This is a genomic window from Mesorhizobium sp. Root554, assembly GCF_001427025.1.
Taxonomy (GTDB): domain Bacteria; phylum Pseudomonadota; class Alphaproteobacteria; order Rhizobiales; family Rhizobiaceae; genus Mesorhizobium.
In genome coordinates, this window is sequence record NZ_LMGA01000001.1 from 3,168,038 (window position 1) to 3,281,217 (window position 113,180).

Below are 113,180 nucleotides of genomic sequence, written 5' to 3' on the forward strand. Positions count from 1 at the left end.
GAGCACCCGCAGGAGTCGAGAGCTTGATGGCCGGGCGCAATGAAAGCGGCCGAAGCTGCTTCCATTTCGCCACACTTCCGGTGGACGGCGCGATATTCACCTCGACGGCCTCCCGGATTAAAGCGGTGATTAAAGAATAAACCGCGACAAGTCCGTGTTCCGGGACAAATCGCCGACATGCTTCTCGACATAGGCGGCGTCGATCGTCACGGCAGTGCCGTTGCGGTCCGGCGCATCGTAGGAAATGTCGTCCAGCACCCGCTCCATCACCGTTTGCAGCCGCCGCGCGCCGATATTCTCCACGCTGGAATTGAGGTCGACGGCGATGCCCGCGAGCGAATCGATGGCGTCCGGCGTGAAGTCGAGCGTCACGCCTTCCGTGCCCATCAGCGCGATATACTGCTTGATCAGGCTGGCTTCGGTCTCGGTCAGGATGCGGACGAAATCCTCCTTCTCCAGCGCACGCAACTCGACCCGGATCGGCAGACGGCCTTGAAGTTCAGGCAGAAGGTCCGATGGCTTCGACACATGGAAGGCGCCTGACGCGATGAACAGGATATGGTCCGTCTTGATCGGCCCGTACTTCGTCGCCACCGTCGTGCCTTCGACCAGCGGCAGCAGGTCGCGCTGCACGCCTTCGCGCGACGGACCACCGGAAATGTCGGAGCGGGCGGCAATCTTGTCGATTTCGTCGAGAAAGACGATGCCGTCATTTTCTGCAGATTCCAGCGCCCTGCGGATCACCTCGTCCTGGTCGAGCAACTTGTCGGATTCATCCGAAATCAGCAGCTCGTAGGATTCCTTGACCGTGGTCTTGCGCGTCTTGGTGCGCTTGCCGCCCATGGCTTTCTGCATCATGTCGGACAGGTTGATCATGCCGACGCTGCCGCCCGGCATGCCGGGAATGTCGAAGCCGGGCATGCCGCCATTGCCGGTATCGGCGACCTCGATCTCGATCTCCTTGTCGTCCATTTCGCCGTCGCGCAACTTCTTCTTGAAGCTGTCGCGGGTGGCGGGCGACGCCGTCTTGCCGACCAGCGCTTCCAGGACGCGTTCCTCGGCATTGATGTGGGCGCGCGCCTTGACGTCCTCGCGCATCTTTTCGCGCACCAGGCCGATGGCGGTTTCGACGAGGTCGCGGATGATCTGCTCGACATCGCGGCCGACATAGCCGACCTCGGTGAACTTGGTCGCCTCGACCTTGATGAACGGCGCGCCCGCCAGCTTGGCGAGCCGGCGTGAAATCTCGGTCTTGCCGACGCCGGTCGGACCGATCATCAGGATGTTCTTCGGCATCACCTCTTCGCGCATCTGGCCTTCCAACTGCTGGCGCCGCCAGCGGTTGCGCAGGGCGATGGCCACGGCGCGCTTGGCGTCCTTCTGGCCGATGATGAAACGGTCGAGCTCGGAAACGATCTCGCGCGGGGAGAAATTGCTCATGGAGAATACACTACGCTTTTCTGATGGGGGGTAGTCTGTCGAGCACGGATGTGGGGAGCGTGGGGCGGATGATCAAGCGCCGGATATGCTGCCAGCCGGCGCCGAAACAAATGATCAATGCGCCGACCACCAAAAGAATCAGGGCAAAGGGCGGTATGCCGGTGGTGTTGGCTGCTGAATTGACCAGATAGTAGATGCCGAGCGAACCGAAATAGGCGAGCGTCGGCACCAGCAGCGAACGCCTATCGATCGCAAGCGCGACATAGACGAAGCCGATTATCAGGATGGCCAGCATGACCGTGGCGCTGGCATCGGGTTCGATACGGCCCATTACCACATCCTGTCCCGTGGCCATGATAAACAGCGGATGCACCAGCATTGGTGCAGACACGACATGCAGCCAGAATGCGCAGTCGGACCAGATCTTGCGGCGCTCCCGGTCATGCACATCGAGCGCGACGGCGGTGCCAAATACGATCAGTCCGCAGACCAGCGGCATATAGAGCGCGGCGCGCAGCAATTGCGGCATGTCTTCCAGGCTTGGCGGGGCAACTGTGCCGGCGGCCACGCCGTCATAAAGCAGGAGTGCCGTTTGCAGAAAAGCCAGAAGCGTCGCAGCGATCGCGAAGACGCCAGCGAGAATGGGGACCTTGAAGCGCCAGAAATATAGAGCGACGGCGGCCATGACGCCGCCGAGGAAGAGATAGCCGGCGGTCGAGAGCTGCTGGCGCAAGGCCAGCAGCTGCCATATCGAAGCCGGCTTCTGGATCGGATAGCGCGCGAGGATTTCAAGCGCGAGCGCGAGAGCGAAAGCCGCGACGAAGAACAGGCTGAGCACCGTAAACGACAGTTTCATGCGGTGCTGACGCGTGACGACTTCGGCGACGCCCCAGGAAAAGATTGCGATCAGCCCGGCAATTGCCATCCGCTGGCCAGGCAGCAGCGTGTTGAGGATAAAGTAGAAGCCGACCGTCAGCAGGATTGTGCCGACGGTGACGAAAAGATCGTTGCCGCCCCCGATCAGGCGAAGATTTTCTTCGTCGCCTTCTGAGACGTCCGCCAGCAGTCCGGCATGTTCGAGGTCCTGAAGCTGCTCGCGCTGCCGACGCGTGATCACGCCGTTGGCGACAGCACTATCCAGTGTCCGCGGGCTGACCACGACAGGCTCCAGCTTCATTGGATCACGCTTTGCCAGGTTTTTACGGCCTCCAGCGGATAGACCAGCATCAGGACGTTCAGCGTGAGATTGTCGCGGATCATGTAGCCGGTGCCAAGCTCGAAAAGGATGGCGATGGTCACCGTCAGCCAGATCGGGAAGATGCGGGCCAGGATGAAGCCCAGCACCATCGCCAGCGTGTCCGACACCGAATTGATGATCGAATCGCCATAGTAGTCGAGCGAGATGGTGGCGGCGCGGTAGCGTTCGATGATGATCGGGCTGTTCTCGAGGAGTTCCCAGCCGCCTTCCATGACCAGCGCCAGGGCAAGCCTCAGCCACACGGATGCGCGGGGAAACAGAAGGTGGGTCAGGCCGTAGAACAGGAAGCCGTGGATGATGTGCGAAGGCGTGTACCAGTCGGAAATGTGTTGGGAGTTTTCCGAACTGACGACAACGCCGTGCCACAGCTTCACATAACCGCATTCGCAGATCGGGATGCGTCCCACGGCGTAGAGGATGATCGCCTGAGCCGCGACGAGGCCAATGGCGATGACGAGGCCCACCTGCCAGGAAATGTCCCAACGAGCTCGGTCCCGCCCGGCTGTCGTCATGTCCGCTCTCCTGCAGCCATATGGAAATCACGCATCTGGATTGTCCATAGCCATCATCAGCGCCGGCCCATAGATGGACGTCCGTGTGTCGAAGGCTCGAAAGCCGGCCTTCTCATAGGCGCGGATAGCCCTGCCGTTGGCAGGATCCGGATCGATGATAACGCGGGGCGTACCCTCTGTGAAAAGCTGCCCGACGAACTGCCGCAGGATTGCCGACCCATGGCCGATGCCGACCAGCTCCGGCACGCCGATGGTCAGATCGACGCCAAGCGTGCCGAAGGGCTGGTCCGCATAGGGATGGTCGTCCTCCATATGCGGATCGTAGCTCTGCAGATAGGCGATGGGTTTCCCGTTCAGCTCGACGATCAACGGCTCAACCGAAACGCTGTCGATGTGTTCTCGAATGGCGGCGATCTCGGTCTCGGGATCGCCCCACCATTCGGCCACATGCGGCTCCGCCAGCCAGCCGGCGATCGTCGGCAGGTCTTTTTCCGTCACCGCCCGGAATTGATAAGCCGGTTCAGGCGGCATCGAGCGTTTCGATGACGAAGCTGTTGTTGGTGTAGACGCAGATGTCGGAAGCGATCTGCATCGCCTTGCGGGCGATTTCCTCGGCGTCCTTGTCGGTGTCCATCAATGCACGCGCCGCGGCCAGCGCATAATTGCCGCCCGAGCCGATGGCCATGACGCCATGCTCCGGTTCCAGCACGTCGCCGGTGCCGGTCAGCGCCAGCGAAACATCCTTGTCGGCCACCAGCATCATCGCTTCCAACCGGCGCAGATAGCGGTCGGTTCGCCAGTCCTTGGCGAGTTCGACGCAGGCGCGTGTCAACTGGTCGGGATATTGCTCGAGCTTGGCTTCCAGCCGCTCCAGCAGCGTGAAGGCGTCGGCTGTTGCCCCGGCGAAGCCGGCGATGACGCTGCCGCCCTTGCCGATGCGGCGCACTTTCCTGGCGTTGCCCTTCATGATGGTCTGGCCGAGGCTCACCTGGCCATCGCCGGCAATGACCACCTTGCCGCCCTTGCGCACCGTGACGATGGTCGTCGCGTGCATGGTCAATTCATTAGACATGTCTTGCTCCGATTGCGCGCAGTCCCGATCAGGCGACGAGCGCGGTACGAGTTGATGCGGCCTTATGTATGCAGCCGGCGGGCGTTTGCCAACGGCTTGTCCGGCAAGCCTCCTGCGCGTTTTGGCAACTGGCAATTGGCCGATCATGCTGCTAGAAGGCTTTCGTTTTCAAGCACCTGACAGGCGATCCTGGAAGGCAAATGGCACAAGGATGAGGCAATGAGCCCGCGTTCCGCCGAAGTGAGCCGCAAGACCAAGGAAACCGACATCGCCGTGTCGCTGCACGTCGACGGCGCCGGCAAGTCGGAGATGGCGACAGGCGTCGGCTTCTTCGACCATATGCTGGACCAGCTTGCGCGCCATTCGCTGATGGACATCGCCGTCAAGGCGAAGGGCGACCTGCACATCGACGATCACCACACGGTCGAGGATACCGGCATTGCCATCGGCCAGGCGCTCTCCAGAGCGCTGGGCGAGCGTCGCGGCATCATGCGCTACGCCTCGATCGATCTCGCCATGGACGAGACGCTGACGCGCGCCGCGGTGGATGTTTCCGGCCGCCCGTTTCTTGTCTGGAACGTCGCCTTCTCGTCGCCGAAGATCGGAACTTTCGACACCGAATTGGTGCGCGAATTCTTCCAGGCGTTGTCGCAACATGCCGGAATCACCCTGCATGTCACCAACCACTATGGCGCCAACAACCACCACATCGCCGAGACCTGCTTCAAGGCGGTGGCACGGGTGCTGCGCGCCGCGTTGGAAAGCGATCCGCGCCAGCCGGACGCGGTGCCCTCCACCAAAGGATCGCTGAAAGGGTAGGCCATGGCTGTCTATGTCGTCATGGAGCCGCCGGGCGAAGCCGGACAGGCGGAGCGTGCCAGACTGATCCGCGACGGGTTTGCCTGGGTGGCATTCCTTGTGCCGCCGCTCTGGCTGCTGTGGCATCGGCTGTGGATCGAGGCCCTGCTCGCCTTCGTCGCGCTTGCCTTGTCGTCGGTGCTGGGCGAACTGGCGGGTTTCGGCCTCGCCGGCTGGTCGCTGATGCTGCTGGTCTCCGTCTATGCCGGTTTGGAGGGACAGGCGTTGCGCGTCCATGCCTTGCGCCGCCGCGGCTGGAGGGAGTGGGGCGTGGTTTCAGCGGACCGGTTCGACGACGCCGAGGCGCGCTATGCCTATGGCGGCGAGGAAGAGATCTTGGACCAGTCTGCCCCTTCGCCGGTCATTGTTCCCGACGCATCGCGGGCGCGGCCGGCGCAGACCGGCGTTGCCCTCGGTCTCGCTCACACGCCGGGACGGCCATGATGCGTGTCGCCATCATCGACTACGGCTCGGGCAATCTGCGCTCGGCAACCAAGGCCTTCGAGCGCGCCGCGCGGGAAGCCGGCATCGCCGCCGAGATCGAACTGACCGCCGACGCCGAGCGCGTCCGTGGCGCCGATCGTATCGTGCTGCCCGGAGTCGGCGCCTATGCCGACTGCGCCGCCGGTCTGCGCGCCGTCGAGGGCATGTGGGAAGCGGTGGAGGAGGCCGCAGTGCAACGCGCCCGGCCATTTCTCGGCATCTGTGTCGGTATGCAGCTCATGTCGCAGCGCGGCCTTGAAAAGACGGTCACCGAAGGCTTCGGCTGGATCGCCGGCGACGTCAAGGAGATCAGGCCCGCCGATCCGGCGCTGAAGATACCGCAGATCGGCTGGGANCGCGACCACCCGCTGTTCGCCGGCATTCCGACCGGTCCATCGGGTCTGCACGCCTATTTCGTCCATTCCTACCATCTCGACGCGCAAAAGCCGGACGAGGTTCTTGCCGTCACCGACTATGGCGGGCCGGTGACGGCCGCCGTCGCGCGTGACAATCTTGCCGGGACGCAGTTCCATCCGGAAAAGAGCCAGGCGCTGGGCCTCGCCCTGATCGGCAATTTTTTGAGGTGGAGGCCTTAGAAGGATGATCCTTTTTCCCGCCATCGACTTGAAGGACGGCCAGTGCGTGCGCCTCAGGCACGGCGACATGGATACTGCGACCATCTACAACGACGATCCGGCATCACAGGCGAAAGCCTTCGAGGATCAGGGCTTCGAGTGGCTGCATGTCGTCGATCTCAATGGCGCGTTCCAGGGCCACAGCATCAACAGCGCCGCTGTGGGTGCCATCCTCAACGCGACCAAGAACCCTGTCCAGCTGGGCGGCGGCATCCGCACTCTGCCACAGATCGAGGATTGGCTGGATCGTGGGCTGGCGCGGGTCATTCTCGGCACGGTCGCGGTGCGCGATCCGGATCTGGTGAAGGAAGCCTGCCGTCTTTTCCCCGGCAAGGTCGCCGTCGGCATCGACGCCAAGGGCGGCAAGGTCGCCGTCGAGGGTTGGGCCGAAGCTTCGTCGTTGGGTGTCATTGAACTGGCGCAGAAATTCGAGGGCGCCGGTGTCGCGGCCATCATCTACACAGACATCGACCGTGACGGCGTGCTGATGGGAATCAACTGGGACTCCACCATCGCGCTCGCCAACGCCGTGTCGATCCCGGTCATCGCCTCCGGCGGCCTGGCGTCCATCGACGACATCGTGCGCATGACCCGGCCTGACGCAGCCAAGCTTGAGGGCGCGATTTCCGGCAGGGCGCTTTATGACGGCCGCATTGATCCGGCCGAGGCGCTGTCGGTCCTGCGTGGTGACGCAATCCGGGGCCGTGGCTGATGAAAGTCACATTCATCGTTGCGCCTTACGACAGCGGCCAGGTCTATGCGGGCTTCGGACAAGGCCCCGAAGCGCTGATCGCCGGTGGGCTGGTCGAGGAACTCACGCTCAACGGACATGACATCGAGGTCAGGGACATCGGCGAGGTCGGCGATGCGCCGCGCGAGATTTCGACCGGTTTCGCCGTCTGCGCGGTGGTGGCGAAGACTGTGGGCGAGGCGCTTGGCCGTGGCCGGTTTCCGATAGTGCTGGCGGGGAACTGCCTTACATCCGTTGGAGCCGTCGCCCGTGAGGCCGCCGATTCCATCGTCTGGTTCGACCAGCATGCCGACATCAACACGCCGGACACGTCCACCACCGGGTTTCTCGATGGCATGGCGCTGGCCGCCGTTCTGGGTCTCTGCTGGCGCGGCATGACGGGCGCGATCCCAGGATTCACGCCGATAGACCCTGCGCGCTGCCTGCTTGCCGGCGCACGCGATCTGGATGCAGCGGAAACAAGGCTGCTTGAAGAACTGCCGGTGATCCGCGCCGCCTGCGGCAGCGCGCCGGAAAAGATGGCCGCCCTGAAAGCAGCCGGCGCTACCTGCGCGCATCTGCATCTGGACCTCGACGTGCTGGATCCGGAAAAATTGCAGGTCAACCGCTACGCCGGTCCCGGTGGACCCGATCCCGAGCAGCTGCGCAACGCAGTGTGCGGCCTTGTCGGTCATGTTCCCATCGCCGGCATGACCATATCCGCCTATGACCCGGCCTTCGATCCGAGGGCAGAGGTGCCACCTGTGGTCGGCAAAATGCTGGCGGATTTCCTCGCGGCCATGGAGCGCAGCCGGTGACATTGAAAGCCCGCGTCATCCCCTGTCTCGACGTCAAGGATGGCCGCGTCGTCAAGGGCGTCAATTTTGTCAGCCTCGTCGATGCCGGCGATCCGGTCGAGGCCGCCAAGGCCTATGATGCCGCCGGCGCCGACGAGCTTTGCTTCCTCGATATCACCGCCTCGTCCGATAACCGCGAGACCATCTTTGATGTCGTCGCCCGCACCGCCGAGCAGTGCTTCATGCCGCTCACCGTCGGCGGCGGCGTGCGGCAGGTGGCCGATATCCGCAAACTGCTCCTTGCCGGCGCCGACAAGGTGTCGATCAACACGGCGGCGGTGAAGAACCCGGAATTCGTTGCCGCCGCGGCCGACAAGTTTGGCAACCAGTGCATCGTCGTCGCCATCGACGCCAAGAAAGTGTCCGCAGCAGGCGAGGAAGACCGCTGGGAAATCTTCACCCATGGCGGCCGTGAGAAGACCGGCATCGATGCGGTGGAGTTCGCGCGCAAGGTGGTCGATTTGGGCGCCGGTGAAATCCTGCTCACCTCCATGGATCGCGATGGCACCAAGATCGGCTATGACATCGCGCTGACGCGCGCCGTCGCCGATGCCGTCCGCGCGCCGGTCATCGCCTCTGGCGGCGTCGGCACGCTGGAACACATGGTCGATGGCGTCCGCGACGGCCACGCGGCGGCCGTGCTGGCCGCCTCGATCTTTCACTTCGGCACCTATACCATTGCGCAGGCCAAGCAGTTCATGGCCGCCGCCGGCCTGCCGATGCGACTCGACTCCGTTCCGCAACGACCTTAAACGGGCGTCATGGCTACTTTTTCGCTCTCCGACCTCGAAACCATCGTCCGTGAGCGGTCGCAGTCGGGCGACGCCGGTTCATGGACCGCGAAGCTGTTTTCGCAGGGCATTGACAAGGCCGGCCAGAAGCTGGGCGAAGAGGCGGTCGAAACGCTGATAGCCGCTATCCGCGGCGACAAGAAAGCTCTCGTTTCGGAAAGCGCCGATCTCCTTTATCATTGGCTGGTGGTGCTCGCCATTTCGGGGGTTTCCCTGGTCGATGTCATGGCGGAACTGGAGCGCCGGACCGGGCGTTCGGGCATTGCGGAAAAGGCCTCGCGCCAAAAACCGGACTGAGGATTTCAGGAAACGCGATGGACCAACTGGCTCCAACTGAAAAATACTCTCCGTACCTGTTCTTTTCCGCCTCGGAATGGGCCGAGTTCCGGGCCGACACGCCGCTGACGCTGGGCGCCGACGAAATCAGCCGCCTTCGTTCGCTGAACGATCCGGTCGATCTCGAAGAGGTCAAGCGAATCTATCTGTCGATGTCGCGGCTGCTCTCCGCCCATGTTGAATCCAGCCAGTTGCTGTTTCGGCAGCGGCAGGCCTTCTTCAACAGGGCGAGCGCCGTCAAGACGCCTTACATCATCGGCATTGCCGGGTCGGTGGCCGTCGGCAAGTCGACCACGGCGCGCGTGCTCAAGGAACTTCTCGCCCGCTGGCCTTCCAGCCCGAAGGTGGATCTGGTCACTACCGACGGCTTCCTGCTCCCCAACGAGGTATTGCGCCGCGAGAACCTGATGGAGCGCAAGGGCTTTCCCGACAGCTATGACGTCGGCGCGTTGCTGCGCTTCCTGTCGGGAATCAAGGCCGGGCTGCGCGATGTGCACGCGCCGCTCTATTCGCACCTGACCTATGACGTCCTGCCGGGCGTCTATGCGACCATCGACCGGCCGGACATTCTCATTTTCGAAGGCATCAACGTGCTTCAGCCGGGCAAGCTGCCGCGTGACGGCACCTTCGTGCCGTTCCTGTCCGATTTCTTCGATTTCTCGATCTATATCGATGCCCATGAGGACCTGATCCACGACTGGTACATCGCCCGTTTCATGCGGCTGCGCGAAACCGCTTTCCGCAATCCCGAATCCTTCTTCCACCGCTATTCGCGGCTATCGGAGAACGCCGCCCACGCGATCGCCGAAGGTCTTTGGACCAACATCAATTTGAAGAACCTGCGCGAGAATATCATGCCGACAAGGCCCCGCGCCGATCTCATCCTGCGCAAGGGCGCCGACCATCTGGTCGAGGAAGTGGCGCTGCGCAAGATTTGACCGGCTTGCAGTCCCTGCGGCTCAGGCGGCCGGGATCGTCACGCGCCGCAGCGTCAAATTGATGCGGCCGCCATTGCTCATCAGCGTCGATGTTTTCGGATAGATTCGATCGACGCCGTGGAAGCTAAGCCTGCCCTCGCCGCCCAGCACGACGACATCGCCGCTTTTCAGCCTGAACGAAACCGTCGCGTCGCCGCGCTGCGTGCCGCCGACCCTGAACAGGCAGTCATCACCCAGGGAAACGGAAACCACCGGTGCGTCGAAGTCGCTTTCGTCGCGATCCTGATGCAGGCCCATCTTGGCCTCGGCGGCATAGAAATTGACCAGGCAGGCCTCCGGCGGATGAGGATAGCCGGCGACCTCCTGCCACAGATCGAGCAGCGCGTGCGGAATGGGCGGCCACGGCTGGCCCGTGACAGGGTGCGTCGGCTGGTAGCGGTATCCGCGTTCCTTGTCTGTAACCCAGCCGAGCGACCCGCAATTGGTCATGCGCACGCTCATTTCCTTGCCCGTGCGCGGCATGGCTGGCACATATAGGGGGGCTGCCTGCACGGCGGCACGGATACCGGACAGAAGGTCCAGTTGCGCCTCCGGCGAAAGATAGCCGGGCAGGTGGCGCACGCCTTTCGGCAGATCGGTCATGGGGCATCCTTTCCTGGGCTTGAACGAATATGGCGCGCCCAAAGAAAAACGGCGACCCGAAAGCCGCCGTCTCCCGTAATCTGTTGCGACCGATCAGGCGGTCTCGATATCGGGAATGCGCAGGACCTGACCCGGATAAATCTTGTCGGGATGCGTCAGCATCGGCTTGTTGGCCTCGAAGATGACGGTGTATTTCGAGGCCTTGCCCTTGCCATACTGCGCTTCGGCGATCTTGGAGAGGTTGTCGCCCTTCTTGACCGTGTAGAACACTGGCTGCTTCGCCGGAGCGGAGGCTTTGACCAACTCGGTCATGTCGACATTGCCGTCGAGCTTCACGCTCGATTCCGGCGCCACCACCTTCAGCTCATCGGCCTGGACCTTCGATACGCCCAGCGTATTGCCAACCGCGATGATGGCTTTTTCGAAGATCGACTGGTCCTTGACCACGCCCTTGAGGACTGCGGTGTCGCCCCTGACTTCGACCTGAACCTGATCGGTGCCGAGCTTGTGCGAATCCAGTTCCTTTTTCAGGCTGCCGGCATCGGGGGTCGGGTCGTCGCCACCGATACCCAGTTTCTTGCCGACGCTCTTGACGAAATCGAACATACCCATCTTGGCACTCCTCGCTGTTGGCCTTGCTCCGCAAAGTGACGCAAGACGTTGCAATCTTCAATCGCTATCGACCCTGCCGCGCAGCTTCTTGACCGTTGACCTGCCCGCCTTCGTCTTCAGCCGTCTTTCGACCGAGCCCTTGGAGGGCCGGGTTTTCTTGCGCGGTGGCGGCGGTGGCTCGGCAGCCTTGGCGACCAATGCGGTCAGCCTGGCGCGGGCGTCCGCTCGGTTCTGCTCCTGGGTCCGGAAACGCCCGGCCTCGATGACGATGACACCGTCCTTGGTGGCGCGCTGTCCGGCGAACTTGATCGTCCGCTCGCGCACGCGCTCCGACAGGCCGGGCGCTCGCGCCGCGTCGAAGCGAAGTTGCACCGCGGTCGCCACCTTGTTGACGTTCTGGCCGCCGGGACCCGAGGAGCGGATGAAGCTTTCCTCGATGTCGTCGGGGTGAATGACCGCATCGGCGGCAACGATGATCCTGTCCTCGGCGCTCATAAGGCAGTCATGGCAAGGCTTTGACCAAAAGAAAAGGCCCGGTCGCCGGGACCGGGCCTGGAAAAGGGACCGTCTGCCGGGAGGTCTACTCGGCAGCTTCCCGGGAACGGGGCGCGGCGCCGCGCACATTGGCGTCGACATGCGTTTCGAATTTCTCGAAATTGGTGATGAACATGCCGACCAGCTTGGCCGCTTGCCGGTCGAATGCGGCCTTGTCCGACCACGTGGACCGCGGATCGAGGATAGCGCCATCGACGCCGGGCACGGAAACCGGCACTTCAAAGCCGAAATTGGCGTCGGTGCGGAACTCCACGCCCTTGAGCGAACTATCCAACGCGGCCGAAAGCAGGGCCCGGGTCGCCTTGATCGGCATACGCCTGCCTGTGCCATAGGCTCCGCCTGTCCAGCCTGTGTTGACAAGCCAGCAGGTAACGTCGTGGCGGGCAATCAGTTCACGCAGCAATTCGCCATATTCGGAGGGATGGCGCGGCATGAAGGGTGCGCCGAAGCAGGTGGAGAATGTCGCCTCAGGCTCCGTGACACCTTTTTCCGTACCCGCCACCTTCGCGGTATAGCCGGACAGGAAATGGTACATGGCCTGCGCCGGGGTAAGCCTGGCGATCGGTGGCATCACGCCGAAGGCATCGGCCGTCAGCATGATGATGTTCTTCGGATGGCTCGCGCGTCCGGTCTTGCTGGCATTGGGAATGAAATCCAGCGGATAGGCGCAGCGCGTGTTTTCCGTCAGGCTGCCATTGTTGAAATCCGGCACGCGATTGCCGTCGAGCACGACGTTTTCCAGCACGGTGCCGAAACGCTGGGTGGTCGCGAAGATTTCCGGCTCCGCTTCGGCTGAGAGCTTGATCGTCTTGGCGTAGCAGCCGCCCTCGAAATTGAAGATGCCATGCGGACCCCAGCCATGCTCATCGTCGCCGATAAGCGTGCGTGACGGATCGGCCGAAAGCGTCGTCTTGCCGGTGCCGGAGAGGCCAAAGAACACGGCGGCGTCGCCGTCCGGTCCTTCATTGGCCGAGCAGTGCATGGGCATGACGCCCTTCGCCGGCAGCAGGTAATTCAGTGCGGTGAAGACCGACTTCTTCATTTCGCCGGCATAGGAGGTGCCGCAGATCAGCACGATCATGCGCGTCAGGTCGAGCGCGATCATCGTCTCGCCGCGGCTGCCATGCCGTGCCGGGTCGGCGCGGAACGAAGGCAGGTCGATAATCGTCATTTTCGGCAGGAAATCCGCCAGCGCAGCCGTCTCCGGGCGGATCAGCAGGTTGCGGATGAACAGCGAGTGCCAGGCGAATTCGGTGACGACGCGCGTCGGCAGGTGAAGTTCGGCATCGGCGCCGCCAACCAGATCCTGAACGAAAAGATCCTTCGACGCCGCGTGGGCGACGAAATCGCCCAGCAGCGTGTCGAACTGTGCCTGGGTGATGGCCTTGTTGTTGTCCCACCAGATATGCGGCTCGGTGTTCGCGTCGCGGACGACGAATTTGTCCTTCGGCGAACGTCCGGTGTGCTGGCCGGTTTCGGCGACAAGCGCGCCGCCGGCGGTGAGGCGGGCCTCGCCGCGCCGGATGGCCTCCTCGCAAAGGTCGGCTGCCCCGAGATTGTAGCGGACCGTGCCGGTCGTTTTCAGGCCGATCGAATCGATCCCGCTAGCGGGGTTGCGTATGCCGAGTTCCGACATGAAGGTTCCTTCTTCTCTGGTTGCCGCATTTGCCCCGGGGAAATTCGGGAGCCCTCTTGTCGGAGCCTGGAAGGGTCAGAACCAGAAAAAGCAAGCGATATCAAATCATTAATCGATTTAAAAATTTTGAAAGTTGTTTAAATCGTTTATATGTGCAAAACTTTTGCCGGTTGCCCAAAGGATTGCCGGCGCACGAGCGTCCAATCCGCATGAGGGTGCGGTTGTGGACATGCTCGGAACCTGCCTGTAGGAGTTCAGGCGCAGTGCCACATTTTGTACCTAATTTGTCCTGCAGAAGCCCCTTCTCGATGCAGTAAGGGACTTACGCTCATGAGGGAGCCGCTTGAAATGGCGACGATCGCGCTTGTCGACGACGACCGCAACATTCTGACCTCGGTTTCGATCGCACTGGAATCGGAAGGTTACCGCGTCGAGACGTACACGGATGGCGCCTCCGCGCTGGAAGGTCTGACCGCGCGCCCGCCCAATCTGGCCATCCTCGACATCAAGATGCCGCGCATGGACGGCATGGAACTGCTGCGCCGCATGCGTCAGAAGTCCGATCTTCCGGTGATCTTCCTGACCTCCAAGGACGACGAGATCGACGAGCTTTTCGGCCTGAAGATGGGCGCCGACGACTTTATCCGCAAGCCGTTCTCGCAACGCCTTCTGGTCGAGCGCGTCCGCGCCGTCCTGCGGCGCGCCAACGCCCGCGAGGCAGCGGCCAAGACGCCGAACCAGCAGGCTCGTTCGCTCGAGCGCGGCCAGCTCGTCATGGATCAGGAGCGCCACACCTGCACCTGGAAGGGCGAGCCGGTCACGCTCACCGTGACGGAATTCCTCATTCTCCATTCGCTGGCCCAGCGCCCCGGCGTGGTGAAGAGCCGCGATGCGCTGATGGACTCGGCCTATGACGAGCAGGTCTACGTCGATGACCGCACCATCGACAGCCACATCAAGCGGCTGCGCAAGAAGTTCAAGCAGGTCGATGACGATTTCGAGATGATCGAAACGCTCTACGGGGTCGGGTACCGGTTTCGCGAGGCCTAGGATCGGCTATGGCGGTGGATGTGGAGCGGAGAAGGCCAGCCGCCATGGCCAGGCGGTCTTCCCCGATTCTGCCACCCTTTCTGTCGAAGCTGGCGTTGCGTCTGAGGCGGTTTCTCGGCCACTACATCTTTTCCAGCCTGACCCGCCGCATCCTGTTCCTCAATCTGGCCGGCCTCGCCGTCCTCGTCATCGGCATTCTTTATCTGAACACCTTTCGCGATGGCCTGATCGATGCGCGGGTCGAGAGCCTGATGACGCAGGGCGAGATCATCGCCGGCGCCATCGCAGCCTCGGCGACGGTCGAGACCAACTCGATCTCCATCGATCCAGAAAAGCTGCTGGAGCTCCAGGCGGGCGAAAGCATCGGTCCCGCCACCGATCAGCTCGACAACCTCGATTTCCCGATCAATCCCGAACGGGTGGCCCCGGTGCTGCGGCGGCTCATTTCGCCAACCCGCACGCGCGCCCGCATCTACGATCGCGATACCAACCTGCTACTGGATTCGCGTCATCTCTATTCGCGCGGCCAGATCCTGCGCTACGATCTGCCGCCGGTCGCGGAGGAAGAACCCGACCTGCTCGATCGCGTGCAGAAGTTCATCTTCGACGTTTTCCGCAAGGGCGATCTGCCGGTCTACAAGGAACAACCGGGCGGCAACGGCGCGGCTTTTCCCGAAGTGGTCAAGGCGCTGACCGGCAGCCCCTCCACCATCGTCCGCATCTCCGAACAGGGCGAGCAGATCGTCTCGGTCGCCGTGCCGATCCAGCGCTTCCGCGCCGTGCTCGGCGTCCTGATGCTGTCGACCGAAGGGGGCGACATCGACAAGATCGTCTCCGCCGAACGCAAGGCGATCCTGCGCGTCTTCGGCATCGCCGCCATGGTCACCGCGCTGCTTTCGTTGCTGCTCGCCTCCACCATCGCAAACCCGCTGCGGCGGCTTTCGGCGGCGGCGGTGCGGGTGCGGCGCGGCGTCAAGAATCGCGAGGAAATTCCCGACTTCTCCGACCGCCAGGATGAGATCGGCAATCTGTCGATTGCAGTGCGCGACATGACCAATGCGCTCTACGCCCGCATTGAGGCGATCGAAAGCTTCGCCGCCGATGTGTCGCACGAACTCAAGAACCCGCTGACATCGCTGCGAAGCGCCGTCGAAACCCTGCCGCTGGCCAAGAACGAGGAATCGCGCGGCCGGCTGATGGACGTCATCCAGCATGACGTCAAAAGGCTCGACCGGCTGATAACCGACATTTCCGATGCCTCCCGCCTCGACGCCGAACTGGCGCGCGAGGATGCGGATCGCATCGACCTGAAGAAGTTCATCACCGACCTGGTCGATGCCTCGGCGGAGGGATCGCACCACAAGAAGAAGGTCGAGGTCGAACTCAAGGTTGCGAAGCTGCCGCAGGGCGTCAAAACCTATCATGTCGTCGGGCATGATTTGCGCATCGGCCAGGTCGTCACCAATCTGATCGAAAACGCCCGCTCTTTCGTCCCGGACGAGCGGGGCCATATCGCGCTGACGCTGAACCATACGGGCAAGTTCGTCATCCTCACCATTGACGACAACGGGCCTGGCATCCGCCCGGACGCCATCGACCGCATCTTCGAACGGTTCTACACGGACCGCCCTTCCGGAGAAGCCTTTGGACAGAATTCCGGACTTGGCCTTTCCATCAGCCGGCAGATCGTCGAAGCGCATGGCGGCACTCTAACGGCCGAAAACATCCCTGGCACCAAGCCTGGCGAGGTCAAGGGCGCCCGTTTTGTCGTGACGCTGCCGGCCGAAGGCGGCTGATGTCAGCCATAAATCTCCATGGCACAGCTATAGTGGTGGGCGACCGGGGCGTTCTGGTGACGGGCCGGTCCGGCGCCGGCAAGACGACCCTGGCCTTGGCCTTGGCGGACCATTTCTCCCGCAGGGGCCTGTTTTCCCGGCTTGTCGCCGACGACCAGCTTTTTGTCGCCGCACACGCCGGACGCGTCGTCTGCACCGCGCCAGCCAGTATTGCGGGCCTTGTCGAGGTGCCGGGCATCGGACCGCACCCGCTGTCTTCGGTGACGGCCGCGGTGATCGACCTTTGCATTTGCCTTGTCATGCCGGACGCCATGCGGCGGTTTCAGGAAGATGCTGTGGAAACGATTGCCGGCTGCGCCGTACCTGCATTGTGTCTTGCCGAGCGCAACGTCACAGCCGCGGTGCCTGCGGTCGCTGCGAAGCTTGGCCTTGCTCCATTTGGGCCGAAGTGATGCCGGTTTCATGCTGCAATGCGTCAAAATGGCTCGGTGCGGCGCAATTTTGCACTTGTCAACGCGCCAAGCCTCGACAAGATAGCGCTCCCGCCGCCGGAACGGCCGGCGAGCATAAATGGGCCTGTGAAGAGGCCATGACGGGAGCCGCCAAAGAATGATCGGACTCGTGCTCGTGACGCACGGTCAGTTGGCCAACGAATTCCGCCACGCTGTCGAGCACGTGGTGGGACCCCAGGAAAATTTCGAAACCGTGGCCATCGGCGCCGACGACGACATGGAGCAGCGCCGCCGCGACATCGTCGGCGCGGTTGAGCGGGTCAACACGGGAGCCGGTGTGATCGTGCTCACCGACATGTTCGGCGGTACCCCCTCGAATCTGGCGATTTCGGTAATGGAGTCCGGTCAGACGGAGGTGATTGCGGGCATGAACCTGCCCATGCTGATCAAGCTCTCCAGCATCCGCAAGGGCGACGACATGGCCACGGCGCTGACGCAGGCGCAGGCGGCTGGCCGCAAGTACATCAACGTCGCCAGCCAGTTGCTGACCAGCAAATGAACGACACGGCTTCCGACAAGACAGAGATCGTCCGTGAGTTTCGCATCATCAATCAGCGTGGGCTTCATGCGCGCGCTTCCGCAAAGTTCGTGCAGGTTGCCGGCAGCTTCCAGGCCTCGGTGGATGTCGAGAAGGATGGCGTCAAGGTCGGAGGTACCTCCATCATGGGCTTGATGATGCTGGCAGCCAGCCCCGGCTGCTCGATCCGCGTCATCGCCAGCGGCCCGGAGGCGCGTCAGGCGCTCGAAGCGCTGGAGGACCTTGTCGCCGCCCGCTTTGGCGAGGAAATTTAATTTTCCAGGACATGCAGGGATAAAGATTTCTTTATATCCCATTGTCGAGCGTGCGCCCTTCTGCTAGTCAGACGCCACATCGCGATCCCTTGTGGCGCATGCCGCGCGGGCGCGTCTATCGGAAAACCGACTGGAGTTCGCCATGAGCAAAGATTATGTGGTCGCCGACATTTCCCTCGCCGCCTGGGGTCGCAAGGAAATCGAGATAGCAGAAACGGAAATGCCGGGCCTCATGGCCTGTCGCGACGAGTTCGGCGGCAAGAAGCCGCTGAAGGGCGCGCGTATTTCGGGCTCGCTGCACATGACGATCCAGACGGCGGTGCTGATCGAAACGCTCAAGGTGCTGGGCGCGGATGTTCGCTGGGCGTCCTGCAACATTTTCTCCACCCAGGATCACGCGGCCGCCGCCATCGCCGAAGCCGGCATCCCGGTCTTCGCGATCAAGGGCGAGACCCTTGAGGAATACTGGACCTACACCGACCAGATCTTCCAGTGGGCCGATGGTGGGCCCACCAACATGATCCTCGACGATGGGGGCGACGCCACCATGTACATCCTGATCGGCGCCCGCGCCGAGGCTGGCGAGGATGTTCTTTCGAACCCGGGCAGCGAGGAGGAGGAAATCCTCTTTGCCCAGATCAAGAAGCGCATGAAGGCCTCCCCCGGTTTCTTCAGCAAGCAGCGTGAGGCGATCCGCGGCGTCACCGAGGAAACCACCACCGGCGTCAACAGGCTCTACCAGTTGCAGAAGAAGGGCCTGCTGCCCTTCCCGGCGATCAACGTCAACGACTCGGTCACCAAGTCGAAATTCGACAACAAGTACGGCTGCAAGGAATCGCTGGTCGACGGCATCCGCCGCGGCACCGACGTCATGATGGCCGGCAAGGTCGCGGTCGTGTGCGGCTATGGCGACGTCGGCAAGGGCTCGGCCGCCTCGCTCAAGGGCGCCGGCGCCCGCGTCAAGGTCACCGAGGTCGATCCGATCTGCGCGCTTCAGGCCGCGATGGACGGCTTCGAGGTCGTGACGCTGGAAGATGCGGCCCCGACCGCCGACATCGTCATCACCACCACCGGCAACAAGGACGTCATCACGCTCGACCACATGCGCGCGATGAAGGACATGGTCATCGTCGGCAACATCGGCCACTTCGACAACGAGATCCAGGTCGTCGCGCTGCGCAATCTGAAATGGACGAACGTCAAGCCGCAGGTCGACATGATCTCGTTCCCGGACGGCAAGCGCATGATCCTGCTTTCGGAAGGCCGCCTGCTCAACCTCGGCAACGCGACCGGGCATCCGAGCTTCGTCATGTCGGCTTCCTTCACCAATCAGGTGCTGGCGCAGATCGAGCTCTATTCCAAGCAGGGCCAGTACCAGAACCAGGTCTATGTCCTGCCCAAACACCTCGACGAGAAGGTCGCCCGTCTGCATCTCGACAAGCTGGGCGCCAAGCTGACGGAGCTTTCAGGCGAACAGGCCGCTTATATCGGCGTGACCACCACCGGGCCGTTCAAGCCGGAACACTATCGCTATTAATTCTGCTGCTGCGGAATACCAAATGTTGAAGCCGGGTGAATTGACAATTCATCCGGCTTCATTTTTGCGCGCCGGTGCTTCACGCCGATTCGGCGAGGCGTTATTGTGAACTGATTCGCGAAGCTTCCGGCTGGCGCGTGGCCCCGGCAGGGGAATCGGTCTGGAACCGGTCACGTGTCTGCTTTCCTGGTATCGGGGCGTTCTTTGCGTGTCCAATTCGGGCGCGGAACTTTCGATTCGAGGATAGAAACCGGCCGACGGGCGGTCTTGCATTCAGGCGGCGGAGAGGACAGGACATGCCGGGGGAAAACCCGCTGAAAGCGGGACAGGCCGCTTCCGGCGGCCACAAGGATTCGACCGTCAATCCGCTATCGGCTGGTGGAGCGGGTTCCTTGTGTCGTGGGCTCAGGGCTCTGCTGGCCGGTTCCACGGCCTTCATCGCCGCTTTCTCTTTCGCCGGCGATGCCAACGCGCAGCAAGTCGCGAAAGCACTTCCTGTCAGCACTGTGGAAGTCATACAGCTGGCGGTCTTCGTGGGCGTCATGGGCGCCGCCCTGATCTCGGCCATTCTGCTCATTCGCGAGCGGGCAAGGACGGCATCGGAGAATGTCCAGCTTCGAGCCCGTATCGCCGATGTGAATGCTGCCTTGCAGCGCTCGGAAGCGCTTTTGAACCTGCGCGACCAGCGGGTGATTGCGTGGAGCACCGAAAACCGGAAAACCGAGCTCATCGGAACGCTGCCGGTCGAGACCGGAGCGCCGGAAGACCGTTCGGCCTTCCTGGCTTTCGGCCGCTGGCTGATGCCACGCTCGGCGGCCGCGCTGGAGCATGCGCTGACGGCCTTGCGCGAGAAAGGCGCCGCTTTCGACTTGGCGGTTGAAACGCAGGCCGGCGCGCCGCTTGAAATTCAGGGGCGCAAAAATGCGTCCTATGTCTTCGCCCGCTTCCTCTCTCTTTCCGAGACGCAGCGCAGCCACGCCAGGCTGAAGGTCGAAAACCAGCGGCTCACATCGGACCAGGAAACGATTCTCGGTCTGCTCGACGCGCTGAAGATGCCGTTCTGGGTGCGCGCTGCCGATGGAAGGCTGAAATGGGTCAATCGCGCCTATGCAGCAGCGGTCGAGGCCGACAATTCGGATGCCGTCATCCGCGAAGGCAAGGAGTTTTTGGGCAGCAGCGCACGCGAGGCGATTGCCGAACAGCACAGGTCCCGTCCGGTATTCGAGCATACGCTCCCAACCGTCATCGGCGGCGACCGCCAGATGTTCACCGTCACCGATGTTGCTACCGCTGAAGGATCGGCCGGGCTGGCCTGTGACGTCAGCGCCATCGAGACGGTGCGCGAGGAATATGAGCGCACCGTCCAGAGCCACGCCGACACGCTGGATCAGCTCAATACGGCAGTCGCCATATTCGATGCCGATGCGAAACTGCGCTTCTTCAACCAGGCTTTCCAGAAACTCTGGGCGCTCGACATCGCCTTCCTGCACTCCTCGCCCGACAATGCGCTTCTGCTCGACAGGTTGCGCACCGAAGGCAAGATCGCAGAACAGCCGGAATGGCGGCGCTGGAAGGAAAACCTGCTCAGCGCCTACCGCGCCGTCGAATCGCAGGAGCATTGGTGGCATCTGCCGGATGGCAAGACCGTGCGTGTCATCGCCAACCCGCAACCCAAGGGCGGGGTTACCTGGGTGTTCGAGAACCTGACCGAGAAGATCGACCTGGAAAGCCGCTATCAGACAGCCGTGCGCGTGCAGGGGGAGACGCTGGACAACCTGGCGGAAGGGGTGGCGGTGTTCGGTCCGGATGGGCGGCTGCGCCTGTCGAACCCGGCCTTTGCCGCTCTGTGGCGGCTTGATCCCGACCAGGTGAAGCCCGGCGAGCATGTGTCGGTCATCCGGGATCTCTGCGACGCGCGCGCCAAGGATGGACCCTGGGCCGGTTTCGTCGCCGCCATAACCGGCTTCGACGAGGAGCGTCGCGACCGTCACGGTCAGACCGAGCTGACCGACGGCTCCATTTCGCGCTATGCCGTCATCCACCTCCCCAACGGGCAGGTAATGATCACCTTTGTCGATGTGACCGACAGCGTCAATGTCGAGCGGGCGCTGAAGGACAAGAACGAAGCGCTGCTAAAGTCCGACCAGTTGAAGAACGAGTTCGTGCAGCACGTGTCATACGAACTGCGGTCGCCGCTCACCAACATCATCGGCTTCACCGAACTGCTTTCGCTGCCGGGCACCGGTCCGCTGAGCACCAGGCAGCGCGAATATGTCGAGCATATCGGCTCGTCGTCGTCGGTTCTGCTCACCATCGTCAACGACATTCTGGACCTTGCCACCGTCGATGCCGGTATCATGCAGCTCGATATCTCCGAGGTGCAGATAGACCGCACCATCGCCGCGGCGGCTGACCTTGTCGCCGACCGGCTGGAAGAGCACAAAATATCGCTGAAGATCGAAGCGGCAGCTGCCCCGAAAAGTTTCCATGGCGATGAAATCCGCATCCGCCAAATCCTCTACAATCTTCTCAGCAATGCGGTGAACTACGCACCGGAGGCCAGCGTCGTGGTGCTGGCCTGCCGCCAGTCCGGCGCCGGCGTCGAGTTCTCCGTCCATGACGACGGGCCGGGAATGCCGCCCGACGTTCTGGAAACGGTCTTCCGGCGCTTCGAGCCAAGGGTCAACGGCGGACGCCGCCGCGGCGCTGGTTTGGGCCTGTCCATCGTCAAGAGCTTCGTCGAGCTTCACGGCGGCTCCGTCCGCATCGAGACCGGCGAGAATCGCGGCACCACCGTAGTCTGCACTTTCCCTGATGCGCCGTCGGGCATCCGCGAAGCCGCCGAGTAGCGCTGCCCATGGCTGACGGGGGCATGGAACGCTTTCTCGCCGATGAAGCGGCGACGGCCAGGCTGGGCGAGGACCTCGCCATGGCCCTGCGTCCGGGCGATGTGTTTGCGCTTCAGGGTGATCTCGGCGCTGGCAAGTCGACGCTTGCCCGTGCCCTGATCCGCGCGCTTGCCGACGATTCCGCCCTCGATGTCCCGAGCCCGACCTTCACGCTTGTCCAGAGCTACGAGACGCGCGTTCCCATTCATCACTTCGATCTCTACCGGCTAGGCTCGGCGGCTGAACTGGACGAGCTCGGCCTCGACGACGCGCTGGCCGAGGGCGCGGCGCTTGTCGAATGGCCGCAGCGCGCCGCATCCAGGCTGCAGCCGACTCTGACCGTCGAGCTTGTCCATAAGGGTGACGGTCGCTTGGCGGTCATGTCCGGCGGGATTGCTCTCGATCGGGTGAAGCGCTCGCTGGCCATGCGCGATTTTCTCGGGTCTGCCGGTTGGGGAGAAGCCCTCCGCCGCCATTTGACCGGCGATGCCTCCGCGCGTTCCTATGAGACGGTCTCGTTGGAACGCGAAGCGCCGCGCGTGCTGATGAACTCGCCGCCGCTGGTGCTCGGTCCTCCCGTGCGCGGTGGCAGGCCCTATGCCGAGATCGCCCATACGGCGCAGACGGTGGCCGCCTTCGTCGCCCTCGATCGCGCCTTGCTGGAGGGTGGCGTCAGTGTTCCGGAAATTTATGCGCGGGACCTCGACGCGGGCTTTCTGCTGCTTGAAAACCTAGGATCGGGCAACTTTCTGGACGAGGCGGGAAGCCCCGTCGCCGAACGCTATGCCGCCGCCGCCGAACTTCTCGCGGCGATGCATGGCCGTCGCTGGACTGACGCAATGGAAGCAGCCCCGGGCGTCGTCCATCACGTGCCGCCGTTCGACCGTGACGCCATGATGATCGAGGCGAGTCTGCTGCTGGACTGGTATGTGCCCGCCGTCACTGGCGATGCCGCATCCGAGCGACTGCGGGGTGATTTCGAGCGCGAATGGCAGGGACTGTTCGACCGCCTCGCGGACGCCGAATACGCGCTGATGCTGCGGGATTTCCATTCGCCGAACATCATCTGGCGCGGCGAACGGCGGGGACATGACCGCCTTGGCATCGTTGACTTCCAGGACGCGCTCATCGGCCCTGCCGCCTACGATGTCGCCTCGCTGGCCATGGATGCGCGCGTCACGGTGCCTATGGAGATCGAGCAATCGACGCTCGACGCTTATGAAGCGGCGCGCCGCGCCGCGGGCGCTTTTGACGAAGGCGCGTTTCGCGAATCCTATGCGATCATGGCGGCGCAGCGGAATTCGAAGATTCTCGGCATCTTCGTGCGGCTGGATCGTCGGGACGGCAAGCCGGCTTATCTGAGGCATCTGCCGCGCATCCGCGACTATCTGCGGCGCGCGCTGGGACATCCATCTCTGGCGGGGCTGAACCGCCTCTATGCCGAGAACGGCATCCTTGAGGAAAGAGCGTTGTGAGCGGTCGAAGCATCCCCGGAACAGCCATGGTTCTCGCCGCCGGTCTGGGAAAACGCATGCGGCCGATCACCGACACGATGCCGAAGCCGCTGGTCAAGATTGCCGGCAAGGCGCTGCTCGATTGGAGCCTCGATAGCCTCGCCGCTGCCGGCGTGACGAAGGCTGTCGTCAACGTCCATTATTTTCCGCAGCAGATCATCGACCATGTAGCGGACCGCAAGACACCGCGCATCGTCATATCCGACGAAAGCACGGGCCTCCTCGATTCCGCCGGTGGCATCGTCAAGGCTTTGCCGGAACTGGGAGCGGAGCCGTTCTTCGTCGTCAACGCCGATACGTTCTGGATGGACCGAGGTGAATCCAATTTGCAACGCCTTGCCCTTGAATGGGACGAGGCGAGCATGGATATTCTGCTGATGCTTTCGCATCTCCACACCGCCACCGGCCATAGCGGCGGCACCGATTTCCTGGTTGCGCCGGACGGTGCGCTTCGCCGCGCCAAGGGCGATCCGTCGGGTCTGATCTATGCGGGTGCGGCCATCGTCCACCCCCGCATTTTCGCTGGCGCAACGGCAGGGCCGTCGTCCCTCAACGGCCATTTCGACGAAGCCATTGCGGCGGGCCGCCTGTTCGGAATGCCGATGCAGGGTCACTGGATCACGGTCGGCACGCCAGAGGCGATGGCGCCGGCGGAAGCGGCGGTGGAACGGGCGCGCGGCAAGGCGCGATGAGCGGCATGGACCCAGGGTCATCGCCTCGCGTTTTCTCGATCCCGCCCGGTGTCTCTTTCCTGCCGACGCTAGCCGAGGCGCTGCTGTCGGGCCGGCTGGTGCCGGATTTCCGCTATGACGGCGATCCGCTGGCCTTGGCCGACGCCACGATCTACGTGCCGACGCGGCGCGCCGCCCGCACCCTGCGCGCCATCTTCACCGAAGTCCTCGGCGGCAGCTCCGCCATCCTGCCGGTCATACGGCCGCTCGGCGAGTTCGACGAGGATGAGGCCGCTTTCGAAACCGTGGAGTCGGAAGAGGCAGCGGCCATCGACCTTGCGCCGCCCATGGCATCGGTCGAAAGATTGCTGCTGCTGGCGCCGCTGGTGCGGCTCTGGAAAAGCCGGCTGCCGGCGGAAGTCGCCGCGCGGTTCGACGAGGAAGTGACGGTCCCGGCCTCCGCTGCCGACGCCATCTGGCTGGCGCGCGATCTCGCCCAGCTTATGGACGAGGTTGAGATGGAGGGGTCGGACTGGGCCAGGCTCGCCGGCCTGGTCGACGGCAATCTCGCCGGCTGGTGGCAGGTGACGCTCGACTTTCTCAAGATCGTCACCGAGTTCTGGCCGCAAATACTCGACGAACGTGACCGCTCCAATCCCGCTGCGCATCGCAGCGCCCTCATCCGCATGGAAGCCGCGCGACTGAAACGGAATCCGCCGACGGGCCCTGTCATCGCCGCCGGCTCGACCGGCTCGATACCAGCGACGGCCGAATTGCTGGCTGCGATCTCTGGTTTGCCCCATGGCGCCGTGGTCCTGCCGGGGTTGGATCGGGCGAAGGACGATATCTCTTTTGCTGCGATCACCGCGCCCGGCGCCAAGCCGGCTTTGCTTGGCCATCCGCAATACGGGTTGGCGAAACTCATCGGCAAGATGGGCATCCTGCGCCAGGATGTGGAGGAAGTGGGAGTCCCGTCTTCTGCGCTGTCGCAGCGCGCCGCGCTGCTTTCGGAGGCGCTCCGGCCTGCCGAGACAACCGATCTGTGGGCGCAGACGCGCAGCCGTTTCAGCGACGCCGATATCGATGCGGCGCTGTCCGGCGTGACGCTTGTCGAAGCCGCCAATGAGCGCGACGAGGCTGCGGCCGTCGCCATTGCGCTCCGGCGCGCTGTCGGGCAGCCTGGAAGGCGCGCGGCGCTGGTCACGGGCGACAGGGCGCTGGCGCGCCGGGTCTGCGCCGAGTTGCTGCGCTTCGGCATCGTTGCAGACGATTCCGGCGGTACGCCGCTTGCCGACGCGCCGGCAGCCGGTCTGCTCCGGCTCATCCTGGAAGCGGCGCTGCGGCCCGGCGATCCGGTCGTGCTGCTCGCGCTCATCAAACATCCGCTGCTTGCGCTGTCCCTGGACCGATCCCTGATCCGCCACGCGTCCGAGATCGTCGAACTGGTGGCGCTGCGTGGCGGCACCGGCCGTCCGGACATAGTGTCCCTGCCCGAGCTGTTCGAGGCCCGGCTGCTGCGCCTGCGCGACGAGGCAAGCCGCCCGCCCTTCTGGATGCCGCGCCTGTCGATACGGCGGATCGAGGAAGCGCGCGATCTGCTCCGACGCCTGATCGCTGCGGTTCTTCCGCTCACCGCGCTGCGCGGCAAGGCGGAAACCGGCATCGCTGAACTGGTCCGTTGCAGCGTCGTCACGCTGGAAAATCTGGGACGGGACGCGGACGGCAGTCTCGCCAGCCTCTATGCCGGCGATGCCGGTGACAAGCTCGCTGAAGTGCTGCGCCAGCTCGTCGCTGCCGACGCTCCGTTTGCCGTAAAGCCGGACGAATGGCCGGATGTCATGGCCGCCTTGATCGCGCCGGAAGTCGTCAAGCCTGCCCGCGGGGCCGATCGGTCCATCGCCATCTGGGGCGCTCTGGAGGCGCGGCTGCAAAGCGTCGATACGCTGGTGATCGGCGGCCTGAACGAGGGCGTGTGGCCGCGCAAGCCCGAGAGCGACCGCTTCATGTCCCGGCTGATGAAGACCGGCATCGACCTCGAACCGCCAGAACGCCGCATCGGCTTGGCCGCCCATGATTTCCAGATGGCGATGGGTATTCCCGAGGTGGTGCTGGCGCGCTCGGCACGCGCCGGCGACGCACCCGCCGTTCCCTCCCGCTGGCTGCAGCGCCTGCTGACCTTCGTCGGCAGGCAACAGGCGGACGAGTTGCGCGGCAGGGGCGAGGAATTGCTCGCCTGGGCGCGCGGGCTTGATGCCGGCGAACGCACGGACTTTGCGCCCCGACCGCAGCCGAAGCCGCCGGTTTCCGCCCGGCCCGACCACTTCTCCATTACCGAGATCGAAACCCTGCGCCGCGATCCCTACGCCATCTATGCCCGCAAGATTCTGGCCCTTTCGCCGCTCGACCCGCTGATCCGCGATCCGGGCGCGGCCGAGCGCGGCACGCTGTTCCATGCCATCCTGCATCGCTTCTCAACGGCCGTGCCTGATCCCGCGGCGCCCGACGCGCTGGAGCAATTGCTCGCTGCCGGCCGCGCCTGTTTTGCCGAAGCCGAGCTGCCGCCGGACGTCGAGGCGGTGTGGTGGCCGCGCTTTGCCATGCTTGCCGGCAACATCATCAACTGGGAGCAGGAACGGCCGCAGGGCGTCACGCGCCGCTCCGCCGAGGAACGCGCACAGAAAACAGTGGTCGGCGAGTCCGGCGTCACGCTTTCCGGCTATGCCGACCGCATCGATCTTCTGGCAGGCGGCATGGCCGATATCCTCGACTACAAGACAGGATCGTCACCCTCCAAGGCGCAGGCGCACACGCTGCTGGCGCCGCAACTGGCGCTCGAAGGCGCCTTGCTGAAGCGCGGCGCGTTCACGGCGCTGGGCGCGCGCGAGCCGTCGCAGCTGGCCTTCGTACGGCTGAAGCCGAACGGCGAGGTATTCGAAGAATCGATCCTGGAATACAGGAACAAGCCCCGCAGCGCGGCCGAACTCGCGGAAGAAGCCTGGGTCCGGCTGGAAAAGCTTCTTCTCCATTATCGCAATCCCGAGGTCGGCTATCTGTCGCGGGCCTTGCCCTTTCGCGAGGGCGAAGCCGATGGCGACTACGACCATCTCGCGCGTGTGTTGGAATGGTCGGCCGGCGGCGACGACGCCGACGGAGGCGACGAATGAAGCGCGCCTACCCCATACCATCCGAGACGGCGTCGAACCAGGCGAGCGCTTCCGACCCGCTCAATTCGGCCTGGGTTTCGGCCAACGCCGGCTCGGGCAAAACCCACGTCCTGGCGAACCGCGTTATCCGGCTACTTCTGCGCGGCACCGACCCATCGAAAATCCTCTGCCTGACCTATACGCGCGCCGCGGCTGCCAATATGTCGAACCGCGTCTTCACCACGCTGTCGGACTGGACCGTGCTCGGCGATGAGAAACTGGCCGACAAGGTCGCGGCGCTCGATGGCCGGCGTCCGGATGGCGATGGTATGCGCCGGGCGCGTCGGCTGTTTGCCGAGGCGTTGGAAACGCCCGGGGGGCTGAAGATCCAGACCATCCATGCCTTCTGCGAATCGGTGCTGCACCAGTTTCCGTTGGAGGCGAACATCACCGCGCACTTCCAGCTGCTGGACACGCAGATGGAGGCGATGCTGTTTGCCGCTGCCCGGCGCGACATGATCTCGGGCGCCGGTGGCGAGGACAATAGAGACCTCGCCGATGCCTTCGCCACCGTCCTGGAGCGCGGGGGCGAGGCCGGTCTCGATGCGCTTCTCTTTGAAATCCTGCGCAAGCGCGACGGACTGCGCGAATTCATCGCCGCAATTGGCGGCGACGGTTCGCGTTTCGCAGCCCTTTTCGAAGCGTTTGGTTTCCGCAATGACGAGACGGCGGTGGACATAGCCTCCGCCGTCTGGCCGCTGCCGAGCTTCCCCCTCGCCTATCTCGAAACGCTGGCGGTGGCCGCCCGTCGTCTGAGCGCCAACAGAGCGCAGGACTATCTGGTCGGCGACGCCCAGCAGGCCTTTTGGGAGACCGCGCCCGTCAGGCGTCTTGCACTCCTCAAGAAGGCGTTCCTGAGCGAGAAGGGCGAAGCCTACAAACTGGACTGGCTGTTCAGCAAGGCGCTGTGCGGTCAGATGCCCGATCTGCCGGCGCGCTATCTGGATGCGACCGCAGCCATTGCGGACGTATCGGACCGGCTGGCTCTTTTCCGGATGCTGGAAGGCACGCGCGCCGCGCTGACCATCGCCGACTGGCTGATCGCCCGCTACGAGCAGCTCAAGCACGGCCGGGGCTTCCTTGATTTCAACGATTTGATCGTGCGCACGGTCAATCTCCTGTCGCGTGCCGATGCGGGCCCCTGGGTGCAGTACAAGCTCGATCAGGGAATCGACCACATCCTCCTCGACGAGGCGCAGGACACCAGCCCCGAGCAATGGGACGTGGTGCGCAAGCTGGCCGAGGAATTCTTTGCCGGCTCCGGCGCGCGCGACAACGTGCTGCGCACTATCTTCGCCGTCGGCGACGAAAAACAGTCGATCTATTCGTTCCAGGGCGCCGCGCCCGATTCCTTCGAGGAAAGCCGCAATCTGTTCGCCGCCCGGATCAGGAACGGCAACGCCGCCTTCGCCAACCTCAAGCTGAAATGGTCTTTCCGCTCGACCGGCGATGTCCTCGCCGCCGTAGACCGTGTCTTCGCCGATCCTGAGACGCGCCGCGGCATCAGCCACGATCCCGATCCGCTCGATCACAAGCCGATACGCCACGACGCACCGGGTTATGTCGAGGTCTGGCCATCGCTCGGCGCCGCGGCGGTCGAGGAGCCTGACGACTGGACCTTGCCGGTCAACCATCTCGGCGCGCCGGCCGTCCGCGTCGCCGAGCATATCGCCGCCACCATCAAGGGATGGCTGGACAGCGGCGAAATCATCGAAGGGCAGGGGCGCAGGCTGAAGGCGGGCGACGTCGTCGTTCTGGTGCGCAAGCGCGGCCGTTTCGTCCACGCGCTGTCGAAGAGCCTGAAAGACAAGGGCATACCGGTGGCCGGCGCCGACAGGCTCAGCCTGCCCGGCCATATCGCGGTTCAGGATATGATCGCGCTCGGCCGCTTCCTCATTCAGCCAGAGGATGATCTGTCGCTCGCCGCCGTGTTGCGGTCGCCAATCTTCGACCTCACCGAGAACCGGCTGTATGCCCTTGCCGCCGGGCGCGGACCCGGCGTTTCTCTCATCATGTCCCTGCGCGAGAAGGCGCGCACCGACAAGGTCTTGGCGGAGATCGCCGAGAAGCTGGACGAATGGAGCAACGAGGCTGCTTTCAAGCCGGTGTTCGAGTTCTATGCCGGGCTGCTGGCGCGCGACGGTGTCCGCAAACGGATGATGGCCCGGCTGGGACCCGAGGCCGGCGACATACTGGACGAGTTCCTGAACTTCGCTCTGGCCGAGGAACGCACCGGCATGCCCGGCCTCGAGACATTCCTGTCGACGCTGGAAAGCGCCGGACCGGAGATAAAGCGCGAAATGGACCAGACGCGCGACGAGGTGCGCGTCATGACCGTCCACGCCGCCAAGGGGCTGGAAGCGCCGGTCGTGTTCCTCGTCGACGGCGGCTCCGCGCCATTCAGCGACCAGCACCTTCCCCGGCTCATACCGTTTTCGCACCCGGACGGCTCATGGCGCGGCAAGGGTTATCTGTGGCGGGCTGCGGGCGATGTTGCCAACGACTTCTCGCGGCAAGTCTCGACGCAAGCGCGCGACCTCGCCGACGACGAGTATCGCCGCCTGCTCTATGTCGGCATGACCCGTGCCGAAGATCGGCTCATCGTCTGTGGTTATCACGGCAAGCGTACCCCTTCTCTCGGCACCTGGCATTCTATTGTGAGCCGCGCCCTGTCTTCCGCGCCGCATAGCCGCGAACAGCCGCATCCTGTGACCGGAGACCCGGTCTTGCGCTTCCGTGTAACGGACCTGCCGCCCCTGAAGGGCGACGAGCAAAGCGAACGCCCGCCGGCGGATTTCGGGCGACTTCCGCCAAGCCTGTTCGATGCGCTGCCACCCGAGGACGACTTGCCGCGGCCTTTGTCGCCGTCGGGTGCTTCGGCGCTGATCGACGCGGCCAGGGAGCCGGCAACGGACAACAGTTCCCCCGTGTTGGACTTCAAGGCGGAACCCGCTTTCGCCATCCAGCGCGGTCTGGCGATGCACAAGCTGCTGCAGATGCTGCCCGGTATCGCAGCGGCGGAGCGGCACGCCGCTACTGCCCGCTATCTCGCCAGAGCCGGAGCGGGCTGGAGTGAGACAGATCGGCTCAAGGCGCAGGCCGCGGTCGCTTCGATCCTCGAAGAGCCGCGTTTCGCGCCGCTGTTTTCTGAAAGCTCCCGCGCCGAGGTGACGATAGCCGGCACCATCGATGTGAGGGGCAAGCCGCGCGCCGTTTCCGGCAAGATCGACCGCCTGGCGGTGACTGGGCAAACGGTGTGGATCGTTGATTTCAAAACCGACCGCTCGCCACCGGCCGGCCTCGACACTGTGCCCCCGGCCTATGTCCTGCAGCTTTCCCTCTATCGCGCATTGCTGCGGCCGATCTATCCCGGCAAGGAAATCGCCGCCGCGCTGCTTTTCACCGAAGCGCCCCGCCTGATCGAATTGCCGGCTGCGGCCATGGATGCCGCGCTTGCCCGACTCACCGCATCGTGACACAAGAAATGCTTGAACAAAGACACGATAGCCACCACATTTGGTGCGACGCGTTAACTCGAAAGGATTCCACCGATGGCCACCGTGAAGGTCGACAAGAGCAATTTCCAGGCTGACGTGCTCGACGCCAAGCAGCCGGTCGTCGTCGATTTCTGGGCCGAATGGTGCACGCCGTGCAAGATGATCGCACCGGCGCTTGAGGACATCGCTGCCGAACTCGGCGAGAAGATCAAGGTCGCCAAGCTCAACATTGACGAGAACCCGGAACTGGCGGCGCAGTTCGGTGTGCGCTCGATCCCAACCCTGATGATCTTCAAGGGCGGAGAAGTCGCCGACATGAAGGTCGGCGCTGCGCCGAAGACCGCGCTGTCGCACTGGATCAATGGCGCCGTCGCCTGATCGATATCCGATTTTTGCAAAAAAGCCCGGCCTTGAGCCGGGCTTTTTGTGCCGGCATATCAAGTCGGCGGGGTGCCGTTTTCGGCCAGAACCGCGCCGGCAAGATAGAGCGATCCGCTGATCAGGATGCGGGGTGGCTTTTCCGGCTCGTGCCAGGTTTCGGCGAGCAGCATCAAGGCCTCGCCGACGGAGCTGACTGGTTCTGCCGACAGGCCTGCCTCTACCGCACGAATGGCAAGTTCGTCGTTCGGCACGCCGGCGTCGCTGGTCGAAACCGGCACCGTGTAGACATGCCGGGCCAGCCCCTTGAACGCGCTGAAATAGCCGGTCTGGTCCTTGGTGTTGATCATGCCGCAGATCATGAACAGCGGCCGCGGGCTTTTTTCTTCCTGCTCGGCCAGCGCTTCGGCCACGACGATTCCGGCGCCCGGATTGTGACCGCCGTCGAGCCAGATCTCGGAACCCGCCGGCGCCATGTCCACCAGCCGTCCCTGCGTCAGCTTCTGCATCCGTCCCGGCCATGAAACAGTCGTCATCGCCTTTTCAACGGCGCGCTCGGTCAAGTCGAAACCTGCTGCCTTGATGGCGGCGATGGCGGCTGCGGCGTTGGTAAACTGATGGCGACCGGGAAGGCGGGGCGGCGTGAGGTCCATCAAGCCGTCCTCATCCTGGTAAACCATGCGGCCGTTCTCGCCATAGGCGAGGAAATCCTGGCTGTAGACCGTCAGCGGACAGCCGAGGCGCTCGGCGGTCTCGATCAGAACCTCCAGCGCGGTTTCGCTTTCCTGCGCGCCGATCACCACCGGCGATCCCGGCTTCATGATCCCCGCCTTTTCGGCGGCGATCAGTTCAACGCGGTCGCCGAGATAGGCTTCGTGGTCGAGCGAGACCGGCATGATGACCGAGACGGCGGGCTGGCGGACGACATTGGTGGCGTCGAAACGCCCGCCGAGACCGACCTCGATGATCGCCGCATCGGCGGGATGCTCGGAAAACAGGATGAAGGTGACGGCGGTCAGCACCTCGAAGACAGTGATGGTCTCGCCATTGTTGGCCTTGGCGACCCGCGCGATTGCTTCGGCGAAGACCCTGTCTTCCACCAGCTTGCCACCGCCCAGCGCCGCCAGCCGGTAGCGCTCATGCCAGTGCACCAGATGCGGCGACGTATGGACGTGAACGGTAAGGCCCGCCGCCTCCAGCAGCGCGCGCGCGAACGCGGCGCAGGAGCCTTTGCCATTGGTGCCGGCGATGTGGATGACAGGCGGCAGCCGGTCTTGCGGATTTCCCAGCCTTTCGAGCAGCCGCGAGATGCGGTCGAGCGAAAGATCGAACCCCTTCGGGTGCAACGCCATCAGGCGTTCGATTTCACGGTCGGCGGAGAGCGTGGTCATGGAATGCCGTTCAATCGTGGATGTCGGTCCTCACCCGGAAACCGGGTGAGGAATGCCCCAATCTCAGGCCTGCGGCCGTGCTTCCGGAACCGCCACGGCCGGCGGCAGGATTTCGGGTTGGAGCGGTTTTTCTTCGACCGGCACTTTCATCAGAAGCTTCAGCAGATTGGCGACGGTCTTCTTCATCTCGAGCCGGGACACGACCATATCGATCATGCCGTGCTCCATCAGATATTCTGACCGCTGGAAACCCTCCGGCAGTTTTTCGCGGATCGTCTGCTCGATCACGCGCGGGCCGGCGAAGCCGATCAGCGCACCCGGCTCGGCGATATGGACATCGCCCAGCATGGCGTAGGAGGCGGTGACGCCGCCGGTGGTCGGATTGGTCAGCACCACGATATAAGGCAGCCCGGCTTCCTTCAGCCGGTCGACGCCCACCGTCGTGCGCGGCAACTGCATCAGCGACAGAATGCCCTCCTGCATGCGGGCGCCACCCGAAGCGGCAAACAGCACCAGCGGACGCTTGCGCTTCAACGCCGTATCGAACCCATGCACGATCGCCTCGCCGGCGGCCATGCCGAGCGACCCGCCCATGAAGGCGAAATCCTGCACGGTGGCAATGATGGGCAGGCCATCGATCGTACCCGCCCCATTGACGATGGCGTCTTCGAGATTGGTCTTGGCCTTGGCGTCCTTGAGCCTGTCCGTATAGCGCTTTTCGTCGCGGAACTTGAGCGGGTCGAGCACCACCTTGGGGTTTTCGAGCTGCTCGTATTTGCCATCGTCGAAAAAGAAGCGCAGCCGTTCCTTGGCCGAAATCTTCATGTGATGGCCGGATGCCGGGATGACGAACTGGTTGCTCTCCAAATCCTTGTGGAAGACCATCTCGCCGCTCTCCGGATCCTTGATCCAGAGGTTTTCCGGCATATCCCGCCGGCCGAGCATCGAGTTGATCTTCGGGCGGACGTAATTGGTGATCCAGTTCATGACTTTGGCTCCTGTCCTGGCAAAGAGGTAGGAAAACTATTCGGCGGCAGCAAGGCGGGCGGTGCGAACGCCTTGTGACAGGCCGTTGACCAGCGTTGCCACGGCTTCCGCTGGGTCGGCGGTCTTCTCGCCCTTCGGGCCGAGCACATTGGCGACCGCATTGACGATCGCCGTGCCAACGACGACACCGTCCGCCGAGGCGCCGATAACGCGCGCCTGCTCCGCCGTCTTGACGCCGAAGCCGACGCATACCGGCAAATCCGTATGGCCCTTGATGCGCTTGACGGCAGCGGCAACCTTGGTCGTATCCGCCAGCGCCGAACCGGTAATGCCGGTCATCGACACGTAGTAGACGAAACCGGAGGTGTTCTGAAGCACCTTGGGCAGCCGCTTGTCGTCGGTCGTCGGTGTTGCGAGGCGGATGAAGTTGACGCCGGCTTTCAAGGCCGGCACGCACAGCTCGTCGTCCATTTCCGGCGGCAGGTCGACGATGATCAGCCCGTCTATGCCGGAAACCTTGGCGTCGGCGAGGAAGCGATCTACCCCATAGATATAGATCGGGTTGTAGTACCCCATCATGACGATTGGCGTCTCGTCGTCGCCCTTGCGGAATTCCGCCGCCATGGCCAGCGTCTTCTTGAGCGTCTGCCCGCCCTTCAGCGCGCGCAGGCCGGCGGCCTGGATCGCCGGGCCATCGGCCATCGGGTCCGAGAAGGGCATGCCCATCTCGATAACGTCCGCGCCGGCTTTCGGCAGCGCCCTCATGATCGACAGCGAGGTGTCGTAATCGGGGTCGCCGCTCATGAAGTAGGTGACGAGCGCCGGGCGGCCTTCGGCCTTGAGCTTCGCCATGCGGCGGTCGATGCGGGTATCGGTCACCGTCAGATCTCCATGCCCATCATCTGCGCCACCGTATGCACGTCCTTGTCGCCGCGGCCGGACAAATTGACGATGATGATCTTGTCCTGGTCCATGGTCGGCGCAAGCTTGACCGCCTGTGCGATGGCGTGAGCCGATTCCAGCGCCGGGATGATGCCCTCCACCTTGGTGGTAAGCTGGAAGGCGTCGAGCGCCTCGTCATCCAGGATCGGCACATATTCGACGCGGCCGCTGTCGCGCAGCCATGAATGTTCCGGGCCGACGCCGGGATAGTCGAGGCCGGCCGAGATGGAATGGCCGTCGAGGATCTGGCCATCCTCGTTCTGCAGGAGATAGGTGCGGTTGCCGTGCAGAACGCCCGGCTTGCCGGCGTTCATCGAGGCGCAATGCTCGTCGCCCTCCAGCCCGCGACCGCCGGCCTCGATGCCGACAATGCGCACGTCCGTGTCGTCGAGGAAGGGGTGGAACAGGCCGATGGCGTTCGAGCCGCCGCCGACGGCGGCGATGATGGCGTCGGGCAGGCGGCCTTCCTGCTCGAGAATTTGCGCCCGCGCCTCGGTGCCGATCACCGACTGGAAATCGCGCACCAGTTCCGGATAGGGGTGCGGCCCGGCGGCGGTGCCGATCAGATAATAGGTGTCCTCGACATTGGTGACCCAATCGCGAAGCGCTTCGTTCATCGCGTCCTTCAGCGTGCCGTGGCCTGCGCTGACCGGCTTCACCTCGGCGCCGAGCAGCTTCATGCGGAAGACATTCGGCTTCTGCCGTTCGACATCGGTCGCGCCCATATAGACCACACAGGGGTAGCCGAAGCGGGCGGCGACCGTGGCCGAGGCGACGCCGTGCTGGCCGGCGCCGGTCTCGGCTATGATGCGCTTCTTGCCCATGCGCTTGGCCAGCAGGATCTGGCCGAGGCAATTGTTGATCTTGTGCGAACCGGTGTGGTTCAGGTCTTCGCGCTTGAAATAGATTTTCGCGCCGCCGTGCCCACCTTTGGCGGCGGCGGTCTCGCGCAGATGCCGCGTCAGCCCTTCAGCGAAATAAAGCTTTGAGGGTCGCCCGGCATAGTGGGTGGAGAGGTTCTGCAGCTCCGCCTTGAATTCCGGATCGTCCTTGGCCTCGTTCCAGTGGCGCTCCAGCTCAAGGATAAGCGGCATCAGCGTCTCGGCGACGAAGCGGCCGCCGAAAATGCCGAACATGCCCTGTTCGTCGGGCCCGGTGCGGAAGGAATTTGGCATCGCCGGCTTGTTCATCGCCGATCTCCTAACTTGTCTTTGTCGGACTTGCCGTTGCGTGCGAGACGCTCTCCGTCGCCGATGGAATGCTTCTGCGGTGCATGTCAGGCGGCGCGGGCCTTGCGCGCAGCCGCGACAGCCCGGACGAATTCGGCGATGCGTGCCGGATCCTTGACGCCTGGGCTGCTCTCCACACCCGACGATACGTCAACGCCGGGTGGGTTTGCGAAGCGGATGGCGTCGCCGACATTGGCGGGATTGAGCCCGCCGGAAAGCACATAGTCGATGTCGCGGTCCAGGCCGGCCAGGATATGCCAGTCGAACGGCAGGCCGTTGCCGCCCGGAAGATGCAGATCGGTCAGTGGTTTGGCGTCGAACATGAAGCGGTCGGCAACACCCCGGTAGGAGCTGACGATGTCGAGATCGGCAGCTTCATGCACCGAGAACGCCTTCATGACCGGAATGCCATAGCGCGTCTTCACATAAGTCACGCGCTCCGGCGTTTCCTCGCCATGCAGTTGCAGCATGTCGGGCGCCATGCCAGCGACGATTGCGTCGAGTTCGGCGTCGCTGAGGTCCACGGTTACGGCAACCGCCTTCGCCTTGCCTTTGGCGGCCTGGCGCAAGCGCCCGGCTGCCGCCGGATCGACAGCGCGCGGGCTGCGCGGATAAAAGATGAAGCCGACATGGGTCGCCCCGCAGGCAAGCGCCGAGGCGATGCCTTCTTCGGTCTTCAATCCGCATATCTTGATGTCGATCGTCATGGCGGCGGAATTGGCATGAAAAGGCCCAAGAGTCGAGGGAAAGCGTCAGTGCGCCATGCCCAAGTCCGGCATTCCGATTGCAGAACCTGCGGCCGGCGCTACCTACCTATATAGTTATCGGCGGGAGGAAGTCATATGACGGACGAATCGACGACGGACCAATCGGCCGCCCGGTTGAAGAAGAAGCTGGCGCAGGCGTGCGAGGTGATCGCTCATCTGATGGACAAGGCCGCCTACAACGGCGCCGAGGCGCATCGCGCGCTCGCCTATTTCGGCAACGAGGCCTTCGACAAGGATTTCCTGCCGTGGCCAAGGCATGAGGACGAGGGAATGCGCCCCGAGAACCTCAATGCGGCGAATGACGATTGAGGGCAGGTTGCCAGTCAGCCGAGCCGGCAGCTAATCGAACCGGATCGCCTGCAGCGCGCCGCCATTGCGCTTGAGCCAATCCTTGCAGCGTTTGGTGTCCGGGCAAAGTTCGGTGCACAGCTTCCAGAATTTCGGGCCGTGGTTCATTTCCTGAAGATGCGCCACCTCATGCGCGACGAGGTAGTTAATTACAGGCGGCGGCGCCATCATGATGCGCCAGGAGAAGGAAAGGCTGCCGTCGGAGGTGCATGACCCCCAGCGGCTCGTCGTGTCCTTGAAGCGCACTGTTTTCGCCCGCATGCCGACGCTTTCAGTATGCCGGGCTACCAGCGTCTCGATTTCGCGCTTGGCTTCGCGCTTGAGGAAATCGGCGACGCGCCGCGGCAGATGCACCCGGTCGCCATGGACGATCAGGATTGGCCCCGCTTCGTCCGTCGAAACGATCACGGTGCCGCGCTTGCCTGGCTCGTGCACGACAAGATGCGGCACCCCGCGCACCGGGATCTTGATGCCAGGCCGCACCTGCGGCCGTTCCGGCACCTTGGCCAGCCGCTGTTCCAGCCAGCCTCGATGACGGTCGAGGAATTTTTCGACCTCACCCCGGCGCAATCCGGGCGGAACGGTAATGCGCAATCCCTGGCCGCCCGCGTCGATCCTTAGCGTCAATCGCCTGGCGCGTTCGTTCTCGACGATCCTGAGCGGCAGGGTGCGGCCCGCAACAAAATGTTCCCGCTCTTCGACAGGGGCGGGTTTTGGTTTGTTCAGGGCGCGGAAGAAGCCGAAGGACATAAGTAGAACATACTTGATTCGAGAGGATTAGGCAGGCGGAAACGCAATACGCCTTTGTCGGCGCTTCAGCGGTTGGAAATGCGAGAAGCATCAGCAAACAAAAACGGCGCCGCTTTCACGACGCCGTTCGATACACCGGATAATTGAGGCTCAGTCGTCGAGCAGGTTCGTGCCCTTGTCCTTTGACGGCCCCTTGCCGGGCTTGTTCGTCGGGGCTGGCGCGGTGCCGCGGTTGCGATGGGCCATGAAACGGTCGAACTCGTCCTGGTCCTTGGCGCGGCGCAATTCACGCGCATACTCGTCGAATTCGGCCATCGCCTCATCCAGCTTGCGGCGCTCCTCGGACAGACGCTCGAGTTCCTTCTCGCGCCAGTCGTCGAAAGCCACATTGCCGGTGCGGGCGCCATGGCCCCACCGGCTGGCCTTGTCGGCGCCGCGGCGGCAGCCGGCGAAGATGCCGTCCGTGGTGCGATTCACGTCCCGCTTGAAACCCTCAAGCCGGTCGCCCCAGATGATGTAGGCCAGCATGGCGAAGCCGAGCGGCCAGAACACCATGAAGCCGATCACCATCAGCGCAATGGTCGCCGGCGTCCAAGCCGGGCGGATCAATGCAGAAGTGTTCATTTTCTCCCGTTCCTTCCGTTACGAACAGCCAACCGGGCTGCCTCGAATCGAGATGGTAACGGCAAAACCCCGATTCAAGACGGCCGCCGCCGAAACCGGAGAAGAGGCTGGAATGATTATCTCTTTTTGATGCGGTCGAGAACGATGACGGCCAGCCCGGCAAGCAATCCCCAGAAGGCTGATCCGACGCCGGCCAGCGTTAGGCCGGAGGCGGTGACGGCAAAAGCCGTTGTCGCAGCCATGCGGTCGCGCTCTTCGGTGAGGGCAATCGACAGCGCATTGGCCAGCGGCGCCATCAGAGCCAGACCCGCGACCAGCACGATCAGGCTTTGCGGCAGCACCGCGAAGACCGCCACCAGCGAAGCCCCGAACATCGCGAAAATAATATAGGCAAGCGCGTAGAACGGTCCGGTTTTCCACCGCTCTGCCGGATCTGGATGCACGTCCGGGCCTGTGCAGATCGCAGCTGAAATGGCGGCGAGGTTGGTGGTGGATGCGCCGAGCGGGGCGGTCATCAGCGAGAAAAAGCCGGTGACGCCGATAAGTGGGCCGGGCTCGGGATTGTAGCCGGCGGCCCGAAGCACGGCGAGGCCCGACAGGTTCTGCGACGCCATCGTCACAAGATAGAGTGGCAGCGCCAGGCCGACGATCGAAGCGACGGTGAACTGCGGCGCGACCAATACCAGTGTTGAAAGCTCGGGCGCCGGCAGGCTGCCGACCCGTCCGGTCAGCAAGGCCGCTGCGCCGCCGCCGATCAGCACCGCCAGAACCGACAGCGCCGGGTTCCAAAGCCGGATCAGGAAGAAAGCGGCGATCAATGGCAGGATCAGCCATGGGTCGACAGGCACGGCTTTCACCGCGTTGATGGCGAAGGTAACGACGATGCCGGCGAGCATGCCCGACGCAACCGAGGCGGGAATCTTGGCGATCAGCCGGGTCAACGGCCGGAACAGGCCGGTGGCGATCAAAAGGATCGCGGTGACGATGAAGGCGCCGACCGCCTCAGCCATGGTAAAGCCGCTGGAGGCAGCGATCAGCGCCGCGCCCGGCGTCGACCAGGCGGTTATCACCGGCATCCTCGTGCGCCAGGATAACCACAGGCTTTCGGCCGCCATGGCGAGGCAGATGGCGGTCACCCAACTCGCCGTCTGCGGTTGCGTCGCGCCGACCGCCGTCGCCGCGGCGATGATGATGGCAAGCGTGCCGCCGAAGCCGACGACCGCCGCGACGAAGGCGGAAATGGGAATGGAGAGGCGCATCGATCTAGCTCGCCCTTTCCACCATCGCCTCGACCGCGCTGACCAGCAGGTCCAGATCCTGCGGGCGCGACAGCCGGTGGTCGCCGTCCGGCACGAGCGACAGCGTCACGTCGTCCGCCGGTATCAGGCTGGCGAGTTTGAGCGCATGGCTCGACGGCACGTCGGCATCGGCGAGCCCCTGCAGGATATGAACCGGGCAATGCGTGTCGATCGGGCCGGTCATGACCAGATTGGCGCGGCCATCCTCGATCAGCGCGCGCGTGTAGATATAAGGCTCTGGCGAATAGTCGGACGGTTCCTCGAAATACCCTTTCTCGAGCAGGTCCTTGCGCTGGGCGTCGTTCAGTACCGGTTCGACCAGCTCGGCGGTGAAATCCGGGGCCGGCGCAAGCAGCACCAGCCCAGCCACGCGGTCGTCGCCGGCCCTGCGCAACTCCTGCATCATTCGCAGCGCGATCCAGGCGCCCATCGACGACGCCACCAGCACCTGCCTGCCTTCGCTGTAGTTCCGGAACACGGCAAGGCTCTGCCCGAGCCACTTCGAGATTGTGCCGTCCTTAAATGCGCCGGCCGATTCGCCATGGCCTGAATAATCGTGGCGCAGAAAGGCGCCGCCTCGATTGGCTGCCCAGCCAGCCAGCGCTTCGGCCTTGGTTCCCCGCATGTCGGATTTGTAGCCGCCGAGCCAGACGACGCCCGGTTGCGCGCCGCGCTGCGGCCGAACCGCGATGGCCGTCCCCTCGACATCGAAAAAGATCGGCTCGGCTGTTTCCATGAGGCCCTGTCCTTCGCACGCTGTCTTTTGGCACAGCCGGCGCAGGGACGGAAAGTGCCGGGCCAATTTCTTCTTTGGCGCAGAAGCTTTGCTGCAACAGGTGATTTATTGTCATCGCTGTGCTATTGACTCGCTGCCCATGCCAACCACATTGGCGCGTTCTGAACCCTTTACCCAAACGGCTCGAGGAGACCACGGCCATTCGCAGACCTTTTAAAGCAGCGGCGCCCACCAAGGATGGCCCGCGCGCAAACCGGGACATTCGTGTCCCCCGCGTCCAGCTCATTGACGCTGAAGGCAAAAATCACGGTGACATGTCCACCAGCGACGCATTGACGCTCGCCGAGGAAGCAGGACTCGACCTGGTCGAGATCTCTCCGAACGCGGTGCCGCCTGTCGTCAAGATTCTGGACCTGGGCAAGCTGAAATACGCCAACCAGAAGAAGGCGGCGGAAGCACGCAAGAACCAGAAGGTCATCGAGATCAAGGAGATCAAGATGCGCCCGAACATCGACAGCCACGACTACGAAGTGAAGATGCGTTCGGTGCGCCGGTTCTTCGAGGAAGGTGACAAGGTCAAGCTCACCTTGCGTTTCCGCGGCCGCGAAATGGCCCATATGGAGCTTGGCATGGAGCTTCTGAACAAGGTGCGCGAGGAAGTCGCGACCATCGCCAAGGTCGAGGCCGAGCCGAAGCTCGAAGGCCGCCAGATGATGATGGTGCTGGCGCCGCGCTGATTGACCCGGCGGATTTGGCCAGCGGATTTGGGAGAAGGCGCTTTCCATCTGGGGAAAGCGCCTTTTTCTCTCCTTAAAGGCAGCGTCTTTCAGCCTTCACCAACCGGAATGCTCGCATGAAACAGGAAGCCGTCGTACAGCCATCCGGAAAGGCGCTGAGCCGTTTCCAGTCGCTGCGCCGGCTAACGCTGGCCGTCCTCGTGGTGCTGTTGTTCGCGGCGCTGCTTTTCGGTCAATCCCTGTTTCCGCCGGAGACCATGATGCACGAAACCGTGGAGATGATCGGCGTGCTGCTGATCTTCCTCGGCATCATCGGACGTCTGTGGTCGACGCTTTACATCGGCGGCCGCAAGGCCGAAACGATCGTTACGGGCGGACCGTATTCGATGACGCGCAATCCGCTTTATCTGTTCTCGTCGATGGCCGCCGCCGGCGTCGGTGCCCAGATGGGTTCCATTGTCGCACTGATCGGCTTTGCGCTCTTGTGCGCCGTAGCCTTTCATTTTGTCATCCTGCGCGAGGAAAAGTTCCTGAAGCAGGCGCTTGGCGCACCCTATGAGGCCTACCTGCGCGCGGTGCCGCGCTTCTGGCCGGATTTCGCACTCTACCGCGAAGGCGAGACTGGCAGCTTCCGTCCAAAGCTTCTTCTCACGACGCTGCTCGACGGCCTCGTCTTCCTCGTCGCCATGCCGGTGTTCGAGATGATCGATGCCTGGCAGATTTCGGGGACGCTACCGGTGTTGTTCCGCATCCCTTAGACACCAGCAGGTGTTGCGCGCCGCGCTGCTTTGCAGTATAGGGCCGCGTTCCCAAAAAACCGCCCGGCAGGGCATGCCGTGGCGGTTTCATTTGCTTTTCGGACTTTGGTCGGTCTGAAAACAACAAAACGGAGGCGTCAAAGCCTCGATAGGAGAAGCAAAAATGCCCAAGATGAAGACCAAATCCGCTGCCAAGAAGCGGTTCAAGATCACGGCGACCGGTAAGGTCAAGTCGGCTGCCGCCGGCAAGCGTCATGGCATGATCAAGCGCAGCAACAAGTTCATTCGCGATGCCCGCGGAACGATGGTTCTGGCCGAACCGGATGGCAAGAAGATCATCAAGAACTTCCTGCCGAACGGCCTGTAAGCGCGCGATATAAGGAGATCATGACATGGCACGTGTAAAGAGAGGCGTCACCTCCCACGCCAAGCACAAGAAGGTCCTGAAAGCCGCCAAGGGTTTCTACGGCCGCCGCAAGAACACCATCCGCATCGCCAAGCAGGCGGTGGAAAAGTCGCTGCAGTACGCTTATCGCGACCGCAAGATCCGCAAGCGCAACTTCCGCGCCCTCTGGGTCCAGCGCATCAACGCCGCCGCTCGCGAGCACGGCCTGACTTATGCCCGTCTCATCGACGGCCTCAACAAGGCCGGGATCGAGATCGACCGCAAGGTGCTGTCCGACATGGCCATCCACGAGCCGCAGGCTTTCGCCGCTCTGGTTGGCAAGGCCAAGATTGCGCTCGAATATCTGAAGAACACCACGCCGAACGCTTTTGAAAGCGCTGTTGCCTGAGCATTTTCCAGCGGGTTGCGAAGCAATTCCCGCGTCGGATAAATGCACATAGGAAAGCCCGCCGCGCTTCCCAAGCATTCGCTTTTCTGATTTGGGAAACCCGCGCCGGCTAGGCTGGCGCGGGTTTTTCTTTGATCGCATGTAACCGAAATGGCGAAGCCCCAGCCAGATTGGCGGTTTTGCCCGATCCGAAAGAGTTTCGCCGTGAACGCCACCGCTGGAAACCTCGACGTTCTTGAGAGTTCGCTGCTTGCCGACATAGCCGCGGCCGCCGATGAAGCCGCCATCGAAACCGTGCGCGTTGCGGCGCTGGGCAAGAAGGGCGCCGTCACCGAACTCCTGAAGACACTCGGTCCTATGACCCCCGAGGAACGCCAGACCAAGGGCCCTGCCATCAATGGCTTGAAGACCCGCGTCACCGATGCGCTCGCGGCACGTAAGAGTGAACTGAAGGACGCCGCGATTACCCAACGGCTTGCGTTGGAAAAGGTCGACGTCACCCTGCCTGTGCGCCAGTCGCCGGCGGAGCGCGGCCGTATCCATCCGATCAGCCAGGTCATCGACGAGATCACCGCGATCTTCGGCGACATGGGCTTCGCCATAGCCGAGGGGCCGGATATCGAGACCGACCACTATAATTTCACCGCGCTGAACTTCCCGGAGGGGCATCCGGCGCGGGAAATGCACGATACGTTCTTCTTCAATCCGGCCGATAACGGCGAACGCAAGCTGTTGCGTACCCATACTTCGCCCGTGCAGATACGCACGATGGAGGCGCAGAAGCCGCCGATCCGCATCGTCATCCCCGGCAAGACCTACCGGCAGGATTCAGACGCCACCCATTCGCCGATGTTCCATCAGGTTGAGGGCCTGGTCATCGACAAGACTGCCAATGTCGCCAACATGAAGTGGGTGCTGGAGGAGTTCTGCAAGGCCTTCTTCGAGGTGCCATCGGTCAAGATGCGCTTTCGCCCGTCCTTCTTCCCCTTCACCGAGCCGAGCCTGGAGGTCGACATCCAGTGCGACCGCTCGCGCCCCGGCGAGGTGCGCTTCGGCGAAGGCAGCGACTGGATGGAAATCCTCGGCTGCGGCATGGTGCATCCGAACGTCATCCGCCATGGCGGCCTCGACCCGGACGAGTATCAGGGTTTCGCCTGGGGCATGGGCATCGACCGGATCGCCATGCTGAAATACGGCATGCCGGATCTGCGCGCGTTCTTCGACGCCGATGTGCGCTGGTTGCAGCATTACGGCTTCCGCCCACTCGACATGCCGACCCTGTTTGGAGGTCTGAGTTCGTGAACGCAACGCACACCGGCGGCTGCCGCTGCGGCGCGGTCCGGTTCGAGGCATCCGCCGAACCGACGCATGTCAGCTATTGCCATTGTTCTGACTGCCGCCGGGCGTCCGGCGCGCCGGTCTCTGCCTTTGTCGGCTTCAAGGCCGATCAGGTGGCCATTGATGGCAGCGTGCTCAAAACGTTCGAGAACGGTGCTGTGACGCGTTCGTTCTGCGGCAATTGCGGTTCGCCCATCGCCTATGTCGATGCGCGGCTCGAGAACCAGATCTATTTCATGCTCGGCGTCTTCGACATGCCGGCCTATTTCAGGCCGACGCACCATTCCTATGTACGCGAGCAGCTTCCTTTTCTTCACATGCCGGACAGCCTGCCAAGGCACCTCAAGAGCAGCGTCCAACGACCCGATGGGGCATACCAATGAAGTTCACCCTTTCCTGGCTGAAGGATCATCTCGATACCGACGCGTCGCTCGAAGAGATCGTCGAACGGCTGACCTCGATCGGCCTCGAAGTCGAGCATGTCGACGACAAGGCGGCGCTGAAGCCATTCGTTATCGCCAGGGTCGTCAGCGCCGTCCAGCATCCGGACGCCGACCGCCTGCGCGTGCTGACGGTCGACACCGGCTCAGGCAATCCCATCCAGGTGGTCTGCGGCGCGCCGAACGCAAGGGCCGGTATGATCGGCGCATTCGCCGCGCCCGGCACCTATGTTCCCGGCATCGATGTGACGCTTGCCGTCGGCAAGATCCGTGGCGTCGAGAGCCACGGCATGATGTGCTCCGAGCGCGAGCTGGAACTCTCCGACGACCACAACGGCATCATCGACTTGCCGGACGATGCGCCGGTCGGCACCAGCTTCGCTACCTATGCGCATCTGGACGACCCGGTCATCGAGATCAATCTGACGCCGAATCGCCCGGATGCCACCGGCGTCTACGGCATCGCCCGCGACCTCGCCGCCAGCGGCCTCGGCACGCTGAAGACGCCGCCGGTGGAACCAGTACCCGGCAAGGGCGCATGTCCGGTCAAGGTGGAGATCGCCGCGTCCGAGCTTTGCCCCGGCTTCGCACTTCGGCTGGTGCGCGCCGTCAAGAACGGCGCGTCGCCGAAATGGCTGCAGCAGCGGCTCATCGCCATCGGACTGCGCCCGATAAACGCGCTGGTCGATATCACCAACTACGTCACCTTCGACCGCGGTCGGCCGCTGCATGTCTTCGACGCCGCCAAGGTCGCGGGCAACCTTGTCGTGCGCCGGGCGCGAGATGGCGAAAAAGTTTTGGCGCTGGATGGCCGCGAATACACGCTGACGCCGGATATGTGCGTCATCGCCGATAATAACGGCGTCGAATCCATCGCCGGAATCATGGGCGGCGAGCATTCGGGCTGTGATGAGAACACCACCGACGTGCTGATCGAATCGGCGCTGTGGGAACCGCTCAACATCGCCCGCACCGGCCGCACCCTCGGCATCATCACCGATGCGCGCTACCGGTTCGAACGGGGTGTCGACCCTGAGTTCATGGTTCCCGGCCTGGAATTGGCGACGAAGCTCGTGCTCGATCTCTGCGGCGGCGAACCGACCGAGAGTGAAGTCGTCGGCTACGCCGGCCACAAGTCGAAAATCGTGTCCTTCCCGCTGTCGGAGGTCAAACGCCTGACCGGGCTCGATGTGCCCAAGGCCGAAAGCCTCGACATCCTCACGCGGCTCGGCTTCGGCCCCAAGGGCGGCGGCGACCGCGTCGACGTTACAGTCCCTTCCTGGCGCCCGGATGTCGACGGCAAGGCCGATCTGGTCGAAGAGATCATGCGCATCCACGGCGTCGACGAGATCGCGTCGCAGCCTCTCGCCAGCCACGATGCGGTCAACGCCAAGATACTCACCGTGCTGCAGATCCGCACCCGCGCCGCCAAGCGCGCGCTGGCTGTGCGCGGCATGATGGAGGCTGTCACCTGGTCGTTCATTCCGGCGAGGCACGCCGAACTTTTCGGCGGCGGCCAGCCGGCGCTCAAGCTCGCCAATCCAATCGCCGCCGACATGTCGGATATGCGGCCTTCGTTGCTGCCGGGGCTAGTATCCGCCGCGCAGCGCAATGCCGACCGCGGCTTCGGTGACGTGGCCCTGTTCGAGGTTTCCGGAACGTATGAAGGCGACGTGCCCGATGCGCAGCGCCGTGTGGCCGCAGGCGTGCGCCGTGGCACTGCCGGCCTTCAGGGATCGGGGCGGGACTGGTCCGGCAATGCCGCGCCGGTCGGCGTGTTTGACGCCAAGGCCGATGCGCTCGCCGTGCTCGAAGCCTGCGGTGCGCCGGTCGATCGGCTGCAGATCGAGGCCGGCGGTCCTGCCTGGTATCATCCCGGCCGCTCCGGCACCATCAAGCTCGGGCCAAAGGTGGTACTCGGCACCTTCGGCGAGTTCCATCCGAAGACCCTCGAAACGCTGGACGTCTCAGGCCCGCTCTGCGGCTTCGAAGTGTTCGTCGATGCTATCCCTGAGCCGAAGATGAAGGCAACGCGCACCAAGCCGAAACTGGAGTTGTCCGCCTTCCAGGCAGTCAAGCGCGATTTCGCCTTCGTCGTGGACCGGGCCGTCGAGACGGGTACGCTAACCCGCGCCGCACTCTCCGCCGACAAGAAGCTGATCACCGGAGTCTCCGTCTTCGACATCTTCGAAGGGGCATCGCTTGGCGAGGGCAAGAAATCCGTCGCCATCGAAGTGTCGATCCAGCCGGCTGAAAAGACCCTGAACGACGAGGATTTCGAAGCGCTGGCCAAGCGGATCGTCGACAGCGTTGGCAAACAAACCGGCGGCGTGCTGCGGGGCTGATGCTGAACGGCTAAACAGCCTTACGCATCGGAAGGCCCGCCTCGCGGCAGCTGCATTGGCTTTTTCCTCCAATTCAGGCAAGTCTTCGCCTGAGCATATTGTAGGAGAAATTGCATGTTTCGTTGGGGTGTCCTTTCGACGGCCAAGATTGGTCGCGAGCAGCTTTTGCCGGCCATTGCCAGCGCGGAAAACGGGGTGCTTTCCGGCATAGCCAGCCGCGACAAGGCGAGGGCGCGCGCCCTCGCCGACCGTTTCGGCGCCCAGCTCGCTTTCGGCTCCTATGAGGAATTGCTGGCGTCGCCGGATATTGACGGCGTGTATATCCCTTTGCCGACCTCGCAGCATGTCGAATGGACCGCCAAGGCCATCGAGGCTGGCAAGCATGTGCTGGTCGAGAAGCCTCTGGCGCTGAAGGCCGAGGAGATTGAGCCGCTGATCGCGCTGCGCGACAGGCGGGCTGCTTCGGGACAGAAGGTGCAGGTCTGCGAAGCCTTCATGGTCATCTACCATCCGCAATGGATCAAGGTGCGCGAACTGGTGGCGTCCGGCGCCATCGGGCGTCTGCGCCATGTGCAGGGCGCGTTCACCTATTACAATGTCGATCCGCAGAACATGCGCAACAAGCCCGAACTCGGTGGTGGCGCGCTGCCCGACATCGGCGTCTACCCGACGGTTTCCACGCGCTTTGTCACCGGCAAGGAGCCGAACCGCGTGCAGGCGACCGTGGAGCGCGGCGCTTTCGGCACCGATTCCTATTCATCCATCCGCGCCGACTTCGGCGATTTCGAATTGTCGTTCTATCTGTCGACCGAAATGGCCGCGCGCCAGACCATGGTCTTCCACGGCGACAAGGGGTTCATCGAGGTCGCGTCGCCCTTCAATGCCGGGCTCTACGACCATCACCGCATCGAACTGCACAGCCAGAACCATGCCGAGACGCAGGTCTTCCGCTTCCCCGGCACCGAGCAGTACAGGCTCGAGGTCGAGACCTTCGCGCGGGCGGCGCAGGGCGGTGGCGACAGGGTGTTCACGCTGGAGGAATCGGTGCTCAACCAGAAGGTCATCGACGCGATATTCCGTGCCGGCGGCAAGGATGGCTGGGAGACGGTCTAGCCTTCAATCACGTCAAAGTTTCCGGCTCTTGGGGGAGATAGCTGATGGCCAACGATGCCGATGTCATCATAGTCGGGGCCGGCCTCGCCGGACTGGTCGCAGCGGCGGAATTGGCCGAAGCCGGTCGGAAGGTCATCATCGTTGATCAGGAGCCGGAGCAGTCTCTGGGCGGGCAAGCGTTCTGGTCGCTGGGCGGCCTGTTCCTGGTCGATTCGCCTGAACAGCGGCGCATGCGCATCCGCGACTCGCATGAACTGGCGCTGTCGGACTGGCTCGGCACCGCCGCTTTCGACCGCGAGGAGGACCACTGGCCGCGTAAATGGGCCGAGGCCTATGTCGCCTTCGCTGCGGGCGAAAAGCGCTCATGGCTGATGCAGCGCGGCATGAAGTTCTTCCCCGTCGTCGGCTGGGCCGAGCGGGGCGGCGGCAACGCCACGGGACATGGCAATTCGGTGCCGCGCTTTCATATCACCTGGGGTACCGGACCGGGCGTGCTGGAGCCGTTCGTGCTGCGCGTTCGCGAGGCGGTGAAACAGGGGCTGGTCAGCTTCCGCTTTCGTCATCGCGTCGATGAACTGATCCGCACCGGATCGGCGGTCGAGGGCGTCAGCGGAACGGTGCTGGAGCCGAGCGGCGTCGGACGCGGCGAAAAAAGCTCCCGCGAAGTCGTCGGGGATTTCGAGATCAAGGCGCAGGCAGTCATCGTGACCTCCGGCGGCATCGGCGCGAACCATGAACTGGTTCGCAAGAACTGGCCTTCGCGTCTGGGACAGCCGCCGAAGCGGATGATCACGGGCGTACCGGATCATGTCGATGGGCGGATGCTTTCCATCGCCGAGACGGCCGGCGGCCGACTCATCAATCGTGATCGCATGTGGCACTATGTCGAGGGCATCAAAAACTGGGCGCCAATCTGGACCGGCCACGGCATCCGCATCCTGCCCGGGCCGTCGTCGCTTTGGCTCGATGCGCGCGGGCAGCGCATGCCGGTGCCGCTTTATCCCGGCTTCGACACGCTGGCGACGCTGGGCCACATCGCCAGCACCGGCTTCGACTATTCCTGGTTCATTCTCACCGAAAAGATCATCCGCAAGGAATTCGCCCTGTCCGGATCGGAACAGAATCCCGACCTGACCGGCAAGAGCTGGCGCCAGGTGCTCGGCCGCGCCACGTCGGGAATTCCCGCGCCGGTCAGAGCCTTCATGGACAAGGGCGAGGATTTCATCGTCGAGCGCGATCTGTCGGCGCTTGTGAAACGCATGAACGCACTGGCCGGCGGCGAGCCACTCCTGTCGCTAGAGGCGGTCGAGCGGGAAATCCATGCGCGCGACATGCAACTCGACAATCCGTTCTCGAAGGACATGCAGGTGACGGCGCTGCGTGGCGCCCGTGCCTATCTCGGCGACCGGCTGATCCGCACGGCCAAGCCGCACAAGATGCTCGATCCTGCGAACGGGCCATTGATTGCTGTCAGGCTTAACATCCTCACCCGCAAGACGCTGGGAGGGCTTGAAACCGATCTCGACAGCCGTGTTTTGGGGAGGGACGGCCAACCGGTGGCCGGACTCTATGCAGCAGGCGAGGTCGCGGGCTTCGGCGGCGGCGGCGTTCATGGCTATGCGGCGCTCGAAGGCACATTCCTCGGCGGCTGCATCTTTTCAGGCAGAATCGCCGGCCAGGCTGCGGCGCAAACAGTCGGCTAACCACCCGGCTGGAGCTGGCCTACAGCACTCCGCCGTCGACGATCAGCGTCTGCGCCGTCAGCATCAGCGATGCATCCGAGGCGAGGAACAGGCAGGGACCGACCATGTCGTCGGCGACCATCTCGCGTGGGATGGCCTGCCAGTCGACATGCTTCTTCAGGCTCTCTTCCGTCACCCACAGCGCGCGCTGCCGTTCCGTGATGACCCAGCCCGGCGCAATCGCGTTGACGCGGATGCCGTATTTTCCGTAACGCCCGGCCAGCCCCTTGGTCAGCCCGATGATGCCGGCCTTGGCCGCCGTGTAGGATGGCATGTCGCCGATGTTCAGCATGAAGGCGGTGGAGGTGAAATTGACGATGGAGCCGCGTCCGGTTTCCTTCATGCCGCCGACCACCGCCTAGGCTGCGAAGAATTGCGGTCGCAGATTGATGGCCTGGTTCGCATCCCAGAATTCTTCGGTAACCTCCTCGGCCGGATGGCGGCTGTCATTGGCGGCGTTGTTCACCAGCACGGTGACGGCGCCGTGCCGGGCGACAGCCTGGCCGACCGCGTCGCGCAACGCCCCGACATCGGTCAGGTCGGCGCGGAAATAAAGCGGGCGGTTGCCCGTGGCTTCGGCCAGCGTTTCGCACAACGCCGAGCTGGGTTCGTCGGCAATGTCGATGAAGGCGACCTTCGCGCCCTGCCTGACGAAGCCTTCCGTCAGCGCCGCGCCGATGCCGGAGCCGCCGCCGGTGATGAGCACGGAGGCGCCTTCGAGGTCGCTGAATCGAGCAGACGGCAGCATGGCGGTCACATTTCTCCGTAAGCCAGGCGCAGATTACACGGCGGCATGCCGGGGGTTGCGGAAGGAATCGCGCAGATAGGCAAGGGTAGCGTCGGCATCGGCCGGCTTGCCGAAAAGATAGCCTTGTCCGCCACGGCAACCGAACTCGATCAACCGTTGGGCCTGTGCCTCCTGCTCGATGCCTTCGGCCACAACGTCCATGCCAAGTCCTTCGCACATGGCGAGGATAGCGCGGATGATGTGTTCGGAGGGGCGGTCGTCGAGGATCGAGGACACAAAGGTGCGGTCGATCTTCAGCTTGTCGAAATGGAACTCGCGCAGCCGCCCCAGCGAGGACTGGCCGGTGCCGAAATCGTCGAGCGAGACGCGGATGCCGACGCGGCGCAGGTCCTCGAGGATTTTCTCCGCCGAGGCCGGATCGTTCATAAGGCCGGTTTCAGTGATCTCGATCTCCAGCCGCCGAGGGTCGAAGCCGCTGCGGTCGAGGATGGAAAGGATGTGCAGCCCTGTATTCTGGTCGACCAGTTGCGACGGCGACAGATTGAAAGCCAGAAACAGGTCTTTCGGCCAGCTTTTCGCGGCCTCGGTCGCCTTGCGCAGAACGAGTTGCGAAAGCGGGCCGATAATGCCGCGTTCTTCGGCGATGGGGATGAAGACCGCGGGCGAGACCACGCCAAGATCGCGGTCCGTCCAGCGTGCCAGCGTTTCGAAACCGATGGTGCGGCGCGTCTTCAGGTCGACGATGGGCTGGAAGTGGGGCTCCACCTCACCCGCGGAAATCGCCCGCCGCAGCGCCTGTTCGATGCGCGTGACCCGCTTGGCTGCTTCTTCCATCGACCTTGTGTAGACGAAGACCTGACCGCGGCCGGACCGTTTGGCATGGTAAAGCGCCGTCTCGGCCTTGTTGACGAGGATTTCCGTCGTTTCATCGCCCGAATAGAAGAGCGAACAGCCGACCGAGGCCGAAAGCCTGGCGGTGCGATCGCCGACATCGTAAGGCGCCGACAGGATTTCGATCAGCATCCGCGCCTTGTTCAGCACCGCGTCTTCGCTGAAGACCATCGGAAAGAGACAACCGAATTCATCGGCGCCGATGCGGCAAACCGCCGAATAACTGTCCATCGAGGCGCGCAACCGCATCGCGACCTGGGCAAGGATATCGTCGCCTGCCTTGTGGCCGAACAGGTCGTTGATCGGCTTGAAGCCATCGAGATCGAGGATGGCGACGGCGAAAGGCGCCGGGTCGTCGGAGCGGTCGTTGATGAGCCGCTCGATCTTGTCGTAGAACCGGCGATGGTTGCCAAGTCCCGTCAGCGAATCGGTGAGCACCAGATCCGTCGTTTCCTTGATTGTCTGCCCGGTGCCAAACGACGTTTGCATCGGCGTCCCTGTGTGCATTTCAGCATTTTTTCCGAAGCTGACAGAAAACTCTTTAGGAAAAGTATCGTAGCGCCCATTTTGCCAGCAAATCTCCTATGGTTGCCGCGGTTATCCTCCTGTGCGCCGGCGTTGAACGCAGCGGTTCAGGGCTTCTTATCCCTGCGTTCAAAACGTCTCGATTGGCAGAAGGCGGGCAAGACGGTACATGACGGCAGACCCGCCGTCCGGAGAACCCGCCCATGCCGCTGAAGATCGCCGTCCAGATGGACCATGTCTCAACCGTGAACATCGCCGGCGACACGACATTCGCGCTATCGCTCGAGGCGCAGCGGCGCGGCCATAAGCTCTTTCACTATACGCCCGACAGGCTTTCCCTGCGGGATGGCGAAGTCTTCGCTCGCGTCGAGGAAATGAGCGTGCGCGACGAGAAGGGCGCTCACTATTCGCTGGGCGAGCAGGTGCGCACCAACCTGGCCGAAATGGATGTGGTGCTGCTGCGCCAGGATCCGCCCTTCGACATGAACTACATCACCACCACCCACATTCTGGAACGCATTCACCCCGGAACGCTGGTGGTCAACGACCCGGCCTGGGTGCGCAACAGCCCCGAGAAGATTTTCGTCACCGAATTTGCCGACTTGATGCCGGAAACGCTGATCACCAAGGATGTTCGGGAGGTCGCGGATTTCCGCAAGCAGTTCGGCGACATCATCGTCAAACCGCTCTACGGCAATGGGGGCGCCGGCATCTTCCATCTGCATGAAGTCGACCGCAACCTTGCCTCGCTGCTCGAAATGTTCGCACAAATGTTCCGCGAGCCCTTCATCGTCCAGCGCTACCTCAAGGACGTCCGTAAGGGCGACAAGCGCATCATCCTGATCGACGGCGAGCCGGTCGGCGCCATCAACCGGGTCCCGGCCGAGCATGATTCGCGCTCCAACATGCATGTCGGCGGCCGCGCCGAGAAAACCGAACTGACGAAACGCGAACGCGAGATCTGCGAGCGCATCGGCCCTTCGCTGAAGGAGCGCGGGTTCATTCTCGTCGGCATCGATGTCATCGGCGACTATATGACCGAGATCAACGTAACCTCGCCGACGGGCGTGCGCGAGGTGAAGCGTTTCGGCGGCGCCGATATCGCCGCGCTCTTCTGGGACGCGGTCGAAGCCAAGCGCTGACGGCAGCACGGCGCGTTCCTTCGAAGGGTCTGTCGAAACGAGACCACCCGGTCAGTTCTAGGCGGGTCGAACTGCAGTGTTCTCGCGCTGCCATTTCGGCTGTGGGACGGCCTGCAGAAGTTTCCGCGTGTAGGCATGCCGCGGCGAGGCGAACAGCGCTTCCGTTTGGTTTTCCTCGACCACCTTGCCCTGCTGCATCACCAGGATGCGGTCGGCGAACTGGCGGACAATGGGCAGGTCGTGGGTGATGAAGATGTAGGACAGGCCGAGCCGCTGGCGAAGATCGGCCAGCAGCCCGATCACCTGCATCTGGATCGATACGTCGAGCGCCGAGACGGCCTCGTCGCAGACGATCAGCTCCGGCTCGCTGGCAAGCGCGCGGGCGATGGCGATGCGCTGCCGCTGGCCGCCGGAAAACTGGTGCGGATGGCGCTCGGCATGCTCGGCCTTGAGCCCCACCAGTTCCAGAAGCTCAATCACCCTGTCATTCCATTGCGGCCGCGGCAGGATGTCTCGATGGATCGCCCAGGGTTCGGAAATGATGGAGCGGACGTTCATGCGCGGGTTCATCGAGCCGAATGGGTCCTGGAACACCATCTGCACCCGACGCCGGAACCGGTTGAGCGCTGCGCCTTCCAGTGTGAAGATGTCCTCGCCGGCGAAGATGGCGCGACCGGAGGTCGGCTCGTTGAGACGCAGCAGCATCCGCGCGATGCTCGACTTGCCGGAACCGGATTCGCCGACGATCCCCAAGGTCTCGCCGCGCTGGACGGCAAAACTGACATCGTCGACGGCCCGGAACTCGCGCTTGGCTGAAAACAGGCCGGATTTGAGCGCATAGTGCTTGCTCAGATGTTCCACCCGCAGAAGCGTTTCATTCTGCCGGCCGGCCGGGCGCGGAGTGTCCCTGGACTGCTCGTGCGGCAGGGCCGCGATCAGCCGCCGGGTATAGGCATGCTCGGGCCGCTTGAACACGTCCTCGGCCTTGCCGGCCTCGACGATCCTGCCGGCATTCATGACGATTATGCGATCCGCCATGGCGGCCGCCACCTGCAAATCATGGGTGATCATGATCAGCGCCATGCCGGTTTCCTGCTGCAGATCGCGCAGCAGATCGAGGATTTGCGCCTGCACGCTGACATCGAGGGCGGTGGTCGGCTCGTCGGCGATCAGGATGTCGGGCTTGAGCGCGATCGCCATGGCGATCATCACACGCTGCCTTTGTCCGCCGGAAAACTGATGCGGATAATAGTCGATCCGATTTTCCGCTTCAGGAATGCCGACGCGCTCGAGCAGCGCGATCACCTTGTCCCGAACCGCGCGTCCTTCGCCGGCTTCGTGGCTCTCGAAGACCTCGGCGATCTGCCGCCCGACCGTGTAGACGGGGTTGAGATAGGCCAGCGGGTCCTGGAAGATCATGGCGATGCGCCGCCCATTCAGTTCCCGGCGGCCGTTCTCGTCCAGTTGCGTCAGGTCGGTTCCGTCGAACATGAAGGAACCCGAGACGATGTCGCCGGGCGGGCAGTCGATCAGTCCCATGACCGTGCCGGTGCTGACGCTTTTGCCCGAACCGCTTTCGCCAAGGATGACGAGCGTTTCGCCAGGGCAGACGTTGAACGACACGTCGTCCACCGCGCGAACGGGATCGCCTTCCGACAGGAAATCCACCGTCAGCCCGTCGATCGTCAGGATGGGTTTGCCTGCCGCCATCATCGCGCGGTCTTTCTCAAGGATTGCAGCCGCCAGCGTTGCTGTGGGTCGGCCACGGTTCGCGCCCAGCTGGACAGGATGTTCAGGGACAGGGTGGTGAGGAGGATGGCCAGGCCCGGCCAGAACGCGATCCACCAGGCCGTCGCCAGGTAACCGCGGCCGTTGGCGACCATGGCGCCCCAGGTGAAGTCCGGCGGCTGGATGCCGAGACCGAGGAAACTCAGTGCGGATTCCGTCAGGATCACGGTTGCGAAGTCGATCGCGGCGATGGTCACCAGCGTCGGCAGTGCCAGCGGCGCGATGTGCCGCAACAGGATTCTCGTCGAACTCGCACCCATCGACCTGGCGGCGCTGACGAACATGCGCTCGCGCAGTTCCAGCACCTCGGCGCGCGCCGTCCTGATGAAGATAGGCATGCGCGTGATGGCCAGCACGATGATGAGATTGAGCATGCTGGGGCCGAGCGTATAGAGGACGATCAGCGCCAGGAGCAGCGAGGGAAAGCTCATGATCACGTCCGCCAGCCGCTGGATGACATGGCTGTACCAGCGCTCGGAATAGCCGGCGATGAGGCCGAGCGTGCCGCCGACGATCATCGAGCAGAGAACGGCGGCGGCGGCGATGGTCAGCGTCTTTTGCGCGCCGACGATGAGCCTGGCCAGGATCGGCCGTCCCAGCGTGTCCGCTCCCAGTACGTAGAGCCAGCCCTGTTGCACCGAAAAGGGCGGCAGGTTGCGTTGGCGCAGACCGAGCTTGGCGGCCTGTTCGCCGACCAGCAGCGGCCCGAGCAGGACACAGAGCAGCAGCAGCGCCAGGAACAGCGCCGCGACCAGGGCAAGCTTGTCGCGGCTGAGGTAGATCGCCAGCTGCCGCAGGTTCCCCGGCGACTTCCGCGATGGCAAGGTCAGATCGGTCATCGTCGCGCTCTCCCGGCCTAGTAGCGGATGCGTGGATCGAGACCGACATAGAGCAGGTCGATCGCGATATTGACGATGAAGATGGCGATTGCGGTCACCAGGATCGTCGACTGGACCACGGCGAAGTCGCGCTGGATGATCGAGTCGATCATCAGCTTGCCGATGCCCGGCCAGCCGAAAATGGTCTCGACGACCACGGCTCCGTTGATCAGCCCGGTGGTGAGATCGCCCGCCACCGTGACGACCGGCAGCAGCGAGTTCCTCAGCGCATGGCCGAAGATGATCTTGCGCCGCTTCATGCCCTTGGCATGGGCGGTCTTGATGTAGGGCGATGCCAGCGCCGAGATCATGGTGCCGCGCACGACCTGCACCAGCAATCCGAACGGACGCAGCATCAGGACGAAGACCGGCATGATCCAGTGAAGGATGCTTCCCGTGCCTGAAGTCGGCAGGAGACCCAGGCCCACCGCGAAGACGAGGATGCCGACGATGGCGATCCAGAAATCCGGCGTGCTGGCGCCTGCCAGCGAGACCAGGCCGGCGATGCGATCGAACAGGCTGCCGGGGCGGGCGGCGGCGAGGGCGCCGACGAGAATGGCCAGCAGGATCGACAGGGTCATGGCCACGACCGCAAGCTTGAGCGTCTGCGGAAAGGCCTCCAGCGCCACGTCGATGGCCGAGCGGTGTTGCCGCAGCGACTCGCCGAAATCGAACGACAGCAGGTCGCGGAGATACTGGAAGAACTGCACGTAAAGGGGCTGGTCCAGCCCGTTCAGCCGCGCGAAGGCTTCGCGGGCCTCGACGCTGGAATCCAGAGGAAGGTAGAGCGCCGACGGATCACCGGTCAAACGGGTGAGGAAGAAGACGAGCGTCAACAGGCCGATCACGGAAAGGATGCTGTGATATGCCCGCCGCCCGATATAGCCGAGCATCATGCGGAGCCTCTGAATTCGCTTTAAGGTCAGGCGAAGCGCGGAAGGTCATCCCGCGCTTCGCCCTTGTTGCGGTCGCTCAGTTCTTGAGGCCGATATTGGCCAGCGGGATTTCGCTGTTGGTCGTGATGTCCGGCTTCCAGTCCAGGCGCTTGCCGACGCGGGTGTAGCCGATCATATGGAACATGGGGATGTCGGTCACCACATCGTTGCGCACCTTGTCGAAGATGGCCTTGAAGTTCGCCGTGCGAGCCTCCCCGGTGGAGGCCATCGCCTCGGCGACCTGCTTGTCGAGCGCAGGATCGCTGACGGTCGAATAGCTGCCGTTCGAGGTGTAGAAGATCGGGATGGTAAAGGCGGCGTCGCCCTTGTTGTTGTCGTGCATCATCTGCAGGAGGTTCGGACCGCGGCCTTCCGGGAATGGCTTCTGCAGGAAACGCAGCCAGTCGTTCACGTCGAGCATGGTCAGCTTCACGTTCAGCCCGACATCCTGCCACATGGCCATCATGGCTTCCATGGCTTCGGCGCCGTTCGGGTAGATGCCGTTGCGGCCGATGAGTTCGATCTCCGTATCGACCGGCACGCCGGCGGCCTTGGCCTCGGCAATCAGCGCGCGCGCCTTCTCGGCGTCGTACGGCCATGGCTCCAGCTTGTCGTCGTGGCCGTTGATTCCGGGGACCGACATCTGCGAGGCGCGCTTGGCGTCGGCGCCAAACAATTGCCCCAGGCCTTCCCAGTCGATGGCGAGGTTCAGGGCCTTGCGGATGCGAACATCGTCCAGTGGCGCAAAGCCGGCGTCGATACGAATCGCCGTCGTCTCGGAGTTCAGATAGGCGAAATCCGTCTCCGGATTGCTGGCGTCCTGTGCGGCGATGGAAGGCGTGAGGTCAGCTTCGCCGGTCTCGACCATGGCGGCGCGGATGGACGATTCCGGACGCCAGACATAGCTCGCCTTGGTGATGGCCGGCTTCTTGCCCCAATAGCCGTCGAACGCGTCGATCACGACGGTCTGCGGCGTGAAGCTGGAAAGCTTGAACGGCCCGGTTCCGACCGGATCGTTGACCGCCTTGTCCACCGGCGTGTTCGGCGAGACGATCATGACGACGCTGAGCAGGGTAGGCAGGATGGGCTGCGGCTTGTCCGACTTGATCTCGACCGTCAGATCATCGATCGCCTTGACCGTCAGCTTGGCGTCGCCGAACTTGGCGATGTTGCTGCAGGTCAGCTTGCCGCCGGTCATGCGCTCGATGGAGAACTTCACCGCCTCGGCGTTGAACGGCGCGCCGTCCTGGAATTTCACCCCTTCGCGCAGCTTGAGCGTCCAGGTGTTCGGATCCGTCTGCTTCCACTCCGTCGCCAGGCTTGGCTTCGGCTGGCCGGACGCCGCGTCGATGACGGTCAGCGGCTCGACCACGTTGCGGCTGAGGATCTGGCCGACATTGGTGATGATGGTGCCGCAGGGCTCCAGGTTCGCCGGCTGTTCCGGCAGCACGATGCGGACCTCGGTTGCGTTCTGCGCCATGGCCGAGCCGGCCCAGCCGGCTGCGAGCAGGGCACCTGCCATGATTCGAATACTTGCACTTCCCATTGCATTCCTCCCGATTGAAACAATGAACTTTTAAGCAGTGACACCGTCCTCCCGGCGTCTGGAAAACGGCTGGATCAGCCTTGCGCGGCCTCGATCAGTCCGCGCAGCGCCTCACGTTCGTCTGGGGTCAGGTCGACCAGCGGCGGGCGCACCGGGCCCGGCGTATAGCCGATCAGGTCGACGCCGGCCTTGATGATCGAAACCGGGTACCCGGCCTTGCGGTCGCGCAGCGCCGCGAACGGGAAAAAGAACCTGTGCAGGATTTCCTCCATCGTCGCCCGGTCGCCCGCACGCAGGGCGCGGTAGAAGCGCTGCGCCAGTTCGGGCACGAAATTGAAGACCGCGGATGAATAGGTGGTGACGCCGACGCCGTTGAACCCTTCGGCGAAAAGCTCATGGGTCGGCATGCCGCCGATGTAGCACAGCCGGTCGCCAAGCCTGGCGGTGACGTGGCGCACCAGATCGACCTTGCCGGTGCCGTCCTTGAAACCGATCAGGTTCGGGCACACCTCGGCCAGGCGCGCGACGGTGTCGGCATTGGCGACGGAATTGGCGCGGTTGTAGAGGATGACGCCGAGGCCGGTCGAATCGCAGACCGCCTTCACATGGGCGAAAATGCCCTCCTGCGGCGCTTCCATCAGATAATGGGGCAACAGCAGCATGCCATCGGCGCCGGCAGCCTCGACAATCCGGGCGGTCTCCACGGCGAGTGATGTGCCGTAGCCGCAACCGGCGATGATCGGCACGTCTCCCGAGGCTTCCTTTGCCGCCCGGGTGACCTGTCCGACCTCGTCGGGCGAAAGCGAGAAGAACTCACCGGTTCCGCCAGCGGCGAAAAGCGCCGCCGCTTCAAAGCCCGAGAGCCACTCGACATGGCGGCGGTAGCTTTCGAGATTGAGCCCAAGCTCCTCGGTGAAGTGGGTTACCGGAAAGGACAGCAGTCCAGAACCGACACGCGACTTGATTTCTTCCGGCGACAACGAATTCCCTCTCGTCTTCCTTCGTTTATGACGAGAAAATTCATATGATGACTTTTAAGATGAGTCAACCTTGGCCTTCGGATTTCTGGTTCGGTCTCCAGGAGGTCAGGGAGCGATAGCGCTTGATGCCGGTGACGAGGTGCCGACGCATGGCTTCGCGCGCCCGTTCCGGGTCGCGCGCCAGGATCGCGTCGGCGATCTCCCGATGCTCCAGCAGGATTGGCTCGTCCCGGCTGGGCAGCGGATCGACCCCGCCCATTACCGTGCGGAACTTCACGCGCGGGATCATGCGGCGCCCGACATGCTCGAGAAAGGTGCGGAAGCGGGCATTGTTGGTGGCCGTGGCGATGGCCATGTGGAAATGGAAGTCGGCTTCGGCGGTCGAGCCTCCTTGCGCGACCAGCGAGGCGAAATTGTCGACCTGTGCCAGGATTTCGGCCTCCTGGGCGGGCGAACTCCTTGCCGCCGCCAGCCCCGCGGCTTCGACCTCGATAGCGATGCGAAGCTCCAGTTCCTCGATGATATCGGAAATCTTGTCGGTCTCGCTGGTGAACAGCTTCAGCGCCGGATCTGTCTGGCGCGGTCCGATGACGAAGACGCCGGCCCCTTGGCGGGATTCGACCAGCCCGTCGGCGCGCAAGGCGGCAATGGCTTCGCGGATCACGGTGCGGCTGAAGCCGAACCGGTCGATCAGCGCGGGCTCGGTCGGCAATTTGTCGCCCGGCGCGTAATAGCCGGCTTCAATTTGCGCCCGCAGGGCATCGGATACCCGCGACGACAGAGTACGGCGCGCGCCTTGCCGATCTGATCCTTGCATGACACCTCCAAGGCGATCGAAAAGATAAAGTCGTACTATGAATTACGAATCCGGATCGCAATTGATCTTATGGAGGAAAGCCGGATTTGTAAAACGGCGCTGTTGAATTATCACCCGCTCGGCGCCGGCAGGGCGGGCTTTCCTTCTCCTTCGACACCGGATCCGCGGCATTTGTTTCGTGACCTTCTGACCTAGGCTACCATCTCCTGGACCCGGTCAGACTTTGTCATCTGCTTGCTGTCAGGTGCGCCATCGACATGACGCAGCGCGGAGGCGCCGATGCCTAATCACTATGAAAATGTTGCCGGTCGGGCTTTATAGGCGTCGCGCCGCTTCTCAGCGGCTGCGTGCCGACCGATGGCTGACCGTACGCCGACGGGCTCCGCTGACTTTTTGCGGTGCTGACGTGGATGTTCCAGCGCCACAACCAGCCGCAACCAGTATACATCTCATGCGTGAGATCGTTCATGAAATGTTCTTGATTTGACCCTTGAACTATGCTTGTCTTCGCCTGGACGATCATTCTGGGTTGCGGACAATCCGCTGCGGGGACGGCAATGGTTTCGCGTGTGCGCACAGTAGCCTTTCAGGGCATCGAGGCCGTGCCTGTCGATGTTCAGGTGATGGTCGCGCCCGGCAAGGTCGGCATGTCGATCGTCGGGCTTCCCGACAAGGCGGTCGCCGAGAGCCGGGAGCGCGTTCAGGCGGCGCTTCATGCGTCGGGACTGTCGATGCCGGCCAAGAAGGTGACGGTCAACCTCGCTCCGGCGGATCTTCCCAAGGAAGGCAGCCACTACGACCTTCCCATCGCGCTCGGGCTGATGGCGTCATTGGGCGCCATACCCGGCGACATGCTGGCCGGCTTCGTCGTGCTGGGTGAATTGTCGCTCGACGGGACAATCACGGCGGTGGCCGGGGCGCTTCCGGCGGCGATCGGCGCCAATGCGGATGGCAGGGGATTGATCTGCCCGCATGGCTGCGGCCCGGAGGCGGCATGGGCGGGATCGGAAATCGATATTCTGGCGCCCCGCAGCCTGATCGCCATCGCCAATCATTTCCGCGGCACGCAGGTTCTGTCGCGGCCCGAACCCGGCACGCGCGCGCCGGCGTCCGGCCTGCCGGACCTCGCCGACATCAAGGGCCAGGAGAGCGCCAAGCGGGCGCTGGAAGTGGCCGCAGCCGGCGGCCACAACCTCTTGATGATCGGCCCGCCGGGTTCTGGCAAGTCGATGCTGGCACAGCGTCTGCCGTCCATATTGCCGCCGTTGGCGCCGAAGGAACTGCTCGAAGTGTCGATGATCGCTTCCGTCGCCGGCGAACTTGCCGAAGGCAGGCTGACCGATCGGCGGCCCTTCCGCGCGCCGCATCATTCGGCGTCGATGGCGGCGATGGTGGGCGGCGGTTTGCGGGCGAGGCCGGGCGAGGTGTCGCTTGCCCATCACGGCGTGCTGTTCCTTGATGAGTTTCCCGAGTTTTCGCCGCAGACGCTGGATGCCTTGCGCCAGCCGCTGGAATCGGGAGAGTGCATGATTGCCCGCGCCAATCATCGCATCACCTATCCGGCCCGCATCCAGCTCGTCGCCGCCATGAATCCGTGCCGATGCGGCATGGCCGGCGAACCCGGCTACCGCTGCGCGCGCGGCGAGCGCTGCCGTGGCGATTATCAGGCGCGTATTTCCGGTCCGCTGCTGGACCGCATCGACTTGCGCGTCGATGTGCCGGCCGTTGCCGCCAGCGATATGCTGCGCCCGGGCAAGGCGGAGACGAGCGCGGCGGTCGCCGCCCGCGTCGCCACAGCCCGCGCCGTGCAGCGGGCGCGTTTTGAAAGGCTGGGCGTGGCCGCCAGCACCAACGCGCAATGTGCGGCTTCGGCAATCGAGGAAGTCGCGCTGCCCGACGCCGCAGGCCGGGCGCTGTTGCAGGATGCCAGCGAAAAGTTCGGATTTTCGGCCCGCGCCTATCATCGGGTTCTCAAGGTTGCCCGTACGCTGGCCGACCTGGACGGCAGTGAAAACATCGGCCGCATTCATCTGGCTGAGGCGATTTCCTACCGGATGGCGACGGATCGTATGGCGCAGGCGGCCTGATCCCTCACTCGTAGCCGGCAGCTGGAGGTTTCAGTCCGAGGCGGCGCTGTTGTGATCGGAGACTACTGGACCGAGCCCACCAGAATCTGCTGGCCGTCGCGGATCGAAACCCAGCGGCCGGTGTTGTTGGCGGCCTGCCGCTTGAGGAAGCGGTATCCGGTCTCGTCCCAGAGCCTGACCTTGTCGGTCAGATTGTCGAGAATGTAGTCGCCCTTGTTGGTCCGCACGGTCAGGACCGCATGGCCTTCGCCATCAGGCTTGCGCACGACGGTGATCAGGAGATCGGCCAGCGACATGCCGAGCCTGTTGAGCCGGCGGCGCTTTTCCAGGACGTAATCTTCGCAATCGCCGACGCCGCTGTCGGGAAAGGCCCAGACTTCATCCTTGCCGTAAATGTCGATGTCGTTCATCGGCTTGACTGCGGCATTGACCGCTGCGGTCACGCCGGCCAGCTGCCGCCAGAGCGTTTCGGTCATCGAGGCGGGGCCGGTATTGGCGAGCTTTATGGAGCATTCCGCCGGATTGGCCTTGCAGAAATCATAGTGGCCGATCGGCTGCGAGGTGATGCTGCCCGTCGCCATCGACGCGGACGCCGATGTCGCATCCGCTGCCCAGACTCCCGCCGTCAGGCCAACCGCAATTGCTGCGCAATAGCGCAGGCCGCGCGCCACCAGTGAGGAAACCATTGTCCCCGCGAACCCCTGTTGTTAACGAAACGTTAAGGGGGTTTCACACTTCGTGTCAATTGAAGGAATGGCCTGCATCACGTCATGGTTACTGACTGCGGGGCGACAGCGGCTATTGTGCAACAGCCGCCTTGAATCGCCGAATTGTCATGGGACATGCTCCGTCTGCATGACGGGCTTGGTCGCATGGGCATCTCAGATGCGCTCAATTCAGGGTTTGAACGCCTGAACCGCCTTGGCTTTGGCCGGAACGCCCGTATTGCGTCCATAGCTGGTGATGAAATCGACGATGCGCGGCACGATCTCGGCGCGGAAACGCGAGCCGTTGAACACGCCGTAATGTCCGACCGCCGGCTGCATGTAGTGCGCCTTCATGTCGGCGGGCAGACCGGCGCAGAGGCCATGCGCCGCCTCCGTCTGGCCGAGCCCTGAAATATCGTCGTTCTCGCCTTCGACGGTGAAAAGCGCCACATTGCGGATCTTTCCGGGATCGACCGGAACACCACGATAGGTCATTTCGCCCTTGGGCAAGGCATGGCGGATGAAAACCGTGTCGACTGTCTGCAGGTAGAATTCCGCCGTCAGGTCCATCACCGCCAGATATTCGTCGTAGAAGTCGCGGTGCTTCTCCGCCCCGTCGCCGTCATGCTTCACGAGGTTCATGAAGAAGTCCTTGTGAGCGATGATGTGGCGGTCGAGGTTCATGGTCATGAAGCCCGAGAGTTGCAGGAAGCCGGGGTAGACCTCGCGGCCAAAGCCCGGCACCGGCCACGGCGCCGTCATGATGACATTGTCGCGGAACCAGTCGAGGTCCTTGTCCTTGGCCAGCAGGTTCACCGCCGTCGGGTTGCGGCGGGTGTCGATGGGGCCGCCCATCAACGTCATCGTGGCCGGCGAGAAGCGATCTCCCTCGGCCTCCATGATCGAAACCGCGGCTAGCACCGGCACGGAAGGCTGGCACACGGCCATCACATGGGTGTCGGGTCCGAGTGCGTGAAACATATCGATGACGTAGTCGATATAGTCGTCGAGATCGAAGCGGCCTGCCGAAACCGGCACCGTGCGGGCGTCGATCCAGTCGGTGATGTAGACCTCGGCGTGCGGCAGCATGGCCTCGACCGTGCCGCGCAGCAGCGTCGCATAATGCCCGGACATCGGCGCGACGATCAGCAGCTTGGGATCGGCCCGCCGTCCGGCCGGTACCTCGCGCTCGAAATGGATCAGCCTGCAGAAGGGCTTCGACCAGACGGTCTTCTCTTTAACGGGGACCGTCTTCCAGTCGACGATCGTGCTGGTCAGCCCGAATTGCGGCTTGCCGTACCGGCGGGTTGTGCGCTCGAACAATTCGGCGCTTGCAGCCACCGAGCGGCCCCATGGCGTATGCGACAAGGGGTTCAGCGGATTGCTGTAGAGCAGGCGCGTCGCCTCGGCAAAAGCGCGCGCTGGCTGCAGTGCAGCATGGTTCATCTCGTAAAGTTGGTAAAACATCGAAACTCCCGCTGCTCTATGCCAAGGAAAGGACGACAGGCGGCGCCGAGCTTCCAATATCTCATAGGGAAGTTAGCAAGAATTTGCTGCAGCGCAATAGATCGTCGCGGAACTGTCATGCAGCGGGCGAGGGGCGTGGGCGGCGCACTTCCATCAAGCGAACGCAATTGGCGGATTTCGGACGAAAAAAGCGCCGTACACCGGCGCTTTGATCGTTGAACTGCTGTTTCGGGCTAGACTTGCGCCATGCAGACCGAGGCATGGCCGGATTTGATGATCCCGATGCGGCTCGCGGCGCCCTTCGAAAGGTCGAGCACGCGTCCCTTGATGAAGGGGCCCCGGTCGTTGATGCGGACCACGACGCTCTTGCCGTTTTTCTTGTTGGTCACCTTGAGACGGGTGCCGAAAGGCAGGCTTCGGTGCGCGGCGGTCAGTGCCGAGGGATTCATGCGTTCGCCCGAAGCGGTGCGGGAGTGAAGCGCATACCATGAGGCGTGGCCGCATTGCGCGGCGGCGGGGGTGACCGAGGCGCTGAGCACAAGCCCGGCCACGGCAGCCGCGGAGAAAAGCGCGGCGCGTTTGTTGATAATCATTCCTGGGAAACGTGCTCCATTGACAGATACGAAGCGTTAACCGACGAAATGTGGCAGCAAATGCGGCTGTACCTTGGCAGTTCCATGTCGAAGGCACACGTTTGGAGTCATTGAGAAACAGTACGTCATGAAAAAATCCAAGAAAATCCTGCTGTATATCCTTGATGGCCTCGTGGCTTGCTCTGTGTACTGATGCGATATGAGCCTCGTTGCTCACTGCTCACAAAAGCCGATTGGATCAATTTGAGGAATGATTCAGGCATATCTTATCCTAGCGTTGACACCCTGTGAAAACGACATCGCAAGCTTTTCGTGCGGGCGCTTTGCCGCATTGCATAAAGCCGGCGGCAGATCAGGATAGCGGCATGGCGGCAGCTTCCCTGGCGATCCTGGTCATCGATGAAAACCGAATCCGCGCCGCGATCATCGAGGCCGGATTGCGCGAGGCTGGACATGAGCGTGTGACGCTCATCCACGACATTGCAGGCATTGCCGCCCGCATCGCCGAGATCGAGCCGGACGTCATCGTCATCGATCTGGAGAATCCCAATCGCGACATGCTGGAAAACATGTTCCAGCTGTCGCGTGTGGTGAAGCGGCCCATCGCCATGTTCGTCGACAGGTCGGACGCCAGTTCCATCGAAGCCGCTGTCGATGCCGGCGTTTCCGCCTATGTGGTCGACGGGCTTCGCAAGGAGCGCGTCAAGCCGATCCTCGATATGGCGATCAGCCGATTCCGGGCCTTTTCGCGATTGGCGCAAGAACTCGAGGAAGCCCGTTCCGAATTGCAGGGACGCAAGGTCATCGACCGCGCCAAGGGCATTCTGATGCGCTCGAAGGGGATTTCGGAGCACGAGGCCTATGCGCTGCTGCGCAAGACGGCGATGAACCAGAACCGCAAAATCGCCGACATCGCGCAAAGCCTCGTCACCGCGGCCGGCCTGCTTGGCGAGGGAGACCAGCCATGACCCATCGCATCGCGGCCGGCATCATGCCTCTGCTTGACAGCGCCATTCTGGTTGCGGCGCGCGAAAAGGGTTTTGCCGAAGCCGAGGGCCTTGACCTTCATCTGGTTCGCGAAATCTCCTGGGCCAACATCCGCGACCGCATGGCGGTCGGGCACTTCGACGTGGCGCACATGCTGGCGCCGATGCCGATCGCCTGCAATCTCGGCATGACCCCGCTGGCGACGCCGACGCTGGCGCCGATGGCGCTTGGGCTGGGCGGCAATGCGGTGACCGTCTCCGTGGCGCTCTGGCAGAAGATGGCGGATGCCGGCTCGGTCGGCGATCTCGATCCGACGACTGCCGGCCGCGCACTGCGCGCGACGATCGCCGCCGTTGCGAAGGCGGGGCGACCGACGTTGCGCTTCGGCGTCGTTCATCCGCATTCGGGGCATAATTATGAACTGCGCTACTGGCTTGCCGCCAGCGGCATCGATCCGGACCGGGACGTCGAGATCGTCATCCTGCCGCCGCCGCTGATGGCCGATGCCATCGGGGCAGGGCGCATCGACGGCTATTGCGCCGGCGAGCCCTGGAACACTGCCGCCGTGGCCAAGGGCCTCGGCCATATCGCCACGGTCAAGGCGGCGATCTGGAAGTCGAGCCCCGAAAAGGTTCTAGGCGTCGCCGCGCCCTGGGCTGAGGCCAATCCCGGTGAGCTTGCGGCGCTGTTGCGGGCGCTCTACAGGTCGGCGGAATGGTGCGCGCAGCCCGGCAATCGCGAGGAACTGGCGGGGTTGCTCTCGTGCCCGCACTACCTGGATTGTCCCGTTGACTGGCTGCTTCCCGCCCTGTCGGGGCAAATCCGGAGCGGTGCGGGAACGGTTCAGGTGGATGATTTCTTCCTGCCTCAGGCCAAGGCCGCGACCTTCCCGTGGAAGAGCCATGCCTTGTGGTTCTATTCGCAGATGGTCCGGTGGGGACAAATCAATGCCACGGCTGAAAATGCCGCCAAGGCCTTGGACACTTATCGCCCCGACCTCTACCGCTCCGCCCTCAAGCCGCTTGGAGTGGCGCTGCCGGGGGCAAACGCCAAGGTCGAGGGCGCGCTGACCTCGCCGACGCCGGTGGGTTCGGCAGGCGCCAGCCTGGTGCTGGGACCGGACGGGTTCTTCGACGGCAAGGTGTTCGACCCTGACGCAATCGATGCCTATCTGAAGAGCCAGCAGGTGCGCGATTAAATCCTGTACAATTTATTGCAGCGCACAAATCTTATGCAGTTTGCCCTGTGGATTGGCCATTTCGTTGGCGATTGCCGAGAGCTGCCAGAAACCGGGTTCTTCATTAAGCATCTGATTATATTGCAAAAAATTGAAAATCTTGGATTTGGCACGCTTCCTGCTTGATCTATAGCAGGCCCTTCGGGGTCGAGAAATTTGCGTCCAATGACGGGCGCACCCCAGGCAAAGCCGCCGAACAGGTCTTTTCGCGATTCCGCACAGGAGCGCGACAGGCCTGCTCGGCGGCTTTTTTGTTTCAGCCACAGCGCGGCCCCCTCCCAGCCGCCCATGGAGCGAAAATGAGCAGGACTCACCCACCGGCCGCCATGCATGATCACGCACCGTCGCGCGCGCTCGCTATGTCTACCATCGCTTTCACCATCTGCTTTGCGGTATGGACCATATTCTCCATCATCGGCGTCAGGATCAAAGGCGAGCTTGGCCTGACCGAGACCGAGTTCGGCCTGTTGATCGGCATGCCGATCCTGACCGGCTCGCTGGTGCGTATGGTGCTCGGAATATGGACCGACCGCTTCGGCGGCCGGCTGGTGTACACCGCGACGATGGCGGCGGCGGCGCTCGCCACATTCCTGCTCGCCTTTGCCACCACCTATGCGCAGATGCTGGTCGCTGCCCTCGGCGTCGGTCTGGCGGGCGGTTCCTTCGCGGTCGGCGTCGCCTACGTCTCGCGCTTCTATCCGGCAAGCCGGCAGGGTACGGCGCTCGGTATCTTCGGCGTCGGCAATGTCGGCGCCGCGGTGACGAAATTCGCTGCGCCGTTCTTCCTGCTCGCCTTCGGTTGGCAGAGCGTCGCCTTGATCTGGGCGGCCACGCTTGCCGTCATGGCCGTGGTGTTCTGGTTCACGACCGAGGACGACCCGGTCATCTGCCAGCGCCGCCTCACCGGCGCCGGTCAGCCGCGCAGCTTCATGGCGGAATTCCAGCCCCTCAAGGACATCCGCGTCTGGCGCTTCGCCTTCTACTATTTCTTCGTCTTCGGCGGCTTCGTCGCGCTCGCCTTGTGGCTGCCGCGCTACCTCATCGGCGTCTACGGCTTCGACATCGTCACCGCCGGGATGATCGGCGCGGCGTATTCGATCCCGGCCTCGGTCTTCCGCGCTTATGGCGGCGTGCTCTCCGACAGGATCGGCGCGCGCACGGTGCTCTACTGGACTTTCGCGGTGTCCTGCGTGTGCTGCCTGGTTCTGGCCCTGCCCGCGGCCGACTATGTCGTGCGCGGCATCAACGGCCCGATCAACTTCCACTTTGAAGTGAGTTGGGTCGCGTTCATCGCCGTTGCCTTCGTGCTCGGCTTCTTCATGGCTGTCGGCAAGGCCGCCGTCTACAAGCACATTCCGGTCTACTACCCGAACAATGTCGGCGCCGTTGGCGGCCTCGTCGGCATGATTGGCGGCCTCGGCGGCTTCGTCCTGCCGATCGTCTTCGGCGCGCTGAACGACCTGACTGGCGTCTGGTCGAGCTGCTTCATGCTGCTGTTGCTTGTCGCCGCCGCCTGCCTCGTCTGGATGCAGATCACCATAGTCAGGATAAGCCGCCGGACCCCGCTCGGCCAAGCCACAGAACAAGCCAGGACCTGAACCCATGACCGAGAAACTCGTCATCATCGGCAACGGCATGGCGCCCGGCAGAATGCTGGAGCACCTGCTGGAAGCCACGCCAGACCGCTACCGGATCACCATCTTCAATGCCGAGCCGCGCGTGAACTACGACCGCATCATGCTGTCGCCGGTTCTGTCCGGCGAAAAGGACTATGAAGAGATCGTCATCCATGGCGATGGCTGGTACATCAAGCACGGCATCACGCTCTACAAGGGCCACAGGATCGTCGCCATCGACCGTGAGGCGAAGACCGTGACCTCCGACCACGGCGTGACGGAAAGCTACGACCGGCTGGTGATCGCCACCGGTTCGGTGCCTTTCATAATCCCGGTGCCCGGCAAGGACCTGCCGGGTGTGCTCAGCTACCGCGACCTCGACGACGTCAACGCCATGCTGCTGGCCGCCCAGTCGCGGGCCAGGGCTGTGGTGATCGGCGGCGGCCTGCTCGGCCTCGAAGCGGCGGCCGGCTTGAAGGAGCGCGGCATGGATGTGACTTTGCTGCATGTCATGCCCACGCTGATGGAGCGACAACTCGACCCGGCGGCCGGCTATCTGCTGCAGAAGGCGGTGGAAGCACGCGGCATCAAGGTCATCACCAAGGCCAACACCAAGCAAATAGTCGGCAACGGCAGGGTCGAGGGCGTCGAACTGGCCGACGGCGAGGTGATCCCCGCGACGCTGGTGGTCATGGCTGTCGGCATCCGGCCCAATGTGACGCTTGCCAGCGAGGCCGGGCTCGAGGTCAACCGTGGCATCGTTACCGACGACCGCATGCAGACGTCCGACCCGGCGATCTTCGCGCTCGGCGAGTGCGCCGAAGTTGGCGGCCATGTCTATGGTCTCGTCGCACCGCTTTATGAAATGGCGCGCGTCATGGCGGCCAAGCTTTCGGATGGCGAGGACAGGCGGTTCGCTCACGCCGATACGCCGACCAAGCTCAAGGTCACCGGCATCGACCTCTATTCCATCGGTGACTTTGCCGACGGCGAGGATCGCGAGGAGATCATCCTGCGCGATGCCTCGTCCGGCATCTACAAACGCGTCATCCTGCAGGACAACAGGATCATCGGCACGGTGCTGTTCGGCGAGACCGGCGACGGCGCCTGGTTCAACGACCTCAAGAAAAAGCAAACCGACATTTCGGAGATACGCGATACGCTGATCTTCGGCCAGGCCTTTCAGGGGGGCCAATCCGCGGACCCTTTGGCGGCCGTTGCGGCGCTGGCGGGTGATGCGGAAATCTGCGGCTGCAACGGCGTCTGCAAGGGCAAGATCACCGGCGCGATCACAGCCAAGGGTCTGACCGGCCTGGACGATGTGCGCGCCCATACCAAGGCGTCGGCTTCCTGCGGCTCCTGCACCGGGCTGGTGGAACAATTGCTGAAGCTCACACTGGGCGACAGTTACAACGCCGCCGCAGTCCAGCCGATGTGCGCCTGCACCGCGCTTGGCCATGACGACGTGCGCCGGCTGATCAAGGCCAAGGGGCTGAAGACTATTCCAGCCGTCATGCAGGAACTGGAGTGGAAAACCTCCTGCGGCTGCGCCAAATGCCGCCCGGCGCTGAACTACTATCTCATTGCGGACTGGCCGGACGAGTATGCCGACGATTACCAGTCGCGTTTCATCAACGAACGCGTCCACGCCAACATCCAGAAGGACGGCACCTATTCGGTGGTGCCGCGCATGTGGGGCGGCATGACCTCGTCGAAGGAACTGCGTGCGATTGCCGATGTGGTCGACAAATTCGGCATTCCGGCGGTGAAGGTCACTGGCGGACAGCGCATCGACATGCTGGGTATCCGCAAGGAGGATCTGCCGGCGGTTTGGGCCGATCTCGGCCAGGCCGGCTTCGTCTCCGGTCAGGCCTATGCCAAGGGCCTGCGCACGGTGAAGACGTGTGTCGGCACCGACTGGTGCCGTTTCGGCACCCAGGATTCTACGGGTCTTGGCATCCGCATAGAAAAGTTCATGTGGGGATCGTGGACGCCGGCCAAGGTCAAGATGGCGGTGTCCGGCTGCCCGCGGAACTGCGCCGAGGCGACCTGCAAGGATGTCGGCGTGGTCTGTGTCGATTCCGGCTACGAGATACACTTCGCTGGCGCCGCCGGGCTCGACATCAAGGGCACGGAGGTGCTGGGCATGGCGAAGTCGGAGGACGAGGCGCTCGAGATCATCGTTGCGCTGACTCAGATGTACCGCGAGCAGGCGCGTTATCTCGAACGCATCTACAAATGGGCCAAGCGCATTGGAACGGCCGAGATCAAGCGCCAGGTGCTCGACGATGCCGGCAGGCGCAAGGCCTACTACGACCGCTTCGTCTTCAGCCAGAAATTCGCGCAGGTCGATCCATGGTCGGAACGCGTCTCCGGCAAGGACAAGCATGAGTTTCAACCAATGGCCGTAGCCCAGTTCGCCGAAGCCGCGGAGTAGCATCATGACCTGGTTCGACATCGGCAGCATCGGCGACATCCCGCAGCGCGGTGCGCGTTGTGTGACGACGCCGCGGGGCAAGATCGGCGTCTTCCGGACCGCGGATGACCGCATCTTCGCCATCGAGGATCATTGCCCGCACAAGGGAGGTCCGCTCAGCCAGGGCATCGTTCATGGCGCGGCAGTGACCTGCCCGCTGCACAATTGGGTGATCTCGCTGGAAACCGGCAAGGCGCTCGGCGCCGACGAGGGCGCCGTCCGAACGATCCCCCTGCGGATCGAGGACGGCCGCATTGCGCTGGCGCTCGGCGAAATGCTGCAGGCGGCTGAATAGAAGCCGATGTCAACCGAACTGGCAGCCGAAGTGAGGACGACCTGCCCCTATTGCGGGGTAGGTTGCGGCGTGCTGGCCAGGATCGCCACGGACGGCGCTGTCGCCGTTCGCGGCGATCCCGATCATCCCGCCAATTTCGGAAAACTCTGCTCCAAGGGCTCGGCGCTCGGCGAGACCATGGGCCTCGAAGGCCGCGTGCTGCACCCCGAGATCGCCGGCAGGCAGGCCGGCTGGGATGCCGCGCTCGATCTCGTCGCGGAGACATTCGGACAGACAGTCGAGAAGCATGGCCCGGACTCGGTCGCTTTCTACGTCTCCGGCCAGTTGCTGACCGAGGACTATTACGTCGCCAACAAGCTGATGAAAGGCTTCATCGGCTCGGCCAATATCGACACCAATTCGCGTCTTTGCATGGCGTCTTCCGTAGCTGGCCACCGCCGCGCCTTCGGCGAGGACATCGTGCCTGGCGTCTACGAGGATTTCGAGGAAGCCGACCTCGTCGTGCTGACGGGATCGAACACCGCCTGGTGCCATCCGATCCTCTACCAACGCATGCTGGCGGCAAGGAAGAAACGCGGCGCACGCATCGTCGTCATCGATCCGCGCCGCACGGCGACTGCGGATGAATGCGACCTGCACCTGGCGCTCGATCCCGGCACCGACGTGCTTCTCTTCAACGGCCTGCTGGCGCATCTCTGCCGTACCGGTGTTGCGGACGAGGACTTCGTCGCCCGGTTCACCAGTGGTTTCGAGCAGGCGGCGGCGCTGGCTGCCGCCGATGCGCCCAGCATCGAACACGTCGCCAGGGGCTGTGGCCTGACGCCGGCCGACGTGCGGTTCTTCTATGAGCTTTTTTCGGCGACGGAGCGCACGGTCACCGTCTACAGCCAGGGTGTCAACCAGTCGGCGCATGGCACTGACAAGGTCAATGCCATCATCAATTGTCATCTGGCCACCGGGCGCATCGGCAGGCCAGGCATGGGTCCGTTCTCGGTGACCGGCCAGCCCAATGCGATGGGTGGCCGCGAGGTTGGCGGGCTGGCCAACCAGCTTGCCGCCCATATGGGCTTCGACAGCAAGGCCGACATCGAACGCGTTTCGCGGTTCTGGAATGCACCGGAGATCGCAACCAGGGCTGGGCTGAAAGCGGTCGACATGTTCGAGGCGGCGGGCGACGGCCGCGTCAAGGCGCTGTGGATCATGGGCACCAATCCAGCTGTCTCGATGCCGGATGCCGGACGTGTGCGCGCCGCGTTGAAGGCTTGCGATTTCGTTGCCGTCTCCGATGTCACCCGAACCGACACGACACGTTTCGCCGATGTCTTCCTTCCCGCGGCCAGCTGGGGCGAGAAAGACGGGACGGTGACGAATTCCGAGCGTCGATTGTCACGGCAAAGGCCCTTCATGCCGACGCCGGGTGAAGCGCGGGCGGACTGGCGCATCATCGTCGAGGTGGCGCGTCGCATGGGATTCGCCGGGGCGTTCGGCTTCGAATCTCCGGCCTCGATCTTCCGCGAACACGCGGCGCTTTCCGCATTCGAAAACAATGGCGAGCGGCTGTTCGACATCGGCGCGCTCGCATCGATCTCGACCGAGTCTTATGAGGATTTCGCGCCGCGCCATTGGCCGGCCCGGCAGGCGGGCGCAGGTTCTCCCTTCCCATCGGGCCATACACGTCTGCTCTCGGACGGGCGATTCCCTACCCCCGACCGGCGTGCCCGTTTCATTCCGGTTCGGCACGAGGGCGTGTCGCTCCCCGTGGATTCCACCTATCCGCTGGCCCTCAATACGGGGCGGCTGCGCGACCAGTGGCATACCATGACGCGCACCGGCAGCGTGCCGCGCCTGATGGCGAATGCGCCGGAGCCGGTGATCGACCTGCACCCGGCCGATGCGGAGGCCCACCGACTGCGGGACGGTGATCTGGCACGGATTTCCTCGCGCTATGGCTTTGTCCGCGCGAAGGTGCGGGTGACCGATGCGCAGCGCCTGGGACACGCCTTCCTGCCAATGCATTGGAGCGGCCGTTTCGCGGCGAATGCCGCCGCCGGAACGTTATCGACGCCGCTCACCGATCCGTATTCCGGCCAGCCCGAATTGAAGCATGTTCCGATAGGCATCGTGCGCGAGGATACGGCGTGGGCTGGCGTGCTGATCAGCCGCCGCGACCTGCGGCCGACCGGCTTCGTCCACTGGAGCCGCACCCGGGTGCAGGGCGGCTGGGTCTACGAATTCTGCGGCACCGAAAAGCCGGATCAGGGCATCCTTTTGACCCGCAAATTTCTCGACGTTTTCCACCGCGATCACCTGCTCGAATACACCGACCGGCGCGGTCTGGCGTACCGGGCGGCTGCAGCGGACGAGACCGGCGCCATGGCGGAGGCGCTTTTGGTCGCAGCACCGGATCAGCTCCCGGCGCGGGAATGGCTGGTGTCCCTGCTCGGTTCCCGCCAGCCACTTGCCGCGGCCGACCGCCATGCGTTGCTTTCAGGCCGCTCGCCATCGCCGCTGCCCTCGGCCGGCCGTATCGTCTGCTCCTGTTTCAATGTCGGGATCAATCAACTGGCATCCGCTGTCGCCGCGGGCTGCGACAGCCTCGATGCCATCGGCAAGGAGCTGAACGCCGGCACGAACTGCGGCTCATGCCGCTCCGAGATACGGCGCATTATCGACGTCGGAGGTGTCCACGCGGCCGAGTAGACAGCCCCTGGCGATCAGATGAAGCCGGATGCGCGACGGCTCTATGGCGGGGACGTGTCAGCCGGCTCCGACGCCGTCGAAGAGCGCGTCGGCGGCTTCGCGGATCTTCGCCTCGACTTCATCGGCGGGACCGGAGCCGTCGATGATGGCATAGCTGGGAAGATAATCGGGGCCCCATGGCTGGTCGATGAACGCGGCGCGGGTGCGCGCCAGAAATTCCAGATCCACTTCCTGACGCTTGTGCGCAGCGCCATCACGCGCAAGCACACGCTGGCTGGATATCGCCGGATCGACATCGAGATAGATCGTCAGGTCTGGAACCGGCATCAGCCTGTTCAGCGACATGAGCCACGGCAGGTCCTTGAACCCTGCGGCAAGAAGCGATGTGTAGGCCGACAGAATGTGCCGGTCGGACAGGATGATCTCGCCCGCTGCCAGCCGCGGCTGCAACTCGCTCCTGAGATAGCGCAGCCGGTCCGCGCTGGAGAACAGGGCAAGCTCGGATAGAAATATGTCGGTGTTCTCGATTTCCTGGTTCAAATAGGCGCGGACGGCCGGGTCCTGCCTGAACCAGTCTGTCGGCAGCGTCGTCCGGAACACTGTGCCGTACCGTTCGAGATGCCGGGCTAGCCGATCCAGTTGCGTCGTTTTGCCGGCGCCGTCCAACCCGCAGAACGCGATAAGCTTGCCTGGAGTGCGGTTCGTCATTCTCTGTCCGCCAGTACCGTCTAAATAATCAGCCAAATTCTCATTTTTGAAGCATGCAGCAGCGCCCGATGTTGGACAAGTTCTTTTTGGGTACTCGTCGTTAAGCTGTCTACAAGGTCAAGAACTCGCTTGTCGGGCGGTCGGGATTGCTGACGATTTGGACGAGGAGCCGTTGGTAGGCCCTGGCCATCTCCTGCACGACCGCCTTCGTATAGCGGGATTTCCAGCAGCCCAGCCAGCCATGCACCTGGGTGCCTTCGCAGCGCATGAACAGATTGATGTCGTTCAGGGCGTTGTCGCTGTCATGGGGAAGAATGTGTTCGCATTGAAGATCATCAAACAGCGATTCGAAAACAGGCTCATTATCGATATGGAGAAAATTGAACAGGATTTTCGGTTGGCTGAGGTCTGTCCAGAACCGATGATGCATTCGATCGACGCGCGTCAGTCCAGGCAGCAGCGCCAGGATGGGGATCGCGCCGTGGGGCAACGCTGACAGGAAATCGATCTGCAGCTCCTTCATCGCCTCTTTGGCCGTCTTGCCAGGCGAAATGGCGATCTTTTGGAGCAGCATGCGAACGAGAAGGCCGACAACGTTATTGAATGCGGGCGAGAAGCGGCCAGAAATCGTGTGCAGGATGTAGAGGTTGTCGGACCTCGCGTAGGTCGAGAGCATCATGCCGTATGCCAGCAATGGCGCCGCAAAGGACAGAAGTGCGTTTCTTTTGCTGAAGTCGGAGAGTTTCTCAGGCAGGGCAAATTTGATTTCGGCCCATTCCGCCTGAAAGTCTATCGCCTCGACATCGACGGAAAGATCCTGCCCCAGGTCGTTTCCGGTAAATCCGCTGAGATATTTCGCCCAGAAACTCGTCGCTTTCTGCTGCGCCTCGGGTGAGGCCTGCCTGTTGTACCATTCAAGGTAATCGACGAGGTCTGCGCTTTTTTCGTCAGCGAGATAAGCCGGATCGGCATGAGTAGCATTGTAGTGTTGGGCGATTTCCTTGATCAGGACGTTGAGCGACCAGACGTCCGAGATCGCATGATGCAGAGTGATGAAAAGATAGAACTCACGCTCCGTGCTTTTCACAAGCGTGAAGTGACACAGCGGACCGCGTTCGAGATCAAACTGCCGCTTGTGCTCCTGGGTTTTGACCTTCTGGATCGAGTCCAGCTTCTGCTCGGTCGACTGGTCGCTAAAATCCCTGACTTCGAGCTTGACGATCGAGGCAGGATTGATGACCCGGACAAGGCGTGGACGGTTTGCGCGGACTCCCGGAACCTCGGAAAAACTCGTTCGCAGCGCCTGGTTCTGCTCAACCAGGATGTTGATGGCGTTTTCCAGTGCGCGAACGTCCAGCTTTCCGTGAAACCGTAGCACGGACTTCAGATGCATTAGGCCCTTGCTGTCATTCTTGCCGATCTGAACGAAATACTGCTCGATTGCGGTCAGCGATTGGAGGGTGTCCAGTGATTTTTCGGAATCGGTCTGCATGGCTCCGCACCATCATCGTTGTTGTGGAATAGTACCGAGACGCCGACGATCAAAAGCAGACCTGCGGGCGCTTGCGCGCGGCGAACTCACCGCACGGTCGTCACGTCAGTGTTCCCGCTCCCAGAGGCGGAAGCAGCAGACGGGTAGGAGTGCCTTTCTGGCCGTAAGGCTTGGCGCGGAAATTATACTCCATTTCAACGTATTCCTCGCCGCCGGCCGGATCCAGATGTACCTCCTGGCGCAGCTTGGCGAGCGCCTGTGCTCCCGAAGGATTGGGAAGGCGTTCCAGGAGCGGCCGCGAGGCATCGTAGATGTCGTCAATGAGGTCGAGAGACTTTTCGACATGGGCCACTTTCTGCTGTGGGCTATCAGCTCCTTGGAAAAAGAAGCTTTCGAGGAAGCGCTGCTTGATCGTCGCGTCCATCTCGGTTTGTTCGACATAGACCAGCAACCATTTGCGCCTGATGTTGGTTACGCCGAGCAGGCACAGAAAGCCGGTCATCTCCAGGACGACCAACTCGCGGGCAAGGTCCGCCGCCAGGTCGATCCGACCCTGATGCCATGCCCCGAGGAGGTCCAGCAGGACGGAAAAGTCGGAAGCAAACCACCTGTAGCTTAGATAGGCATATTGCGGGAGGGAGAGCTGTGACTTCAGATCCTGCAGCGCTGATTCATTGATGATGGCGCTACAGTTGAACAGGCGGTGAATGATGAACTCATCGCGGGGCTTGAGCCGTTTGGACATCATCGCCAGGTTGTCGCACGCATAGGCGTGCATCGACCTGACCTCATCGAACAGCGAGCTGAATTCCTTGCGGGTCTTGAATTCGACATCGACCTTGATTTTGCTTTGCGGCAGAACGGTGTGGATCAGCAGTACCTGCTTGGGCGTACAGCCTTTGCGCGCGATATCCCGTTCTACCGTGAGGACGCGATGATGCCGCCCGATGTCGATCATGTCGCTGGACCGCAGCTCATCGGTGATGACGTAGACATCCAGATCGGAATACAGGTTGCCCATGTCTTCCACCAGAGAGCCTGCGAGGATCACAACATCATTCGGCCGCAGGTAGCATTGGCTGGTGATGAAATCGACGTCGACCGCGATCGTACCCTTTAGAAGCTTAATTGTCTGACCAGCAGCCAACATTGCTATCTAGACTCCCCCCGAATTCTGCGCTTTCGTCACAATAATGATCTATCATGGTACGTTGTATCCAAATTTGACAAGACCCGGCCGGTTGATTGATCGGCCCTGACGACAGGTGAATAAATGGGATACTCACGAATGCCGGCTTCGGGCTGGCAGTGAAATCCGGGCAGTGAATCGAAGGAATTGAGAGATGCAACCGATCGTCGTTGGGGTGCCGGCAAACTTCTTTTCGGACATTCATTCGCATGGGATCTCGAACCGCTACCTTGAGACCCTGGTTACCCATTCCCACGCGATCCCCATGATCATCCCGTGCCTCGCGACGATGGCCAGCGGCGACGGGTTTTCAGCGGCAGCCATTGTCGCACAGCTCGACGGGTTGCTGCTGACGGGCAGCCGTTCCAATGTTCATCCAAGCCGCTATGGCGCCGCGGTGGATCCCAAAGTCACTCTGTTCGATGAAGCGAGGGATGCAACGACCCTTCCGCTCATTCATGCGGCGATAGAGGCCGGGGTTCCGATCTTCGGCATTTGCCGTGGCGCACAGGAGCTGAACTGCGCGTTCGGCGGCACCCTTCATCAGCTCGTGCACGAACTGCCTGGCAATCTGGACCACCGTGCGGTGCAAGACCTTCCCCAGCATCTGAAATATTTTCCCGCCCATGACATCGAGCCTGCTCCGGGAGGCTGGCTGGAAACAACGCTCAGGCAGCGGGGTTTCGACCTTGATGACCTGAAAATAAACAGCCTTCATGGTCAAGCGATTGCAGAGCCGGGCGTCGGCATCGCGGTCGAGGCGCGCGCACCCGACGGCGTCATTGAAGCCATTTCCGTGCCTGACGCCCCGGCATGGACTTTTGCCGTGCAGTGGCATCCGGAATGGCACACCGAGGAAGTGCCGATCAACAAGCTGCTGTTCGAAGCTTTCGCGACGGCCTGCGCCAGCCGGCAAGAAGCCCGTTTGGCGCAATTCTTCGTCAATCCGCAACAAGAGCGCAATGGATCGAGAGCGGCGTCGGCGGCTATGTAGGCGAGACTGCGCCCAACGCATCAAGCTGAAGAGACACGATGAGCGACCCCTCCAACATGCGCCGGAGCCTGGACCGGTTTTTTGCGGACAGCGCACGACTTTATCCGGACCGGCCGGCGCTTAGCATCGGCGATCGGCAGTGGACTTACGAGGCCTTGCGACGTGAATGCAATGCGATCAGGCGAAGCCTGGAAGCCGTCGGGCTTGGAGGAGCGCAGGCCAACATCGGCGTGCTGTCGGCGAAAAGCCTGGCGTCCTATGCTTCCATCATCGCCACGATGGAAAGCAACAATGTGTATGTGCCGCTCAACCCGAAGTTTCCGGTCGAGCGCCTGCTGAAAGTCATCGAGGACGCCGGCATCGAAACCGTAATTATCGATGCGGAATCCGCGCGCGCTGCCATGCCTCTCCTGCGGGATGCCCGGTTCCGGAATGTTATCCTGCCGGACAGTGAAGAGAACCCGTTCCCCGATTTCGATGGCGCCCCGACCTTTATCTGCCGGAGCGGGCCTGTAGCTGATTTGCAGGACGCCGCTTCCTTGGGGCCGGCGTCCCATCCTCCTCGCTTTGCCTATATGATGTACACATCAGGAAGCACCGGTGGCCCGAAGGGTGTCGCCGTCACCCACGACAACGCTTGTGCCTGCATCGACAGGGCGCTTCGTCTCTTCAAGACGGACCATACGGATCGTTTCAGCCAGATATTCGAACTGTCGTTCGATCTTTCGATTTGTGACATCTTCCTGTGTTGGCTCAGTGGCGGCTGTCTGTGCGTTCCGCTGCCTCAGGATCGGCTGTTCCCACTCGATTTCGTCCGTCGCAATGAAATCACCGTCTGGGGTTCCGTCCCGTCGCTCGCAAGCAATATGCGGAAGCTGAATGTTCTGAAGGAAGGCACGTTTCCCTCCCTTCGTGTCAGCTGGTTTTGCGGCGAGGCCTTCCCGGCGGAATTGGCGCAAGCGTGGTCCGAGGCCGCGCCGTCATCCAGGGTCTACAACCTCTATGGCCCGACGGAGACGACGATCTTTGTCACCCAATACCGATATGAGCCCGGCAAAAGCCCGGCCACCGGGGTCGCGCCGATCGGCGACATGCTGCCCGGCCTGGACTTTCTCGTCATCGATGGCGACGGGAAGCCGACAAGCGAGGCTGGAGAATTGTGGCTGGCGGGCGATCAGGTCGTGCCGGGTTATTGGAACAAACCGGACGCGACAGCGGCTTCATTCGTCAGACGGACGGGCAGTGAGCGCATCTGGTACCGGACCGGTGATCTTGCGAGTGTCGACGACCGCTTCGGCTTGATGTTTCACGGCCGCGTCGATCGGCAGGTCAAGATGCGCGGCAATCGGGTGGAATTGCAGGAAATCGAAGGGGCTGTTCGACGGACGGTTGGCTGCGCGACCGTCGCCGTCGTTCCGGTTTTTTCCAAGGACCAGATCTGCACGCACCTCGTTGCATTTTGCGACAAGGTGGATGGGGGGGAGGGTGCTGCCAAGAAGGCCTGCGCCAGGGAATTACCCCCCTATATGGTTCCCGAAAAGTTCATCGAGATCGACCGGTTTCCTTACAACAGCAACGGCAAGCTGGACTACAAGGAACTGTCCAGCCGGGTCGCCGATCTGTAGTTGCCCAAGCCCCGATAGAGCCCCCCGTAAGGCACCCTAAGAGGCTGCAGCCACCGTCTGCCGGGTCATTTGACAGGATCGATTTTTTAGACAAGACTAAAAATTGAGATGGTGATGCTTCAGGCAAAAACGCCGTTCGGATGGGCGCGGATCCAAGCGGTTTTTGTGGAGCGCTTGCGCTCCATGATGCTGAGATAAGGATTACCGAAACGCGAAAATCGGCATGCTCCAGTGCGTGCGACTGGTATCTGGTATGATGACGCGGCCGCCTGTTCATGATTGGTTTTCAGATTTCGACCTGCTGGATCCCGAATGGGTCGCTGAGCCATTCTCCATTTGGGACGATATGCGCAAGTCCTGTCCGATCGCGCACACGGATCGCTACAACGGCATCTATTTTCTAAGCCGTTACGAGGATGTCCGTGCGGCGGCCTATGACACGGAGCATTTCTCGTCCCGCCGCATCTTTATTCGCGAGCATGCGTCGCTGGACCCGAAGACGCCGCCGATTACGTCCGATCCTCCCCATCACCGCCCGACCCGTCTGCCGCTGATGCCCAGGTTTTCGCCGGCGGCAGTTCAGGAACTGGAGGCGCCGACGCGGGAGATTTGCGCCGGCCTCATCGACGATCTTCTAAAAAGAAACGACACAAGCCAGTGTGACGTGGCGACGGAATATGCCCTCCATATTCCCATGCGCGTCATGTTGTACATGTTCGGATTGCCCTACACGTTCAGCGCGCAATACCGGAAGTGGATTCTCGATATCCTCGAGAACGGCATCACAGATCACGCGATCTATTTGCGCGCGGTTGCGGAAATGCGGCGTGCGCTGTTCAAATTGGTGCGGGAGCGTCAGCGAAATCCAGGCGACGATCTCGTCAGTTATCTCAACACCACGACGTTCGAGGGCAAGCCGCTTGAATTCGAACAAATCCTCGGCGGACTTGCCTTGTTGATGATAGCCGGCGTCGAAACCTCCGGCAGCGCCTTGTGTTCGATATTCCTGCACCTTGCAACCAACCCGGAGGATCGCCGACGTTTGGTGGCCGATCCGGAATTGCTGCCGACCGCGATCGAGGAATTTCTTCGGGCATACTCGCCTCAGACGATATCGCGCGAAATCATCGCGGATACGAAAATGGGCGAGTGCCCGATGAAGTCGGGAGAAATGCTGATCCTGTCATTCCCGTCGGCGAACCGCGATCCGGAGGCCTTTCCTGATCCGGACCGTGTGATCCTCGATAGAAAGGAAAATCGCCATATGGCCTTTGGCGCCGGCATTCACCATTGCATTGGGGCTAACCTGGCCAGAATGGAATTGCGGGTCGCTCTGGAAGAATGGTTCAAGCGGTTTCCTGAATTTCATCTCGACAAAAGCATGCCTGTCACCTGGGCCGCAGGACCGATGCGGGGTCCGCGAACTGTGCCGGTGTTGCTCGATGCCGAGCCGAGGCAGTCTGAATGAGGGTAGGTCACTTCTCCGCGGCGTCTGACGACAGTCGTGTTGCACGCGAGAAGGGAAGAGATTGCGTAGGCCAAACAAAGCACAAGGCGGAAGCCGGGCCGAGATTTGGGCATGACTGAGTCGGTTCTTGAAAGTACCCGGCGTTCGTTTGTGTCCGAGAGCGTCGCTCTGCGGTTTTCGTCACCCTTCTTCGCCGCGCTGTCGCAATCATGCGCGGACGACCAGGACATGCTGGCCTTGGGCGAGGCTGTGCGACCTGGACAGCCGCCGGCGCAGTTCATTCTGCTGGCCGCTCAGTTTCTGGTCTTTCAGCGTCCGCAGTCGGAATGCGCTGGCTACTTTCCGTCCATGCTTGAGAAACCACGGCCGGTTGACGAGGCCTTTCCGGTATTTCGCGAATTCTGTCTTGATCGTTGCCAGGATCTGACCGCTCTCCTGTCGGAACGCACCGTCAACACGACGCTGGTCGACCGGGCGAGCTACATCTTGCCGATCCTCCACCACGTTGCTCGAGAAAGCGGGGAACCGCTTTCCCTGATCGAGATTGGTTGCAGCGCAGGGTTGAATCTTCTGTTCGACCACTACCGGTACGATTACGGCTTGGGCGTCATCGTTGGAGAGGCAAGTTCGGAAACAACGATCCGTTGCAGAATCCTCGACGGGAAGCCGCACCTCGACAATCCCATGCCGGCCATCGCCCAACGTGTCGGTGTCGACCTGGTCGAGGTGGACTGTTCCAGCGCCGATGAACGGCTATGGATGGAGGCGATGTTGTTCCCGGAGTGGATCGAGGAGCGGCGCCGCTTGCGCTCGGCACTCGCTTTCAGAGCCAGCACGCCGCTGGAGATCGTCATCGGTAACGCCCTCGATGTCCTGCCCGCGCTTATCGCGGATATGCCTGGTCCGATCTGTGTGCTGCATTCCCATAGTCTCGGTCAGTGGAGCGAAGCATCCCGCCTTGGACTTGACCGATTGCTTTGCGAACAAAGTCGAACGCGAACCCTCCATCGCATCGGCGTCGAGGCATATGGCGATCAGCCTCCGCAGCGGATTCGGGAGAGATTGATAAAAATAGCAGGCGCGGGAATTCCCCTGACCCGGAGAAGCCTTCCATGCCCGGTGGTTCACACGGTCTATGAAAATTCTTCGAGGACCGAAAGGATCATCGCGGAGGTCGATGGTCTTGGCAGTTGGATAGACTGGTATTCATGATCCACACGGATCTGGTCCTGCTTGAGTATTTGAAGCGGCGGAACGCGATCTGGTAGGATGATAGCGAAAGAGAGATGACGATGAGCGCCCAATCCACCGCCGAGGAGGTCCAGTATACCTTCACCGAAAAGGCGTCACACGACATTCACACCAGCAAGAACGTCGAGCAATTCTGTGCCCGTTTCGAGATGGAAACGAAGTGCCATCCAAGCAACCTTGTCGACAATATCCTGCGGCCGGATCAGCCGCGCGCAATTTTCGTTGCCGGCTCGATATCGATGGGAATGGCAACGAGCATCTCGGATATCGACTTCATCGTATTTGTGGATTCCCAGGACGCGCTTCTGCCGGGTGCAACTTCAAAGAAGAACAGCGACAGCGCCCTGACATTTTCCAATGACGGTGATCCGCTGTCGATTGGACACTTCATCCATCTGATCAACGGTATTGAGGTCGATATCAATATCGTGCTGGCATCGAAGATCGAGGCAATTACCCAAAGGCTCAAACTTCCCGGCCCGGAACTCAGCGATGGAGAGGTCTTGACGATCGGCCGTCTGAAAAAGGCGTGGCTGATCAGCAAGAGCGACGGCTTCCTGGATCATTGGGACGATTTTCTATCCGATTATGCCTTCGAGGTGCTTTGTGCCACGCGATTTTACTGGATGTCGCTGAAGATGCTTGAAAAAGCCCGCAAGGCGGCCTCGATGCGGGATTTTCCGGTTGCGCTCTACCTTGCCCGGATCAGCGCGGAATGCGTGTACTGGTCGTATTTCGCCAGCCGCGGCTTCTGCGCTCTCGGCACCAAATGGCTCAAGTTTGTCACGGTTTTCGATTTTAATGGCGACGACAACGCGAAACAGCTCTTCACCGGCAAAATCCCTTTGGTGTTTCCGCAGTATCAAATGGACGTGGCGGCGCTGGAGCAGCATTTCGAGACGATCGTTGGCTTCCAGCGGTCAGGCCGGGAGACGATCGAAAAGGACCTTCGGTTCAAGATCGCCTTTGCGGTATGTCCGCAGATATATCCGGTCTAGGTACAATTTTCATCGTCGGCTCGCGCATAAAGCCCCGGGGATCACGACATTCCAATCTGGATACGAGCAGGGAGGTTCGCTTGAATAATTACCCTTCGTCGCAGGTCGACACGCTGCTGCCATGCAGCAGCACTAAAGCTTTGTCCCTATGATGCTGGAGGATTCGCATACCGGCGTCGAAGAGCGGGCACCCTGGTGGGAGGAGGACTTCCTCGACATGACCACCAGCACGTTTGGCCCGGTCAGCAAGTACATCAAAAACATCATGCCGGGCTTGCCACAGCGCGGGAACGTTTTGGACCTGGGATGTGGTGACGGGCGCATCAGCCTGTTCTTTGCAGAGCATGGCTATGACGTGTTGGGTATCGATATCTCGCCAAGAGCCATCCACAAGCTGAATCATCTTGCGGAGAACCGTGGGCTGGATGTGACAGCACGCGTGCAGCAGATGGAGGATTTTGTTTTTGAGCGCGATTTTGACGTGATCGTTGCGCATGGAACGCTGCAGCTGATGGAGCGTCCCGCGTGGCAGAAACTGATCGCGGAGATGCAGCGTCGCACCTCGCCAGGGGGGCACAACATCGTGGTTGTTCTAACCGATGCCGCTCCTCCGCCGTCGGATCTCGCTCCGTTCTGTCGTGGCTTGTTTCACCGAGGCGAGCTCGCCTCTCTCTATCAGGGATGGCAGTTCATCGAAAACGAGAGCATCGTCAAGGAAGGCCAGGATGTCGGCAACGAGCTGCGATCGCTGGCTCTGGATCGGCTTGTCGCTCGACGTCCGCTCTAGGATATTCAAGCTTCACCGGGCCGGCTTTAGCTGACGACCTCGGCTTCCCAGCCAGGGGATTTTCGCGACGCCACGCGCAGCCGATGGGCAGGTTCCAACATGTTCGCACATTTGCTGAGACGAATCTCAATCCCTTGACCCTCAAGGGATTGAGGGTCTACTCTCCGCAATCGATTTCGGTTGCAAGGCATGACCCATGGACGTGGCCGCTCCGCCGGTATCCTTGTTCGATCCCCTGATCCTGCCGAATGGCGCTGTCCTCAAGAATCGCATCGCCAAGGCGGCGATGGAGGAAAATCTCGGCGACGAGCAGCAACTGCCGAGCAAGGCCATGTGCCGCCTTTATGAGACGTGGGCCATGGGCGGCGCCGGCGTCAACATATCCGGGAATGTCATTGTCGACCGGAATGCATTGATCGGTCCCTGCGGCGTGGTGCTTGACGAGCATCAACCGCTCGAGCCGTTCAGGGAGTGGGCGCGCAGATCGACCGGCGGTGGCGGCCACATGTGGCTGCAGATCAATCATCCGGGCCGACAGGTGTTTGTCACGATGGGGCAACAGGCCGTCGCCCCGTCGGCAATTCGCATCGAGATTGAGGGGAATTCACACGCTTTCCCCGTACCCCGCGCCTTGGAGCCTGACGAAATTGACGCCATTATCGGCCGCTTTGTCATGACCGCGAAGCTGACGGAAGCCGCTGGGTTCACCGGCGTGCAGATCCATGGCGCTCATGGCTACCTGATTAGCCAGTTTCTATCGCCACTGAGCAACAGACGGACCGATGCATGGGGTGGTTCGCTGGAAAATCGCGCCCGGCTGCTGCTCGATGTGGTCAAGGCGGTCCGCAGAGCGGTCTCGCCCGGATTTTGCGTTTCGGTGAAGTTGAATTCGGCTGATTTCCAGAAGGGTGGTTTTGAGGAGGCGGATGCGACGCAGGTGGTGCATTGGCTGAATGATCTGCCGATCGATCTGCTGGAGCTCTCGGGCGGCACCTATGAAAGCCCCGCCATGCAGGGTTTGCCGAAGGCAGGCAGCACAATCGAACGGGAGACCTATTTCATCGATTTTGCCCGCAGGGTGAGCGCTATCGCCCGCATGCCGATCATGGTCACGGGTGGCGTCCGGCGCCGTTCGGTCGCCCAGGAGGCGCTGGAGCCACGTAATGGAATGCCGGGCGTCGCTGTCGTCGGCATCGGCACGGCCATGATCTACGAGCCGGCGTTGCCACGGAAATGGCAGGCCGGCGAAGCGCTCGAGGTCGATATTCCGCAGGTCACCTGGCGCAACAGACCGGCCGCCAGCGTTGGCAAGATGGCGCTGGCCATGCTGCAACTGCGCCGGATCGGCAACGGACAATCGCTCAAGCCTCGCGCCAATGTTCTGCTTACGCTGATCGCCCAGCGTCTCATGATCAAGCGGCGCACCAAGAAATTCCGCGCGCGGGTCGCTGTAAATACACCGCCGGCCGTTGCCGACCCGACTGATACGCAAGGTGGATAAAACCACCGTCTGCCCGAATATTCCGTCAGGAGCAGCTCAGGCCGAAAATACGGATCGCTTCACATTGACTTCTGCGGTTGGGGTCACATTCTACCGGCGGCTGAAATAGAGCGGATCAATGTTACCTTCACAGCGCGCGTCATTCGACATTCCCGCCAGTATCTGCTTCCTCGACGCCGCCACATTCAGCCCCCAGCCATTGGCTTGCCGTGATCTCGGCCGGGAGGCCGTTGCACGCAAGAGCCGTCCCTGGGAGATCGCGCCGACATTTCCGTCCGAGCAGTACCACCGTGCACGGCAGACGGCGGCCAGCCTGATCAATGCCGATCCGCAAGACATGGCCCTGATATCGTCGGTTGGATACGGCGTTGCCGCGGCAGCGAAAATGTTGCCTGTTCCGTCCGGCTCGCGCGTCCTGGTTTTGCAGGACGATCATTCGTCGCCGGTTCTCGAATGGATGACGCGGGCGCAGTCCGGGGAGTTCACTGTCGAGGCCGTACGCAAGCCCGGCAACGGTGACTGGACCGACGCCCTTCTCGACGCGATAGGGCGAGCGAATGCCGAACCGATCGCAATCGCGTCCATATCATCGGTGCATTGGTCGGACGGTGGACTCGTCGATCTTGCGCCCGTGGCCGCCGCCATACGCGCACAGGGCGGAGCATTGCTGATAGACGCCACGCAGAGTGCCGGCGTCATCGACCTCGACGTCCGGACGCTGGATCCGGATTTCGTCGTGTTCTCCGCCTACAAGTGGCTGCTTGGACCTTACGGCCGCGCCTTTCTCTACGTTGCCAGGCGCCACCAGGAGGGTGTGCCGCTCGAGCAGACCAGCTATGGCCGGCGGGCGGTGCGGGCCGATCAGGATGTGTATTTTGCGGACTTGAACTATGTCGGCAACGCGCAGCGTTTCGATATGGGGCAACGCGATCTCGTTTCACTCGAAATAGCGTCGCTTGGTATGGAGATGGTCTCGAACTGGGGAACACAGGCCATCCGCGAGCGTCTTGCAATGCTGACCGGACGTCTCGCCGATGGGTTGAGCGGCTCCGGCGTCGGCATTCCTGATATAGGCGTCAGAGCGCCTCACATACTGAGCCTTGAATTTAGCGGCGGCATCCCAGCCGGACTCCTCAAGGGGCTTGCTGCCGAGAACATTTTTGTGGCGCGACGCCTTGGACGCCTGCGCGTCAGCCCATTCGTCTACAACGATGAAGACGACATCGACCGGTTGCTCGAAGCTTTCCGCGAGCTCCTGCCTGCCTGAAGGAAGGTCTAGCTTTTCAGGAGCTGGCTGAGGTTGGAAACCGTCGGATTCTTGAAAAATTCAACGAATTCGATTTGTTCATTATAGTGTTCGGATACGGCGACCAGCATCTCGACGACTTGCATCGAACTGCCGCCCAGTGCAAAGAAATCATCGTCGGGGCCAACGGTGTCGAGGCCAAGCAACTTGGTCCACAGCTCTCTGAGGTAGACTTCGACAGAGGCCGTCTGGTCGTTGTTTTCTAACATCTACTTTGATCCGCGCCCTCAGTCTCACGCGACATTGTACACCAATAGCTACTAGCCGTGATCATGCCGTGTGTCAAAAATTTGGCCGCGTTTCTAATTTGATACGCATAGCCTTGTTGGGTGGGCGTTGAAAGTATAACACGGATGGATGACAGGACGCGTCACCGCCATCATAGCAGGTGTGCCTGCGGGCTGCCGTGACGGCAGCCTTACCTCAGGTCCGGATAGGCAATGAAGGATCTCAGCTTCGATCTGGTCGCGGGCGAGGTGAAGGAAATTGCTCCCGGGGTGAGGGCCGTCGTCGCCGGCAACGAGGGGCCGTTTACATTCAAAGGCACGGTGACATACATCGTCGGCCAAGGTCAGGTCGCCATCATCGATCCGGGCCCGGATGAACCCGCGCACATCGATGCAGTCCTGGAAGCGCTGCGCAACGAGACCGTTACGCATGTCTTCGTCACGCACACCCATCGCGATCATTCCTGCGCGAGCGGGGCGATCAAGGCCAGGACCGGCGCGATGGTTTTGGCGGAAGGCCCCCATCGTCTGGCGTGGCCACTGGAGGAGGACGATTCGAATCCCCTCGATGCCAATGCCGATTTCGACTTCCGTCCCGATTTCGTGTTGCGGGACAAGGATACGGTGACCGGCCCCGGATGGACGATCGAAGCCGTCGCCACGCCGGGTCATACGCCAAACCACATGGCCTATGCGCTCAGGGAAGCTTCTGCACTGTTTTCCGGCGATCATGTGATGGCGTGGTCGACGTCCATCGTGGCGCCGCCGGATGGCCTGTTGAGCGACTACATGGCTTCGCTATGGAAACTGCAAGAGCGCGACGAGACCGTTTATTTTCCCGGTCACGGCAATCCGGTCCGCAACGTCCCTCTTGCGCTGCGCACCTATATCCGCCACCGGCAGGGGATCGACGCATCGATCTGCAAGCGGCTTTCGGACGGGCCGATGACGATCCCGGCCTTGGTCCGCGCGATCTACGGCGACATCGACGCCAAACTCGCTGGCGCCCTGTGCCTGTCGCTGCTTGCGCATGTGGAAGATCTGATGGCGCGCCAGAACGTCATCGCCGAAGGCCCGTCGACAATGGCCAGGCTGTATCGTCTGGCCGCCTGAGGCGGCGTTCCGACACCACTCGACAAGCCGAAGCCGCGTTCAGACTTTCGATGGCGGTAATTGGCGCACCCGACAGGATTCGAACCTGTGACCTCTGCCTTCGGAGGGCAGCGCTCTATCCAGCTGAGCTACGGGTGCTTCCGGAACGGCGATCCGTCGCCGAAAACAGGCCAGCCGGAGAACCGGTCGGCCACGGCTTCTTAGCGGAAGCCGGGGCCGGCTTCAACGGACAAATGGAATGGTGCTGTCTCGTCAGCCAAGGTCAAATTCGAAACCTGTGGGCACGCGGAAGCCATAGGCTGGTGCGCCGGCGTTCGTTCTCTCATCCAGGCGAAAAGGTTCCGGGGTGGCGGACGAAGCCGTCGCTGGCCGCGAGCAGGCGTTGCGTATAATCGTGGCTGGCCTGCCGCGTCGCCAGTTCGGCTGCTGACAGCATCTCGACCGTTTCGCCGTTACGCATCACCATCAGCCGCCCGCACATATGGGTGACGACGGCGAGATCGTGGCTGACCATCAGGAAAGTCAGGCCCCTGGCGCGCCGCACCTCCTCCAGCAGGTTCAGCACTTCAGCCTGTACCGACGCGTCGAGCGCCGAAGTCGGCTCGTCGAGCAAAAGGATCGACGGTTCGAGAATGAGCGCGCGCGCGATCGCGACGCGCTGGCGCTGGCCGCCGGATAGCTGGTGCGAGTAGCGGAAGCGGAAGCCGGAGCCGAGGCCGACCTCGTCCAGCGCGCGCTGGATCCGGGTTTCGCCGTCGCCGATGCCATGCACGGCCAGAGGCTCCTGCAGCAGCCGGTCCACGGTCTGGCGTGGGTGTAGCGAACCATAGGGGTCCTGGAACACCATCTGCACCTGGCGGTAGAACGCCTTGTCGCGACGTGGGCCGAGCTTTTGGCCGTTGACGGAAATCGTCCCGGCGCTGACGGGCGCGAGGCCGGCGACGGCGCGCAGCAGCGTCGACTTGCCGGAGCCGGATTCCCCGACCAGCCCGAAGGATTCGCCGGCCTCAACCTCCAGGCTGACGCCATTCAGTGCATGAAACCGGTCGTAGACCACCTGGAGATCGGTAATGGAGATGGCGGCGCTCATGTCGCCCACTCCGCTTTGCGCGCTAGCACGGGTAGCGGATGACGATCTGCCCCGATCTTCGGCATGCAGTCGAGCAGGCCCCGCGTGTAGGGATGTTCGGCATTGTGAAGTTCGGATGCCGGCAACTGCTCCACCACTTTACCGGCATACATGACCACGACGCGATCGCAGAACGAGGACACCAGCCGCAGGTCGTGGGAGATGAAGATCAGCCCCATGCCGTGTGTCGAGACCAGCCGGTCGAGAATGCCCAGCACATCGAGTTGTACGGTAACGTCGAGGGCCGAGGTCGGTTCGTCGGCGATCATCAGTTCCGGCCCGGCGATCAGCATCATGGCGATCATGGCCCGCTGACCCATGCCGCCCGATACTTCATGCGGGTGCAAATTGAAAACCCGCTTCGGATCGCGAATTTGCACCGCCTCCAGCATTGAAAGGGCGCGGTCGCGCGCCTCGGCCCGGGCGACGTTCTCATGCGCCCGCAAGGTCTCGACGATCTGGCTACCGATGGTCATGACCGGATCGAGCGAATATTTCGGATCCTGCAGGATCATGGCGATGCGCTTCCCCCGGAGGGCGCGCCGTTCGCGAGGCGTCATCTTCAGCATATCCTTGCCGTCGAAGGCCAGTGTCCTGGCCGTCACCACCGCCTGAGGCGGCGTCAGCCCCATGATGGCGCGGCCGGTCTGCGACTTGCCGGAGCCGGATTCGCCAACGATGCCCAGCCGCTCGCGCCCGAGCGAAAAGGAGACCCCGCGCACGGCTTTGATCTCGCCGGTGCGGGTCGGATAGGTGACGCGCAGGTCGTCGACATCGAGCAGCGGCGTCATTGGCCGCCGCTCCTTGGATCGAGCGCGTCCCGCAGGCCGTCGCCCAGAAGGTTGAAGCCCAGCGATACGATCAGGATCGCGCCACCCGGGGCTGCGGCCACCCACCACTGGTCGAGGATGAAGCGGCGCCCCGAGGCGATCATGGCGCCCCATTCGGGGAGCGGCGGCTGCGCGCCGAGGCCGACGAAGCCGAGGCCTGCCGCGGTCAGGATGATGCCGGCCATGTCCAGCGTCACCCGCACGATCAGCGACGAGATGCAGAGCGGCATGATGTGGCGCAGCACGATGTGGAAGGGCGAGGCACCCATCAGTTGAACCGCCTTGATGTAGTCGGAGTTGCGCACTGTCAGCGTTTCGGCGCGCGCGATGCGGGCATAGGGCGGCCAGGAGGTGATGGCGATGGCAAGCACAGCGTTTTCGATGCCGGGGCCGAGCGCCGCGACGAAGGCGAGCGCCAGGATCAGCTTGGGGAAGGCGAGGAAGATGTCGGTGATGCGCATCAGGATCGCGTCGATCCAGCCTCCGGCATAGCCGGCGACGGTGCCGACCAGCAGGCCGACGGGTGCCGCGATGATCGCCACCAGCGCCACGACGTACAGCGTCAGGCGCGAGCCGTAGATGATCCGTGAAAGGATATCGCGTCCGAGGTCGTCGGTGCCGAATATATGCGCTGAACTGGGCGGCAACAGCCGGGCGTTCTTGAGATCGCCGATCGTGGCCGATTGCGGCGCTAGCACGTCGGCGAGCGCCGCCACGACCAGAAGCGCGACGATGATGCCGAGACCGACCATGGCAAGGCGGTTCGACGAAAATCGACGCCAGGTGACATAGGCGCGACCGAGCCGGGCCTGCAGGCGCGAGGCCGGGCGTTCGCTGAGCAGCCATTCGCGACGGGTTCGGGCAATCTCGCTCATGCCGCCTTCGTCCTTGGATCGAGCACGCGGTAGAGCAGGTCGGACAGAAGGTTGATGCCGATGAACACCGAACCGATGAGGATGGTGCCGCCGAGCACGGCGTTCATGTCGGCGTTCTGCAGCGAATTGGTGATGTAGAGGCCGATTCCCGGCCAGGAGAAAACTGTTTCGGTCAGCACGGAGCCTTCGAGCAGCCCGGCATAGGAAAGCGCGATGACCGTCACCAGCGGCACCGCCGCGTTGCGCAGCGCATGGCCCCAGATGATGCGGGTTTCGGACAATCCCTTGGCGCGCGCCGCGACGATGTATTCCTGTGTCAGTTCGTTGAGCATGAAGGACCGCGTCATGCGGCTGATATAGGCGAGCGAGAAGTAGCCGAGCAGCGATGCCGGCAGGATGATGTGGCGCGCGACATCGCGAAAGACGTCCCACTGGCCCTGCATCGCCGAATCCAGCAGGTAGAAGCCGGTGACCGGCGTAAAGCTGTATTCATACACGATGTCGATGCGGCCGGGATAAGCCACCCATTGTAGCTTGGCGTAGAACAGCACCAGCGCCAGCAGCCCAAGCCAGAAAATGGGAATGGAATAGCCGAGCAGGCCGATCACCCGCACGAACTGGTCGGTGAGAGAACCCCGGCGTACCGCTGCCAGCACGCCGAGCGGCACGCCGATGACCGAACCGATCAGCGTGCCCAGCGTGGCAAGCTCGATCGTCGCCGGGAAGGCGCGGCGCAGATCCGTCATCACCGGGTTGGTGGTCAGCACCGAGTTGCCGAAATCGCCGCTCAGCGCGTTCTTTATGTAGAGATAGAATTGTTGGATGAGCGGCAGATCGAGACCCATCTCACGCCGCGTGCGCTCGACGACGCTGGGCAGCGCCCGGTCTCCCAGCACCGCCAGCGCCGGGTCGATGGGGATGACGCGGCCGATGAAGAAGGTGACCGCAAGCAGCCCGAGATAGGTCGTGATCGCGATGACGAGGAAGCGGGCGACGGCCAACGCCAACCCGGTGGCGCGCCGCCCGCTGGTGCGCCCCGACTGCCGTGTTTCGACCGCGTTCAAGCAGACCGGCCCCGCCACCTATTCCTTGGTTATCCCCCAGACGAAGTTGGTGTCGAAGCTCGGGCCGAGCTTGAGGCCCTTCACATTGCCGCGCAGTCCGGCGACTTCCAGTTGCTGGTGGATAATGATGAAGGGGCTGGTGTCGAGCACCTTCTTCTGCAGTTCCTGATAGAGGGCGGCACGCTTGGCGGAATCCTTTTCCACCAGCGCCGCTTCCGTTTCCTTGGAGAGCTCTGGAATGTCCCACGCATTGCGCCAGGCAAGCGTAGCCACCTTGCCAGCATCGGAATTGTCGGGATTGGAGGCGAAGGTCTGGGCATTGGAGTTCGGATCGAAATAATCCTGGCCCCACTGGCCGATATAGATGTCGTGGTTGCGGGCACGATATTTCGTTAGCGTCTGCTTGCCATCGCCTGGAATGATCTCGACCTTGACGCCGGCCTGTCCGGCGGTCTGCTGGAAGGATTCGGCCATGCCTGTCACAGGCTGATTGTTCCGCACATCCATGGTGACGGAGAAGCCGTCCTTCAGACCGGCTTTTTCAAGAAGCTCCTTGGCCTTGGCGACATCGAGCTTGAAGGGATTTTCGTCCAGTTCGCCGAGCACACCCTTGGGCAGGAAGGTCTGGTGGATCTCGCCGATGCCTTTCAGGATGGTCGAGCCCAACGCGTCATAATCCACCAGGTATTTGAGCGCCTGCCGTACCTCCGGCTTGGCGAGGTTCGGATTCTTCTGGTTGAGGCTGATGTAGTAGACCGTGCCCTTCGGCGCGCTCGTTGTGGCGAGTTCCGTGTTTTTCGAGACCGCATCGTAGTCGTTCGGTTCGAGATTGCGGGCGACGTCGATGTCGCCGGCCTCGAGCGCAAGGCGCTGGCCCGAACTTTCCTTCATGTGGCGGTAGATGACGCGGGCGAGCTTCGCCTTGTCGCCATGGTAATTCTCGTTGCGCTCCATGACGACGACCTCGTTCGCCCGCCATTCCCGAAGCTTGTAGGGACCGGAGCCGGCATAGCCGGTCTTCAGCCATTCATTGCCGAAGTCGTTGTCGTATTTGTAATCGGCGCTTGGCGTCATCGGCTTGACATGTTCAAGAACCAGCTTCTTGTCGACGACGGAAGCGACGGTTGCCGACAGGCAGTTCAGCACGAAGCTTGGTGCATAGGGCTTGTCGACGGTGAAGACGAAAGTCGTCTCGTCTGTCGCCTTCGCTTTTTCTGCCACGTTGTCACCGTTCAGGCCGAATTGCGAAAGGATGAAGGCGGGGCTCTTGTCGAGCTTGACGGCGCGTTCGAAGGAATAGGCGACATCCTCGGCGGTAATCGGGTTGCCGGAGGCGAACTTCATGCCGGTCTTGAGTTTGAACGTGTAGGTCAGTCCGTCATCCGAGACGGTCCAGCTTTCGGCCAGGTCGCCCTTGACCTTGGATGTATCGTCGAGATCGAGACGCACCAGAAGGTCATAGGTGTTGCCGGTGACCTCGGCGGTGGAAAGTTCGAAGGCCTCGCCGGGGTCCATGGTGATGATGTCGTCGATGGCAAAGCCTTCGACCAGCGTATCGGCGGGAGTGACCGCGAAAGCGGGTCCGGCCAGGAGGACAGCGGACAAGGCGGCGCCGGCAAGCAGGGAGCGCGAGTGGGCAGCCAGTCTTTGCATCATCATCGAATTGTTCCCTTTGCTTTCGCTTTGTTTTCCTATTCATGCGCTCTTGGCCGAGAACGTCAAGCCTGCCCGGAATTTGACATTCCGATGCCCTCAAGGCTGACCTGACCACGCCTTGCATTTGGGCAAGATGAAACGGCCCCGGGAAGCGCGCGGCGCCAGCGTGCTTGGACAGCGCGCTGGATCGATGACGGCGGATTGTCTTAGTAAGGCTGCACGCCCGGCGGGGGCAGCCCGCCGATTGGCGCAGGCGTCGCCGATTGCGGAACCTGCGGCCGAGGCTGGCTGTCGGCATTGAAAACGACCCTTGTCGTGCCCGACCCCGGCGAGAGCGTCCGTCGCAGAAGCGCTTCGACGTGGTCGTTACGCTGCCTCGCGCTGTCGGCGCCCATCACCACGATCACCAGGCGTCGCCCGTCCGCATCGTAGGACGTCACGATGTTGAATCCGGACGCGCGGATATAGCCGGTCTTGATGCCATCGACACCGCGCACGCGGCCGAGCATATCGTTATGGCCCTTTACGAGCCTGCCTCGGAACATCAAATCGGTCGCCGAGAAATAGAAGTAATATTGCGGGAAGCGGGAGCGCAGGGCGATACCCAGAACCGCCATGTCGAGCGCGGTGGTATGCTGCGCGGCATCCGGCAGGCCCGATGCATTGCGGAAGACGGTGTTGCGCATACCGATCTGGCGCGCCTTCGCCGTCATCATCGCGGCAAAGCCGTCCTCGCTGCCGCCGAGATATTCCGCCACCGCAACGGCCACGTCGTTTGCCGATTTGACCGTCAGCGCCCTTATGGCGGAATCGACATCGATGCTCTCGCCCGGCCGGAATCGGAGCTTGGTCGGCGGCTGGGACGCCGCATGGGCGGAAACCGGTATCTGGGTCTCCTTGCTCAGGCGACCCGTTTCCAGCGCATCGAAGACGAGATAGAGCGTCATCATCTTGGTCAGCGAAGCCGGATAACGTTGCGCGGTGGAGTTGACGTCGAACAGGCTCTTGCCGGTGCGCGCATCGACGACGATGGCGGCGTATTTCTCCGCCGGCGCCGGCACGGTCAACAGGGCTTCCGGGGGCGTCGTCGTCGCGCACCCGGCTACGAAAAGCAGCAGGATGGACGCGGCGAAGGCTCGAACGAGGGAGGAATGGAATTTATGCAAGGCGGCCTGTTGCGGAGGTGACGGTTGCTGAGACGGGGCGCAAACTATCCTAAGCACCTCCCGGCGTCCATTTGGTTAATGCGCTTCTCCTCAGCCCTGATACCGCGTCAAAACAGTTGCTCAAAATCCTGAATGGCACACGCCAAAAGCTGGCTTGCCTCCGTCGCTGTGGCTAACATCACGCGAGCCGCGAAGCGGCAAAGACAACCGAGGAAGGATACGGCACGTGGACAGCGTCACGATCAAGGCGAAGGGCATATCCGTGACGGTGGACCTTGCGGTCGGGCATCTGGCCGATATGGTGGTCGAGACCGGTGGCCGCACCCTGAGCCCGCTGCATCGCGCGCCATGGATCGACGAGCCGCAAGGCACCATTCCGGCCGATTTTCCGGCTGGCAGCGCCCGCCTCTCCGGTGATTTCCTGTGCGCGCCGTTTTCGCGCAGCGATGTCGAGGAGGCGCCGCTGCATGGCTGGCCGGCCAACAGCCGGTGGGATTTGATCGACACGTGGCAGCGCGACGGCGAATCCGGCGCGCTGCTCCGGCTCCAGTGCAAGGTGATGGGCGCGACGGTGGAAAAGCGGCTGACCCTGCGGGACGGCCACCCGTTTCTCTATCAGGAGCATGGCTTCACGGGCGGCTCCGGGGGCATTTCGGTCGCGCATCATGCGATGACGGTCATGGCGAAGGGCGGGCGGCTGGCATTCTCGCCGAAGCGGATTGCGGCGACGGGCAGTGACCCGCTGGAGCCGGACCCGACGCGCGGTCGCTTCCTGCTTGCCTATCCCGCACAGACACAGGACCTCACCCGCTTCCCCACGAACGACGGCGGCACGCTGGATTTGACGAAATACGCGATGGACCGTCGGCATGAGGATTTCGTTACGCTGGTCGAGGCCGAACATGAAGGGCCGGGCTGGACCGCCGTGGCGCGCGCTGCCGAAAAGGACCTCGTTCTGGTGCTGAAGAACCCGGCCGAGCTGCCGATCACCATGCTGTGGATTTCCAATGGCGGCCGAGATTACGCGCCCTGGAACGGTCGCCACCGCGGCGTCATCGGCATCGAGGATGGCCGCGCGGCGGTCGGACACGCGGCGTCGCTGGGCGACAACTGGCTGAAGCGGCAAGGCATTCCGACTGCTTTCGAACTGGCTGATGGGCGTCGCGCCGCGTTCCGCCAGATCATCGGTTCGGCGTTGCAGGCCGACGGCAACCCGCCAAGGGACATCAGCGTCGATGGCGACAAGCTGGCAATTGAAATGGCGGATGGCAGCACCAGCGAGCTGCCATTCGACGGTGCTTTCCTGAGAGAGTTCACGCCGCTTTGACGGTTTCTCGTGGCCGGCGGGTTTGAAGTTTCGTCGATCTGCCGTCACAGTAGGAGCCGACCTGCAACGGCATGACCCATGATTCGAACCAGAAGACGGTAGAACCATGTCCGAGATCGCTCACATAGCAGCTTCCATTTTCAAGCGTGCCGGCAAGGCCGGCCGCTTCATCGTGGCCATCGCGGGGCCGCCGGGCGCGGGAAAATCAACCATTTCGGCCACTTTGCACGACGTGCTGCCGGAGGGCACGGCAGCCATCGTGCCGATGGACGGCTTCCATTTCGACGATGTCGTGCTTGAGCAACGCGGGCAAAGAGCGAGGAAGGGCGCGCCCGAAACGTTCGATTTCGCCGGCTTCGAGGTTCTGCTCAAGCGCATCCGCGCCGGCGAGCCTGACATTGCCGTCCCGGTCTTCGACCGCAGCATGGAGCTGTCGCGCGCCGCGGCGTCGGTCATTGCTGCCGACATAAAATTCATCCTCGTCGAAGGAAACTATCTGCTTTTGGATGAGGAGCCTTGGTCGCGCCTGGGTCCGATGTTCGATTTCACGATTTTCATCGATGTGCCGCGCGCCGAACTGGAGCGCAGGCTCCGCCAGCGCTGGCGTGATCATGGCCGGGCGGAAGAGGAAGCTCTTGCCTGGATCGCGTCGAATGACATGCCGAATATCGAACGTGTGTTGGCGCGCCGGCGACGCGCCGACCTTGTATTGGATCATGAGCTTTAAGAGCGTGCAAACGGCTTCCGGAACCGTTGGGAAGCAAAGTCGTTTAAGGAGTTGACGGCAATTCCGCCGGCCAATGAGGGAAATGCAATGGCGACGACGAAAGCGAAGAAGCCGGCAACGGCTGGAAAGACTGTACAGGCAAAAGCACAGCAGGCCGCCAAGGCGGGCGCCGGCAAGGCCGTGGCGGAACGCTCCAAGGATGCCAAGCCCGCATTCGGCAAAGCCGCCCCGAAGCGCGTGACGCCGACGGCAACGGCGGCTGCCTCTAAGACGGCTTCCGCTGCGAAGTCGTCCGTCAAGGCCGGCGCGGCGAAGGCAAGTTCCGCGGCAAAAAGCGCTGCGGCCCCAACGGCGTCAACAAAGGCCACTGCCGCCAAGACGACGAAATCGAAGAAGAGCTCCGACGATTCGATCGTCTCCTCTCTGGCGCGGACCGTGAAAGCAACGGCCAATGTGGCGGTCGGAGCGGCGGTCGCCACGGCGAAGGGGGCGGCTTCCTTGGTCGGCGGCAAGAAGTCTTCTCAAAGCAAGACCGGTTCGAAGGCGAAATAAGCTTCGCTTAGTCAGGCAGAGGGAATGGCCAGGCCGCGCTGTACCGCCGGCCTCGCTAGCCCGCGCTCGAGCCATGCCGCCAGACTGGTGAACTCGTCGAAGCCGACGATCTCGCGCGCTTCATAGAAGCCGATGAGATTGCGGACCCAGCCGAGCATGGAAATGTCGGCGATGGTGTAGTCGTCGCCCATCAGCCAGGCGCGGCCTTCGAGACGCGTGTTCAGCACGCCGATGAGCCGGCGCGACTCGCTGCGATAGCGTTCCAGCGGCCGTTTGTCGGCGATCTCGCGGCCGGCGAATTTGTGGAAGAAGCCGAGTTGCCCGAACATCGGGCCGATCGCCGCCATCTGGAAAAACACCCATTGGATGGTCTGGTAGCGCTGGGCCGGATCGGCGGGCAGGAACTTGCCGGTCTTTTCGCCCAGATAAACCAGGATGGCGCCCGATTCGAACAGCGCCAGCGGCTGGCCGCCGGGACCGGCCGGATCGATGATGGACGGTATCTTGCCGTTCGGGTTGAGCGACAGGAATTCCGCTCCCCAGGTCTCGTCCTTGCCGATGTTGATGTAGTGGGGTTCGTAAGGCAGGCCGGTCTCTTCCAGCATGATCGAGACTTTGACGCCGTTAGGCGTCGGCGCTGAATAGAGCTGCAGCCGGTCTGGGTGCTTCGCCGGCCAGCGCTCGGTGATCGGGAAAGCTGACAGGTCGGCCATTCGAGGTCCTCAGACGGACTTGAAGGCGAGCACCGCATTGGTGCCGCCGAAAGCAAAGGAATTGGAGATCGACACACGCAGCGGTCGCTCGCGCGCGACATTGGGCGTCACGTCCAGATCGCATTCCGGATCGGGTTCGCGGTAGTTGGCGGTCGGCGCCACCAGGCCTTCTTTCATGCCCATGATGCAGGCGATCATCTCCAGCGCGCCGGATGCGCCGAAACAATGCGCATGCATGGATTTGGTCGATGAGATGGAAAGCTTGCGCGCATGCTCGCCGAACACCCGCTTGATCGCGACAGTCTCGATCTGGTCGTTGGCCTTCGTTCCGGTGCCGTGGGCGTTGACATAATCCACGTCTTCCGGGTTCAGACCGGCATCGGCAAGGCAGAGGCGCATCGCCGCCTCCGGACCCTCGATCGTCGGTGCGACGATGTCGGAGGCATCCGCCGACATGCCGACGCCGGCGACTTCGCCGAGGATCGTGGCGCCGCGCGCGCTGGCGTGTTCATAGCTCTCAAGCACCGCCATCCCGGCGCCTTCGCCGATGACCAGGCCTTGGCGGTCGGCCGAAAAGGGCCGGCAGGTATCAGGCGCAAGCACCCGAAGCGCTTCCCAGCCCTTGAGGATGGCCCATATCAGCGGCGCGTCCGTGCCGCCGGCCAGCATGACATCGGCGCGGCCGAGACGAATCTGGTCCACCGCCGAAGCGATTGCATGATTAGCGGAAGCACAGGCGGAGGTGACGCCGAAGACTGGACCGCGAAGCCCGAGATTGATGCTGACCTGTCCGGAAGCGGCGCTCGGCATCACCTTCGGCACGGTGAAAATGCCGGCCCTGGTCCTGCCTTCAAGAAGGATGGCCCGGTAGTTCTCTTCGATCGCTTCCCAGCCGCAGACACCGACGCCGACCGACGCGCCGAAACGCGCCGCGTCGCCGTCCCTGGCGGACAGTCCGGAATGACGCATGGCTTCGCGAGCAGCGATGACGGCCAGCACGCTGAAGCGGTCCATCGTCACCATCTGCTTGCGGTCGATGCCGTGGTCGGGCATCGCCTTGATCTCTGCGCCGATCCGCACTTTCAGATCGTGCAGCTCGCTGTTGACGAGCGGGCCGATGGCCGAACGCCCGGCGCGCATCTCGCCCCAGATGCTCGCAACATCGTTGCCGAGGCCGCAGATGCCGCCCAAACCGGTGATGACGACTCGTTTGTGCATTGAGCGCTCTTGATCAGCCTTTTTTTGCGATCAGCACGCGAACGGCCTCAACCATGTCGCCGACATTCTTGAGATTGCTCCAGGCGTCGACGGTGTTCATCTCGATTTCGATGCCATACGCCTCTTCAAGGTCGAAAATGATCTCGGTGAGTTCAAGGGAATGGATGCCTAGCGCCGTCAATTCGGTCTTCGTGGTGATTTCGCCGCCATTGGTGTCGGCGTGAGCCTTGATCTTTTCGATGATGTCGGTTGCCAACTCGTCAGCCATCCGGTTCCTTCCCCAATATAAGCTTTCCGACGCTGCGGCGCTTTTTTGCCTCTTTAATTCAGCCATGCCGCGGAATCTGCCCCGCCCGGGCCTCAGGCAGCCTTAGAGGTCATCCTCTATAGAAACCGAAACCGTGGGTGGCAACAACGGATATCGACAAAGCTGCCGCAGTGCTTAACCTGTCGCCGATGAACAGCATGAGCGACATTTGCCGCTCGCCACCTGTGGCGCAGCGGTCTGCCGGAACGGCTCGCCTGTCCTGCGGGCAGAGCGGCGGGCGGACAAGGCTGCAAAGACTGTATCAGGAAGGCTCGGCAAAAATTCGGTTGCCTCATGTGGCGGACGGACCGCTGGAAGCCGTTCTCATCAACACGTCCGGAGGTCTGACGGGCGGTGATCGGTTGCGCTGGGCGGTCGATATCGGACCCGGCGCAGCCACAGTGGTGACCACGCAGGCCTGCGAGAAGATCTATCGCGCCGCGTCCGGCCGGGCCGAGACCGATGTCCGGCTGAATGTCGGGACAGGGGGGCACTTGGCATGGCTGCCTCAGGAAACCATCGTCTTCGACCGCGCTGCCTTTTCCCGCAGACTCGACGTTGATTTGGCCAGGGATGCCCGGGCGCTCATTCTGGAGGCAACCTTGTTTGGCCGGCGGGCCATGGGCGAAAGTGCCGAATTCGGGCTGTTTCGGGATCGTTGGCGCGTCGTCGCCAACGGCAAGCTCGTCCACGCCGAAGACTTCAGCATCGGCCCGGAGATCGCCGCCAGGTTGCGCCACGCCGCAGTGCTGGGCGGGGCGGTCGCTCTGGCGACGGTGCTCGTCATTTCTCCCGATGCGGAAGCCAGGCTCGACGCCGTGCGCACCATGATCGGCGAAAAAGGCAGCGCAAGCTTCTGGACAATCGGCCAGACTGGCAAGCTTCTTGCGAGGCTTTACGACACAGACGGCTACAGCCTGCGCCAACGGCTCGTGCCGCTTGTCAGGCTGCTCAACGGACAGGCCGGGCTGCCCAAATTGTGGTCACTCTAGGGACGATGCATGAACCTGACGCCGAGGGAAAAGGACAAGCTTCTGGTGGCGATGGCGGCCATCGTCGCCCGCAAGCGGCTTGAACGCGGCGTCAAGCTCAATCATCCGGAGGCTATCGCGCTGATAACTGACTTTGTCGTCGAGGGCGCCCGCGATGGACGCCCGGTCGCCGAACTCATGGAGGCCGGCGCCCATGTCGTTACCCGCGCTCAAGTGATGGAAGGCGTGGCGGAGATGATCCATGACATCCAGGTCGAGGCGACGTTTCCTGATGGCACCAAGCTGGTGACCGTGCACGAACCGATAAGATGAAGACGATGATGGAAGCGCGCGGCCTGCCTGCACGGCCCACTTCAACAAGAGGACTGCGATGATGTGCGCTTTTGCCAAGAAAACAACGTTGACCGCCTTGCTCCTCCTGGCTGCCGTGGCGCAGGCCTATGCCCATATCGGCTCGGGCACCGTTTCGTCTTTTCATTCCGGCTTCATGCATCCCCTGTCGGGGCTGGACCACATGACCGTTATGGTCGCCGTTGGGCTCTGGGGTTCGCTTAAGGGCAGCAAGGCCATATGGGCGTGGCCACTGGCCTTTGTCGCCGTCATGATGCTCGGCAGCATGCTTGGAATGGCGCAGATGCCGCTGCCGTTGGTCGAGCCTGGCATCCTGGCTTCAGTCGTCGTGCTTGGACTGATGGTTGCATTGGCCATCGACCTGCCGATCGCGGCGGGCATTGCGATCATCTGCCTGTTCGCCCTGTTTCATGGCCACGCCCACGGCGCCGAGGCGCCTGACAATGCCGGCGGGTTTGAATACATGGCGGGCTTTGCGTTGGCGACCGCCTTGCTGCACGCCACGGGCATCGGTGTCGGGCTCGGCCTTGGCTTGCGGTTCCGTCGACTTGCCCGGGCGGCTGGCGGTGTTTGCGCGGCGCTCGGCGCCGGTCTCATTCTCGGAATGATTTGAGATGATACCTGGTGAAATCATTCCAGCCGCCGGTGAGGTCGAACTCAACGCCGGACTGCCGAGGGTGACCCTGAAGGTGGCCAATACAGGAGATAGGCCGATCCAGGTCGGCAGCTACTACCATTTCTTTGAAACCAATCAGGGCCTGCGCTTCGACCGCGAAAAGGCGCGCGGTATGCGTCTCGACGTCGCCGCCGGTACGGCTGTTCGCTTCGAGCCGGGTCAGGAGCGTGACGTCACGCTGATTCCTCTCGGCGGCAAGCGCGAGGTCTACGGCTTCAGGCAAAAGGTCATGGGCAAATTGTGAACAGGCTTCCCTGGAGAATCGCAGCGAACGCGAATCCGTGGTCTGCGGTGTCATTTGGCTGGCTTGGCCGCCGCATAGACGGTGACGTTCCTCGGACCATCGAACGAAATAGCCAGAACGTCCTGGGCAAGCACGCGGCGCGAATCGATCGCGTGGAAAAACAGAGCGTTGGCTTCGATCTCCTGCCGCAGTTCCGCGACTTCGGCCTCGTGCTCCTTGACCTTGCTTTCGATTTCTGGCGGCGGGCCACCTTCGCTGCGCGCCGCGTCCGTCAGGAACACGATATCGATCTTGTCCAGCATCGAAGTCTTGCGAACCTCGCCGATCGTTTCGCTGGTCCGCTCGATTGCAGCGATGACGTTCTTCTCATCGGCGATCACGGGTTTTTCTTCCTGGGTGACCTCGGAGCCGATGATCTTGTCGATCGATTGGGTGGAATCCAGCCCTTGCGCGTTCAGCACTCCGGTCGGCGCAGCCAAAACCAGCAACGCGCTGATCGCAATTGCGTGAAGCCAATTGGCGTTCAAATCATTGATGGTCATGTCTTCCCTCCTGACGTCATGTCGGTTCGCACACTAATGCGAAACGAAACCGATTTGCAGAAGGTTCCTGCGGCGCGACGGGTCGCGCTGGCTTTGGCCCGCCGCGCTGCGGGATCAGCTTGCCTTCTTGGTAATCAGCGTCAAGGCGCCGTCATTGCCCATGCTGGCCGCGACGACCTGGGCCGACGTCAGCCCCTCGGCTTCGAGCGCGGATTTGACCTGCGGCATGGTGTCGATGGAACCGCGCAATTGCTGAAGCTCGGCATCGCTGCTTTTGGCGACCACGGCGTTGACCTGTTCCTTGGTGTCCGCTGGCAACTGCTCGATATCGACGATCTTCACGCTCTTGATCGTGGGTTGGGCCGACGGGGCGGCCTGAGCCGGAGCCGGCGTTGTGGGAGCAGGTTGCTGCTGCGCGCTGGCGGCAGCCGTCAGCATCATCGCCGCGCTGGCGGCAAGTATCGTCAGTTTACGCATGGATTTTCCCTTCCTTCGAATGATGAATTGTCGGGCAACGCGCGCAGTGCATACGGAAAATGGGATGAGAAGCCGCCGCCCATCGGGTTATTGCGTGACCATAAAGCGGCGGCAATGTGGAGCGCGGTCTTTACCGTGCTGCCTGTAGGGAGCACCCGTTGATGGCACAGATTTCCCGCACCGCCTATGCCCGGATGTTCGGGCCGACAGTCGGCGACAAGGTTCGTCTTGCCGACACGGAACTCTTCATCGAGGTAGAGAAGGATTTTACCGTCTACGGCGAAGAAGTGAAGTTCGGCGGCGGCAAGGTCATCCGCGATGGTATGGGCCAGAGCCAGGTTTCGAGAGCGGGCGGTGCTGTCGATACCGTCATCACCAACGCCCTCGTGCTGGACGCCACCGGCATATTCAAGGCCGACATCGGTCTGAAAGACGGCCGCATCGCCGTCATCGGCAAGGCCGGCAATCCCGACACGCAAAATGGCGTGACCGTCATCATCGGCCCCGGCACCGAGATTATCGCCGGCGAAGGCAAGATTCTGACGGCGGGCGGCATGGATGCGCACATCCACTTCATCTGCCCGCAGCAGATCGAAGAAGCGCTGATGAGCGGCATAACCACCATGCTCGGCGGCGGCACCGGTCCGGCGCACGGCACGCTGGCGACCACCTGCACGCCGGGACCATGGCATATCGGCCGAATGATCCAGTCCTTCGACGCCTTTCCCATGAACATAGGACTTTCGGCAAAAGGCAACGCATCACTACCGGCGGCAATCGAGGAAATGGTGCTGGGCGGCGCCTGTGCGCTGAAACTTCACGAGGACTGGGGCACGACACCCGCCGCCATCGACTGCTGCCTGTCGGTCGCCGACGCCTACGACGTGCAGGTGATGATCCACACCGATACGCTGAACGAGAGCGGCTTCGTCGAGGACACCGTGAACGCCTTCAAGGGCCGAACCATCCATGCCTTCCATACCGAAGGTGCCGGTGGCGGCCATGCGCCAGACATCATCAAGGTCTGCGGCCTGCCCAACGTCATCCCGTCCTCGACCAACCCGACCCGGCCCTACACGGTCAACACCATTGCCGAGCACCTCGACATGCTGATGGTCTGCCATCATCTGTCGCCGTCGATTCCTGAGGACATCGCTTTCGCCGAAAGCCGCATCCGCAAGGAGACCATTGCCGCCGAAGACATTCTGCACGACATCGGCGCATTCTCGATCATCTCGTCGGATTCACAGGCCATGGGTCGCGTCGGCGAGGTAGCGATCCGGACCTGGCAGACAGCCGACAAGATGAAGCGCCAGCGCGGCCGGCTGAAGGAAGAGACAGGCGACAACGACAATTTCCGCGTTCGCCGCTACATCGCAAAATACACGATCAACCCGGCTATCGCGCATGGCCTGTCGAAGGAAATCGGATCGATACAGGTCGGCAAGCGCGCCGATCTCGTTTTGTGGAACCCGGCCTTCTTCGGCGTCAAGCCGGACATGGTGCTAATCGGCGGCATGATCGCTGCAGCGCCGATGGGCGATCCGAACGCCTCGATCCCGACGCCGCAGCCGGTGCATTACCGCCCGATGTTCGGCGCCTACGGCAAGGCGATGACGAACTCGTCCGTCACCTTCGTATCCAAGGCTGCGCTCGATGCTGGTCTGCGGAAGAAGCTCGGCGTCGACAAGCAGATGATCGCGGTGGAAAACACCCGCGGCGGCATCGGCAAGCATTCGATGGTGCTGAACGATGCGACGCCACATGTCGAGGTCGATTCGGAGACTTACGAAGTCCGGGCCGACGGCGAATTGCTGACCTGCGAGCCAGCGACGGTGCTGCCGATGGCGCAAAGGTATTTTCTGTTCTAGAAATCTGGCGTATCGCGAGGCGGCAACCGGACCTTCACCGATGGATCAGCAACTCGCCACCGCCCACGACATCTTTCCTCATATCCGCATCGTCATGGGCATGGTGATTGGCCTAGGCGTCACCCGTCTTCTGTCCGGCGTCGCCCGCATCGTCCAGCACCCCAAGCAGTATCGGCTTTATCCTGTGCATCTCGCCTGGGTCGCGTCCGTCCTGCTGATGCTCGTGCATTTCTGGTGGTGGGAGTTCGGCCTCTATCAGATCGAAAACTGGACCTTCGGCAAATATCTGTTCCTCATCGTCTACGCCATTGCGCTTTTTCTGCTTTGTGCCCTGCTTTTCCCGGATTCGATGCAGGACTACCGCAGTTATGAGGACTATTTTTACTCGCGTCGCGCCTGGTTCTTCGGCCTTCTGGGGACGACCTATCTCCTTGACGTGATAGACACTCTGCTGAAAGGCGAGGCGCACTTCGCCCGCTTCGGCAACGAATATCTATTCCGGACGCCGGTCTTCGTCGCCCTTTGCATCGCCGCGATCCTTGTACGCAACCGTTATTTCCACATGATCTTCATCGCCCTGACCCTGATCTATCAGGTCTCGTTCATCCTGCGGCTCTTCGACACGATTGCATGAGGGCGATTGGGCCGGCGCTGTAGATGAGCTAGGCTGGCACGCTGCCTTCCGAGGATTTTTGCATGAAATTCAGCATCAACACCGACTTCACCAAGTTCCCGCGCGCCGTATCTGTCCTACGTGCCGCCGAGGCAGGCTCGGCAGTGCCGTTCGATGTCGCCAGACTTGCCCATGATGAGCGTCATCTGCGTCGCCGGGTCCTCGAACTTGCTCATGGCGAGCGTGTGCTGGTTGATCTGCTGGAACCTGTCGCGCTTGCCGATCACGACAGGCTGGTGCTGGAGGACGGAAGGCAGATCGAAATCGTCGCCGCCGAGGAAGCTGTCTACGACATCCGTGCCCGCAATGCGGTGCATCTGGCGGAACTCGCCTGGCATATCGGCAACCGGCATCTTGCCGCCGCCATCGATGCGGATCGCATCCTTATCCTGCGCGACCACGTCATCAAGGCGATGCTGGAGGGGCTTGGCGCCAATGTCACCGAAATCTCCGCGCCGTTCGAACCGCTACGGGGCGCCTATTCGGGCGGACACGACCATGGACATCATCACGAGCATGAGCACGACCACGGCAAGCCGGACCGTTTCGGACGACTTCCCGGCGATCCGCATTACGGACACAACCATGCCTGATGCGGCTGGCCCTGCGCTGCTGCGCTTGATGGCATGGCTGTCGCCGGCCTTTCCGGTCGGTTCGTTTTCTTACAGCCATGGGCTGGAGCGATCTGTCGAAGAAGGCTTGATCTTCGATAAAAGCAGCCTCGCTTCCTGGCTGTCAGCCGTTGTGGAAGCGGGCTCCGGCTGGAACGACGCGGTGCTTTTCGCCGAAAGCTGGCACCGTGCCCGAAATGACGGCGATCTTGCAGAACTTGCGGCGCTGGCGGAGGCGCTTGCAAGCTCGCGCGAGCGACACATGGAAACCATGCTGCAGGGCGGGGCCTTCATCGAAGCGGCGACTGCCTGGCCGAACCCCGTGCTGGCGGCGCTGCCGGCAGACTGCCCCTACTGCGTCGCCGTGGGCGCTGTGGCGGGAGCCCATGGCATTTCGCTGGAAGACGCGCTCGCTGCTTTCCTGCAGGCCTTCGTTTCCAATCTCACCCAGGCGGCCATCCGACTGGGCGTTATCGGCCAGACGGCGGCGACGGCGCTGATTGCCGGTTCCGAACCGCTAACTCTCGATATCGCCGCCCGTGCCGTCCGATCGACCCTGGACGATCTCGGCGGCTGCGCAATTGTCTCGGACGTGATGGCGATGCGGCATGAAACCCAGCATTCGAGGCTCTTCCGGTCATGATTGTTCTTGCCTTCGCACTTTCCGGCATCCTGCTCTTGATCACCGCCGCCCATGTCTATTGGGGTATTGGCGGGACATTGCCCGGCAAGGATCAGATGACGTGCGCCCATGCGGTGGTCGGTTTCCGCGGCGTCGATGAGATGCCGCCGCCGGTATCCTGCTTTGCGGTCGCCGCTTGCCTCGGGCTCGCCACGCTGTGGCCGCTGGCGCTCGAAGGCGTCTTTGCCTCGCCGTTTCCAAAGGCGGGGTTGGCCGCGACAGCACTGCTGATCGCGCTGGTCTTCCTTGGCCGTGGCATCGCCGGCTTCATCCCCGCCTGGCGCCGTTTGACGCCGGAGCAGCCTTTCGCGCGGTTCGACGTGCGCTACTATTCGCCGCTGTGCCTGTTGCTGGGCGCCGGGTTCGCAGTTCTCGCACTGTCGGAGTTCACCGCATGACATCGTCAAATGGCCCGCTCCGCATCGGCATCGGCGGTCCCGTCGGTTCCGGCAAGACGACGCTGACGGAAAAGCTCTGCAAGGCGCTGCGCGACGATTTCTCCATCGCCGTCATCACCAACGACATCTACACCATGGAAGACGCGTTGATGCTGGCGAGGCTGCAGGCCCTGCCGGAGGACCGCATCATGGGCGTCGAGACCGGCGGCTGCCCGCATACGGCCATTCGCGAGGATGCTTCGATCAATCTGCAGGCGATCGCCGAGATGAACCGGAAATTCCCCGATCTCGACATCGTCTTCATCGAGTCGGGCGGCGACAACCTCGCCGCCACCTTTTCGCCGGACCTCGCCGATTTGACCCTCTATGTCATCTCGGTGTGCCAGGGGGAGGAGATACCGCGCAAGGGCGGTCCGGGCATTACCCGCTCGGACTTTTTGGTCATCAACAAGAGCGACCTTGCCCCTTATGTGAATGTCGATCTCGACATCATGGAATCCGACGCCGCCCGCATGCGTGGCAAGCGGCCGTTCGGCTTCACCGATCTGTCCCGCGGCAAGGGGCTTCAGGCGGTGATCGACTTCATCGGCGAAAACGGCGGACTGCGGGCGCCGAGCGTCGCGGCGGAATAAGCTCCAGCTGTCCGAATTTTTCAGAGGCTGAGCTCGGCTCTCAGTTCTTCCGGCGTTTCGATGGACACCGCGCCCGCCGGTCCCTGCATTGGTCTTTCCGGCCAGAAGATGGTTTTCATGCCAGCTGCAAGGCCGGACGTCGCGCCGGTTACACTGTCATCGATGGCAACCGCATCGGCGGGATCGACGCCGGCGAGCCACGCCGCGCGCAGGAACGGCTCGGGATGCGGCTTGCCTTCACGCACGTCGTTGCGGCTGACAGTCCGCAGGCCGGCCAAGGCAAGCCCAACCATGCGCAGATTGGCGTCGACGATCAGGCGGTCTGAATTGGAAACGACGGCTTGCGGCACGCCGCGCTCATGCAGCGCGAGGAAGATCTCGATTGCTCCCGGGCGCGGCTGCAACGTGCCGACATGGTCGAGGTAATAGTCGTATTTGCGCGCGATCCATTGATCGAAGGGCAGCTTGAGGCCGAATTCGTCCCGCATCATTGCATAGACATGCTGGGCGCTTTGCCCCAACACGCGCTCGTGCAGGTCGGCGGGTGGGGATAGTCCAAGGCTGCGCATGGCGGCAACCAGCGCCGCGTCATGCAGCGGCTCGCTGTCGACAAGCGTTCCGTCCATGTCCCAGAAAACGGCTTTCGGCGTCATGTTTGCAATCCTTTCAGGGGCGTCTCTTAGAGTGTTTGCCGGGCGAGCGAAACGTTTTCTCCAAATCCGTGGCGGATGTGCATTATGCTGTTCGCGCCGCCCCGGGCAATTGACGCTTTAATACGACAATTGCGCGAAGAGGGAATCTCTGTAATGTGCGCCCCGAGGAGCATTCATATGAACGCTAGGCAGGATGCCGGTACGACCAGGCTGGACGATGCGGCGCGCGCCGGCTGGCTTTATTACGTTGCTGGCAACACGCAGGATCAGATCGCCGGAAAGCTCGGCATTTCACGTCAGACCGCCCAACGGCTCGTTTCGCTTGCTGTCACCGAAGGGCTCATCAAGGTTCGCGTCGACCATCCCATCGCAAATTGTCTGGATCTTGCCGCGCGGCTGCGCGAGCGCTTCGCTCTTGATCTGGTCGAGGTGGTGCCGAGCGATCCCGATTCCTCTTCCACCACGATAGGCATTGCCGAAGCCGCCGCTGCCGAGATCGAACGCCGTCTTCGTTCGGTGGAGCCTATCGTGATGGCGATCGGCACAGGCCGTACGCTCAAGGCGGCGATTGAACAGTTGCCGCCGATGGAATGCCCCCAGCACAAGGTCGTGTCCTTGACCGGCAACATTTCCCCCGACGGCTCGGCAGCTTTCTATAACGTCATTTTCACCATGGCCGATCGCATCAAGGCCCGGTCTTTTCCCATGCCGCTCCCTGTCATCGCCTCCTCGCCGGAGGAACGGGAGATGCTTTTGAGCCAGCCGATGATCCAGCCCACGCTGGCACTGGCCGCCCAGGCTGACGTGACTTTCGTCGGCATCGGCGATCTGGGGCCAAGGGCGCCGCTCTACCAGGACGGCTTCATCTCGGATGCCGAACTGAAGGCTTTGCAAAAGGCCGGCGGTGTTGCCGAGATCGTCGGCTGGGTTTTCGACAGGGAAGGCCGGCTCATCGACGGCATCACCAACGACCGTGTTTCCTCGGCACCGCTGCCGTCGCGCGAAAGGTCTCTGGTGGTTGCGCTCGCCATGGGCGAACTGAAACTGCCTGGCATATTGGCGGCGGTGAACCGGCGTCTGGTCAACGGGCTGATCACCGACGAGCGCACTGCCGCTGCGCTCTTGGCAAGCTGATAGCAATTTTTCACGACTTCATCCGACGCGCTCGCACGGCTGTGAGGCCACGGCCTATCGGCCCGCTTGACGGCCGGGCCTCACGTGCTGCGCTGCAGCAACGATTCCGGCTTGACATAATTCAGACTTAGTGAGTAATTGCTCAACACCAAAGCAAATGCTCACTTTGGTTTTTGGGAGGATTTTGATGAAACTTCATATGCTCATTCTGGGCCTGTGCTCCGCGAGCGCGCTCGCCTTTGCCGCGCACGCCGAATCCATCACCATCGCCACGGTCAATAATGGCGACATGGTCCGCATGCAGAAGCTGACCGACGACTTCACGTCCAAGAACCCCGACATTCAGCTCAACTGGGTCACGCTCGAGGAAAACGTCCTGCGCGAGCGCGTCACCACCGACATCGCCACCAAGGGCGGCCAGTATGATGTGATGACCATCGGCACCTACGAGGTTCCGATCTGGGCCAAGCAGAACTGGCTGTTGCCGCTCGACAATCTCGGCGCAGACTACGACGCGTCCGACATCATCCCCGCCATCGCCGGAGGTCTTTCGGTGGACGGCAAGCTTTTTGCAGCGCCTTTCTATGGCGAATCTTCTTTCGTCATGTACCGCAAGGATTTGATGGAGAAGGCCGGGCTGCAAATGCCCGATGCGCCGACCTGGGAATTCATCAGGCAGGCAGCCGACAAGATGACCGACCGCGCCAACGGCGTGAATGGCGTCTGCCTTCGCGGCAAGGCCGGCTGGGGTGAGAACATGGCCTTCCTGACAGCGATGTCGAACTCTTACGGCGCGCGCTGGTTCGACGAGAAGTGGGTGCCGCAGTTCGATCAGCCGGAATGGAAGAACACGCTTCAGTCTTACGTCGACCTCATGAAGGCCGACGGTCCGGAGGGCGCTTCCTCCAACGGCTTCAACGAAAACCTGGCTCTGTTCCAGCAGGGCAAATGCGGCATGTGGATAGATGCCACCGTCGCCGCCTCCTTCGTCTCCGATCCGAAGAACTCGACCGTCGCCGACAAGGTCGGCTATGCGCTCGCCCCGGACAACGGGCTTGGCAAGCGTGGCAACTGGCTGTGGGCATGGTCGTTGGCCGTCCCAGCCGGCACGCAAAAGGCCGAAGCTGCCCAGAAGTTCGTCTCCTGGGCGACCAGCAAGGCCTATCTCGAGCTGGTTGCTTCCAAGGAAGGCTGGGCCAACGTTCCGCCCGGAACGCGCAGCTCCCTCTACAACAATCCCGAGTACCAGAAGGCCGCGCCGTTCGCCAAGATGACCCTGGACTCCATCAATGCCGCCGATCCGACCAAACCGACTGTCAAGCCGGTGCCCTATGTCGGTGTCCAGTTCGTCGCCATTCCTGAATTCCAGGGCCTGGGCACGACCGTCGGTCAGCTCTTCTCGGCTGCCCTTGCCGGTCAGATGAGCGTCGACGACGCCCTCAAGCAGGCGCAGGATGCCGCCACCAGCACGATGAAGGAAGGTGGCTACATACAGTAAAGGCAACCTCCCGGTGCCTTGGCCGTCCGGGTCCCAGTCCGGGCGGCCAGCTCTTCACAACTGTTGAAAACCGAATCCGTCAAACTGAGGGTGACCACCATGGCTACTCGACAGACAAGTTCGCTCGCGCGCCTCATGATGGCGCCGTCCGTGGTGCTGCTCCTGATCTGGATGGCCGTGCCGCTGGCCATGACCCTGTGGTTCTCCTTCCAGCAGTACAATCCGCTGAACCCCATCCGCGACGGATTCATCGGTCTCTCCAACTATGCCCTGTTCTACAACAATCCGGCTTTCATCGCCGCCATCCTCAACACCCTCATCCTGGTTGGAAGCGTGCTGTTGATCACCATCATCGGCGGCATCCTGCTGGCGCTTCTGCTCGACCAGCCGATGTGGGGTCAGGGCATCGTCCGCATCCTGGTGATCTCGCCCTTCTTCGTCATGCCGCCGGTCGCCGCGCTGGTGTGGAAGAACATGATCATGCACCCCAGCTACGGTGTCTTTGCCGACATCGCCCGCCTCTTCGGCGCGCAGCCGATCGACTGGTTTGCCAGCTATCCATTGTTCTCCATCATCCTGATTGTCGCCTGGCAATGGCTGCCTTTCGCGACGCTGATCCTGCTCACCTCGCTGCAGTCGCTCGACGGCGAGCAGAAGGAAGCGGCGGAAATGGACGGCGCCGGCTTCCTCAGCCGCTTCTGGTATCTCACGCTGCCGCACCTCTCGCGCGCCATTACCGTCGTCGTGCTGATCCAGACCATCTTCCTGCTTGGCGTCTATGCCGAAATCCTGGTCACCACCAATGGCGGACCGGGCTACGCCTCCACCAACCTGCCTTTCCTAGTCTACCAGAAGGCACTGCTCGAATTCAAAATCGGCCAGGCGTCCGCTGGCGGCATCATTGCCGTGATCCTCGCCAACATCATCGCCTTCTTCGCCATGCGCGCGGTCGGCAAGAACCTCGACAAATAGGAGGTCGATCATGGCACGCACTGTCACCAACCGGCACAAGACGATCGCTACCGCTGCGGCCTGGATCGTGGCGCTGTTGATCTTCTTTCCGATCCTCTACACCATCATCACCTCGTTCAAATCCGAGCAGGAGGCGATCCAGGGCTTCAACCTCATTCCTTCGGGCACGTTGGAAAGCTATTCCGCAGTTGAGGACCAGAGCGGCTATTTCAAGTTCTTCCTGAACTCGGTTATCCTCTCCGTCGGCTCGACCATACTGGCGTTGATCGTCGCCGTGCCTGCGGCCTGGTCGATGGCGTTTTCGCCGACAAAGCGCACCAAGGACATCCTGATGTGGATGCTGTCCACCAAGATGATGCCGGCGGTCGCGGTGCTCTTTCCGATCTACCTGATCTTCCGCGATTTCGGTCTGCTCGACAGCCGCGTCGGCATGACCGTGATGCTGATGCTGATCAATCTGCCGATCGTCGTCTGGATGCTCTACACCTATTTCCGCGAGATTCCCGGCGAGATCCTGGAAGCTGCGCGCATGGACGGAGCGTCGCTGTGGGGCGAGATCGTCTATGTGCTGACGCCCATGGCCGTGCCGGGCATCGCATCCACC

The 113,180-nt window shown here is 62.6% G+C and carries 108 protein-coding genes, 1 tRNA gene and 2 pseudogenes (1 of these 111 cut by a window edge); 64 read left to right on the top strand and 47 right to left on the bottom strand.

What is annotated here, in order from left to right; translation table 11 throughout:
* Positions 1–129: 129 nt before the first annotated feature.
* The 5 genes from hslU to hslV are packed head-to-tail and all read right to left on the bottom strand — an operon-like array spanning position 130 to position 4,282.
* The gene (gene hslU, locus ASD44_RS15405; RefSeq protein WP_056113821.1) at positions 130–1,440 is read right to left on the bottom strand and encodes an ATP-dependent protease ATPase subunit HslU; all 1,311 of its coding nucleotides are present in this window, start codon (positions 1,438–1,440) and stop codon (positions 130–132) included.
* A 10-nt stretch (positions 1,441–1,450) separates the two neighbouring features.
* The gene (locus ASD44_RS15410) at positions 1,451–2,617 is read right to left on the bottom strand and encodes a hypothetical protein (protein ID WP_244478783.1); all 1,167 of its coding nucleotides are present in this window, start codon (positions 2,615–2,617) and stop codon (positions 1,451–1,453) included.
* Positions 2,614–3,210 (bottom strand): DUF2585 domain-containing protein, encoded by a 597-nt coding sequence (locus ASD44_RS15415; RefSeq protein ID WP_056113824.1) that lies wholly within the window; start codon positions 3,208–3,210, stop codon positions 2,614–2,616. The genes ASD44_RS15410 and ASD44_RS15415 overlap by 4 nt, the downstream gene beginning before the upstream one ends.
* A gap of 27 nt (positions 3,211–3,237) precedes the next feature.
* Positions 3,238–3,741 (bottom strand): GNAT family N-acetyltransferase, encoded by a 504-nt coding sequence (locus ASD44_RS15420; protein WP_056113827.1) that lies wholly within the window; start codon positions 3,739–3,741, stop codon positions 3,238–3,240.
* Complete coding sequence (gene hslV, locus ASD44_RS15425; RefSeq protein WP_056113830.1) at positions 3,731–4,282, bottom strand: ATP-dependent protease subunit HslV; 552 nt, start codon at positions 4,280–4,282, stop codon at positions 3,731–3,733. Before hslV ends, ASD44_RS15420 begins: the two co-directional genes overlap by 11 nt.
* A 219-nt stretch (positions 4,283–4,501) precedes the next feature.
* Here hslV and hisB point away from each other — a divergent pair, with 219 nt between their 5' ends.
* From hisB to coaA, 9 genes and pseudogenes are all read left to right on the top strand, one after another.
* Positions 4,502–5,101: an imidazoleglycerol-phosphate dehydratase HisB gene (hisB, locus tag ASD44_RS15430; protein ID WP_056113834.1), complete on the top strand. Its 600-nt coding sequence runs from the start codon at positions 4,502–4,504 to the stop codon at positions 5,099–5,101.
* A 3-nt stretch (positions 5,102–5,104) separates the two neighbouring features.
* Complete coding sequence (locus ASD44_RS15435) at positions 5,105–5,584, top strand: DUF2628 domain-containing protein (RefSeq protein WP_056113837.1); 480 nt, start codon at positions 5,105–5,107, stop codon at positions 5,582–5,584.
* Positions 5,584–5,978 (top strand): imidazole glycerol phosphate synthase subunit HisH (gene hisH, locus ASD44_RS18795; RefSeq protein ID WP_244480489.1); only part of this gene is annotated, 395 nt, incomplete at its 3' end. The genes ASD44_RS15435 and hisH, both read left to right, overlap by 1 nt.
* Before the next feature lies 1 nt (position 5,979).
* Positions 5,980–6,219, top strand: a pseudogene (locus ASD44_RS18800) (imidazole glycerol phosphate synthase subunit HisH); the annotation flags it as partial.
* Between the two features lie 4 nt (positions 6,220–6,223).
* Positions 6,224–6,970 (top strand): 1-(5-phosphoribosyl)-5-[(5-phosphoribosylamino)methylideneamino]imidazole-4-carboxamide isomerase, encoded by a 747-nt coding sequence (gene hisA, locus ASD44_RS15445; protein ID WP_056113840.1) that lies wholly within the window; start codon positions 6,224–6,226, stop codon positions 6,968–6,970.
* Entirely contained in the window at positions 6,970–7,806 is an 837-nt protein-coding gene (locus tag ASD44_RS15450) for an arginase family protein (protein ID WP_056113843.1), read from the top strand. The genes hisA and ASD44_RS15450 overlap by 1 nt, the downstream gene beginning before the upstream one ends.
* Positions 7,803–8,597, top strand: coding sequence for an imidazole glycerol phosphate synthase subunit HisF (gene hisF, locus ASD44_RS15455; protein WP_056113845.1), 795 nt, complete (start codon positions 7,803–7,805; stop codon positions 8,595–8,597). The genes ASD44_RS15450 and hisF overlap by 4 nt, the downstream gene beginning before the upstream one ends.
* Positions 8,598–8,606: 9 nt before the next feature.
* Positions 8,607–8,933: a phosphoribosyl-ATP diphosphatase gene (locus tag ASD44_RS15460; RefSeq protein WP_056113848.1), complete on the top strand. Its 327-nt coding sequence runs from the start codon at positions 8,607–8,609 to the stop codon at positions 8,931–8,933.
* 17 nt (positions 8,934–8,950) lie between these two features.
* Positions 8,951–9,910: a type I pantothenate kinase gene (gene coaA, locus ASD44_RS15465; RefSeq protein WP_056113851.1), complete on the top strand. Its 960-nt coding sequence runs from the start codon at positions 8,951–8,953 to the stop codon at positions 9,908–9,910.
* A gap of 21 nt (positions 9,911–9,931) precedes the next feature.
* Here coaA and ASD44_RS15470 read toward each other — a convergent pair whose 3' ends face one another.
* From ASD44_RS15470 to ASD44_RS15485, 4 genes are all read right to left on the bottom strand, one after another.
* Entirely contained in the window at positions 9,932–10,552 is a 621-nt protein-coding gene (locus ASD44_RS15470; RefSeq protein WP_056113854.1) for an alpha-ketoglutarate-dependent dioxygenase AlkB, read from the bottom strand.
* A gap of 93 nt (positions 10,553–10,645) precedes the next feature.
* Positions 10,646–11,164 (bottom strand): peptidoglycan-binding protein LysM, encoded by a 519-nt coding sequence (gene lysM / locus ASD44_RS15475; RefSeq protein WP_056113857.1) that lies wholly within the window; start codon positions 11,162–11,164, stop codon positions 10,646–10,648.
* Positions 11,165–11,221: 57 nt separating this feature from the next.
* The gene (gene arfB, locus ASD44_RS15480; RefSeq protein WP_056113860.1) at positions 11,222–11,659 is read right to left on the bottom strand and encodes an alternative ribosome rescue aminoacyl-tRNA hydrolase ArfB; all 438 of its coding nucleotides are present in this window, start codon (positions 11,657–11,659) and stop codon (positions 11,222–11,224) included.
* Between the two features lie 85 nt (positions 11,660–11,744).
* Positions 11,745–13,355, bottom strand: coding sequence for a phosphoenolpyruvate carboxykinase (locus ASD44_RS15485; RefSeq protein ID WP_056113863.1), 1,611 nt, complete (start codon positions 13,353–13,355; stop codon positions 11,745–11,747).
* 348 nt (positions 13,356–13,703) lie between these two features.
* Here ASD44_RS15485 and ASD44_RS15490 point away from each other — a divergent pair, with 348 nt between their 5' ends.
* The 12 genes from ASD44_RS15490 (at position 13,704) to trxA (ending at position 31,193) form a co-directional block, all read left to right on the top strand.
* Entirely contained in the window at positions 13,704–14,405 is a 702-nt protein-coding gene (locus tag ASD44_RS15490; protein ID WP_156459930.1) for a response regulator transcription factor, read from the top strand.
* A gap of 8 nt (positions 14,406–14,413) precedes the next feature.
* Entirely contained in the window at positions 14,414–16,201 is a 1,788-nt protein-coding gene (locus tag ASD44_RS15495) for a sensor histidine kinase (protein ID WP_056113870.1), read from the top strand.
* The gene (locus ASD44_RS15500; protein WP_056113873.1) at positions 16,201–16,653 is read left to right on the top strand and encodes a serine kinase; all 453 of its coding nucleotides are present in this window, start codon (positions 16,201–16,203) and stop codon (positions 16,651–16,653) included. The genes ASD44_RS15495 and ASD44_RS15500 overlap by 1 nt, the downstream gene beginning before the upstream one ends.
* Positions 16,654–16,810: 157 nt before the next feature.
* On the top strand, positions 16,811–17,212 hold the full coding sequence (locus tag ASD44_RS15505; protein ID WP_056113874.1) for a PTS sugar transporter subunit IIA: 402 nt from the start codon (positions 16,811–16,813) through the stop codon (positions 17,210–17,212).
* The gene (locus tag ASD44_RS15510) at positions 17,209–17,505 is read left to right on the top strand and encodes an HPr family phosphocarrier protein (RefSeq protein WP_056113878.1); all 297 of its coding nucleotides are present in this window, start codon (positions 17,209–17,211) and stop codon (positions 17,503–17,505) included. The genes ASD44_RS15505 and ASD44_RS15510 overlap by 4 nt, the downstream gene beginning before the upstream one ends.
* Positions 17,506–17,647: 142 nt before the next feature.
* Entirely contained in the window at positions 17,648–19,042 is a 1,395-nt protein-coding gene (ahcY, locus tag ASD44_RS15515; RefSeq protein ID WP_056116322.1) for an adenosylhomocysteinase, read from the top strand.
* Between the two features lie 296 nt (positions 19,043–19,338).
* Positions 19,339–21,891 (top strand): PAS domain-containing sensor histidine kinase, encoded by a 2,553-nt coding sequence (locus tag ASD44_RS15520; RefSeq protein WP_056113881.1) that lies wholly within the window; start codon positions 19,339–19,341, stop codon positions 21,889–21,891.
* An 8-nt stretch (positions 21,892–21,899) separates the two neighbouring features.
* Entirely contained in the window at positions 21,900–23,405 is a 1,506-nt protein-coding gene (tsaE, locus tag ASD44_RS15525) for a tRNA (adenosine(37)-N6)-threonylcarbamoyltransferase complex ATPase subunit type 1 TsaE (protein WP_056113883.1), read from the top strand.
* A gap of 26 nt (positions 23,406–23,431) precedes the next feature.
* Positions 23,432–24,136, top strand: a complete 705-nt coding sequence (locus ASD44_RS15530) for a nucleotidyltransferase family protein (RefSeq protein ID WP_056113886.1) — start codon at positions 23,432–23,434, stop codon at positions 24,134–24,136.
* Complete coding sequence (gene addB / locus ASD44_RS15535) at positions 24,133–27,279, top strand: double-strand break repair protein AddB (protein ID WP_056113889.1); 3,147 nt, start codon at positions 24,133–24,135, stop codon at positions 27,277–27,279. The genes ASD44_RS15530 and addB overlap by 4 nt, the downstream gene beginning before the upstream one ends.
* On the top strand, positions 27,276–30,794 hold the full coding sequence (addA, locus tag ASD44_RS15540; RefSeq protein WP_056113892.1) for a double-strand break repair helicase AddA: 3,519 nt from the start codon (positions 27,276–27,278) through the stop codon (positions 30,792–30,794). The genes addB and addA overlap by 4 nt, the downstream gene beginning before the upstream one ends.
* 75 nt (positions 30,795–30,869) lie before the next feature.
* Complete coding sequence (gene trxA / locus ASD44_RS15545) at positions 30,870–31,193, top strand: thioredoxin (RefSeq protein WP_056113895.1); 324 nt, start codon at positions 30,870–30,872, stop codon at positions 31,191–31,193.
* 59 nt (positions 31,194–31,252) lie between these two features.
* Here trxA and ASD44_RS15550 read toward each other — a convergent pair whose 3' ends face one another.
* The 5 genes from ASD44_RS15550 to ASD44_RS15570 all read right to left on the bottom strand — a co-directional run bounded on the left by ASD44_RS15550 (position 31,253) and on the right by ASD44_RS15570 (position 36,449).
* A complete protein-coding gene (locus ASD44_RS15550) occupies positions 31,253–32,584 on the bottom strand; it encodes a folylpolyglutamate synthase/dihydrofolate synthase family protein (protein ID WP_056113898.1) in 1,332 nt (443 codons plus the stop codon).
* A gap of 63 nt (positions 32,585–32,647) precedes the next feature.
* Complete coding sequence (gene accD / locus ASD44_RS15555) at positions 32,648–33,571, bottom strand: acetyl-CoA carboxylase, carboxyltransferase subunit beta (protein WP_056113901.1); 924 nt, start codon at positions 33,569–33,571, stop codon at positions 32,648–32,650.
* A gap of 36 nt (positions 33,572–33,607) precedes the next feature.
* A complete protein-coding gene (gene trpA, locus ASD44_RS15560; RefSeq protein WP_056116325.1) occupies positions 33,608–34,423 on the bottom strand; it encodes a tryptophan synthase subunit alpha in 816 nt (271 codons plus the stop codon).
* Positions 34,424–34,452: 29 nt separating this feature from the next.
* Positions 34,453–35,703: a tryptophan synthase subunit beta gene (trpB, locus tag ASD44_RS15565; protein WP_056113904.1), complete on the bottom strand. Its 1,251-nt coding sequence runs from the start codon at positions 35,701–35,703 to the stop codon at positions 34,453–34,455.
* Positions 35,704–35,789: 86 nt separating this feature from the next.
* Entirely contained in the window at positions 35,790–36,449 is a 660-nt protein-coding gene (locus tag ASD44_RS15570; RefSeq protein WP_056113907.1) for a phosphoribosylanthranilate isomerase, read from the bottom strand.
* Positions 36,450–36,584: 135 nt separating this feature from the next.
* Here ASD44_RS15570 and ASD44_RS15575 point away from each other — a divergent pair, with 135 nt between their 5' ends.
* A complete protein-coding gene (locus ASD44_RS15575) occupies positions 36,585–36,818 on the top strand; it encodes a hypothetical protein (RefSeq protein WP_056113910.1) in 234 nt (77 codons plus the stop codon).
* A 30-nt stretch (positions 36,819–36,848) separates the two neighbouring features.
* On the opposite strand, the gene ASD44_RS15580 is transcribed toward ASD44_RS15575, so the two are convergent.
* The 4 genes from ASD44_RS15580 to ASD44_RS15595 all read right to left on the bottom strand — a co-directional run bounded on the left by ASD44_RS15580 (position 36,849) and on the right by ASD44_RS15595 (position 40,265).
* Positions 36,849–37,607 (bottom strand): M48 family metallopeptidase, encoded by a 759-nt coding sequence (locus ASD44_RS15580; RefSeq protein WP_056113914.1) that lies wholly within the window; start codon positions 37,605–37,607, stop codon positions 36,849–36,851.
* 150 nt (positions 37,608–37,757) lie between these two features.
* On the bottom strand, positions 37,758–38,231 hold the full coding sequence (locus ASD44_RS15585; RefSeq protein WP_056113917.1) for a DUF2852 domain-containing protein: 474 nt from the start codon (positions 38,229–38,231) through the stop codon (positions 37,758–37,760).
* A 116-nt stretch (positions 38,232–38,347) separates the two neighbouring features.
* Positions 38,348–39,490 (bottom strand): benzoate/H(+) symporter BenE family transporter, encoded by a 1,143-nt coding sequence (locus tag ASD44_RS15590; RefSeq protein ID WP_056113920.1) that lies wholly within the window; start codon positions 39,488–39,490, stop codon positions 38,348–38,350.
* 4 nt (positions 39,491–39,494) lie between these two features.
* Positions 39,495–40,265, bottom strand: coding sequence for an alpha/beta hydrolase (locus ASD44_RS15595; RefSeq protein WP_056113923.1), 771 nt, complete (start codon positions 40,263–40,265; stop codon positions 39,495–39,497).
* A gap of 200 nt (positions 40,266–40,465) precedes the next feature.
* Between ASD44_RS15595 and infC the strand changes: the two genes are divergently transcribed.
* The 9 genes from infC to ASD44_RS15640 all read left to right on the top strand — a co-directional run bounded on the left by infC (position 40,466) and on the right by ASD44_RS15640 (position 49,493).
* Complete coding sequence (gene infC / locus ASD44_RS15600; RefSeq protein ID WP_082542576.1) at positions 40,466–41,002, top strand: translation initiation factor IF-3; 537 nt, start codon at positions 40,466–40,468, stop codon at positions 41,000–41,002.
* 116 nt (positions 41,003–41,118) lie between these two features.
* Complete coding sequence (locus tag ASD44_RS15605; RefSeq protein ID WP_056113926.1) at positions 41,119–41,760, top strand: isoprenylcysteine carboxylmethyltransferase family protein; 642 nt, start codon at positions 41,119–41,121, stop codon at positions 41,758–41,760.
* Between the two features lie 163 nt (positions 41,761–41,923).
* On the top strand, positions 41,924–42,127 hold the full coding sequence (rpmI, locus tag ASD44_RS15610) for a 50S ribosomal protein L35 (RefSeq protein ID WP_056113929.1): 204 nt from the start codon (positions 41,924–41,926) through the stop codon (positions 42,125–42,127).
* Between the two features lie 25 nt (positions 42,128–42,152).
* Entirely contained in the window at positions 42,153–42,554 is a 402-nt protein-coding gene (rplT, locus tag ASD44_RS15615; RefSeq protein WP_056113932.1) for a 50S ribosomal protein L20, read from the top strand.
* Between the two features lie 204 nt (positions 42,555–42,758).
* Entirely contained in the window at positions 42,759–43,856 is a 1,098-nt protein-coding gene (gene pheS, locus ASD44_RS15620; protein ID WP_056113935.1) for a phenylalanine--tRNA ligase subunit alpha, read from the top strand.
* Complete coding sequence (locus tag ASD44_RS15625) at positions 43,853–44,275, top strand: GFA family protein (RefSeq protein WP_056113939.1); 423 nt, start codon at positions 43,853–43,855, stop codon at positions 44,273–44,275. Before pheS ends, ASD44_RS15625 begins: the two co-directional genes overlap by 4 nt.
* Positions 44,272–46,677, top strand: a complete 2,406-nt coding sequence (pheT, locus tag ASD44_RS15630) for a phenylalanine--tRNA ligase subunit beta (protein ID WP_056113942.1) — start codon at positions 44,272–44,274, stop codon at positions 46,675–46,677. Before ASD44_RS15625 ends, pheT begins: the two co-directional genes overlap by 4 nt.
* A gap of 114 nt (positions 46,678–46,791) precedes the next feature.
* Positions 46,792–47,790, top strand: coding sequence for a Gfo/Idh/MocA family oxidoreductase (locus ASD44_RS15635; RefSeq protein WP_056113945.1), 999 nt, complete (start codon positions 46,792–46,794; stop codon positions 47,788–47,790).
* Positions 47,791–47,834: 44 nt separating this feature from the next.
* On the top strand, positions 47,835–49,493 hold the full coding sequence (locus ASD44_RS15640) for an FAD-binding dehydrogenase (protein ID WP_056113948.1): 1,659 nt from the start codon (positions 47,835–47,837) through the stop codon (positions 49,491–49,493).
* Positions 49,494–49,512: 19 nt separating this feature from the next.
* Here ASD44_RS15640 and ASD44_RS15645 read toward each other — a convergent pair.
* Both ASD44_RS15645 and ASD44_RS15650 read right to left on the bottom strand, forming a co-directional pair.
* A pseudogene (locus ASD44_RS15645) lies at positions 49,513–50,280 on the bottom strand (SDR family oxidoreductase).
* A gap of 33 nt (positions 50,281–50,313) precedes the next feature.
* Entirely contained in the window at positions 50,314–51,660 is a 1,347-nt protein-coding gene (locus tag ASD44_RS15650; RefSeq protein ID WP_056113950.1) for an EAL domain-containing protein, read from the bottom strand.
* Positions 51,661–51,899: 239 nt separating this feature from the next.
* Here ASD44_RS15650 and gshB point away from each other — a divergent pair, with 239 nt between their 5' ends.
* Complete coding sequence (gene gshB, locus ASD44_RS15655; RefSeq protein ID WP_056113952.1) at positions 51,900–52,838, top strand: glutathione synthase; 939 nt, start codon at positions 51,900–51,902, stop codon at positions 52,836–52,838.
* A gap of 57 nt (positions 52,839–52,895) precedes the next feature.
* Here gshB and ASD44_RS15660 read toward each other — a convergent pair whose 3' ends face one another.
* The 6 genes from ASD44_RS15660 to ASD44_RS15685 all read right to left on the bottom strand — a co-directional run bounded on the left by ASD44_RS15660 (position 52,896) and on the right by ASD44_RS15685 (position 59,782).
* Positions 52,896–54,551: an ABC transporter ATP-binding protein gene (locus ASD44_RS15660; protein ID WP_056113955.1), complete on the bottom strand. Its 1,656-nt coding sequence runs from the start codon at positions 54,549–54,551 to the stop codon at positions 52,896–52,898.
* Complete coding sequence (locus tag ASD44_RS15665) at positions 54,548–55,465, bottom strand: ABC transporter permease (RefSeq protein ID WP_056113957.1); 918 nt, start codon at positions 55,463–55,465, stop codon at positions 54,548–54,550. Before ASD44_RS15665 ends, ASD44_RS15660 begins: the two co-directional genes overlap by 4 nt.
* Positions 55,466–55,482: 17 nt before the next feature.
* Positions 55,483–56,397, bottom strand: a complete 915-nt coding sequence (locus ASD44_RS15670) for an ABC transporter permease (protein ID WP_056116331.1) — start codon at positions 56,395–56,397, stop codon at positions 55,483–55,485.
* A 79-nt stretch (positions 56,398–56,476) separates the two neighbouring features.
* Positions 56,477–57,985, bottom strand: a complete 1,509-nt coding sequence (locus ASD44_RS15675) for an ABC transporter substrate-binding protein (RefSeq protein WP_082542499.1) — start codon at positions 57,983–57,985, stop codon at positions 56,477–56,479.
* Between the two features lie 74 nt (positions 57,986–58,059).
* A complete protein-coding gene (kdgD, locus tag ASD44_RS15680; protein ID WP_056113963.1) occupies positions 58,060–58,965 on the bottom strand; it encodes a 5-dehydro-4-deoxyglucarate dehydratase in 906 nt (301 codons plus the stop codon).
* A gap of 64 nt (positions 58,966–59,029) precedes the next feature.
* Positions 59,030–59,782 carry a FadR/GntR family transcriptional regulator gene (locus ASD44_RS15685; protein ID WP_056113966.1) on the bottom strand — a complete coding sequence of 251 codons (753 nt, stop codon included), beginning with the start codon at positions 59,780–59,782 and terminating at the stop codon, positions 59,030–59,032.
* A gap of 557 nt (positions 59,783–60,339) precedes the next feature.
* On the opposite strand from ASD44_RS15685, the gene ASD44_RS15690 reads away from it, so the two are divergent.
* Complete coding sequence (locus ASD44_RS15690; RefSeq protein WP_056113969.1) at positions 60,340–61,869, top strand: YifB family Mg chelatase-like AAA ATPase; 1,530 nt, start codon at positions 60,340–60,342, stop codon at positions 61,867–61,869.
* Positions 61,870–61,931: 62 nt separating this feature from the next.
* Here ASD44_RS15690 and ASD44_RS15695 read toward each other — a convergent pair whose 3' ends face one another.
* The 3 genes from ASD44_RS15695 to ASD44_RS15705 form a co-directional block, all read right to left on the bottom strand.
* Positions 61,932–62,555 carry a transglutaminase-like cysteine peptidase gene (locus tag ASD44_RS15695; protein ID WP_056113972.1) on the bottom strand — a complete coding sequence of 208 codons (624 nt, stop codon included), beginning with the start codon at positions 62,553–62,555 and terminating at the stop codon, positions 61,932–61,934.
* 210 nt (positions 62,556–62,765) lie between these two features.
* Entirely contained in the window at positions 62,766–64,043 is a 1,278-nt protein-coding gene (locus tag ASD44_RS15700) for a polyhydroxyalkanoate depolymerase (RefSeq protein ID WP_056113976.1), read from the bottom strand.
* A gap of 233 nt (positions 64,044–64,276) precedes the next feature.
* Complete coding sequence (locus ASD44_RS15705; protein WP_056113978.1) at positions 64,277–64,636, bottom strand: septal ring lytic transglycosylase RlpA family protein; 360 nt, start codon at positions 64,634–64,636, stop codon at positions 64,277–64,279.
* Between the two features lie 365 nt (positions 64,637–65,001).
* Between ASD44_RS15705 and ASD44_RS15710 the strand changes: the two genes are divergently transcribed.
* From ASD44_RS15710 to ASD44_RS15735, 6 genes are all read left to right on the top strand, one after another.
* Positions 65,002–65,604, top strand: a complete 603-nt coding sequence (locus tag ASD44_RS15710) for an ANTAR domain-containing response regulator (protein WP_056113982.1) — start codon at positions 65,002–65,004, stop codon at positions 65,602–65,604.
* Positions 65,601–66,821 (top strand): CmpA/NrtA family ABC transporter substrate-binding protein, encoded by a 1,221-nt coding sequence (locus tag ASD44_RS15715; protein WP_056113985.1) that lies wholly within the window; start codon positions 65,601–65,603, stop codon positions 66,819–66,821. Before ASD44_RS15710 ends, ASD44_RS15715 begins: the two co-directional genes overlap by 4 nt.
* Positions 66,822–67,159: 338 nt before the next feature.
* Complete coding sequence (locus tag ASD44_RS15720; protein ID WP_056113989.1) at positions 67,160–68,458, top strand: nitrate/nitrite transporter; 1,299 nt, start codon at positions 67,160–67,162, stop codon at positions 68,456–68,458.
* Between the two features lie 4 nt (positions 68,459–68,462).
* Complete coding sequence (gene nirB / locus ASD44_RS15725) at positions 68,463–70,913, top strand: nitrite reductase large subunit NirB (RefSeq protein WP_056113991.1); 2,451 nt, start codon at positions 68,463–68,465, stop codon at positions 70,911–70,913.
* A gap of 4 nt (positions 70,914–70,917) precedes the next feature.
* Entirely contained in the window at positions 70,918–71,247 is a 330-nt protein-coding gene (nirD, locus tag ASD44_RS15730; protein ID WP_056113994.1) for a nitrite reductase small subunit NirD, read from the top strand.
* Between the two features lie 6 nt (positions 71,248–71,253).
* On the top strand, positions 71,254–73,947 hold the full coding sequence (locus ASD44_RS15735) for a nitrate reductase (RefSeq protein WP_056113997.1): 2,694 nt from the start codon (positions 71,254–71,256) through the stop codon (positions 73,945–73,947).
* A gap of 57 nt (positions 73,948–74,004) precedes the next feature.
* On the opposite strand, the gene ASD44_RS15740 is transcribed toward ASD44_RS15735, so the two are convergent.
* From ASD44_RS15740 to ASD44_RS15750, 3 genes are all read right to left on the bottom strand, one after another.
* Positions 74,005–74,655 (bottom strand): dTMP kinase, encoded by a 651-nt coding sequence (locus tag ASD44_RS15740; protein ID WP_056114000.1) that lies wholly within the window; start codon positions 74,653–74,655, stop codon positions 74,005–74,007.
* Positions 74,656–74,764: 109 nt separating this feature from the next.
* Entirely contained in the window at positions 74,765–76,147 is a 1,383-nt protein-coding gene (locus tag ASD44_RS15745) for a condensation domain-containing protein (protein ID WP_056114002.1), read from the bottom strand.
* Between the two features lie 100 nt (positions 76,148–76,247).
* On the bottom strand, positions 76,248–77,297 hold the full coding sequence (locus ASD44_RS15750; protein WP_056114005.1) for a hypothetical protein: 1,050 nt from the start codon (positions 77,295–77,297) through the stop codon (positions 76,248–76,250).
* Positions 77,298–77,490: 193 nt separating this feature from the next.
* Between ASD44_RS15750 and ASD44_RS15755 the strand changes: the two genes are divergently transcribed.
* The 8 genes from ASD44_RS15755 to ASD44_RS15790 all read left to right on the top strand — a co-directional run bounded on the left by ASD44_RS15755 (position 77,491) and on the right by ASD44_RS15790 (position 87,227).
* The gene (locus tag ASD44_RS15755; RefSeq protein WP_056114009.1) at positions 77,491–78,330 is read left to right on the top strand and encodes a gamma-glutamyl-gamma-aminobutyrate hydrolase family protein; all 840 of its coding nucleotides are present in this window, start codon (positions 77,491–77,493) and stop codon (positions 78,328–78,330) included.
* A 38-nt stretch (positions 78,331–78,368) separates the two neighbouring features.
* Positions 78,369–79,955, top strand: coding sequence for an amino acid adenylation domain-containing protein (locus tag ASD44_RS15760; protein ID WP_056114011.1), 1,587 nt, complete (start codon positions 78,369–78,371; stop codon positions 79,953–79,955).
* 253 nt (positions 79,956–80,208) lie between these two features.
* On the top strand, positions 80,209–81,423 hold the full coding sequence (locus ASD44_RS15765) for a cytochrome P450 (RefSeq protein ID WP_056114014.1): 1,215 nt from the start codon (positions 80,209–80,211) through the stop codon (positions 81,421–81,423).
* Positions 81,424–81,534: 111 nt separating this feature from the next.
* Positions 81,535–82,635, top strand: coding sequence for a DUF2332 domain-containing protein (locus ASD44_RS15770; protein WP_056114017.1), 1,101 nt, complete (start codon positions 81,535–81,537; stop codon positions 82,633–82,635).
* An 80-nt stretch (positions 82,636–82,715) separates the two neighbouring features.
* Positions 82,716–83,672: a hypothetical protein gene (locus tag ASD44_RS15775; RefSeq protein ID WP_156459864.1), complete on the top strand. Its 957-nt coding sequence runs from the start codon at positions 82,716–82,718 to the stop codon at positions 83,670–83,672.
* A gap of 148 nt (positions 83,673–83,820) precedes the next feature.
* Positions 83,821–84,459, top strand: a complete 639-nt coding sequence (locus ASD44_RS15780) for a methyltransferase domain-containing protein (protein WP_056114022.1) — start codon at positions 83,821–83,823, stop codon at positions 84,457–84,459.
* Between the two features lie 196 nt (positions 84,460–84,655).
* On the top strand, positions 84,656–85,960 hold the full coding sequence (locus ASD44_RS15785; RefSeq protein WP_056114026.1) for an NADH:flavin oxidoreductase/NADH oxidase family protein: 1,305 nt from the start codon (positions 84,656–84,658) through the stop codon (positions 85,958–85,960).
* Between the two features lie 118 nt (positions 85,961–86,078).
* Positions 86,079–87,227, top strand: a complete 1,149-nt coding sequence (locus tag ASD44_RS15790; protein WP_082542500.1) for an aminotransferase class V-fold PLP-dependent enzyme — start codon at positions 86,079–86,081, stop codon at positions 87,225–87,227.
* A gap of 8 nt (positions 87,228–87,235) precedes the next feature.
* Here ASD44_RS15790 and ASD44_RS15795 read toward each other — a convergent pair whose 3' ends face one another.
* Positions 87,236–87,475: an acyl carrier protein gene (locus ASD44_RS15795; protein WP_056114032.1), complete on the bottom strand. Its 240-nt coding sequence runs from the start codon at positions 87,473–87,475 to the stop codon at positions 87,236–87,238.
* Between the two features lie 231 nt (positions 87,476–87,706).
* On the opposite strand from ASD44_RS15795, the gene ASD44_RS15800 reads away from it, so the two are divergent.
* Complete coding sequence (locus ASD44_RS15800; RefSeq protein ID WP_056114036.1) at positions 87,707–88,606, top strand: MBL fold metallo-hydrolase; 900 nt, start codon at positions 87,707–87,709, stop codon at positions 88,604–88,606.
* Positions 88,607–88,667: 61 nt separating this feature from the next.
* On the opposite strand, the gene ASD44_RS15805 is transcribed toward ASD44_RS15800, so the two are convergent.
* From ASD44_RS15805 to ASD44_RS15835, 7 genes are all read right to left on the bottom strand, one after another.
* A tRNA-Arg gene (locus ASD44_RS15805) sits at positions 88,668–88,744 on the bottom strand.
* 184 nt (positions 88,745–88,928) lie between these two features.
* Complete coding sequence (locus ASD44_RS15810) at positions 88,929–89,696, bottom strand: ABC transporter ATP-binding protein (RefSeq protein ID WP_056116334.1); 768 nt, start codon at positions 89,694–89,696, stop codon at positions 88,929–88,931.
* Positions 89,693–90,526, bottom strand: a complete 834-nt coding sequence (locus tag ASD44_RS15815) for an ABC transporter ATP-binding protein (RefSeq protein ID WP_056114039.1) — start codon at positions 90,524–90,526, stop codon at positions 89,693–89,695. The genes ASD44_RS15810 and ASD44_RS15815 overlap by 4 nt, the downstream gene beginning before the upstream one ends.
* Positions 90,523–91,440, bottom strand: a complete 918-nt coding sequence (gene nikC, locus ASD44_RS15820) for a nickel transporter permease (protein ID WP_056114042.1) — start codon at positions 91,438–91,440, stop codon at positions 90,523–90,525. The genes ASD44_RS15815 and nikC overlap by 4 nt, the downstream gene beginning before the upstream one ends.
* Entirely contained in the window at positions 91,437–92,504 is a 1,068-nt protein-coding gene (locus ASD44_RS15825; protein ID WP_056116337.1) for an ABC transporter permease, read from the bottom strand. The genes nikC and ASD44_RS15825 overlap by 4 nt, the downstream gene beginning before the upstream one ends.
* A gap of 18 nt (positions 92,505–92,522) precedes the next feature.
* Positions 92,523–94,160, bottom strand: coding sequence for an ABC transporter substrate-binding protein (locus tag ASD44_RS15830; RefSeq protein ID WP_156459931.1), 1,638 nt, complete (start codon positions 94,158–94,160; stop codon positions 92,523–92,525).
* A gap of 206 nt (positions 94,161–94,366) precedes the next feature.
* The gene (locus ASD44_RS15835; protein WP_244478845.1) at positions 94,367–95,281 is read right to left on the bottom strand and encodes a D-alanyl-D-alanine carboxypeptidase family protein; all 915 of its coding nucleotides are present in this window, start codon (positions 95,279–95,281) and stop codon (positions 94,367–94,369) included.
* A 271-nt stretch (positions 95,282–95,552) separates the two neighbouring features.
* On the opposite strand from ASD44_RS15835, the gene ASD44_RS15840 reads away from it, so the two are divergent.
* Both ASD44_RS15840 and ASD44_RS15845 read left to right on the top strand, forming a co-directional pair.
* Positions 95,553–96,653 (top strand): hypothetical protein, encoded by a 1,101-nt coding sequence (locus ASD44_RS15840; protein ID WP_056114051.1) that lies wholly within the window; start codon positions 95,553–95,555, stop codon positions 96,651–96,653.
* 106 nt (positions 96,654–96,759) lie between these two features.
* A complete protein-coding gene (locus ASD44_RS15845; RefSeq protein WP_056114055.1) occupies positions 96,760–97,380 on the top strand; it encodes a nucleoside triphosphate hydrolase in 621 nt (206 codons plus the stop codon).
* Here ASD44_RS15845 and ASD44_RS18440 read toward each other — a convergent pair.
* Genes ASD44_RS18440 through ASD44_RS15865 form a run of 4 tightly spaced genes read right to left on the bottom strand, consistent with a single transcriptional unit; the run spans position 97,377 to position 100,131 of the window.
* Positions 97,377–97,892 carry a hypothetical protein gene (locus tag ASD44_RS18440; RefSeq protein ID WP_156459865.1) on the bottom strand — a complete coding sequence of 172 codons (516 nt, stop codon included), beginning with the start codon at positions 97,890–97,892 and terminating at the stop codon, positions 97,377–97,379. The two genes, ASD44_RS15845 and ASD44_RS18440, sit on opposite strands and share 4 nt — an antisense overlap.
* A 51-nt stretch (positions 97,893–97,943) precedes the next feature.
* Positions 97,944–98,645, bottom strand: coding sequence for a glutathione S-transferase N-terminal domain-containing protein (locus tag ASD44_RS15855; protein ID WP_056114058.1), 702 nt, complete (start codon positions 98,643–98,645; stop codon positions 97,944–97,946).
* Positions 98,646–98,654: 9 nt separating this feature from the next.
* Positions 98,655–99,863, bottom strand: coding sequence for a beta-ketoacyl-[acyl-carrier-protein] synthase family protein (locus ASD44_RS15860; RefSeq protein ID WP_056114061.1), 1,209 nt, complete (start codon positions 99,861–99,863; stop codon positions 98,655–98,657).
* A 13-nt stretch (positions 99,864–99,876) separates the two neighbouring features.
* On the bottom strand, positions 99,877–100,131 hold the full coding sequence (locus ASD44_RS15865) for an acyl carrier protein (RefSeq protein WP_056114064.1): 255 nt from the start codon (positions 100,129–100,131) through the stop codon (positions 99,877–99,879).
* A gap of 188 nt (positions 100,132–100,319) precedes the next feature.
* On the opposite strand from ASD44_RS15865, the gene ASD44_RS15870 reads away from it, so the two are divergent.
* From ASD44_RS15870 to ASD44_RS15885, 4 genes are read left to right on the top strand one after another with little or no spacing between them, the layout of a single operon-like run.
* Positions 100,320–101,162: an urease accessory protein UreD gene (locus ASD44_RS15870; protein WP_056114067.1), complete on the top strand. Its 843-nt coding sequence runs from the start codon at positions 100,320–100,322 to the stop codon at positions 101,160–101,162.
* Between the two features lie 9 nt (positions 101,163–101,171).
* Positions 101,172–101,474, top strand: coding sequence for an urease subunit gamma (locus ASD44_RS15875; protein WP_056114069.1), 303 nt, complete (start codon positions 101,172–101,174; stop codon positions 101,472–101,474).
* A 58-nt stretch (positions 101,475–101,532) separates the two neighbouring features.
* Positions 101,533–102,126, top strand: a complete 594-nt coding sequence (locus ASD44_RS15880; RefSeq protein WP_056114073.1) for a HupE/UreJ family protein — start codon at positions 101,533–101,535, stop codon at positions 102,124–102,126.
* 1 nt (position 102,127) lies between these two features.
* Positions 102,128–102,433, top strand: a complete 306-nt coding sequence (locus ASD44_RS15885) for an urease subunit beta (protein ID WP_056114076.1) — start codon at positions 102,128–102,130, stop codon at positions 102,431–102,433.
* A 50-nt stretch (positions 102,434–102,483) separates the two neighbouring features.
* Here ASD44_RS15885 and ASD44_RS15890 read toward each other — a convergent pair whose 3' ends face one another.
* Positions 102,484–102,975: a hypothetical protein gene (locus ASD44_RS15890; RefSeq protein WP_056114079.1), complete on the bottom strand. Its 492-nt coding sequence runs from the start codon at positions 102,973–102,975 to the stop codon at positions 102,484–102,486.
* 114 nt (positions 102,976–103,089) lie between these two features.
* Complete coding sequence (locus ASD44_RS15895) at positions 103,090–103,452, bottom strand: hypothetical protein (RefSeq protein ID WP_056114084.1); 363 nt, start codon at positions 103,450–103,452, stop codon at positions 103,090–103,092.
* A gap of 158 nt (positions 103,453–103,610) precedes the next feature.
* Here ASD44_RS15895 and ureC point away from each other — a divergent pair, with 158 nt between their 5' ends.
* From ureC to ureG, 6 genes are all read left to right on the top strand, one after another.
* Positions 103,611–105,323, top strand: a complete 1,713-nt coding sequence (ureC, locus tag ASD44_RS15900) for an urease subunit alpha (RefSeq protein WP_162246428.1) — start codon at positions 103,611–103,613, stop codon at positions 105,321–105,323.
* Between the two features lie 40 nt (positions 105,324–105,363).
* Positions 105,364–105,957, top strand: coding sequence for a hypothetical protein (locus ASD44_RS15905; protein WP_056114091.1), 594 nt, complete (start codon positions 105,364–105,366; stop codon positions 105,955–105,957).
* A gap of 62 nt (positions 105,958–106,019) precedes the next feature.
* Positions 106,020–106,589 (top strand): urease accessory protein UreE, encoded by a 570-nt coding sequence (ureE, locus tag ASD44_RS15910; protein ID WP_056114094.1) that lies wholly within the window; start codon positions 106,020–106,022, stop codon positions 106,587–106,589.
* On the top strand, positions 106,582–107,250 hold the full coding sequence (locus ASD44_RS15915) for an urease accessory protein UreF (RefSeq protein WP_056114096.1): 669 nt from the start codon (positions 106,582–106,584) through the stop codon (positions 107,248–107,250). Before ureE ends, ASD44_RS15915 begins: the two co-directional genes overlap by 8 nt.
* A complete protein-coding gene (locus ASD44_RS15920) occupies positions 107,247–107,687 on the top strand; it encodes a DUF3995 domain-containing protein (RefSeq protein ID WP_056114099.1) in 441 nt (146 codons plus the stop codon). The genes ASD44_RS15915 and ASD44_RS15920 overlap by 4 nt, the downstream gene beginning before the upstream one ends.
* Entirely contained in the window at positions 107,684–108,319 is a 636-nt protein-coding gene (gene ureG, locus ASD44_RS15925; protein WP_056114101.1) for an urease accessory protein UreG, read from the top strand. The genes ASD44_RS15920 and ureG overlap by 4 nt, the downstream gene beginning before the upstream one ends.
* A 20-nt stretch (positions 108,320–108,339) precedes the next feature.
* Here ureG and ASD44_RS15930 read toward each other — a convergent pair whose 3' ends face one another.
* Entirely contained in the window at positions 108,340–108,972 is a 633-nt protein-coding gene (locus ASD44_RS15930) for an HAD family phosphatase (RefSeq protein WP_056114104.1), read from the bottom strand.
* Positions 108,973–109,149: 177 nt separating this feature from the next.
* Here ASD44_RS15930 and ASD44_RS15935 point away from each other — a divergent pair, with 177 nt between their 5' ends.
* The 4 genes from ASD44_RS15935 to ASD44_RS15950 all read left to right on the top strand — a co-directional run.
* Complete coding sequence (locus ASD44_RS15935; protein WP_056114107.1) at positions 109,150–110,106, top strand: sugar-binding transcriptional regulator; 957 nt, start codon at positions 109,150–109,152, stop codon at positions 110,104–110,106.
* A gap of 187 nt (positions 110,107–110,293) precedes the next feature.
* Positions 110,294–111,604: a sugar ABC transporter substrate-binding protein gene (locus ASD44_RS15940; protein WP_056114111.1), complete on the top strand. Its 1,311-nt coding sequence runs from the start codon at positions 110,294–110,296 to the stop codon at positions 111,602–111,604.
* A 99-nt stretch (positions 111,605–111,703) separates the two neighbouring features.
* Positions 111,704–112,576, top strand: a complete 873-nt coding sequence (locus tag ASD44_RS15945) for a sugar ABC transporter permease (RefSeq protein WP_056116341.1) — start codon at positions 111,704–111,706, stop codon at positions 112,574–112,576.
* Between the two features lie 10 nt (positions 112,577–112,586).
* A protein-coding gene (locus tag ASD44_RS15950; RefSeq protein ID WP_056114115.1) for a carbohydrate ABC transporter permease crosses the window boundary here: on the top strand, positions 112,587–113,180 show its 5' portion. Its footprint extends 231 nt past the window's final position; only the first 594 of its 825 coding nucleotides appear in the window; it begins with the start codon at positions 112,587–112,589; its stop codon lies beyond the right edge, outside the window.

Bases quoted from the DNA above. Each gene is read 5' to 3' on its own strand.
- hslU (WP_056113821.1), bottom strand. From the start codon at position 1,440: ATGAGCAATTTCTCCCCGCGCGAGATCGTTTCCGAGCTCGACCGTTTC.
- ASD44_RS15410 (WP_244478783.1), bottom strand. From the start codon at position 2,617: ATGAAGCTGGAGCCTGTCGTGGTCAGCCCGCGGACACTGGATAGTGCT.
- ASD44_RS15415 (WP_056113824.1), bottom strand. From the start codon at position 3,210: ATGACGACAGCCGGGCGGGACCGAGCTCGTTGGGACATTTCCTGGCAG.
- ASD44_RS15420 (WP_056113827.1), bottom strand. From the start codon at position 3,741: ATGCCGCCTGAACCGGCTTATCAATTCCGGGCGGTGACGGAAAAAGAC.
- hslV (WP_056113830.1), bottom strand. From the start codon at position 4,282: ATGTCTAATGAATTGACCATGCACGCGACGACCATCGTCACGGTGCGC.
- hisB (WP_056113834.1), top strand. From the start codon at position 4,502: ATGAGCCCGCGTTCCGCCGAAGTGAGCCGCAAGACCAAGGAAACCGAC.
- ASD44_RS15435 (WP_056113837.1), top strand. From the start codon at position 5,105: ATGGCTGTCTATGTCGTCATGGAGCCGCCGGGCGAAGCCGGACAGGCG.
- hisA (WP_056113840.1), top strand. From the start codon at position 6,224: ATGATCCTTTTTCCCGCCATCGACTTGAAGGACGGCCAGTGCGTGCGC.
- ASD44_RS15450 (WP_056113843.1), top strand. From the start codon at position 6,970: ATGAAAGTCACATTCATCGTTGCGCCTTACGACAGCGGCCAGGTCTAT.
- ASD44_RS15460 (WP_056113848.1), top strand. From the start codon at position 8,607: ATGGCTACTTTTTCGCTCTCCGACCTCGAAACCATCGTCCGTGAGCGG.
- coaA (WP_056113851.1), top strand. From the start codon at position 8,951: ATGGACCAACTGGCTCCAACTGAAAAATACTCTCCGTACCTGTTCTTT.
- ASD44_RS15470 (WP_056113854.1), bottom strand. From the start codon at position 10,552: ATGACCGATCTGCCGAAAGGCGTGCGCCACCTGCCCGGCTATCTTTCG.
- lysM (WP_056113857.1), bottom strand. From the start codon at position 11,164: ATGGGTATGTTCGATTTCGTCAAGAGCGTCGGCAAGAAACTGGGTATC.
- arfB (WP_056113860.1), bottom strand. From the start codon at position 11,659: ATGAGCGCCGAGGACAGGATCATCGTTGCCGCCGATGCGGTCATTCAC.
- ASD44_RS15485 (WP_056113863.1), bottom strand. From the start codon at position 13,355: ATGTCGGAACTCGGCATACGCAACCCCGCTAGCGGGATCGATTCGATC.
- ASD44_RS15490 (WP_156459930.1), top strand. From the start codon at position 13,704: ATGGCGACGATCGCGCTTGTCGACGACGACCGCAACATTCTGACCTCG.
- ASD44_RS15495 (WP_056113870.1), top strand. From the start codon at position 14,414: ATGGCGGTGGATGTGGAGCGGAGAAGGCCAGCCGCCATGGCCAGGCGG.
- ASD44_RS15500 (WP_056113873.1), top strand. From the start codon at position 16,201: ATGTCAGCCATAAATCTCCATGGCACAGCTATAGTGGTGGGCGACCGG.
- ASD44_RS15505 (WP_056113874.1), top strand. From the start codon at position 16,811: ATGATCGGACTCGTGCTCGTGACGCACGGTCAGTTGGCCAACGAATTC.
- ASD44_RS15510 (WP_056113878.1), top strand. From the start codon at position 17,209: ATGAACGACACGGCTTCCGACAAGACAGAGATCGTCCGTGAGTTTCGC.
- ahcY (WP_056116322.1), top strand. From the start codon at position 17,648: ATGAGCAAAGATTATGTGGTCGCCGACATTTCCCTCGCCGCCTGGGGT.
- ASD44_RS15520 (WP_056113881.1), top strand. From the start codon at position 19,339: ATGCCGGGGGAAAACCCGCTGAAAGCGGGACAGGCCGCTTCCGGCGGC.
- tsaE (WP_056113883.1), top strand. From the start codon at position 21,900: ATGGCTGACGGGGGCATGGAACGCTTTCTCGCCGATGAAGCGGCGACG.
- ASD44_RS15530 (WP_056113886.1), top strand. From the start codon at position 23,432: ATGGTTCTCGCCGCCGGTCTGGGAAAACGCATGCGGCCGATCACCGAC.
- addB (WP_056113889.1), top strand. From the start codon at position 24,133: ATGAGCGGCATGGACCCAGGGTCATCGCCTCGCGTTTTCTCGATCCCG.
- addA (WP_056113892.1), top strand. From the start codon at position 27,276: ATGAAGCGCGCCTACCCCATACCATCCGAGACGGCGTCGAACCAGGCG.
- trxA (WP_056113895.1), top strand. From the start codon at position 30,870: ATGGCCACCGTGAAGGTCGACAAGAGCAATTTCCAGGCTGACGTGCTC.
- ASD44_RS15550 (WP_056113898.1), bottom strand. From the start codon at position 32,584: ATGACCACGCTCTCCGCCGACCGTGAAATCGAACGCCTGATGGCGTTG.
- accD (WP_056113901.1), bottom strand. From the start codon at position 33,571: ATGAACTGGATCACCAATTACGTCCGCCCGAAGATCAACTCGATGCTC.
- trpA (WP_056116325.1), bottom strand. From the start codon at position 34,423: ATGGCGAAGCTCAAGGCCGAAGGCCGCCCGGCGCTCGTCACCTACTTC.
- trpB (WP_056113904.1), bottom strand. From the start codon at position 35,703: ATGAACAAGCCGGCGATGCCAAATTCCTTCCGCACCGGGCCCGACGAA.
- ASD44_RS15570 (WP_056113907.1), bottom strand. From the start codon at position 36,449: ATGACGATCGACATCAAGATATGCGGATTGAAGACCGAAGAAGGCATC.
- ASD44_RS15575 (WP_056113910.1), top strand. From the start codon at position 36,585: ATGACGGACGAATCGACGACGGACCAATCGGCCGCCCGGTTGAAGAAG.
- ASD44_RS15580 (WP_056113914.1), bottom strand. From the start codon at position 37,607: ATGTCCTTCGGCTTCTTCCGCGCCCTGAACAAACCAAAACCCGCCCCT.
- ASD44_RS15585 (WP_056113917.1), bottom strand. From the start codon at position 38,231: ATGAACACTTCTGCATTGATCCGCCCGGCTTGGACGCCGGCGACCATT.
- ASD44_RS15590 (WP_056113920.1), bottom strand. From the start codon at position 39,490: ATGCGCCTCTCCATTCCCATTTCCGCCTTCGTCGCGGCGGTCGTCGGC.
- ASD44_RS15595 (WP_056113923.1), bottom strand. From the start codon at position 40,265: ATGGAAACAGCCGAGCCGATCTTTTTCGATGTCGAGGGGACGGCCATC.
- ASD44_RS15605 (WP_056113926.1), top strand. From the start codon at position 41,119: ATGAAACAGGAAGCCGTCGTACAGCCATCCGGAAAGGCGCTGAGCCGT.
- rpmI (WP_056113929.1), top strand. From the start codon at position 41,924: ATGCCCAAGATGAAGACCAAATCCGCTGCCAAGAAGCGGTTCAAGATC.
- rplT (WP_056113932.1), top strand. From the start codon at position 42,153: ATGGCACGTGTAAAGAGAGGCGTCACCTCCCACGCCAAGCACAAGAAG.
- pheT (WP_056113942.1), top strand. From the start codon at position 44,272: ATGAAGTTCACCCTTTCCTGGCTGAAGGATCATCTCGATACCGACGCG.
- ASD44_RS15635 (WP_056113945.1), top strand. From the start codon at position 46,792: ATGTTTCGTTGGGGTGTCCTTTCGACGGCCAAGATTGGTCGCGAGCAG.
- ASD44_RS15640 (WP_056113948.1), top strand. From the start codon at position 47,835: ATGGCCAACGATGCCGATGTCATCATAGTCGGGGCCGGCCTCGCCGGA.
- ASD44_RS15650 (WP_056113950.1), bottom strand. From the start codon at position 51,660: ATGCAAACGTCGTTTGGCACCGGGCAGACAATCAAGGAAACGACGGAT.
- gshB (WP_056113952.1), top strand. From the start codon at position 51,900: ATGCCGCTGAAGATCGCCGTCCAGATGGACCATGTCTCAACCGTGAAC.
- ASD44_RS15660 (WP_056113955.1), bottom strand. From the start codon at position 54,551: ATGATGGCGGCAGGCAAACCCATCCTGACGATCGACGGGCTGACGGTG.
- ASD44_RS15665 (WP_056113957.1), bottom strand. From the start codon at position 55,465: ATGACCGATCTGACCTTGCCATCGCGGAAGTCGCCGGGGAACCTGCGG.
- ASD44_RS15670 (WP_056116331.1), bottom strand. From the start codon at position 56,397: ATGCTCGGCTATATCGGGCGGCGGGCATATCACAGCATCCTTTCCGTG.
- ASD44_RS15675 (WP_082542499.1), bottom strand. From the start codon at position 57,985: ATGGGAAGTGCAAGTATTCGAATCATGGCAGGTGCCCTGCTCGCAGCC.
- ASD44_RS15685 (WP_056113966.1), bottom strand. From the start codon at position 59,782: ATGCAAGGATCAGATCGGCAAGGCGCGCGCCGTACTCTGTCGTCGCGG.
- ASD44_RS15690 (WP_056113969.1), top strand. From the start codon at position 60,340: ATGGTTTCGCGTGTGCGCACAGTAGCCTTTCAGGGCATCGAGGCCGTG.
- ASD44_RS15695 (WP_056113972.1), bottom strand. From the start codon at position 62,555: ATGGTTTCCTCACTGGTGGCGCGCGGCCTGCGCTATTGCGCAGCAATT.
- ASD44_RS15700 (WP_056113976.1), bottom strand. From the start codon at position 64,043: ATGTTTTACCAACTTTACGAGATGAACCATGCTGCACTGCAGCCAGCG.
- ASD44_RS15705 (WP_056113978.1), bottom strand. From the start codon at position 64,636: ATGATTATCAACAAACGCGCCGCGCTTTTCTCCGCGGCTGCCGTGGCC.
- ASD44_RS15710 (WP_056113982.1), top strand. From the start codon at position 65,002: ATGGCGGCAGCTTCCCTGGCGATCCTGGTCATCGATGAAAACCGAATC.
- ASD44_RS15715 (WP_056113985.1), top strand. From the start codon at position 65,601: ATGACCCATCGCATCGCGGCCGGCATCATGCCTCTGCTTGACAGCGCC.
- ASD44_RS15720 (WP_056113989.1), top strand. From the start codon at position 67,160: ATGAGCAGGACTCACCCACCGGCCGCCATGCATGATCACGCACCGTCG.
- nirB (WP_056113991.1), top strand. From the start codon at position 68,463: ATGACCGAGAAACTCGTCATCATCGGCAACGGCATGGCGCCCGGCAGA.
- nirD (WP_056113994.1), top strand. From the start codon at position 70,918: ATGACCTGGTTCGACATCGGCAGCATCGGCGACATCCCGCAGCGCGGT.
- ASD44_RS15735 (WP_056113997.1), top strand. From the start codon at position 71,254: ATGTCAACCGAACTGGCAGCCGAAGTGAGGACGACCTGCCCCTATTGC.
- ASD44_RS15740 (WP_056114000.1), bottom strand. From the start codon at position 74,655: ATGACGAACCGCACTCCAGGCAAGCTTATCGCGTTCTGCGGGTTGGAC.
- ASD44_RS15745 (WP_056114002.1), bottom strand. From the start codon at position 76,147: ATGCAGACCGATTCCGAAAAATCACTGGACACCCTCCAATCGCTGACC.
- ASD44_RS15750 (WP_056114005.1), bottom strand. From the start codon at position 77,297: ATGTTGGCTGCTGGTCAGACAATTAAGCTTCTAAAGGGTACGATCGCG.
- ASD44_RS15755 (WP_056114009.1), top strand. From the start codon at position 77,491: ATGCAACCGATCGTCGTTGGGGTGCCGGCAAACTTCTTTTCGGACATT.
- ASD44_RS15760 (WP_056114011.1), top strand. From the start codon at position 78,369: ATGAGCGACCCCTCCAACATGCGCCGGAGCCTGGACCGGTTTTTTGCG.
- ASD44_RS15765 (WP_056114014.1), top strand. From the start codon at position 80,209: ATGATGACGCGGCCGCCTGTTCATGATTGGTTTTCAGATTTCGACCTG.
- ASD44_RS15770 (WP_056114017.1), top strand. From the start codon at position 81,535: ATGACTGAGTCGGTTCTTGAAAGTACCCGGCGTTCGTTTGTGTCCGAG.
- ASD44_RS15775 (WP_156459864.1), top strand. From the start codon at position 82,716: ATGAGCGCCCAATCCACCGCCGAGGAGGTCCAGTATACCTTCACCGAA.
- ASD44_RS15780 (WP_056114022.1), top strand. From the start codon at position 83,821: ATGATGCTGGAGGATTCGCATACCGGCGTCGAAGAGCGGGCACCCTGG.
- ASD44_RS15785 (WP_056114026.1), top strand. From the start codon at position 84,656: ATGGACGTGGCCGCTCCGCCGGTATCCTTGTTCGATCCCCTGATCCTG.
- ASD44_RS15790 (WP_082542500.1), top strand. From the start codon at position 86,079: ATGTTACCTTCACAGCGCGCGTCATTCGACATTCCCGCCAGTATCTGC.
- ASD44_RS15795 (WP_056114032.1), bottom strand. From the start codon at position 87,475: ATGTTAGAAAACAACGACCAGACGGCCTCTGTCGAAGTCTACCTCAGA.
- ASD44_RS15800 (WP_056114036.1), top strand. From the start codon at position 87,707: ATGAAGGATCTCAGCTTCGATCTGGTCGCGGGCGAGGTGAAGGAAATT.
- ASD44_RS15810 (WP_056116334.1), bottom strand. From the start codon at position 89,696: ATGAGCGCCGCCATCTCCATTACCGATCTCCAGGTGGTCTACGACCGG.
- ASD44_RS15815 (WP_056114039.1), bottom strand. From the start codon at position 90,526: ATGACGCCGCTGCTCGATGTCGACGACCTGCGCGTCACCTATCCGACC.
- nikC (WP_056114042.1), bottom strand. From the start codon at position 91,440: ATGAGCGAGATTGCCCGAACCCGTCGCGAATGGCTGCTCAGCGAACGC.
- ASD44_RS15830 (WP_156459931.1), bottom strand. From the start codon at position 94,160: ATGATGCAAAGACTGGCTGCCCACTCGCGCTCCCTGCTTGCCGGCGCC.
- ASD44_RS15845 (WP_056114055.1), top strand. From the start codon at position 96,760: ATGTCCGAGATCGCTCACATAGCAGCTTCCATTTTCAAGCGTGCCGGC.
- ASD44_RS15855 (WP_056114058.1), bottom strand. From the start codon at position 98,645: ATGGCCGACCTGTCAGCTTTCCCGATCACCGAGCGCTGGCCGGCGAAG.
- ASD44_RS15860 (WP_056114061.1), bottom strand. From the start codon at position 99,863: ATGCACAAACGAGTCGTCATCACCGGTTTGGGCGGCATCTGCGGCCTC.
- ASD44_RS15865 (WP_056114064.1), bottom strand. From the start codon at position 100,131: ATGGCTGACGAGTTGGCAACCGACATCATCGAAAAGATCAAGGCTCAC.
- ASD44_RS15870 (WP_056114067.1), top strand. From the start codon at position 100,320: ATGAACAGCATGAGCGACATTTGCCGCTCGCCACCTGTGGCGCAGCGG.
- ASD44_RS15875 (WP_056114069.1), top strand. From the start codon at position 101,172: ATGAACCTGACGCCGAGGGAAAAGGACAAGCTTCTGGTGGCGATGGCG.
- ASD44_RS15880 (WP_056114073.1), top strand. From the start codon at position 101,533: ATGATGTGCGCTTTTGCCAAGAAAACAACGTTGACCGCCTTGCTCCTC.
- ASD44_RS15885 (WP_056114076.1), top strand. From the start codon at position 102,128: ATGATACCTGGTGAAATCATTCCAGCCGCCGGTGAGGTCGAACTCAAC.
- ASD44_RS15890 (WP_056114079.1), bottom strand. From the start codon at position 102,975: ATGACCATCAATGATTTGAACGCCAATTGGCTTCACGCAATTGCGATC.
- ASD44_RS15895 (WP_056114084.1), bottom strand. From the start codon at position 103,452: ATGCGTAAACTGACGATACTTGCCGCCAGCGCGGCGATGATGCTGACG.
- ASD44_RS15905 (WP_056114091.1), top strand. From the start codon at position 105,364: ATGGATCAGCAACTCGCCACCGCCCACGACATCTTTCCTCATATCCGC.
- ureE (WP_056114094.1), top strand. From the start codon at position 106,020: ATGAAATTCAGCATCAACACCGACTTCACCAAGTTCCCGCGCGCCGTA.
- ASD44_RS15915 (WP_056114096.1), top strand. From the start codon at position 106,582: ATGCCTGATGCGGCTGGCCCTGCGCTGCTGCGCTTGATGGCATGGCTG.
- ASD44_RS15920 (WP_056114099.1), top strand. From the start codon at position 107,247: ATGATTGTTCTTGCCTTCGCACTTTCCGGCATCCTGCTCTTGATCACC.
- ureG (WP_056114101.1), top strand. From the start codon at position 107,684: ATGACATCGTCAAATGGCCCGCTCCGCATCGGCATCGGCGGTCCCGTC.
- ASD44_RS15930 (WP_056114104.1), bottom strand. From the start codon at position 108,972: ATGACGCCGAAAGCCGTTTTCTGGGACATGGACGGAACGCTTGTCGAC.
- ASD44_RS15935 (WP_056114107.1), top strand. From the start codon at position 109,150: ATGAACGCTAGGCAGGATGCCGGTACGACCAGGCTGGACGATGCGGCG.
- ASD44_RS15940 (WP_056114111.1), top strand. From the start codon at position 110,294: ATGAAACTTCATATGCTCATTCTGGGCCTGTGCTCCGCGAGCGCGCTC.
- ASD44_RS15945 (WP_056116341.1), top strand. From the start codon at position 111,704: ATGGCTACTCGACAGACAAGTTCGCTCGCGCGCCTCATGATGGCGCCG.